The 112752-nt window shown below is 64.2% G+C and carries 106 protein-coding genes, 3 tRNA genes and 3 rRNA genes (1 of these 112 running past the window's edge); 55 read left to right on the forward strand and 57 right to left on the reverse strand.

Going from position 1 to position 112752, the window contains the following annotated elements; all coding sequences use genetic code 11:
- From HELO_RS01545 to speB, 3 genes are all read right to left on the reverse strand, one after another.
- A protein-coding gene (locus tag HELO_RS01545) for a 5-guanidino-2-oxopentanoate decarboxylase (RefSeq protein ID WP_013331051.1) crosses the window boundary here: on the reverse strand, positions 1–566 show its 5' portion. Its footprint begins 1066 nt before the window's first position; the window shows 566 of its 1632 coding nt (coding positions 1–566); its start codon is at positions 564–566; its stop codon lies beyond the left edge, outside the window.
- Positions 567–577: 11 nt separating this feature from the next.
- On the reverse strand, positions 578–1960 hold the full coding sequence (locus HELO_RS01550; RefSeq protein WP_013331052.1) for a YjiH family protein: 1383 nt from the start codon (positions 1958–1960) through the stop codon (positions 578–580).
- Positions 1961–2026: 66 nt separating this feature from the next.
- On the reverse strand, positions 2027–2977 hold the full coding sequence (gene speB, locus HELO_RS01555; protein ID WP_013331053.1) for an agmatinase: 951 nt from the start codon (positions 2975–2977) through the stop codon (positions 2027–2029).
- Between the two features lie 171 nt (positions 2978–3148).
- Between speB and HELO_RS01560 the strand changes: the two genes are divergently transcribed.
- The 4 genes from HELO_RS01560 (at position 3149) to HELO_RS01575 (ending at position 8048) form a co-directional block, all read left to right on the forward strand.
- Positions 3149–4570: a sigma-54 interaction domain-containing protein gene (locus HELO_RS01560; protein WP_013331054.1), complete on the forward strand. Its 1422-nt coding sequence runs from the start codon at positions 3149–3151 to the stop codon at positions 4568–4570.
- 78 nt (positions 4571–4648) lie between these two features.
- Entirely contained in the window at positions 4649–6037 is a 1389-nt protein-coding gene (locus HELO_RS01565) for a YfcC family protein (RefSeq protein WP_013331055.1), read from the forward strand.
- Between the two features lie 2 nt (positions 6038–6039).
- Positions 6040–6744: a DUF1028 domain-containing protein gene (locus HELO_RS01570; RefSeq protein ID WP_041601838.1), complete on the forward strand. Its 705-nt coding sequence runs from the start codon at positions 6040–6042 to the stop codon at positions 6742–6744.
- 62 nt (positions 6745–6806) lie between these two features.
- Positions 6807–8048: a M20 family metallo-hydrolase gene (locus tag HELO_RS01575; RefSeq protein ID WP_109637581.1), complete on the forward strand. Its 1242-nt coding sequence runs from the start codon at positions 6807–6809 to the stop codon at positions 8046–8048.
- A 6-nt stretch (positions 8049–8054) separates the two neighbouring features.
- On the opposite strand, the gene HELO_RS01580 is transcribed toward HELO_RS01575, so the two are convergent.
- The 4 genes from HELO_RS01580 to HELO_RS01595 all read right to left on the reverse strand — a co-directional run bounded on the left by HELO_RS01580 (position 8055) and on the right by HELO_RS01595 (position 13272).
- On the reverse strand, positions 8055–8804 hold the full coding sequence (locus HELO_RS01580) for a FadR/GntR family transcriptional regulator (RefSeq protein WP_013331058.1): 750 nt from the start codon (positions 8802–8804) through the stop codon (positions 8055–8057).
- Between the two features lie 173 nt (positions 8805–8977).
- Positions 8978–10555: a sigma-54 interaction domain-containing protein gene (locus HELO_RS01585; protein WP_109637287.1), complete on the reverse strand. Its 1578-nt coding sequence runs from the start codon at positions 10553–10555 to the stop codon at positions 8978–8980.
- Between the two features lie 76 nt (positions 10556–10631).
- Positions 10632–12080 carry a membrane protein gene (locus HELO_RS01590; RefSeq protein ID WP_013331060.1) on the reverse strand — a complete coding sequence of 483 codons (1449 nt, stop codon included), beginning with the start codon at positions 12078–12080 and terminating at the stop codon, positions 10632–10634.
- A gap of 43 nt (positions 12081–12123) precedes the next feature.
- Positions 12124–13272, reverse strand: a complete 1149-nt coding sequence (locus HELO_RS01595) for an iron-containing alcohol dehydrogenase (protein WP_013331061.1) — start codon at positions 13270–13272, stop codon at positions 12124–12126.
- A 557-nt stretch (positions 13273–13829) separates the two neighbouring features.
- Between HELO_RS01595 and HELO_RS01600 the strand changes: the two genes are divergently transcribed.
- Positions 13830–15227, forward strand: a complete 1398-nt coding sequence (locus HELO_RS01600; RefSeq protein WP_013331062.1) for a sugar porter family MFS transporter — start codon at positions 13830–13832, stop codon at positions 15225–15227.
- A gap of 84 nt (positions 15228–15311) precedes the next feature.
- Here HELO_RS01600 and HELO_RS19075 read toward each other — a convergent pair whose 3' ends face one another.
- Together HELO_RS19075 and HELO_RS01605 are read right to left on the reverse strand one after the other, a co-directional pair.
- Positions 15312–15455, reverse strand: coding sequence for a hypothetical protein (locus HELO_RS19075; protein ID WP_013331063.1), 144 nt, complete (start codon positions 15453–15455; stop codon positions 15312–15314).
- A gap of 467 nt (positions 15456–15922) precedes the next feature.
- Entirely contained in the window at positions 15923–17467 is a 1545-nt protein-coding gene (locus tag HELO_RS01605) for a sigma-54 interaction domain-containing protein (RefSeq protein WP_109637583.1), read from the reverse strand.
- Positions 17468–18042: 575 nt separating this feature from the next.
- On the opposite strand from HELO_RS01605, the gene HELO_RS19080 reads away from it, so the two are divergent.
- Positions 18043–19167, forward strand: a complete 1125-nt coding sequence (locus HELO_RS19080) for a polysaccharide pyruvyl transferase family protein (protein ID WP_157953387.1) — start codon at positions 18043–18045, stop codon at positions 19165–19167.
- A 385-nt stretch (positions 19168–19552) separates the two neighbouring features.
- On the opposite strand, the gene HELO_RS01610 is transcribed toward HELO_RS19080, so the two are convergent.
- Both HELO_RS01610 and ispB read right to left on the reverse strand, forming a co-directional pair.
- Positions 19553–19629 (reverse strand) — tRNA-Pro (locus tag HELO_RS01610).
- 81 nt (positions 19630–19710) lie between these two features.
- Entirely contained in the window at positions 19711–20712 is a 1002-nt protein-coding gene (gene ispB / locus HELO_RS01615; RefSeq protein ID WP_013331064.1) for an octaprenyl diphosphate synthase, read from the reverse strand.
- 275 nt (positions 20713–20987) lie between these two features.
- Between ispB and rplU the strand changes: the two genes are divergently transcribed.
- The 16 genes from rplU (at position 20988) to HELO_RS01690 (ending at position 34983) form a co-directional block, all read left to right on the forward strand.
- Positions 20988–21299, forward strand: a complete 312-nt coding sequence (gene rplU, locus HELO_RS01620) for a 50S ribosomal protein L21 (protein ID WP_013331065.1) — start codon at positions 20988–20990, stop codon at positions 21297–21299.
- 34 nt (positions 21300–21333) lie between these two features.
- Positions 21334–21591 carry a 50S ribosomal protein L27 gene (gene rpmA / locus HELO_RS01625; RefSeq protein WP_013331066.1) on the forward strand — a complete coding sequence of 86 codons (258 nt, stop codon included), beginning with the start codon at positions 21334–21336 and terminating at the stop codon, positions 21589–21591.
- 86 nt (positions 21592–21677) lie between these two features.
- Complete coding sequence (cgtA, locus tag HELO_RS01630; RefSeq protein ID WP_013331067.1) at positions 21678–22865, forward strand: Obg family GTPase CgtA; 1188 nt, start codon at positions 21678–21680, stop codon at positions 22863–22865.
- Between the two features lie 101 nt (positions 22866–22966).
- Positions 22967–24106, forward strand: coding sequence for a glutamate 5-kinase (gene proB, locus HELO_RS01635; protein ID WP_013331068.1), 1140 nt, complete (start codon positions 22967–22969; stop codon positions 24104–24106).
- 212 nt (positions 24107–24318) lie between these two features.
- Positions 24319–24585: a 30S ribosomal protein S20 gene (gene rpsT, locus HELO_RS01640; protein WP_013331069.1), complete on the forward strand. Its 267-nt coding sequence runs from the start codon at positions 24319–24321 to the stop codon at positions 24583–24585.
- Positions 24586–24874: 289 nt separating this feature from the next.
- Positions 24875–26398 carry a murein biosynthesis integral membrane protein MurJ gene (gene murJ / locus HELO_RS01645; protein WP_109637289.1) on the forward strand — a complete coding sequence of 508 codons (1524 nt, stop codon included), beginning with the start codon at positions 24875–24877 and terminating at the stop codon, positions 26396–26398.
- 83 nt (positions 26399–26481) lie between these two features.
- Complete coding sequence (ribF, locus tag HELO_RS01650) at positions 26482–27513, forward strand: bifunctional riboflavin kinase/FAD synthetase (protein ID WP_013331071.1); 1032 nt, start codon at positions 26482–26484, stop codon at positions 27511–27513.
- Positions 27514–27523: 10 nt separating this feature from the next.
- Positions 27524–30358 carry an isoleucine--tRNA ligase gene (ileS, locus tag HELO_RS01655; RefSeq protein WP_174208847.1) on the forward strand — a complete coding sequence of 945 codons (2835 nt, stop codon included), beginning with the start codon at positions 27524–27526 and terminating at the stop codon, positions 30356–30358.
- 10 nt (positions 30359–30368) lie between these two features.
- Positions 30369–30902 (forward strand): signal peptidase II, encoded by a 534-nt coding sequence (gene lspA, locus HELO_RS01660; protein ID WP_041602330.1) that lies wholly within the window; start codon positions 30369–30371, stop codon positions 30900–30902.
- Between the two features lie 24 nt (positions 30903–30926).
- Positions 30927–31388, forward strand: coding sequence for an FKBP-type peptidyl-prolyl cis-trans isomerase (gene fkpB / locus HELO_RS01665; protein WP_013331074.1), 462 nt, complete (start codon positions 30927–30929; stop codon positions 31386–31388).
- A 23-nt stretch (positions 31389–31411) separates the two neighbouring features.
- Positions 31412–32365: a 4-hydroxy-3-methylbut-2-enyl diphosphate reductase gene (gene ispH, locus HELO_RS01670; protein ID WP_013331075.1), complete on the forward strand. Its 954-nt coding sequence runs from the start codon at positions 31412–31414 to the stop codon at positions 32363–32365.
- Positions 32366–32439: 74 nt separating this feature from the next.
- Positions 32440–32568, forward strand: a complete 129-nt coding sequence (locus tag HELO_RS19385) for a hypothetical protein (protein WP_263974214.1) — start codon at positions 32440–32442, stop codon at positions 32566–32568.
- Between the two features lie 79 nt (positions 32569–32647).
- Positions 32648–33055, forward strand: a complete 408-nt coding sequence (locus HELO_RS01675) for a type IV pilin protein (protein ID WP_013331076.1) — start codon at positions 32648–32650, stop codon at positions 33053–33055.
- Between the two features lie 22 nt (positions 33056–33077).
- Entirely contained in the window at positions 33078–33473 is a 396-nt protein-coding gene (locus HELO_RS01680) for a prepilin-type N-terminal cleavage/methylation domain-containing protein (RefSeq protein ID WP_013331077.1), read from the forward strand.
- Positions 33470–33943, forward strand: coding sequence for a PilW family protein (locus HELO_RS01685; protein WP_013331078.1), 474 nt, complete (start codon positions 33470–33472; stop codon positions 33941–33943). Before HELO_RS01680 ends, HELO_RS01685 begins: the two co-directional genes overlap by 4 nt.
- Positions 33940–34983: a pilus assembly PilX family protein gene (locus tag HELO_RS01690; RefSeq protein WP_013331079.1), complete on the forward strand. Its 1044-nt coding sequence runs from the start codon at positions 33940–33942 to the stop codon at positions 34981–34983. The genes HELO_RS01685 and HELO_RS01690 overlap by 4 nt, the downstream gene beginning before the upstream one ends.
- Before the next feature lie 31 nt (positions 34984–35014).
- Here the strand turns inward: HELO_RS01690 and HELO_RS01695 are convergent, their stop codons facing one another.
- Positions 35015–35569 (reverse strand): GspH/FimT family pseudopilin, encoded by a 555-nt coding sequence (locus HELO_RS01695; RefSeq protein ID WP_013331080.1) that lies wholly within the window; start codon positions 35567–35569, stop codon positions 35015–35017.
- Between the two features lie 71 nt (positions 35570–35640).
- Here HELO_RS01695 and thiO point away from each other — a divergent pair, with 71 nt between their 5' ends.
- The gene (gene thiO / locus HELO_RS01700; RefSeq protein WP_041601841.1) at positions 35641–36729 is read left to right on the forward strand and encodes a glycine oxidase ThiO; all 1089 of its coding nucleotides are present in this window, start codon (positions 35641–35643) and stop codon (positions 36727–36729) included.
- Positions 36730–36766: 37 nt separating this feature from the next.
- Here the strand turns inward: thiO and HELO_RS01705 are convergent, their stop codons facing one another.
- Positions 36767–37027 (reverse strand): PP0621 family protein, encoded by a 261-nt coding sequence (locus tag HELO_RS01705; protein WP_013331082.1) that lies wholly within the window; start codon positions 37025–37027, stop codon positions 36767–36769.
- A gap of 110 nt (positions 37028–37137) precedes the next feature.
- On the opposite strand from HELO_RS01705, the gene HELO_RS01710 reads away from it, so the two are divergent.
- A complete protein-coding gene (locus tag HELO_RS01710) occupies positions 37138–38772 on the forward strand; it encodes an NAD+ synthase (RefSeq protein ID WP_041601842.1) in 1635 nt (544 codons plus the stop codon).
- A gap of 142 nt (positions 38773–38914) precedes the next feature.
- Here HELO_RS01710 and HELO_RS01715 read toward each other — a convergent pair whose 3' ends face one another.
- Entirely contained in the window at positions 38915–39724 is an 810-nt protein-coding gene (locus tag HELO_RS01715) for an outer membrane protein assembly factor BamD (protein ID WP_013331084.1), read from the reverse strand.
- A 160-nt stretch (positions 39725–39884) separates the two neighbouring features.
- Here HELO_RS01715 and rluD point away from each other — a divergent pair, with 160 nt between their 5' ends.
- From rluD to ilvN, 5 genes are all read left to right on the forward strand, one after another.
- A complete protein-coding gene (gene rluD / locus HELO_RS01720) occupies positions 39885–40844 on the forward strand; it encodes a 23S rRNA pseudouridine(1911/1915/1917) synthase RluD (protein WP_041601843.1) in 960 nt (319 codons plus the stop codon).
- Entirely contained in the window at positions 40841–41596 is a 756-nt protein-coding gene (gene pgeF / locus HELO_RS01725) for a peptidoglycan editing factor PgeF (protein ID WP_013331086.1), read from the forward strand. The genes rluD and pgeF overlap by 4 nt, the downstream gene beginning before the upstream one ends.
- 184 nt (positions 41597–41780) lie before the next feature.
- Positions 41781–44360: an ATP-dependent chaperone ClpB gene (gene clpB, locus HELO_RS01730; protein WP_013331087.1), complete on the forward strand. Its 2580-nt coding sequence runs from the start codon at positions 41781–41783 to the stop codon at positions 44358–44360.
- Positions 44361–44894: 534 nt separating this feature from the next.
- The gene (locus HELO_RS01735) at positions 44895–46619 is read left to right on the forward strand and encodes an acetolactate synthase 3 large subunit (RefSeq protein ID WP_041601844.1); all 1725 of its coding nucleotides are present in this window, start codon (positions 44895–44897) and stop codon (positions 46617–46619) included.
- Positions 46619–47110, forward strand: a complete 492-nt coding sequence (ilvN, locus tag HELO_RS01740) for an acetolactate synthase small subunit (RefSeq protein WP_013331089.1) — start codon at positions 46619–46621, stop codon at positions 47108–47110. The genes HELO_RS01735 and ilvN overlap by 1 nt, the downstream gene beginning before the upstream one ends.
- Before the next feature lie 122 nt (positions 47111–47232).
- Here the strand turns inward: ilvN and HELO_RS01745 are convergent, their stop codons facing one another.
- Both HELO_RS01745 and ilvY read right to left on the reverse strand, forming a co-directional pair.
- The gene (locus HELO_RS01745; RefSeq protein ID WP_013331090.1) at positions 47233–48240 is read right to left on the reverse strand and encodes a zinc-dependent alcohol dehydrogenase family protein; all 1008 of its coding nucleotides are present in this window, start codon (positions 48238–48240) and stop codon (positions 47233–47235) included.
- Between the two features lie 90 nt (positions 48241–48330).
- Positions 48331–49221, reverse strand: coding sequence for an HTH-type transcriptional activator IlvY (ilvY, locus tag HELO_RS01750; RefSeq protein WP_013331091.1), 891 nt, complete (start codon positions 49219–49221; stop codon positions 48331–48333).
- Between the two features lie 192 nt (positions 49222–49413).
- Here ilvY and ilvC point away from each other — a divergent pair, with 192 nt between their 5' ends.
- The 8 genes from ilvC (at position 49414) to HELO_RS01790 (ending at position 58366) form a co-directional block, all read left to right on the forward strand.
- Positions 49414–50430: a ketol-acid reductoisomerase gene (ilvC, locus tag HELO_RS01755; RefSeq protein WP_013331092.1), complete on the forward strand. Its 1017-nt coding sequence runs from the start codon at positions 49414–49416 to the stop codon at positions 50428–50430.
- A 137-nt stretch (positions 50431–50567) separates the two neighbouring features.
- Positions 50568–51404, forward strand: a complete 837-nt coding sequence (pssA, locus tag HELO_RS01760; protein WP_013331093.1) for a CDP-diacylglycerol--serine O-phosphatidyltransferase — start codon at positions 50568–50570, stop codon at positions 51402–51404.
- Positions 51405–52025: 621 nt separating this feature from the next.
- A 16S ribosomal RNA gene (locus HELO_RS01765) occupies positions 52026–53563 on the forward strand.
- A gap of 196 nt (positions 53564–53759) precedes the next feature.
- Positions 53760–53836, forward strand: a tRNA-Ile gene (locus tag HELO_RS01770).
- A gap of 109 nt (positions 53837–53945) precedes the next feature.
- A tRNA-Ala gene (locus HELO_RS01775) sits at positions 53946–54021 on the forward strand.
- A 205-nt stretch (positions 54022–54226) separates the two neighbouring features.
- Positions 54227–57115 (forward strand): 23S ribosomal RNA (locus HELO_RS01780).
- Positions 57116–57198: 83 nt separating this feature from the next.
- Positions 57199–57313 (forward strand): 5S ribosomal RNA (gene rrf, locus HELO_RS01785).
- Together the 16S, 23S and 5S rRNA genes with 2 tRNA genes alongside form the textbook arrangement of a ribosomal RNA operon.
- Before the next feature lie 546 nt (positions 57314–57859).
- Positions 57860–58366: a hypothetical protein gene (locus HELO_RS01790; protein WP_013331094.1), complete on the forward strand. Its 507-nt coding sequence runs from the start codon at positions 57860–57862 to the stop codon at positions 58364–58366.
- 95 nt (positions 58367–58461) lie between these two features.
- Here HELO_RS01790 and HELO_RS01795 read toward each other — a convergent pair whose 3' ends face one another.
- A complete protein-coding gene (locus tag HELO_RS01795) occupies positions 58462–59280 on the reverse strand; it encodes a Tim44 domain-containing protein (RefSeq protein ID WP_013331095.1) in 819 nt (272 codons plus the stop codon).
- A gap of 106 nt (positions 59281–59386) precedes the next feature.
- On the opposite strand from HELO_RS01795, the gene HELO_RS01800 reads away from it, so the two are divergent.
- Positions 59387–59962 (forward strand): isochorismatase family protein, encoded by a 576-nt coding sequence (locus HELO_RS01800; RefSeq protein WP_013331096.1) that lies wholly within the window; start codon positions 59387–59389, stop codon positions 59960–59962.
- 46 nt (positions 59963–60008) lie between these two features.
- Here HELO_RS01800 and yaaA read toward each other — a convergent pair whose 3' ends face one another.
- Both yaaA and HELO_RS01810 read right to left on the reverse strand, forming a co-directional pair.
- Entirely contained in the window at positions 60009–60791 is a 783-nt protein-coding gene (yaaA, locus tag HELO_RS01805; RefSeq protein WP_013331097.1) for a peroxide stress protein YaaA, read from the reverse strand.
- Positions 60792–60880: 89 nt separating this feature from the next.
- Positions 60881–61912 (reverse strand): NADP(H)-dependent aldo-keto reductase, encoded by a 1032-nt coding sequence (locus tag HELO_RS01810; protein WP_013331098.1) that lies wholly within the window; start codon positions 61910–61912, stop codon positions 60881–60883.
- 230 nt (positions 61913–62142) lie between these two features.
- Between HELO_RS01810 and HELO_RS01815 the strand changes: the two genes are divergently transcribed.
- Both HELO_RS01815 and HELO_RS01820 read left to right on the forward strand, forming a co-directional pair.
- A complete protein-coding gene (locus tag HELO_RS01815) occupies positions 62143–62658 on the forward strand; it encodes a tetratricopeptide repeat protein (RefSeq protein WP_013331099.1) in 516 nt (171 codons plus the stop codon).
- Between the two features lie 81 nt (positions 62659–62739).
- Entirely contained in the window at positions 62740–63228 is a 489-nt protein-coding gene (locus tag HELO_RS01820) for a hypothetical protein (protein ID WP_013331100.1), read from the forward strand.
- On the opposite strand, the gene HELO_RS01825 is transcribed toward HELO_RS01820, so the two are convergent.
- The 8 genes from HELO_RS01825 to HELO_RS01860 form a co-directional block, all read right to left on the reverse strand.
- Positions 63225–64193, reverse strand: a complete 969-nt coding sequence (locus tag HELO_RS01825) for an NAD(P)H-quinone oxidoreductase (protein WP_013331101.1) — start codon at positions 64191–64193, stop codon at positions 63225–63227. The two genes, HELO_RS01820 and HELO_RS01825, sit on opposite strands and share 4 nt — an antisense overlap.
- A gap of 10 nt (positions 64194–64203) precedes the next feature.
- Positions 64204–64764 carry an LOG family protein gene (locus HELO_RS01830; RefSeq protein WP_013331102.1) on the reverse strand — a complete coding sequence of 187 codons (561 nt, stop codon included), beginning with the start codon at positions 64762–64764 and terminating at the stop codon, positions 64204–64206.
- A 39-nt stretch (positions 64765–64803) separates the two neighbouring features.
- Positions 64804–65325, reverse strand: a complete 522-nt coding sequence (locus HELO_RS01835; RefSeq protein ID WP_041601845.1) for a DUF501 domain-containing protein — start codon at positions 65323–65325, stop codon at positions 64804–64806.
- Positions 65297–65623 carry a hypothetical protein gene (locus HELO_RS01840; RefSeq protein ID WP_041601846.1) on the reverse strand — a complete coding sequence of 109 codons (327 nt, stop codon included), beginning with the start codon at positions 65621–65623 and terminating at the stop codon, positions 65297–65299. The genes HELO_RS01835 and HELO_RS01840 overlap by 29 nt, the downstream gene beginning before the upstream one ends.
- Positions 65624–65714: 91 nt before the next feature.
- Positions 65715–66197 (reverse strand): Cys-tRNA(Pro) deacylase, encoded by a 483-nt coding sequence (gene ybaK, locus HELO_RS01845; RefSeq protein ID WP_013331104.1) that lies wholly within the window; start codon positions 66195–66197, stop codon positions 65715–65717.
- The gene (locus HELO_RS01850; RefSeq protein WP_013331105.1) at positions 66194–66604 is read right to left on the reverse strand and encodes an acyl-CoA thioesterase; all 411 of its coding nucleotides are present in this window, start codon (positions 66602–66604) and stop codon (positions 66194–66196) included. The genes ybaK and HELO_RS01850 overlap by 4 nt, the downstream gene beginning before the upstream one ends.
- 55 nt (positions 66605–66659) lie before the next feature.
- On the reverse strand, positions 66660–67472 hold the full coding sequence (locus HELO_RS01855; protein WP_013331106.1) for a hypothetical protein: 813 nt from the start codon (positions 67470–67472) through the stop codon (positions 66660–66662).
- 28 nt (positions 67473–67500) lie between these two features.
- Complete coding sequence (locus HELO_RS01860) at positions 67501–67935, reverse strand: hypothetical protein (protein ID WP_041601847.1); 435 nt, start codon at positions 67933–67935, stop codon at positions 67501–67503.
- Positions 67936–67996: 61 nt separating this feature from the next.
- Here HELO_RS01860 and HELO_RS01865 point away from each other — a divergent pair, with 61 nt between their 5' ends.
- Positions 67997–69178: a MalY/PatB family protein gene (locus HELO_RS01865; RefSeq protein ID WP_013331108.1), complete on the forward strand. Its 1182-nt coding sequence runs from the start codon at positions 67997–67999 to the stop codon at positions 69176–69178.
- A 63-nt stretch (positions 69179–69241) separates the two neighbouring features.
- Here the strand turns inward: HELO_RS01865 and HELO_RS01870 are convergent, their stop codons facing one another.
- The 5 genes from HELO_RS01870 to HELO_RS01890 all read right to left on the reverse strand — a co-directional run bounded on the left by HELO_RS01870 (position 69242) and on the right by HELO_RS01890 (position 76499).
- Positions 69242–72088 carry a valine--tRNA ligase gene (locus tag HELO_RS01870; RefSeq protein ID WP_013331109.1) on the reverse strand — a complete coding sequence of 949 codons (2847 nt, stop codon included), beginning with the start codon at positions 72086–72088 and terminating at the stop codon, positions 69242–69244.
- Positions 72089–72259: 171 nt separating this feature from the next.
- Entirely contained in the window at positions 72260–72715 is a 456-nt protein-coding gene (locus HELO_RS01875; protein WP_013331110.1) for a DNA polymerase III subunit chi, read from the reverse strand.
- 187 nt (positions 72716–72902) lie between these two features.
- Positions 72903–73643, reverse strand: coding sequence for an SDR family oxidoreductase (locus tag HELO_RS01880; RefSeq protein WP_013331111.1), 741 nt, complete (start codon positions 73641–73643; stop codon positions 72903–72905).
- Positions 73644–73728: 85 nt separating this feature from the next.
- On the reverse strand, positions 73729–74829 hold the full coding sequence (locus HELO_RS01885; RefSeq protein ID WP_013331112.1) for a branched-chain amino acid aminotransferase: 1101 nt from the start codon (positions 74827–74829) through the stop codon (positions 73729–73731).
- A gap of 149 nt (positions 74830–74978) precedes the next feature.
- A complete protein-coding gene (locus HELO_RS01890) occupies positions 74979–76499 on the reverse strand; it encodes a leucyl aminopeptidase (RefSeq protein ID WP_013331113.1) in 1521 nt (506 codons plus the stop codon).
- A 135-nt stretch (positions 76500–76634) separates the two neighbouring features.
- Between HELO_RS01890 and lptF the strand changes: the two genes are divergently transcribed.
- The 5 genes from lptF to bfr all read left to right on the forward strand — a co-directional run bounded on the left by lptF (position 76635) and on the right by bfr (position 80218).
- Positions 76635–77720, forward strand: coding sequence for an LPS export ABC transporter permease LptF (gene lptF / locus HELO_RS01895; protein ID WP_013331114.1), 1086 nt, complete (start codon positions 76635–76637; stop codon positions 77718–77720).
- Complete coding sequence (gene lptG / locus HELO_RS01900) at positions 77717–78781, forward strand: LPS export ABC transporter permease LptG (RefSeq protein ID WP_013331115.1); 1065 nt, start codon at positions 77717–77719, stop codon at positions 78779–78781. Before lptF ends, lptG begins: the two co-directional genes overlap by 4 nt.
- Before the next feature lie 15 nt (positions 78782–78796).
- The gene (locus HELO_RS01905; protein WP_013331116.1) at positions 78797–79273 is read left to right on the forward strand and encodes an RDD family protein; all 477 of its coding nucleotides are present in this window, start codon (positions 78797–78799) and stop codon (positions 79271–79273) included.
- 112 nt (positions 79274–79385) lie between these two features.
- Complete coding sequence (locus tag HELO_RS01910; RefSeq protein ID WP_013331117.1) at positions 79386–79592, forward strand: (2Fe-2S)-binding protein; 207 nt, start codon at positions 79386–79388, stop codon at positions 79590–79592.
- Positions 79593–79741: 149 nt separating this feature from the next.
- On the forward strand, positions 79742–80218 hold the full coding sequence (bfr, locus tag HELO_RS01915) for a bacterioferritin (RefSeq protein WP_013331118.1): 477 nt from the start codon (positions 79742–79744) through the stop codon (positions 80216–80218).
- 267 nt (positions 80219–80485) lie between these two features.
- Here the strand turns inward: bfr and HELO_RS01920 are convergent, their stop codons facing one another.
- The 3 genes from HELO_RS01920 to HELO_RS01930 are packed head-to-tail and all read right to left on the reverse strand — an operon-like array spanning position 80486 to position 82320.
- On the reverse strand, positions 80486–80710 hold the full coding sequence (locus HELO_RS01920; protein WP_013331119.1) for a DUF1653 domain-containing protein: 225 nt from the start codon (positions 80708–80710) through the stop codon (positions 80486–80488).
- A 15-nt stretch (positions 80711–80725) separates the two neighbouring features.
- Positions 80726–81553, reverse strand: coding sequence for a tRNA cyclic N6-threonylcarbamoyladenosine(37) synthase TcdA (tcdA, locus tag HELO_RS01925; protein WP_013331120.1), 828 nt, complete (start codon positions 81551–81553; stop codon positions 80726–80728).
- Complete coding sequence (locus tag HELO_RS01930; protein ID WP_013331121.1) at positions 81550–82320, reverse strand: pseudouridine synthase; 771 nt, start codon at positions 82318–82320, stop codon at positions 81550–81552. Before HELO_RS01930 ends, tcdA begins: the two co-directional genes overlap by 4 nt.
- Positions 82321–82509: 189 nt before the next feature.
- Between HELO_RS01930 and HELO_RS01935 the strand changes: the two genes are divergently transcribed.
- Together HELO_RS01935 and HELO_RS01940 are read left to right on the forward strand one after the other, a co-directional pair.
- Positions 82510–83244, forward strand: coding sequence for an SIR2 family NAD-dependent protein deacylase (locus tag HELO_RS01935; protein WP_013331122.1), 735 nt, complete (start codon positions 82510–82512; stop codon positions 83242–83244).
- Between the two features lie 59 nt (positions 83245–83303).
- Positions 83304–84095, forward strand: a complete 792-nt coding sequence (locus HELO_RS01940) for a tRNA-uridine aminocarboxypropyltransferase (protein WP_013331123.1) — start codon at positions 83304–83306, stop codon at positions 84093–84095.
- 140 nt (positions 84096–84235) lie between these two features.
- Here HELO_RS01940 and HELO_RS01945 read toward each other — a convergent pair whose 3' ends face one another.
- Complete coding sequence (locus tag HELO_RS01945; protein ID WP_041601848.1) at positions 84236–84877, reverse strand: alanyl-tRNA synthetase; 642 nt, start codon at positions 84875–84877, stop codon at positions 84236–84238.
- Positions 84878–84974: 97 nt separating this feature from the next.
- Here HELO_RS01945 and HELO_RS01950 point away from each other — a divergent pair, with 97 nt between their 5' ends.
- Positions 84975–85883: a LysR family transcriptional regulator gene (locus HELO_RS01950; RefSeq protein ID WP_013331124.1), complete on the forward strand. Its 909-nt coding sequence runs from the start codon at positions 84975–84977 to the stop codon at positions 85881–85883.
- Between the two features lie 13 nt (positions 85884–85896).
- On the opposite strand, the gene HELO_RS01955 is transcribed toward HELO_RS01950, so the two are convergent.
- The 7 genes from HELO_RS01955 to def all read right to left on the reverse strand — a co-directional run bounded on the left by HELO_RS01955 (position 85897) and on the right by def (position 93380).
- A complete protein-coding gene (locus HELO_RS01955; protein WP_013331125.1) occupies positions 85897–87129 on the reverse strand; it encodes a TraB/GumN family protein in 1233 nt (410 codons plus the stop codon).
- An 89-nt stretch (positions 87130–87218) separates the two neighbouring features.
- Entirely contained in the window at positions 87219–88667 is a 1449-nt protein-coding gene (locus tag HELO_RS01960) for a TrkH family potassium uptake protein (RefSeq protein ID WP_013331126.1), read from the reverse strand.
- A 43-nt stretch (positions 88668–88710) separates the two neighbouring features.
- Entirely contained in the window at positions 88711–90084 is a 1374-nt protein-coding gene (trkA, locus tag HELO_RS01965; RefSeq protein WP_013331127.1) for a Trk system potassium transporter TrkA, read from the reverse strand.
- A gap of 98 nt (positions 90085–90182) precedes the next feature.
- Positions 90183–90389, reverse strand: a complete 207-nt coding sequence (locus tag HELO_RS01970) for a dodecin (protein ID WP_065241253.1) — start codon at positions 90387–90389, stop codon at positions 90183–90185.
- A gap of 41 nt (positions 90390–90430) precedes the next feature.
- Positions 90431–91774 carry a 16S rRNA (cytosine(967)-C(5))-methyltransferase RsmB gene (gene rsmB, locus HELO_RS01975; RefSeq protein WP_013331129.1) on the reverse strand — a complete coding sequence of 448 codons (1344 nt, stop codon included), beginning with the start codon at positions 91772–91774 and terminating at the stop codon, positions 90431–90433.
- A complete protein-coding gene (gene fmt, locus HELO_RS01980) occupies positions 91771–92751 on the reverse strand; it encodes a methionyl-tRNA formyltransferase (protein WP_013331130.1) in 981 nt (326 codons plus the stop codon). The genes rsmB and fmt overlap by 4 nt, the downstream gene beginning before the upstream one ends.
- 116 nt (positions 92752–92867) lie before the next feature.
- Positions 92868–93380: a peptide deformylase gene (gene def / locus HELO_RS01985; protein ID WP_013331131.1), complete on the reverse strand. Its 513-nt coding sequence runs from the start codon at positions 93378–93380 to the stop codon at positions 92868–92870.
- 163 nt (positions 93381–93543) lie between these two features.
- Here def and dprA point away from each other — a divergent pair, with 163 nt between their 5' ends.
- The 5 genes from dprA to HELO_RS02010 all read left to right on the forward strand — a co-directional run bounded on the left by dprA (position 93544) and on the right by HELO_RS02010 (position 98133).
- Positions 93544–94644, forward strand: coding sequence for a DNA-processing protein DprA (gene dprA / locus HELO_RS01990; protein WP_013331132.1), 1101 nt, complete (start codon positions 93544–93546; stop codon positions 94642–94644).
- An 82-nt stretch (positions 94645–94726) separates the two neighbouring features.
- Positions 94727–95284 (forward strand): L-threonylcarbamoyladenylate synthase, encoded by a 558-nt coding sequence (locus tag HELO_RS01995; protein WP_041601849.1) that lies wholly within the window; start codon positions 94727–94729, stop codon positions 95282–95284.
- A gap of 73 nt (positions 95285–95357) precedes the next feature.
- A complete protein-coding gene (hemF, locus tag HELO_RS02000) occupies positions 95358–96293 on the forward strand; it encodes an oxygen-dependent coproporphyrinogen oxidase (protein ID WP_041601850.1) in 936 nt (311 codons plus the stop codon).
- The gene (gene aroE, locus HELO_RS02005) at positions 96290–97102 is read left to right on the forward strand and encodes a shikimate dehydrogenase (protein ID WP_013331135.1); all 813 of its coding nucleotides are present in this window, start codon (positions 96290–96292) and stop codon (positions 97100–97102) included. The genes hemF and aroE overlap by 4 nt, the downstream gene beginning before the upstream one ends.
- On the forward strand, positions 97099–98133 hold the full coding sequence (locus tag HELO_RS02010) for an MDR family NADP-dependent oxidoreductase (protein ID WP_049786179.1): 1035 nt from the start codon (positions 97099–97101) through the stop codon (positions 98131–98133). The genes aroE and HELO_RS02010 overlap by 4 nt, the downstream gene beginning before the upstream one ends.
- A gap of 36 nt (positions 98134–98169) precedes the next feature.
- Here the strand turns inward: HELO_RS02010 and HELO_RS02015 are convergent, their stop codons facing one another.
- Positions 98170–98967, reverse strand: coding sequence for a M48 family metallopeptidase (locus HELO_RS02015; RefSeq protein ID WP_013331136.1), 798 nt, complete (start codon positions 98965–98967; stop codon positions 98170–98172).
- A 191-nt stretch (positions 98968–99158) separates the two neighbouring features.
- Between HELO_RS02015 and HELO_RS02020 the strand changes: the two genes are divergently transcribed.
- On the forward strand, positions 99159–100022 hold the full coding sequence (locus tag HELO_RS02020) for an ATP-binding protein (protein ID WP_041601851.1): 864 nt from the start codon (positions 99159–99161) through the stop codon (positions 100020–100022).
- 108 nt (positions 100023–100130) lie between these two features.
- Here the strand turns inward: HELO_RS02020 and der are convergent, their stop codons facing one another.
- The 13 genes from der to cysE form a co-directional block, all read right to left on the reverse strand.
- Entirely contained in the window at positions 100131–101534 is a 1404-nt protein-coding gene (gene der, locus HELO_RS02025; RefSeq protein ID WP_013331138.1) for a ribosome biogenesis GTPase Der, read from the reverse strand.
- Positions 101531–102679 (reverse strand): outer membrane protein assembly factor BamB, encoded by a 1149-nt coding sequence (bamB, locus tag HELO_RS02030; protein WP_013331139.1) that lies wholly within the window; start codon positions 102677–102679, stop codon positions 101531–101533. Before bamB ends, der begins: the two co-directional genes overlap by 4 nt.
- A complete protein-coding gene (locus tag HELO_RS02035) occupies positions 102676–103335 on the reverse strand; it encodes a YfgM family protein (protein ID WP_013331140.1) in 660 nt (219 codons plus the stop codon). Before HELO_RS02035 ends, bamB begins: the two co-directional genes overlap by 4 nt.
- A 30-nt stretch (positions 103336–103365) precedes the next feature.
- A complete protein-coding gene (hisS, locus tag HELO_RS02040; RefSeq protein WP_013331141.1) occupies positions 103366–104652 on the reverse strand; it encodes a histidine--tRNA ligase in 1287 nt (428 codons plus the stop codon).
- 24 nt (positions 104653–104676) lie between these two features.
- The gene (ispG, locus tag HELO_RS02045; protein WP_013331142.1) at positions 104677–105792 is read right to left on the reverse strand and encodes a flavodoxin-dependent (E)-4-hydroxy-3-methylbut-2-enyl-diphosphate synthase; all 1116 of its coding nucleotides are present in this window, start codon (positions 105790–105792) and stop codon (positions 104677–104679) included.
- A gap of 5 nt (positions 105793–105797) precedes the next feature.
- Positions 105798–106808: a RodZ domain-containing protein gene (locus HELO_RS02050; RefSeq protein ID WP_013331143.1), complete on the reverse strand. Its 1011-nt coding sequence runs from the start codon at positions 106806–106808 to the stop codon at positions 105798–105800.
- Between the two features lie 30 nt (positions 106809–106838).
- Positions 106839–107561 carry a type IV pilus biogenesis/stability protein PilW gene (pilW, locus tag HELO_RS02055; RefSeq protein WP_013331144.1) on the reverse strand — a complete coding sequence of 241 codons (723 nt, stop codon included), beginning with the start codon at positions 107559–107561 and terminating at the stop codon, positions 106839–106841.
- 105 nt (positions 107562–107666) lie between these two features.
- Entirely contained in the window at positions 107667–108794 is a 1128-nt protein-coding gene (gene rlmN, locus HELO_RS02060; protein WP_041601853.1) for a 23S rRNA (adenine(2503)-C(2))-methyltransferase RlmN, read from the reverse strand.
- Positions 108795–108913: 119 nt separating this feature from the next.
- Positions 108914–109339 carry a nucleoside-diphosphate kinase gene (gene ndk, locus HELO_RS02065; RefSeq protein WP_013331146.1) on the reverse strand — a complete coding sequence of 142 codons (426 nt, stop codon included), beginning with the start codon at positions 109337–109339 and terminating at the stop codon, positions 108914–108916.
- A 168-nt stretch (positions 109340–109507) separates the two neighbouring features.
- Positions 109508–109834: a HesB/IscA family protein gene (locus tag HELO_RS02070; RefSeq protein WP_013331147.1), complete on the reverse strand. Its 327-nt coding sequence runs from the start codon at positions 109832–109834 to the stop codon at positions 109508–109510.
- A 183-nt stretch (positions 109835–110017) separates the two neighbouring features.
- Positions 110018–111166, reverse strand: a complete 1149-nt coding sequence (locus HELO_RS02075; protein ID WP_013331148.1) for an IscS subfamily cysteine desulfurase — start codon at positions 111164–111166, stop codon at positions 110018–110020.
- Positions 111167–111212: 46 nt separating this feature from the next.
- Positions 111213–111680 carry an Rrf2 family transcriptional regulator gene (locus tag HELO_RS02080; protein WP_041601854.1) on the reverse strand — a complete coding sequence of 156 codons (468 nt, stop codon included), beginning with the start codon at positions 111678–111680 and terminating at the stop codon, positions 111213–111215.
- A 108-nt stretch (positions 111681–111788) separates the two neighbouring features.
- Positions 111789–112676 carry a serine O-acetyltransferase gene (gene cysE, locus HELO_RS02085; RefSeq protein ID WP_013331150.1) on the reverse strand — a complete coding sequence of 296 codons (888 nt, stop codon included), beginning with the start codon at positions 112674–112676 and terminating at the stop codon, positions 111789–111791.
- Positions 112677–112752: the final 76 nt, after the last annotated feature.

Here is a 112752-nt window from a genome sequence, read left to right on the forward strand (position 1 = left end):
GGGCGAAGGCGCTGCCAGCGTGCGGGAGACGTCACCGGGGCAGCGAACAGGTCGATGGGGATCTCGATATGCACCGGACCCGGGCGACGGCTCTCGAATACCGCGAAGGCTCGTGCCAGGGCCTCCGGGAGCCCTTCGGGGTCGAGCAGGGTATGGCTGAAGCGCGAGACGCCGGCCAGCAATTGCTGCTGGCTGGGCAACTCGTGGAGTCGTCCCTGGCCGCGCCCCAGGGTGTCGCGGCGGTTGACGCTGGAGATCACCAGCATGGGCACGGAGTCGGCCAGTGCCTGTCCCATGGCGGTGGCGATGTTGGTCATGCCCGGCCCGGTGATGATGAAGCAGACACCGGGCTTGCCGGTGGCCCGGGCATAGCCGTCGGCCATGAAACCGGCGCCTTGCTCGTGGCGTGGTGTGATGTGGCGCAGGCCGCTGTCGTGCAGGCCGCGATAGAGCTCCACGGTATGCACGCCGGGGATGCCGAAGACGGTATCCGCCTGGTAAGTATCGCGCAGCAGGTGGAGCAACAGCTCGGCGCAGGTCATGTCGTGTCGGTCGGTGTCATGCATGGCGAAGCTCCTCAACCGACCAGCCAGTGGCCCATGACCACGATGATCGGCAGGGTGATGGCGGTACGCAGCAGGAAGATCGCGACCAGTTCCCAGAGCTTGAGCGGGATCTTGGACTTCAACAGCAGGGCGCCGATCTCGGACATGTAGATCAACTGGGTCAGCGACAGGCAGGCGATGACGAAGCGAGTCAGTTCGCTCTCGATGTCGCTGGCCAGCACCGCCGGCAGGAACATGTCGGCAAAGCCCACCAGGGTGGCCGGAGCGGCGGCCGCAGCCTCGGGCACGTTCATCCACTCGAGGACCGGCACCATGGGATACGACAGCCAGGTGAACAGCGGCGTGAACTCGGCGAACACCAGAGCGACCGTGCCGATGGCGATCACCAGCGGCAGCAGGCCGAAGAAGATGTCGGCGACATTGAACAGGGCGCGACGCAGCAGTTGCCGCGCCCCCGGTGCCTGCTCGGCCCGGGCCACGGCCATGCCGAGGCTGTAGCGCAGCAGACCGGTGGAGCCGGTACGTTCCTCGGCGATACGGCAGCCTGCCGGTTCGTAGTAGGTGTTCGGCTTGTGCGACAGCGGCGGCAGGCGCGGCACGATCACCGCGGCGACCAGCCCGGCTACCACCACGGTCAGGTAGAAGGGAATGAAGAGGTGGTTGATGCCGATGAAGCTGGTCACCAGCAGGGCAAAGGCGATGGAGACGATCGAGAAGTTGGTGGCAATGGCTGAGGCTTCACGACGGTTGTAATAGCCCTGTTCGTATTGCTGGGTGGTGATCAGCACGCCCACGGTGCCCGAGCCCATCCAGGAGGCGGTGGCGTCGATGGCACTGCGCCCCGGCAGCCCGAAGATCAGCCGGAAGGGAGTGCGCACCAGGCTGCCGATGAACTCCATGAAGCCGAAATCGACCAGGAACGGCAGCAGGAGGGCGGCGAAGAAGAAGAAGGTCAGCAGTACCGGTGCCAGGTCGTTGAGCATCACCCCGCCGGTGAAGGAGGCGGTGATCACTTCCGGGCCGACCTGGAAGAAGGTCATCAGCGCGAAGGCGGCGCCCAGCAGGCGCATCACCAGCCACAGTGGCGCGACGTTGAACAGCTCGCCCAGGGCGTTGCCGCGGGCCCAGCCGGGACGGGTGAACTTGACGATCAGGGTCAACAGCGCCGAGGCGCACAGCACGACCACGGCGATGGCCGGCAGGGCGTCGCCGAGCAGCGCCTTGAGGCCGTCGGCGAGCAGCCCCATGCCGATGTTGATGGTGTCGCCCGTCGAGAAGGGCACCAGAAACATGCCGATACCGATCAAGGACGGCACGAGAAACTTGAGCAGCCCGGCCTTGCCGAGCGGGGCGCCGCCTAGCGCGGTGTTCGAGGTGGAATCGAGAGAAGACATGGTGAAACCCTGTTTGGCGTTGTAATGGGGATACCCGACCGAAGGGCCGGGCAAGGTGCTCGGGTGTCAGTCGCGGTATTGGACGCCGGGCAGTACGCACAGCATCTCGTAGAGCAGGGTGGCGCCCATCAGTGCGGTATTGCCGCTGGTGTCGTACGGCGGGGCGACTTCGACGAGATCGCCGCCGACCACGTTGAGCCCCTGGGCGCCGCGCACGATCTCCAGCCCCTGTTGGGCGGTCAGACCGCCCATCTCCACAGTGCCGGTACCCGGCGCCACCGAGGGATCCAGGCCGTCGATGTCGAAGGAGATGTAGACCGGGCCGTCGCCCATCTGCTCGCGAACCTCGGCCATCAAGGGCGCCAGCGACTTGTACCAGCACTCTTCGGCGGTGACGACGCGGAAGCCCTGTTCGCGGCACCAGTCGAAATCGTCGGCCGCATAGCCCGTGCCGCGCAGGCCGATCTGGACGACGCGCTGGCTATCCAGCAGGCCCTCTTCCTGGGCGCGGCGGAAGGGGCAGCCATGGGCGACCTCTTCGCCGAACATCTGGTCGTTGATGTCGGCATGGGCATCGATATGAATCAGCCCGACCGGGCCGTGCTTCTTGGCGATGGCGCGCAGCACGGGCCAGGTCAGGGTGTGGTCGCCGCCCAGGGTCAGGGGCACGCAGTCCTGGGCGAGCACGGCGTCATAGTGGCGCGTGATGATGTCGAGGTTCTTGGGCAGGTTGAAGGTGTTGATCGGCACGTCGCCGATGTCGGCCACCTGCAGGCTGTCGAAGGGCGCGGCGCGGGTGGCCATGTTGTAGGGGCGCAGCATGCGCGATTCGTCGCGGATCTGGCGCGGCCCCAGACGAGTGCCCGGGCGGTTCGAGGTACCGATGTCCATGGGGATGCCAATGAAGGCGGCATCGAGGCCGACGGCGTCGCTCTGGGTGGGCAGGCGCATCATGGTGGAGGGGCCGCCGAAGCGCGGCATCTCGTTACCGCCGAGGGGCTGGTTGAAATCGCTCATGGTTGGCTTCCCGAGTCGTGGTGATTGTCGCCCTGATTACAGCAGGAAGTGTGCCAGGATATTGTTTTCTTGTTTTTCAGTCGGTTACCTAATCGATGATTCATCGATGAATCGCGCGAGGCCGTTGAGTGATACACTTATGTATCAATGATCCAGGAGTGTATCGATGTCATGAGCGAGTTCGACTCCCCGATCCTGAGAACCATCATCGAAACTGCCCACGACCACTTCTTCGTGGTCGAGGCCGATGGGCGCATACGCGATGTCAGCCCGGCAGCGGCGGCGGTATACGGCATGTCCCGCGAGGACTTGTGCCGGACGACCGTCCAGGCGCTGGAGGCCAAGGGCGTGCTGCGGCCCTCGGTCAGCCTGGAGGTGATGCGCACCGGCGAGCCCGCTCAGGTGGCCCAGGTGACCAGTACCGGCCGGCGCGTCATCGCCCAGGCGCATCCGGTATTCGACGGCGGCAAGCTTGTCGCCGTGGTCAGCCGTTCGATGGATCTCACCGATCTGCAGTTGCTGCAGGAGGAATATGCACTGCTGCAGCGCCGCTTCAACGAGCATCTCCAGCGCGGCGGCGGTGAAGAGGCTGGCGGCGAGCTCGAACTGGCGGACCTGGAGGCCCGCAGTGGTGTCATGCGCGAGGTCGCGCTGCTGCTCAAGCGGGTGGCGCCGACGGATGCCACGGTGCTGATGCTCGGCGAGTCGGGGGTTGGCAAGACCGCCTTCGCCCGGCAGCTGCATCACTGGAGTCCACGGCACAAGGGCCCTTTCGTCGACGTCAACTGCGGGGCGATTCCCGAGAGCCTGTTCGAATCCGAGATGTTCGGTTATCGGCAGGGGGCCTTCAGTGGTGCCGCACCGGGGGGCAAGGCAGGGCTGATGGAGCAGGCCGAGGGCGGCACGCTGTTTCTGGACGAGGTCGGCGAGTTGCCGTTGCCGATGCAGGCCAAGCTGCTCAAGGTGATCCAGGACGGCTGTATCACACGGCTCGGTGACACCCGTGCGAGGCGTGTCGATTTCCGCCTGGTGGTGGCCACCAACCAGGACCTGGCGCGTAGTGTCGAGACCGGCCACTTCCGCCTGGACCTCTATTATCGGCTCAATGTCATTCCCGTGACCCTGCCACCGCTGCGGGAGCGCCGCGAGGATATTCCCGGGCTGGTCGAGCGCCACCTGCAGCGCCTCAACACGCGTTATGGCCGCGACAAGATCATCGCCCGTGATGCCTGGCAGACGCTGATGGGCTGGGAGTGGCCCGGCAACGTGCGTGAGCTCGAGAACTGGCTGGAACGTGCCTGGCTCTCGGCGGGCGAGGACGTGATTCGGCCCCGGCAGGAAACCGGGCAACCGGACGGCACCGAGCGGGCCGTGACGTCGATGATGGAAGGTGAGGCCTCAGTCAGGCGCCCTGGCCTGGCCGAGGGCGAGACGCTCCAGAGCGCTCTGGCACGCACCGAGCGCGATATCCTGGCCGAGCTGTGTCGCGAAGCGAACTCGACCTACGCCATCGCTGAGCGCCTCGGCATCAGCCAGCCAAGCGTGGTGAGGAAGTTGCGGCGACATGGGCTGCGTATCGAGCGCTCGCGTTGATAGGGGATTCTTGACCCGTCAATTTATCATGATAAATTGACGGCGATGCTCGATCCCTGACCCAACAAGGACAACGACATGAGCCTACAAGAGCAGACGCTGCGCGAGCGCAGGCCGTGGTACCGGACCGTTCCGGACCCCATGGTGCTGATCTTCCTGATCCTGGTCGCCACCTATGTGTTGACCTTCTTCATTCCTGCCGGCGAGTTCGAGCGAGTGGTGCGCGATGGCCGTACCGCCGTGGTGCCCGGTTCCTTCCATTACCTCGGTGACGTGGCGGCGATTCATCCCTTCGATGTCTTCGTGGCGATTCCCAAGGGGCTGATTTCCGCTTCCCAGTATCTGTTCATCGTCTTCATTGCCGGCGGGCTGTTTCACATCCTGCAGAAGAGCGGGGCGCTGGAGAATGCCATCGGCGTGGCGGTGCGACGAGTGGGGGTGGCGAGACGCAACCTGATCATCACCGTGGGCACCTTCATCTATGGATTCTTCGGTGTTGCCGTCGGCTTCGAGAACAATATCGCCCTGGTGCCCATCGCGGTGCTTATCGCCAGTGCCGTGGGCTGCTCGAGCCTGGTGGGCACGGCGATGGCGGTGGGCGGTATCGGCGTAGGTTTCGCCTTGTCACCGATCAATCCCTATACCGTGGGCGTGGCCCAGGGCATTGCCGAACTGCCGACTTTCTCCGGGGCCTGGCTGCGCACCCTGATGGTGATCACGTCCCTGGCCTTGTTGTCGCTGTACATCTGCAAGCGGGTCACGCGGATGGACTTCGAGGAATCTCCCCATGCCGAGGCGCTGAGCAAGCATCTCGACGAGTATCGGATGGAGCGGCGCGACTGGCTAACCCTGCTGGTGTTCGTCGGCGGTCTGGTAGCGATGCTGTTCGGCGTTTTCACCGCCGGCTGGTACATCAACGAGATCGCCGGCATCTTCCTGCTGCTGGCCATCGTCATCGGTGCCATCAACGGCCTGTCGGCCAACGGTATCGTCAAGCAGATGATGGAAGGTGCCTCCGGCGTGACGGCTGGGGCGCTGGTGATCGGCGTGGCGGCATCGATCCAGGTGATCCTCGAGCAGGCGCAGATCATCGACACCATCGTCAACGCCCTGAGTGGCCTGATCGAGGGCATCCCCATCATGTTCTCGGCGATCATGGCGAGCGTGGTGCAGGGCGTGATCAACCTCTTCGTGCCTTCCGGTTCGGGACAGGCCCTGGTGACCATGCCGATCCTGGTGCCCGTGGCCGATCTGGTGGGCATGAGCCGCCAGTTGATGATCACCGCCTTCCAGGTAGGCGACGGCCTGACCAACCTGATCGTGCCGACCTCCGGCGGAACCCTGGCGATGCTGGCGCTGGGGCGGGTCTCCTATGCCCAGTGGCTCAAGGCCATCATGCCTTTCATGGCGCTGGTCTACCTGCTGTGCTGGGGCGGGCTTGTCGTCGGCCATCTGGCCGGCTACTGAGCATGACCCTGTCGCTGCTGCATGTGCATCCCGAGACCGGCACCTCGGCGAGCCTCGCCGCCACCGGCAGCGTGGCGGTGGGAGGCTACGTCAATCATTGCTGGCGAGGGCTCGGAGCCTGTGCCACCCAGGGATTGACCACCAATCCCTGGTATCCCGAAGGGGTGAGGCGTGCCCTGGAGCAGGGCCTGTCGGCCCAGGACGCCTTGAACGACGTGGTCGCCGGAGACGCCGGTGCCTCGCGCCGCCAGTGCCTGGTGATGGACGCCGACGGTCGGTCGGCGCTGCACACCGGTATCGACAATCAACCCGTGGTGGCCTCCGCCCGGTGTCCCGGCGTGGCCGCGGCCGGCAACATGCTGGCCGACGCTGCTGTGCCCGAGGCCATGGTGACGGCCTTCCTGGCAGCTACCTGTGAAGATCCCGATGCAGTGCTGAAGCAAGGTAAGGCGCCCCGCTTTCGCGAGACGCATGACGTCGAGTTGCTGGCGGCGTTGATCGAGGCCCTCGAGGCGGGGCTGGTGGCCGGCGGCGATCACCGCGGCTGTCGTTCCGTCGCCCTGCGCATCGAGTCCTTCACTATGGCCCCGATCGATCTGCGCGTGGACTGGGTCGAGGCGGATCCCGTGACCGAGCTTCGTGCCCTGGCGCATCGAGTCGCGTCCGAGGACTTCCAGGCGTTTCTGCGTTCCCTGCCGCACCGCTGATTCACCCGTCGGACGCGCGCCGGCACGAACTGGAGCCGGCATGAAATGGAGAAAGTATGTCGATGCACGATCGAAACGCCTCGCTGGGGCATGACCTGCTGGCGTGGCTGGATGAGGCCGCGCACCACTCCCTGCCCGGGCCGGGCGTGACGCGCCTGTTCTGCAGCATGGAGCACCGTGCCGTGCTCGAACTCATCGCAGGATGGATGCGTGAAGCCGGGCTCGAGCCACACCTGGACGCCTCAGGCAACCTGGTGGGCAGTTGCCCGCGGGCAGCGGCCGGCGAACGCACGCTGATCCTCGGCTCCCACCAGGATACCGTCGTCGAGGGCGGCAAGTACGATGGCATGCTGGGCGTGGCCCTGCCGCTGATGGCGCTGAAAACGCTGCGTGAGCAGGGTGTTGAACTGCCCTATGGCATCCAGGTGGTGGCCTTCGGCGATGAAGAGGGCACGCGTTTCCAGTCGACCCTGATCGGCAGTCGCGCCCTGGCCGGTACTTTTCAAGCGGAGAGCCTGGACGCCACAGATGCCGACGGAATGACGCTGGGCGAGGCATTACGCGACTTTGGAGGCGACCCCGAGGCAATCCCGGCCCTGGCCCGTGACCCCGAGCGAGTGTTGGGTTTCTGCGAGGTCCACATCGAACAGGGGCCGGTGCTGGAGCAGCGCGATCATGCCGTGGGCGTGGTGACGGCGCTGACCGGTATCGAACGGCATCGGGTCACGCTTACCGGCAAGGCGGGACATGCCGGCACCACGCCGATGCCGGGGCGGCGTGATGCTCTGGTCGGTGCCGCCGAGATGGTGGCGGCGGTCGATCGGGTGCTCAACGCCACCGACAATCTGGTGGGGGTGGTCGGCAAGCTGGATGTGCGGCCCAACGCCGTGAACGTGATTCCCGCCGAGACCACCTTTACCCTGGAGCTGCGTTCGCCCAGTGTCGAGGTGCGTCGGGCCGGTCGCGTGCGACTGCTCGACGCCTTTGCCGAGATTGCCGAGACACGTGGGCTGTCGCTCGACATCGAACAGACCTATAGCGCCGAGGCGGTGGACTGCGCCGACTGGATGATCGAGGCGCTGGAAGCGGCCAGCGAGGAATGCGGCCAGCCTGCCGAGCGGCTGTTCAGTGGTGCTGGCCATGACGGCCTGGCGATGCACGATCTGACCGATATCGGCATGCTGTTCGTGCGCTGCCACGACGGCTTGAGCCATCACCCCGACGAGGCCATCACCGCCGCAGACGCCGATGCGGCCACGCGAGTGCTGATGGCCTTCCTGCGTGGGCTCGCCGAGCGCGACTGACCCAGCTCACGCCTCGGAAAGGAAGTCCCGGCGCACCTGGGCTTCCTGGGTGTTCATCACCGCCTGGGCGGACAGCATGTGCTCGTGCATGATCCGCCTGGCCTGTTCGGCGTCGCCGGCCTCGATGGCATCGAGCAGTTCGGCGTGGAAGCGGCAGCCGGTCCGGCCGAGATCGTGCGTGGCGGGTTCGTAGAGCCGCCGATAGATGGTCAGGTCCGAGAGCACCTGGGTAGTGAAGCGAATAATGAAGCACAACAGTGGGTTGCCGCCCGACAGCTCGGCGAGCATCAGGTGGAAGTTCAGCGAGTCAAGGTGCTGCTGGCGCTCTTCTTCCTCGTCGCGGGCAGTGTCGGCGTAGCTCTCCAGGCTGGCACGCAGCCTCGACATGTCCTCAGGGCTGACTCGACCCGCCAGCGATGCCGCCAGTTCCGGTTCCAGCGCCAGGCGGATCTGGTAGATATCGCGGATCGAGATGTCCTGAAAGAACAGGTAGTGGCTCAGCAGCGAGATCGCCCTGGCCTCGCTCATGGCGTGCACGAAGGCGCCGCCGCCCGGGCCGGTACGCGTTTCCACCAGCCCCTGTGCCTCTAGCACCCGGGTGCTCTCCCGCACGGTGCCCTTCGACACCCCCAGACGCTCCATCAGCTCCGCCTCGCCGGGTAGCCGGTCGCCAGGCTTGAGCTGCTTCTCGACGATCCAACGCTTGATGGTTTCCGCCACTTGATAGGGGCGCCGCTTGGTGGAACTGCCAGCCATGGAATCACGCCGTCTGATGAATATCGGGAAGCCAAAGGGTAACAGAGCCAAGCGGGGCTTGGGGCAGCGAGCCGCACCCCGAGCCCTGCTGACCTGGCTGGAAGAGCGACTGAAGGACGACATGGTGCCGTCGTGATGCCCGGCCCGAGGTGTGGCGTGGCCCGGAAGCGGAGTCAGGCAGAACGCGAGAGGCGCCAGCGCCGGGTTTTCTTGACCAGCGTCGACTGATCGATACCGAGGGCCGCGGCGGCCGCGCGGGTCGTGCCGTGAGTGGCCAGCGCTGTCTCGATCAACTGGCGTTCCAGCTCCATGATCTGTTCTCGCAGGGAACCGTCGCAGGTGGCGGAGGGATTGGGCGTCTCGAGTGAAGCTGGAACATGAGGCAACCAATGTGGCGTGATTTCCTGTTCGGAGACGCTGACCACCAGGCGTTCTGTGAGATTGATCAACTCGCGGATGTTACCGGGCCAGTCATGGCCGGCGAGCAGCTCGAGGCTTTCGGGGTGCCAGCATCGAGTCTTTTCGTGGCGCTGGTTGAAGTGTGTCAGGTAATGATCAAGCAGGGGGATGATTTCTTCACGGCGCTCGCGCAAGGGGGGCAGCGTCAGGGGAACGACGCTGAGGCGATAATAGAGGTCTTCGCGGAACTGGCCCATATGTACCTGCTGTTGCAGGTCGCGGTGGGTTGCGCAGATCAGTCGGATGTTGGCATGGCGAAATTCTGTACCGCCGACCGGCAGGAAGCGGTTTTCCTCGACAACCTTGAGCAACTTGGCCTGCAGGGCCAAGGGAAGGTCACCGATCTCATCGAGCAGCAGGGTGCCGCCGTGGGCGACATCCAATAGGCCCTGCTTGCCGCGAGGCGCGGCCCCGGTGAAAGCGCCCGGGCTATAGCCAAAGAGTTCGGCTTCGAGAAGCCCCTCTGGCATGGCGGTGCAGTTAAGCTCGAGAAAAGGTCCCTCGGCACGTTCGCTATGCTGATGGATATAGCGGGCCAGTAGTGTCTTGCCCGTGCCCGTTTCTCCCTGGATCAATACCTTGACTTGCGTGGGGGCGATACGCCTGGCCAGTGCATAGCACTCCCGGGATTGGGGGCTGACGATCAGCCACGGTGGCTGGCCATCGCTCCTGACGTCCACATCATAGGCCTCGCGCATGCGGTGGATCTGTGCAAGCTGTTCCTGAGCATGCTTGGCGCGCAGTAGTTCGGTGACGTCGCGGACGCTGGTGATCACATAGCGTAGAGCCCCCTCGTTATCGAGCAAGGGCATGCCACTGACGAGGATCTTGTCGTGGTCGCGGATACTCTGCACCAGGGTGATGGGGCGCCGCTCCCGAATCACTTCCAGCGACACGGATTTCGAGATGTAGCCGGCCTTGACCAGGTCGGCCATGTGCCGGCCCACCACGTCATCGCGCTGAATTCCGGTGAGACGCTCATAGGCCGTGTTGACGGTGACCGTGATACCCCGGGCGTCAGTGATGTAGACCCCGTCATGCAGGGCATTCAACACCGAGCGCAATGGTTCGTGATCGAAGCCGTGGCTCGATACGTCGGCGATGTCGAGCGAGGGGGAATCGCCCGTAACGCGATAGCGAAGGCATTCGCCAACCTGGTTCTCGAGCCTGGCCTCCCGAACGGCGGTTTCGACATCGGTCTGGGTCAGCACGCCAATGGCCTGGCCGACGTTGTCGAATACCTCGACAGCTCCGACGTCCTGTTGCTCGAAGAGTGGCCGGACTTCCGCCATGCTCTGAGTTTCCCTGATATGCCGCATGTCCTGCCTCCGGTAAAGGCGCCCGTCGGGAGGACCGACGGGCGTTGCCTCAATGTACGTCAAGCGAGGCATCGGACTCATGTAGACTCTTGGTTGAGTCGGAGGCGGGACGTTGGGGAGTGGTGCCTCTGGTCAGATCCTTGGTGAAGGTGCCATCGTTCTCTCCCGAGAAGAAACGGCGACCGTAGATCAGCAGGCACAGTAATACGCCAACCGCAAAGGCCCAGGTGGCTCCCTTGATGACCAGCACCGCGGCAATCACGCCGGCGATACCCAGGTCGCGTTGGCTGCGTGCTTCCATGATGCCGATGCGCACGCTGACATAACCCTGGATCAGCAGGGTAAGCGCCAGCGCAATGCCGAGAATCGGCTGTACCAGGCTGACGATGGGGAGCAGCAGCAGGCCGGTATTGGTGCCCCAGCGGAACGAGCCCGAACCGCCGAAGATCGAGTGCATGGCGGCCTTGCCCTCCTTGTAGCGTTCCGTGATCACTACCTGCATGGCAGCCCAGAGTGGGCCGCACATCACCACATCAGGACCAAACACGCTCATGCCGAGATTGCGACCACCGAAGATCATGTGAGCGCGGTCGGGGTTGTAATCGACTTTCTCATCGCGACGCATGTCGTCGGCTTCGTCGAGCAGGGCCTTGCTTTGCAGCACATCGCCGAACAGTACGATATAGGCAGCAAGGACGGTGGGAATGGCAGTGACGTACATCGACAGCGGAGGGAGCCCGACGCCGAAGACAGTGTATTCGCTCAACATCAGCGCGAAGTCGGGTTGGCTGATCCCCCACTCCACGTCGGGCCAGGGCGCTTCACCGAAGAGTGGCGCGATGATGATGGCCAGGACGATGATGGGGAAAATGCCGAGCTTGCCGAGAGTGGCCCAGGCACCGCCACTCGCTTTCAGTTTGGCGAAGTGTCGAGAGAAGATCAGGTAGAAGGCCAGGCCTACGGCGATGCTGATGGTGAAGGGGTACTGCGAGAAACGCCCACCTTCGTCGAAGACCACCACGATGGCGGCCAGACCAGCGCCCATGATCACACCTGCCTTGATGGCGGAGGGAATGAGGCTCACTACCCTGGCTGCCAGTCCTGTTCGCCCGAGGAAAAGGGCCAGGATCCCCAGCATCATCTGGAAGGCGATCAATGCATGCACCCGGGCTTCGCCTTCGGGGAAGGTTGTCACGTAAGCCATCAGCAAGGGAATGGCTGGCGTGATCCAGCCGGGGACGACGGGATCGCCAAATAGATGGTGCAGGAGGTATAACACGCCGTTCAGCATCACGATGGCAAGAGCCGCTTCGAAGGGCATGCCCAGCAGTTCCGTCATCAAGGGGATGGCGGCCAGATCCACCGCACACATCAAGAGTCCCTGAAGATAGTCAGGCAACTCGAAGCGATAATGAAGGAAGGGAAGGCGGAGCTTGAAAGGCCCCATGGCGATGTAAGGCGTTTCCGCGCCTTCGGCACGATGTTTCCATTGATTCATGGCGTATCTCCACTATTGGTGTTGTTATCAAGGCAGGAAATGCCTAATAGGCAGCGCGGTAGATCTGCTCGATGTCGTCACGACTCAGGACGCGAGGATTGTTACGCAGAAGGCGCTCGACCTTGCTGGCGGCTTCGGCCAGTTCGGGAAGGGCGGATTCGGGGATATCGAATGTCCGCAGTTGTGCGGGAATCTCGACGTCACGACACAATCGGTGCAATCGGTCGATGACGTTGTCGGCGATCTGGGTGGCAGACAAGCCCTGGCACGGTTCGCCGAAGGCATGAGCGATATCTTGGAAGCGTTCGACGCAGGCCAGCTTGTTCCAGGCCATGACATGCGGCAATAACAAGGCGTTACTCACTCCGTGGGCCAGGTGGTAACGGCCACCCAGAGGGTAGGCCAGGGCATGTACGGCACCGACGCCGGCATTGCCGAAGGCCAGCCCTGCCATCAGGCTGCCGGTGGCCATGTCCTCGCGTGCGGCAAGGTTGTTCGGGTTGGCGAATGCCTTGGGCAGGGCCCTGACGATCAGCGTCATGGCCTTGAGCGCCAATGCATCGGTGAGGGGGCTGGCGAAGTTCGAAAGGTAGGCCTCGATGGCGTGAACGAGGGCATCTACACCACTGGCGGCGGTCACCGAACGTGGGCAACTCAACGTCATTTCCGGGGCCACCAGGGCAACGTCGGGCAGCAAGTAGTCGCTGACGATGCCTCGCTTCGTGCCTTGCCTGTTGTCAGCGAGGATGGCGATGTTGGTGACTTCGGAACCCGTGCCGGCGGTTGTGGGAATGGCGATCAAGGGCACTCCCGACGATTCGACCTTGTCCTCGCCGAACAGGGTATCCAGCGTACCGCTGTATCGAGCGTAAACCGAAACGCACTTTGCAATGTCCATGGCGCTGCCGCCACCGACGGCGATCAAGCCGTCATGTTCTCCATGTCGAAAGGCCTGGGTGCATTCCTCGACGATCTCGATTTCCGGTTCGGGAGGGACGCGATCGTAGATGGCGTAACCCAGATCCTTCACTCGGGACGTCACGAGATCCAAGGTGCCTGATTTGCGCACACCACGGTCGGTAACGAGTAGAGGTTTTTGCATGCCAAGTCGGCTTACCTGCGCCAGGAGATCTTGGGAAGCCTGCTGGCCGGTGATCAAACGGTGGGCGGTCTTGAAGCTACTGACGTGCATGGGCGTGGTCTCTTGTTGATATCGGTTGGCCTGTGCCCCAGCGCATTGATATACGCCAGGATCGAAATCGATACAGCAAGAGGCGTGCCATTTCTTTGATATTTATAACGTATTGATAATTTGGATGAAATATATTGCCGGGTGGCCGATGACGGATGAGTCGATGAAATAATTCATCGATTTTTCATCCTTTGATGCCCAATTTCATCAAAGAGATAGCCCAAGACCGGTGGTGTCGGGCGGCGGCCTGATGCATGCGAAGCAAGGCAGCATTGCCGCGAAGCTTTGTTGTTTGTCAGTAGGTACATGATCACGGTGATAGGCGTGACGAGCGGTCTATCCGTTTGAGAGAAACGCGCTTGAAGGCCCATTCCAGCGTCTATTCATACCAAAGTCCAAGATCATCGAGTCGCACTATTCGGCCTGGGCTGCTGTAATGTCTTCTTGCTGACACGATTCATCTAGCCATTGCCAACATTGCATTTGAGCATGCTGTCGGCTGCAAGATGAATCGATTCATCAAGCCGTCAAATGACCCTGAAAGAAGGACAATGACAATGACGCGTATCGTGCAATGGTCGATCACCGTGGCTCTGGCCGGCTTCCTGTTCGGCTTCGACACGGCGGTGATTTCGGGCGCCGACAAGCCTATCCAGGCCCTGTGGGGATTAAGTGACCTGCAGCATGGCCTGCTGATCATGTCCATGGCTCTGTGGGGGACCGTGCTGGGCGCCATCTTCGGTAACTGGCCCACCGATACTTTCGGTCGGCGCGCCACCCTGCTCATCATCGGTGTGTTCTATCTGGTATCCGCCGTGGGATCCGCAGTGGTCTCGGACCCGGTACTGTTCGCCATCTTTCGTCTGATCGGCGGCATCGGCGTGGGCATTTCCTCGGTGGCCGCTCCCACCTACATCTCCGAGATCGCCCCACCGAAGCATCGCGGCCTGTTGGTCGCCATGTACCAGTTCAATATCGTCTTCGGCATCCTGATGGCGTTCATCTCGAACTACATCATCGGCAGCCTGATCACCGAAGGGGCCTGGCGCTGGATGCTGGGTATCGAGGCGGTGCCTGCTCTCCTCTACACGCTGATGATCACTCGAGTGCCGCGTAGTCCGCGCTGGTTGATTCTCAAGCGTAACGATGTCGCGGAGGCGTCTCGCGTGCTGCGCCTGATCAATCCCGAGGCGGATACTGACGCGGAGATCGCGACTATCCGCGCTGCCGAGGATGAAGAGCGCAATGCGCATGCTCCCTTTTTCTCGCGTCGCTATCGCCTACCGGTTCTGTTGGCCTTCCTGATCGCTTTCTTCAATCAACTCTCCGGCATCAACTTCATCATCTACTATGCCCCCCGCGTGCTCGAGGCTGCCGAACTGGAGAGCCAGGCAGCATTGTTGTCGACGGCCGGCATTGGTCTGGTCAATCTGGTCTTCACCATGATCGGCATGTCCCTGATCGATCGTTTCGGGCGGCGCACCCTGCTTTTCATCGGCTCTGCCGGTTATTTGATATCACTGGTGTTGATATCGAGAGCCTTCTTCATTGATGCCCTCGGCGGTATCGAGGTGCCGCTGCTGCTGGGCCTGTTCATTGCCGCTCATGCCATCAGTCAGGGTGCGGTGATCTGGGTGTTCATTGCCGAGGTCTTCCCCAATCACGTGCGCGCTCGCGGCCAATCCTTCGGCAGTTCGGTTCACTGGATCTTCGCGGCCTTGATCACCCTGGTCATGCCCTGGGTGCTGGGTACCTTCAGCGGTGGCCCGGTATTCGCCTTCTTCGCCGTCATGATGCTGTTGCAGCTGATATTCGTGCTGTTCCTGATGCCGGAAACGCGCAATGTCTCGCTCGAGGTGCTGCAGCGGCACCTGGTCGGTGACAACGTCAAGCTGCGCCGTGTGCATCTTTCCAGTGCTCGCGCGCAATCCGTGGTCTCCGGCAAGGGAGCATGATGGAAGAGCTCGCGTCCTGACTGCCTGCTTCGCTGTTGATAGCGATAAGGGGCTTGCGGCTCGATGAGCGGCAGCAGCAGGCGGTCAGGGATAATGCGCCTCGAAGGTTTCCACGACCCGGCGCAGGTCATCGGGTAGCCGGGCCAGGACCTCGTGGCGCAGCGACTGGGGCAGGTCGCCATGAAAGGTCCCCGCGTAGGCGCTGTGGCCTGGGGAAATCCTGCGCATTTTATACCGGCCAATGCCAAGTCATTTGATTGGCAACCGTGGACATTCCCCTGTTGCATCGTGCTTTTATTCATGGGAAACCGGTTCGCGAACGATCTCGTGCAGGATCTTGGCAACACGGTCGGGGGGCTGGTCTGCATCGAGCCGACGAACTCATCATTCCCGAAGCCAGGAAACAACTATGGTTGGCCGCTCGTGAGTTTGGGGGCGCTATTTCCGGCAAGGAGGCCCTTGATCTCCCGACCCGACCTGGCCGAGTCTATCTATCACTGGCCCCGATCATCATCGACGAGGAGCCAGTCGACAACGTTCAGCAAGGCAGCATACAGGGTGCCCATCGTTCACAGTCCGTTTCTTGTGGATTCCATTTGCTATCAGTGGCTCTCTTACTGTTGTCAAGTCTCGATCACGAACGCTTCGATCTGGGCGGAGGTTTCCACGTGAGGAGAAGACATCAATTCTAGCCCTCACTGTCGGTACCTCGACCAGTCGATTGCCAATTTTCTCATGCGGGCTCGCAACGTGTGTGGATTGATACGTAATATGTCAGCAGCACCTTCGGGGCCTTCAATGCGTCCTCGGCTGGCTACCAGAGCGCGCTCAATGTGTGAGCGAATTACAACATCGAGTGGCTGTATTTCCGTGTTTTTTAACTGCTTGCGCTCAGAGTTCGAAGATGTGGACTGCGGGAGGGGTGGTGTCGTTTCGCTTGCAACGCCCAATGCTTGACTGACATCGAGCCGTTCGCCATCACCAAGAATCACGGCTCGTTCCAACACAGAGTTGAACTCGCGTACATTCCCGGGCCATGGGTAGGCTGCTAGAAGCGAGAGGTCGTGAGCGGAAAGCACTTGCGGCTTCATTCCGAACCGTCGTGCGGCGCGTTCAGCAAAATGCTCTGCCAATGCAGGAATATCCTCACTGCGCTCCCGCAAAGGGGGAAGGACAATGGGAAAGACGGCGATTCGGTACCACAAATCCTCACGAAACTCGCCGCGTTGGACCATTCGAGCCAGGTCGTTATTCGTTGCAGCTACCACCCGAACATCGACTTGGATGGAAGTCTCGCCACCAACCCTTTCGAAAGACCCGTCCTGCAGCACGCGTAATAGTCGCACTTGAGCTGCCATGGGGAGCTCGCCAATTTCATCCAGGAACAGTGTGCCTTCATCGGCACGCTCGAACCATCCACGACGTCTTGACACAGCGCCTGTGAAACTTCCCTTCTCGTGACCGAAAAGCTCGGAATCGACCAATTCAGGGGGAATGGCACCGCAGTTCACGCGAATGAAGGGCCCTCCTGCTCTAGTCGAGCGTTGATGCACACTTCTCGCAATGACTTCCTTTCCCGATCCGGTTTCGCCTAGTACCAGTACTGCCGCATCCGAGTCTGCCACTTGTTGTACGCGTTGCATGACCTGGCGTAATCCATTGTCGGCCCCGATCACCGTATCACCCAACGCATCGCGGCCTAGCCGCGAAAGTAGAGAGCGCTTATCTGCTTCAGCCGATTCACGCAGTGCTTTCAGCTCCCGCAACCGGCGGTCGTTTTCGAGCGCTGCCGCAAACGGCTCAAGGAGTCTCTTGCAGAGGACTTCGTCGTGTTCAGAGATCTTCGCATCGGGACGAAGTTGCATAATGAGCAGCCCGACGGTGTCGTGCTCGCTGATGAGAGGACCGATCAAGACGTTGTCGGTCAGCGAAGTCGGTATCGCGGCTAGCGTAAATGAGTGCTCGTGATGTCGAGAGGCACAGTGTGCCAACTCTCCTAGCTGACACCATTTCATCAAACGCTCTATGTTGTCGCTGGACAACTCGGTTAATCCACGATCACGTGACTCATCCTTGGAGCCGAGTGTGTCTGCCACGGTTTCAAGGTGGTACGTGACCGGATCGAGGCGGCGGATCAGCAACCGCTTGATCGGTAGCCACTGCGATAACTGGTCAGCTATGGCGGCGACCGACTCGGCAATCTCGATGTGCCGGCAGGCTTCGCGCCAGACTTCCAGCATTGACGCGTACGTATGAAGCATTATTCCCCCATTATATATAACGGATATACTATCAAATATGCTGACTATTGCTATGATATATGCTGGATAGTGCAAGCGCTATCATCTCATTGCCCAGGATGGCGGGTCTCCGGATGTTGGCATGGAGCTTGCTGTAGTTGCTTGGAATCTTTGAGTTCTTGGCAATGGAGTGAGCAATGTCGAAACAGCATCGTGAGCCTCCTCTCTCCAGTGCAGCAACAGGCGGTGCTATCGGAGAACCGCTCAAGCACAGGACAGATTATCTCTGGGTCAGGGGATGCGAGCTGGAGTTGAGCACACGACACAAGATTCCCATCGGTGGGGCAGTCTGCTGATGTTCAGTGTCTGGTTTGCGTATCAGCCTGCCGAAGTCCCTCATGCATGGGTAGTTACCGCCATGTTTTTGGTCGAGGTAATAATACTGGAATTTTTTGAGACGATGTTCGGCTTTTCATGAGGAAACATGTAAAGAATGTCGTTATTCTGGGGTTTATGTTTTAAATATTGAAGGTTGTGAGGGTTCTATGTATTGGTTAATAGGTGGGAGTGGGTCAATGAATTATGGAGATGAACTCATCGTTAGGGGGTGGATGAGCTACTTGTCAAGGAATGAGAATGTTAAAAATATTAGGATAGAAACAAATAGTAAGGTGAGTTCAGAAAGGTTTCACGAGGAGGGGGTTGAATCGGCCAAGGAGTACGGTACAGCAATAGTTTTTGATGATTTTTTGTATGGCCTGTGTGGAAGTGTGGCTGGATTGTCGTTCTGGGAACAGTTCGTCAGGGGGGTGGAGTTTTTCGATAAAGGAGGGGTTGATATTTATGGTGAAGAGAATTTTGATTTTATAGATTCTGTGCGAGCTATACATTTGCATGGGGGCGGGTATTTTAACGATATTTTTCCGTGGCATGGGTTCATACTAGGCTTTACGATGTCGTTGGCGAAACGTGAGGGAATACCTGCGATGGCGACAGGTATCGGTCTGATGCCTATGGGAAAGCCAAGCAGAGAACAAAGGGAGAAGTTTGTCTCGTTAATGGATTGTTTTTCTGTTTTTGAACTTCGGGATGTTGAGAGCTTCAGGTTAGTGAAGTCGCTTTCCGGAGGAAAGGGGAATGTTGTGAATGGGTTTGATGATAATTTTATGCTAAAGAGAGAGGACCTGTTTTCTTGCGATGGACATGGTGGTGCCAATCTAGTGCTCTCTTTTATAGAGCATGACATCTGCAGGATGTCAAGGAGCTATCTGAAGCGTCTCTCCGAGTATGCGAGAGAGTTTGATAGAGTCGTGTTTTGGGAGTGTTATCCGTGGCAGGATGAAAATGTTATTGAGTTTATGAGGAGTCATATAAGTGACTTGGAGGTCGTGTGCTCGCGCGACTGGGTGTATGCAAGAGGGAGGCTGTCACAAAATGACAGGGTTATAGTCAGCAGGTTTCATCCCCACTTTTGCGCGGCAAGGGTTGGAGTTTCTGGAGTCTACAATATAAAGGGAAGGTATTATGATGTTAAGCATGGGTCTATTGTTGCTCTGGGATCAGGGTTCGGAAAAGGAAGTCTGAGTAGGCTCGTTCGCCCTGAGAAGCGGCAAGGAGTTTTATGCCTATATGATGAGGAGCTGGCTTCCATGAAAAGAAAAATTGTTGATATTGGGGTTCAAGATTTTTCTCTAAGGTAAGGAGTCGGTGCTTGTAAATGATGCGAGCATTGCTGATGGTGGCGTTGTGCTGGATAGCCGCTTCCGCGGTACTCGACGCACGTATAGCCGATGTCGTCGATGGCCCATTCAAAGCGTTGAGGCTGCTATAGACCCAAAGCACGTCGTGTTTCGGGGCACTGTACGGATATGGTTGAGATGGCCAATCCCGCAGTTCAAGTAGAGTGGGTCACTCGTTGATGTTGAGTGTGGATTTTTAAGGGCTCTTGCTTATTGAGAATCGTTGATAAGTTGAAGGTGTCTCACGAGTTGCCGAGGAAGAAGAGAGATCTAAACCTAAAGAAGGGCGCCCAACGAAAAACGGCCACCGCTCTGATGAGCTAGGTGGCCGTTTCTCTGATGTTCTTGGTCGGAGTAGCAGGATTCGAACCTACGACCTCTGCCTCCCGAAGGCAGCGCTCTACCAAGCTGAGCTATACTCCGATGTTGGACCCTGCGGGTGACAACGGATGCGTATTATACGCAAATGAGCTTGCCGCGCAAGCCCTTTGGCCATGCCGGTGGTCAGGTGCGGCGGTCCACTGCGCGGTGCGCCAGTTGCTCCATGCTGTCGCGGAAGACGGAGGGCGGCAGGACCTCAAGCTGGGCCAGGGCCTTGGCCGACATTTCCTCCGCGCGGCGCTGGGTATAGTCCAGCGCGCCGGTATCGTGGACGATGGCCAGAACCTCGTCGAGCCGCTCGAGACCGCCTTGACGGATGGCCTGGCGGATCACCTTGGCCTGCTCGGGAGAGCCGGTGACCATGGCCTGGATCAGCGGCAGGGTGGGCTTGCCCTCGGCCAGGTCGTCGCCGACGTTCTTGCCCATGGTGTCGGCATCGCCCCGGTAGTCGAGCAGGTCGTCGACCAGTTGGAAGGCGAGGCCGAGATAGCGGCCGTAGGCCTGCAGGGCGGCTTCCTGCTCCGGGGTGGCGTCGGCGATGATCGCGCCGCAGTGGGAGGCCGCCTCGAACAGCATGGCGGTCTTGCCCTGGATGGTCTCGAAGTAGGCCGCCTCGTCGACATCCGGGTTGCCGACATTGGTCAACTGCTGGACTTCACCCTCGGCGATGGTGCAGGTTGCCGCCGAGAGGATCTCCATGATGCGCATGGAGCCGACGCCGACCATCATCTGGAAGGAGCGTGAATAGAGGAAGTCGCCCACCAGCACCGAGGGGGCATTGCCCCAGGCGTCGTTGGCGGTGGCGCGGCCGCGTCGCATGTGCGATTCGTCGACCACGTCATCATGCAGCAGCGTCGAGGTGTGCATGAACTCGATCAGGGTGGCCAGGGCCACGTGCTGATCCCCCTCGTACCCCAGGGAACGCGCGGCCAGCAGCACCAGCAGGGGGCGCATGCGCTTGCCGCCGCTGTCGACGATGTATTGGCCGATGGCCTCCACCAGCGGGATGCGTGAGGCGAGCTGGGTCTGGATGGTGCGGTTGACGGCGGCAAAGTCTTCGGCCACCACCGCATGGATAGGCGTGTCGGGGGTAGTGAGCTGTGTCGGCACGGTGGTGGCTGGCATGTAAGGCGATATCGATGAGACGGAAGTGGGCGGTCAGTCAGTATTTGACCGAAGTGTCGGCCATGCTATGGGGCCCCCCGGGGGGCGTCAAGCGTGCCAGTACCTCCATGAGCCCGGTCGTGGGGCGGCGTGGATCGGGGTTGTTGAATGTGCGAGCGTTCACCGCTATAATCCGCGACCCACTCATCTCGCTCCCTGTCAGATGGTGCCAAGAGGGGTGCCACTCGAAGCAGGTCGACGAAGAGCCAACCCCGATGAGTCCTGGAGAGAGAAGCATGTACGCAGTTATCAAGAGCGGTGGCAAGCAGTACCGCGTTCAGGAAGGCCAGACGCTCAAGCTCGAGAAGCTGGAAGTGCCGACCGGCGACACCATCGAGTTCGATGAAGTGCTGCTGGTGGGCAATGACGACGACGTCACGGTCGGTGCGCCGAACGTCGACGGTGCCAAGGTGTCTGCCGAGGTCGTTTCCCACGGCCGTGGCGAGAAGGTGAAGATCATCAAGTTCCGTCGCCGCAAGCACAGCATGACGCGCAAGGGCCACCGTCAGTGGTTCACCGAAGTCAAGATCACCGGGATCTCCGCGTAAGCGGTCCATCCCCTGAACGAGCGAGGTATTTGCAATGGCTCACAAGAAGGCAGCGGGCTCTACCCGTAACGGTCGCGACAGCGAATCCAAGCGCCTAGGCGTCAAGCTGTTCGGCGGCCAGGCCGTTTCCCCGGGCAACATCATCGTCCGTCAGCGTGGCACCAAGTTCCACGCCGGCACCGGTGTCGGGATCGGCAAGGACCACACCCTGTTCGCTCTGGACGAGGGCGTGATCAAGTTCGAGACCAAGGGTCCGAAGAATCGCAAGTTCGTGAGCGTCGTCTCCGCCTGAGACCGCCTCGAACCTGTCGCGAGAAGGCCCCGCCATGGCGGGGCCTTCTTGTATCATGGCGACATGCATCGCCGGGAGAATGAACAATGCAGTTCGTCGACGAAGCCTCGATCATCGTGGAAGCCGGCAAGGGCGGTAATGGCTGCCTGAGCTTTCGCCGCGAAAAGTACGTGCCCAAGGGCGGGCCGGACGGTGGCGATGGTGGCCATGGCGGCAGCGTGCACCTGATCGGTGACGACGCCCTGAACACCCTCATCGACTTCAAGTACCAGCGCTTCTACAAGGCCCAGAATGGCCAGCCGGGTCAGGGGCGGCAGATGAGCGGCCGTGCCGGCGAGGATCTGCATATCAAGGTACCGGTGGGCACCACGGTGATCGACGAGGATACCCTCGAGGTGATCGCCGATGTGACCGAGGCCGGCCAGGTGGTGCTCGTCGCCCAGGGCGGTCGCCGCGGTCTGGGTAACATTCACTTCAAGTCCTCGACCAACCGGGCGCCGCGGCGTACCACGCCGGGCACCGAGGGAGAGCGCCGCAACCTGCGCTTCGAGATGAAGGTGATGGCGGATGTCGGCCTGCTGGGCATGCCCAATGCCGGCAAGTCGACGTTGATCCGCTCGGTGTCGGCGGCCAAGCCCAAGGTGGCCAATTATCCCTTCACCACCCTGGTGCCCAATCTCGGCGTGGTGAAGCTGGGCCAGCATGAGCACTTCGTGATGGCCGATGTGCCGGGCTTGATCGAGGGAGCCTCGGATGGAGCCGGTCTGGGGCTGCGCTTTCTCAAGCACCTGACGCGCACGCGGCTGTTGCTGCATGTGGTCGATGTCGCGCCCTTCGATGAGAGCGATCCCGTGGAGGCCGCCCGGTCCATCGCCCACGAGCTGGGGCAATTCTCCCCGGCGCTCGCCGAGCGTCCGCGCTGGCTGGTGCTCAACAAGCTCGACCTGCTGCCCGCCGAGGAGCGGGAAGCCGTGGCCGATGACATCGTGGCGCGTCTGGCGTGGCAGGGGCCCGTTTTCCGCCTGTCGGCGATCAGCGGCGAGGGCACCGATGCCCTGGTGCAGGCCGTGCACCGTTGGCTCACCGAGCAGCGCCGGCTGGAGAACGAGGACGAGGAGGCCGCCGAGCACGAGCGCGAGATGCGTCGCCGCATGGAAGATGAGTCGGTGGCGCGTGCCGAGGCGCGCCTGGGCCGCAAGCGCAAGCGGGACGACGAGGATGACGATGACTTCGACGATGATGATTATGATGTCGAGGTCGAATACGTTCCTTGATGACAGGAGCGGCGGCGCTCGCGCAGCCCTGATGGCTGGGCGGGCATCACCCGCCCTGTGTGGGTTTTGGATCAACTGATACAACCTCGACCGAGGAGCCGATGGACGATCTCGAGCAAGTGCCTGACCGCGAGGCGCTGAAGCGCATGCGGCGGGTGGTGGTGAAGATTGGCAGCGCGCTGTTGACCAACGACGGTCGAGGGCTCGATGAGCCGGCCATCGGCGGCTGGGTCGACGAGATCGCTGAGCTGCATCGGCGCGGCATCGAGGTGGTGCTGGTGTCGTCCGGCGCCGTGGCGGCGGGCATGGTGCGGCTCGGCTGGCAGACGCGTCCTTCCGAGGTGCACGCCCTGCAGGCCGCCGCTGCGGTGGGGCAGAACGGCTTGACCGAATGCTACGAAGGTCACTTCGCCCGCCATGGGCTGACCACCGCCCAGATCCTGCTGACCCATGACGATCTCTCCAATCGCAAGCGCTACCTCAATGCGCGTTCCGCACTGCGCACCCTGGTCGGGCTGGGCGTGGTGCCAGTGGTCAACGAGAACGACACCGTGGTCACCGACGAGATCCGCTTCGGCGACAACGACACCCTCGGCGCCCTGGTGGCCAACCTGCTGGAAGCCGATGCCCTGGTCATCCTGACCGACCAGGAGGGGCTCTTCGATGCAGACCCCCGCCATGATCCGAATGCCCGCCTGATCACGGAAGGGCGTGCCGATGATCCCCGGCTGGCCGAGGTGGCCGGCGGTGGCGGTGCCCTGGGGCGGGGCGGCATGTCGACCAAGGTACGAGCGGCGCGCCTGGCGGCGCGTTCCGGGGCGGTCACGGTGATTGCCAGCGGGCGTCAGCGCGATGTGCTTGGCCGGCTCGTTGCAGGTGAGCGACTGGGTACCCTGCTCATGCCCGAGCGTGCGCCCATGGCGGCGCGCAAGCGCTGGTTGGCGGGGCAGCTCCAGGTGCGCGGCAACCTGACCCTGGATGACGGCGCGGTGAAGGTGCTGCGCGACAGCGGCTCCAGCCTGTTGCCGGTGGGAGTGAAAAGCGTGTCGGGCGACTTCGTGCGCGGCGACATGGTGCTGTGCGTCGACGAACAGGGGCAGCGGGTGGCCAAGGGGCTGGTCAATTATGGTGTCGATGAAGTGCGTCGCCTGCTCGGCCAGCCCAGTCATCGCATCGAGGCGATCCTCGGCTACATGGAGTCGCCGGAGCTCATACACCGCGACAACCTGGTCGTCCTGTAAAGAAAGTGCTGCACCGCGCCAGGCTGGCATGGCCTCGCGCGGCATGATAGGATGCGCCATCCTCTCAGACACGGCCCGTAAGCGACTGCGCCACATTGCGCGGTCGGCCGGATGGCCAGGCCGACGGGGATTTTTTTATTTCCCTGTTGGATCAATATGTTATTGAACACCGCCGAATTCGGCGGTAACAACTTTCTCCAAGGAGACAGTCAGTGGCTAACACTAAGCAAGCCCGCAAGCGCGCCCGTCAGGCGGAAGGCCGTCGTGTCCTGAAAGCCAGCCAGCGCAGCATGGTTCGCACCTACGTCAAGAACGTCATCAAGGCCATCAATGGCGGTGACCACGCCCAGGCGATGGATGCCTTCAAGCAGGCCCAGCCGGTCATCGACCGCATCGCCGACAAGGACGTGATCTCCAAGAAGAAGGCCGCTCGCCTGAAGAGCCGTCTCAACAAGCGCATCAAGGCCCTGGCAGCGTAAGCGCGCCGGACGCCCATGGAGCTCGCGAACCTTCTCGCGAGTGTTCCATCGAAAAACCGGCTGCGGCCGGTTTTTTTGTGGCCGCTCTCCCTGGCGGCCACCCTTCGGGCCGTCGCTGTGCGACGTCAAAAACCGTTGCCGACGGTTTATTGTTTCCGTTCCATCTGGCCTGGCAAGGAACCACACCGTGACCGATCGACAGCAACCACCCGAGCAGACGTCATCCGAGACCGCGTCAGCGGTCGTTGACGAGGCGTCTCGTCAAGCGGCGCCCCGTCGAGGCGGGCTGATGCGTTCGGGCATGGTCGTCAGCAGCATGACCATGCTGTCGCGGGTGATGGGACTGGCCCGGGACATGGTGATCGCCGCGCTGTTCGGTGCCGGGCAGGGTGCGGATGCCTTCTTCGTGGCCTTCAAGGTGCCCAACTTCCTGCGTCGGCTGTTCGCCGAGGGAGCCTTCAACCAGGCCTTCGTGCCGGTGCTGTCCGAATATGCCACCCAGCGCACCCGGGACGAGGTGCGCGAGCTGCTCGATGCCGTGGCCGGCAGCCTCGCGGCGGTGCTGATGCTGATCACCGCCCTGGCCATGCTGGCCGCCCCTTGGCTGGCCTGGGCTTTCGCACCGGGGTTTGCGCGTGACCCCGAGAAGATGGCGCTCACCGTGGACATGTTGCGGCTGACGTTCCCCTACCTGTTGCTGATCTCGCTGACGGCCTTCTCGGGGAGTGTGCTCAACACCTGGGGACGCTTCGCTGTACCGGCCTTCACGCCGGTGCTGCTCAACCTGTCGTTGATCGGTGCGGCCATGCTGCTCACGCCCCTGGTGAGCGAGCCCGCGCTGGCACTGGCCTGGGGGGTGCTGATCGCCGGGGCGGCCCAGTTGGCCTTCCAGGTGCCGTTCCTCGCCCGGCTGGGCCTGTTGCCACGCCCCTGGCCCAGGTTCGCCCACCCGGGCGTGCGGCGCGTGCTCAAGCTGATGGCGCCGGCGATGTTCGGCGTTTCGGTAGCGCAGATCAATCTGCTGCTGGATACCGTGCTGGCGTCGTTGCTGGCGGCTGGCAGTGTCTCCTGGCTGTATTATTCCGACCGTCTGGTGGAGCTGCCGCTGGGAGTGTTCGGGGTGGCCATTGGCACGGTGATCCTGCCGGCCTTGTCGAAGCGCCACGCCGAGCAGTCCCGGGAACACTTCGCGCAGATGCTCGACTGGGCGATCCGCGCCGTGCTGCTGCTCGGGCTGCCGGCGGCGCTGGCCCTGGTGGTGCTGGCCGAGCCGTTGCTGATCACTCTGTTCCACTATGGCGCCATGACCGACCACGATATCGACATGGCGGCCATGAGTCTGCGTGCCTATGCCGTGGGCCTGGTGGCCTTCATGCTGATCAAGGTGCTGGCGCCGGGCTTCTTCGCCCAGCAGGATACCAAGACGCCGGTCACGATCGGCATGATCGCCATGGGCGCCAACATGGTCTTCAACCTGATCCTGATCTGGCCGCTGGCGCATGCGGGGCTGGCGTTGGCCACGGCGCTCTCGGCGTTTCTCAATGCCGGCTTGCTGGGCAGGCTGCTGCATCGCCGGGGAGTGCTGATCTTCCAGGCGGGCTGGGGACGTTATGCGGTGCAGCTGCTCGGCGGCTGCATGGCGATGGGCCTGGCTCTCGTCTGGCTGGCGCCGGACTGGCACCAATGGCTCGACTGGTCGTTGGCGAGGCGTGCGGGCTGGCTGGCGGCCCTGGTGGCGGTCGGGGGAGGCGTGTACTTCGCCTGGCTGGCCGCCACGGGAGTGCGGCTGCGCCACTTCCGAATGAAAAGCTGACGCCAGGGCCATGTCGGCGCGGCTGTCAAGGGGCGCCTGGTCCGTTATAATCGACCACTTTACTCTCTGCGCGAACAACGCTCATGCAAGTGATTCGAGGATTGCACAATCTGCGCGACGAGCATCATGGCTGCGTGGCGACCATCGGCAATTTCGATGGCGTTCATCGCGGCCATCAGGCGATCCTCGATCAGCTGCTCGAACGCGCGCGTTCGTTATCGCTGCCGGCCACGGTGGTGGTCTTCGAGCCCCAGCCCCGGGAGTTCTTCGCCGGGGACCAGGCGCCGCCCCGACTGACGCGGCTGCGTGACAAGGTTCGGCTGCTGGCCGAGTACGGCGCCGACCGCGTGTTGTGCCTGCCCTTCAACGATGCCCTGCGCAGCCTGACCGCCCGGGCCTTCATCGAGCAAGTGCTGGTGCAGGGCCTGGGCGTGCGCCATCTGGTGGTGGGCGACGATTTCCGTTTCGGCTGCGACCGGCGCGGTGATTTCGAACTGTTGCAGACGGTCGGCACCGGTTCGGGATTCGAGGTCGAGCACACCCGGACCTTCCTGCTGGACGGTGAACGCGTTTCCAGCACGCGAGTCAGAACCATGCTGGCGAGCGGCAACTTCGATCAGGCCGCCCGCATGCTGGGTCGGCCTTACCGGCTCGGCGGCCGGGTGATGCGCGATCGCCAGCTCGGGCGGACCATCGGTGTGCCCACGGCGAACCTGCCACAGCCGCCGCATCCACTGGCCCTGCAGGGCGTCTACGCGGTCAAGGTCGAATTGCCCGGCGGACGTCACGCCGAGGGGGTGGCCAATATCGGCTGGCGGCCCACCGTGGGAAGCCAGCGGCCGGTGCTCGAGGTGCATCTGTTCGACTTCGATGAGGATCTGTACGGCGAGCGATTGACGGTACTGCCCTGCGCCAAGCTGCGCGGCGAGATGAAGTTCGATGGCCTCGAGGCCCTCAAGGCCCAGATCGGTGCCGACCAGGCTCGTGCGCGACGCTTTTTCGCCGAGACGGCGGCGACAGGAGATTCCCTACCTCTGGCATCGGCGCCGCTGGCGCGCGAGGCCGTGTTTTCCGACTCCTCGGCGGGACTGCCCGCCGACCATGATGACGGCTGACCCCCAGGATATGAGCGACTACAAGCACACTCTGAATCTGCCAGAAACCGAATTCCCGATGCGCGGCATGCTGCCCAAGCGCGAGCCGGCTCGGGTGGCCCAGTGGCAGGAGATGGATCTCTACCATCGCCTGCGCGAGGCGCGTCAGGGGCGCGAGTCCTTCGTGCTGCACGACGGCCCTCCCTATGCCAACGGCAGCATTCACATCGGTCACGCGCTCAACAAGATCCTCAAGGACATCATCGTCAAGTCCAAGAACCTGGCGGGGTTCGACGCCCCTTATGTGCCGGGCTGGGACTGTCATGGCCTGCCCATCGAGCACAAGGTCGAGACGACCCATGGCAAGCACCTGGAACCGGAGCAGGCCCGGGCGCTGTGCCGCGAGTATGCCGCCGAGCAGATCGACGGGCAGCGCGAGAGCTTCATCCGTCTGGGGGTGATCGGTGACTGGGAGCATCCCTATCGCACCATGGACTTCGTCAACGAGGCCGGCGAGATCCGCGCCCTGGCCGATCTGGTCGAGGGGGGCTATGTCTTCAAGGGGCTCAAGCCGGTCAACTGGTGCTTCGATTGCGGCTCGGCCCTGGCCGAGGCCGAGGTGGAGTACGCCGACAAGCAGTCCGATGCCATCGACGTGGCCTTTCCCTGCGCCGAGGACGACAAGCTGGCCGCCGCCTTCGGGCTGACCGAACTGCCCAAGCCCGCCGCCGTGGTGATCTGGACGACCACGCCCTGGACCATTCCCGCCAACCAGGCGCTGAACGTGCACCCCGAGTTCACCTATGCCCTGGTCGACGTGGGCGATCGGCTGCTGCTGCTGGCCGAGGAGCTGGTGGAAAGCTGCCTGGAACGCTTCGGGCTCGAGGGCAACATCATCGCCACCGCCGCCGGCGAGCGGCTGGAGTTGATCGAGTTCGCGCATCCGTTCTATGAGCGTCGTGCGCCGGTGTTCCTGGCGGACTATGTGGAAGTCGAGGAGGGCAGTACCGGCATCGTCCACTCGGCGCCGGTGCACGGGGTCGACGACTTCGAGTCCTGCCGTCGTTACGGCATCGAATTCGATGACTTCATCAGCGTCGTCAAGGGCGATGGCGTCTATGTGGACGACCTGCCGTTCTTCGGCGGGCAACTGATCTGGAAGGCCAACCTGCAGATTGTCGCCAAGCTCGATGAGGTCGATGCCCTGCTGGCCCACCACACCATCACCCACAGCTACATGCATTGCTGGCGCCACAAGACGCCGGTGATCTACCGGGCCACCGCTCAGTGGTTCGTGGGTATGGACACGCTCGGCCATGACGGCCGCAGCCTGCGCGACAAGGCGCTGGAGGGTGTCGAGGCGACTGCCTTCACGCCCGCCTGGGGCAAGGCGCGCCTGCACTCGATGATTGCCAATCGGCCGGACTGGTGCATCTCGCGCCAGCGCAACTGGGGGGTGCCGATTCCCTTCTTCCTGCATCAGCAGACCGGCGAGCTGCATCCGCGCACCGTCGAGTTGATGGAGGAGGTCGCCAAGCGCGTCGAGCGCGAAGGCATCGATGCCTGGTTCCGGCTCGATCCGGTCGAGCTGCTGGGCGACGAGGCCGGCGAGTACGAGAAGGTCACCGATACCCTGGACGTCTGGTTCGATTCCGGCACCACGCATCGTCATGTGATGCGCGGTTCCCATCCGATGGGGCACGAGCAGGGCCCGCGTGCCGATCTGTACCTCGAGGGATCGGATCAGCATCGTGGCTGGTTCCATTCCTCGCTGCTCACCGGTTCGGCCATCGATGGCCATCCGCCGTACCGCCAACTGCTCACCCATGGCTTCACCGTGGACGAGAAGGGGCGCAAGCAGTCCAAGTCGCTGGGCAACGTGGTGGCCCCCCAGGACGTGATGGACAAGCTCGGCGCCGACATCCTGCGGCTGTGGGTCGCGTCGACCGACTATTCCGGCGAGATGGCGGTGTCCGACCAGATCCTCAAGCGCACCGCCGACGTCTATCGACGCATCCGCAACACTTCGCGCTTCCTGCTGGCCAATCTCAACGGCTTCGATCCCGAGCGCGATGCTTTGGCCTTCGATGACATGCTGGCGCTGGATCGCTGGGTGGTGGATCGAGCCGCCCAGCTGCAGACGCGCATCCAGCGAGCGTACGAGGAATATCGCTTCCTCGATGTCTATCAGCAGGTGCATGGCTTCTGTGCCCGGGAGCTGGGCGGCTTCTATCTGGATGTGATCAAGGACCGCCAGTACACCACCCAGGTGGATTCGGTGGCCCGGCGCAGCGCCCAGACAGCGCTGTACCACGTCGTCCAGGCGCTGGTCCGCTGGGTTGCGCCGATCCTCAGCTTCACCGCCGAGGAGATCTACGAGCATATTCCCGGCAAGCGGGGCGAGAGCGTCCTGCTCGAGGAATACTACGATGGCCTGGGTACCCTGGAAGAGAGCGCCGAACTGGGGCGTGAATTCTGGGAGCGCGTGCTCAACGTCAAGCAGGCCGTCAACAAGTGCCTGGAAGACGCCCGCAACGCCAAGGTCATCAAGGGCAACCTGGCTGCCGAAGTGACGCTCTACGTGGATGACGAGCTGCGCGAGACCCTGAGCCGTCTCGGTGACGAGCTGCGCTTCGTGATGCTGACCAGCGAAGTACACCTGGCTTCGCTGGCTGATGGCGGCGACGCCGAGGCGACCGAGCTCGAGGGGCTCAAGGTGGCCGTCGCGGCCAGCGAATACCGCAAGTGCGAGCGTTGCTGGCACCATCGCGAGGATGTCGGCCAGCATGCCGGTCACGAAGACCTGTGCGGTCGCTGCATCAGCAACCTGCCGGACGGTCCCGGCGAGACTCGTCATTATGCGTGAGGTGGGCACCATGCCCGAGCATGACACGAAAGGGGGCGCCGCCGAGGTGGCGCCCATGCGACACCCCCTGCGCTGGCTGTGGCTGGCCGCGGCGGTAATCGTCGTCGACCTGGGCACCAAGGCATTGGCGTCCGCCCTGCTGGAATACGCCAGGCCGCTCGAGGTCCTGCCGTTCTTCAACCTGACGCTGCTGCACAATACCGGCGCGGCGTTCAGCTTCCTGGCCGACCATCCCGGCTGGCAGCGCTGGTTCTTCGCCGCCATCGCCGTGGCGGCGAGCGTGGGGCTGACCATCTGGATGCGTCGCCTGCACAGCGACGAGAAAATCCTCGGCGCCTCGCTCGCCCTGGTCATCGGCGGCGCGCTGGGCAACCTGTATGATCGGCTGGTACATGGCTATGTGGTGGACTTTCTGTCCTTCCACCTCGCCGGCTGGTATTACCCGGCCTTCAATGTGGCGGACATCGGCATCACCCTGGGCGCCATCGGGCTGATCGTCGAGTCGCTGTTCGGCGAACGTCGCCGCGCCCGTCGACGGCGTTGAGGCACCATCTTCGAGAGAGCATCCATGAGCGATCAACAAGCGAACGGCCATCGCATCGACGAGGGCATGCAGGTTACCCTGCACTTCACCCTCAAGCTGGAAGATGGCACCGTGGTCGATTCCACCCGGGACAAGCAGCCGGCCACCTTCCAGGTCGGTGACGGCAACCTGCCGCCCGGCTTCGAGCATCCCATCAAGGGACTCGCTGCCGGCGAGAACGGCAGCTACGAGATTTCCCCCGAGCACGCCTTCGGCCAGCACAATCCCCAGAACGTCCAGATGATCGCCAGGGACGATTTCGGCGACGAGACGCCTGAGATGGGCATGGTGATGTCCTTTGCCGATGTCGGCGGCGGCGAATTGCCTGGGGTCATCAAGCAGGTCGGCGAAAAGCAGGTCGAGGTGGATTTCAATCACCCCCTGGCCGGGCGTACCCTGACCTTCGAAGTAGAGGTGCTGGACGTGCAGCCCGCTACCACCCACTAGGCAAGCACCGAGGCTAGGCAACCATGCAAATCAAGCTGGCCAATCCCCGCGGTTTCTGCGCCGGTGTCGATCGTGCCATCGAGATCGTCAATCGGGCGCTGGATGTGTTCGGCCCGCCGATCTACGTGCGTCACGAGGTGGTGCACAACCGCTTCGTGGTCGACAGCCTGCGCGAACGCGGCGCGGTCTTCGTCGAGGAACTGCATGAGGTGCCCGACGACGTGATCGTCATCTTCTCGGCGCACGGCGTATCCCGCGCCGTGCAGCAGGAAGCCGAGCGGCGCGGTCTGCGGGTCTTCGATGCCACCTGCCCGCTGGTCACCAAGGTGCACATGGAAGTACTGCGCTATGCCCGGCGTGGCCAGGAGTGCATCCTCATCGGCCACCAGGGCCACCCCGAGGTGGAAGGCACCATGGGCCGCTACGACACCTCCCAGGGAGGCCAGATCTACCTGGTGGAGGACGAGAAGGACGTGGCGCGTCTCGAGGTGCAGGACCCGAGCCAGTTGGCCTTCGTCACCCAGACGACCCTGTCGATGGACGATACCGCTCGGGTGATCGACGCCCTGCGCGCCAAGTTCCCGGAGATCCAGGGGCCACGCAAGGACGACATCTGCTACGCCACCCAGAACCGTCAGGACGCCGTGCGGGAGCTGGCCTCCGGAAGTGATCTGCTGCTGGTGGTGGGCAGTCCCAACAGCTCGAATTCCAATCGGCTGCGCGAGCTTTCCGAGCGGGTCGGTACACCGGCCTACTTGATCGACAACGCCGAACAGATCGACGCGGCCTGGCTGGAAAACGTCGGGACGGTGGGCGTGACCGCCGGGGCCAGCGCACCGGAAGTGCTGGTTCAGGGCGTGATCGAACGATTGCGCGCCCTGGGGGCCGAGATGCCGGAAGAACTCGATGGACGTGCCGAGACGATCACCTTCTCCATGCCCACCGAGCTGCGCGAGCGGGTTATCGCCAGCAGCTAGCAGGGCGCCGAGCGTCACGTTTCATGCGTCAAGCCGGGCCTCGTCGCCCGGCTTTTGCGTGGGGAGGAGACATCATGGCGGGATGGATCGCCGCAGGAGTCGCCCTGGGGGCGGCCATTGGCGGCATGCTGGACAACATCGGCCTGGGGATCGGTGTCGGGGTAGCGCTGGGCGTGGCCCTGCAAGCGGCGACGCGGCGTTGATGGCGCCGGGTTCGAGCCCTACCGGACATCGGCATCCTGGTCCATATTGAGGACAGGACATCACGCCGGGGCAAGGGATATGTGCCATTCGCAGGCGCGGGCGTCGCGCCGATCCGAGGTCCGTCGTGGGCAGGCCGGTTTCACGCTGCTCGAGTTGATGGTCGTGGTGGCGATCATCGCTATTCTCGCCGGGGCCGCCTATCCGCGCTATATGGATGCCGTGGGCGAAGCGCGCCTCGCCGATGGCCGGTCAGCACTCATGGCGCTGGCTGGCCGCCTGGAACGCTGTCGCACCAGCACGCACTCCTATGTTGACTGCATCGACTCGCCGACTCCTTCTGAAGCGGGGCATTACCGTATTACCGCCACCCTGTCGCCGACCGAGTATCGACTGACGGCCACGCATGACAGTGAGGCCGTCAAGACGGCGTGTCGCGTGCTGACGCTCGACTCGACAGGGCAGGCGATGCCCGAGGCGTGCTGGTAGGTCGGCGGGGAGGGGCATGGCGATGGCAAGATTCCAGCAAGCCTTCACCCTGCTGGAAGCCCTGGTGGCGCTGCTGGTGCTCTCGGTAGGGTTGCTGGGAATGGCGTCGGTGCAGCTCGAGTCGCTGCGCGGTGCGCATGTCGGTTATCAGCGCGGCCTGACATCCCTGGCGGCGCAGGATGCCGTCGAGTTGCTGTGGTCGCGTCTCGAGGCCGGCCGTTGTCCAGGCCTGGGGGCCGAGGAAGCGGACTGGGAAGCTCGCTGGCGTGCCCGGATGCCCGGCTTGCAGGGCCGCGTCGAGCCGGCCGGCGATGATTGCACCTATGTGGTGACCCTCGAGTGGCAGGCGTCGCGTCTGGCGGACGAGGGCGAGACGTCCTTCGTCTATACCACCCGGCTGCCCGGTGAATCCCCATGATGGCGGGGCGCGTTGTCGAGAGCGGGGTGTCGCTGGTCGAGCTGCTGGTGGCTTTGGCGGTGAGCATGCTGGTCCTGCTGGGTGCGGGGCGCCTGTATCTGGGCGGGGTCGAGAACCTGGCTCGGGTGGACGATCTGGGCGAGCGCCAGGAAGCCATGACCCTGGGGGCGCTGTTCCTGTTGCGCGATATTCGGCGCGGTGGCGTCGAGCCGGGGCGCTACAAGCTGGTCGACGCCGTAAACGGTGAAGGCTGCAGTCTTCATGACGGCGTGTCGGGCGAGCCGCTGGTGGATGGCCTGGCGGCGACGGCCGGGAGCTGCGCGGCGAGTGAGCCGCTACAGGCGGACGTGGGCGGTCGGGCGGGGTTGTACCGAATCGTCCTGCGGCCGCTCGATGTATCGGAGCCCCTGGTGCTGCATGCCATGGATCGCGAAGCGGCGGTGCGTCATGCCGGGGAGTCGGCGCCATGAGAGACGGCGCGGAACGCCAGGCAGGGCTGGCATTGCCCATCGTGCTGGTGCTGCTCGCCATGGCGGTGATGCTGGGAGTGGCCGGGCTACGTTCGGCGCTGACTGCGGAGCGCCTGGCGGGCAACTTCAAGGCATCGGTGCAGGCCGGGATGGCGGCGGAGGCTGCCGCGTCCAGCGGCTGGTCGGCCTTGAAGAAGCCTGGCGACATCACCGTCGAGTCGTCACGCGAGGTGCTCGACGCGCTGACCTGGCACGAATTCATCGATCCCGCCCGCTTTCAGGGGGAGCCGGTCAGGCGAGGTGACTGCGAAGCGCCGATCCGCTGCGCCTATCGTTATGTCGCGGATGCCTCACGGCGACATCTCATCGTGGCCATGGGCGCGGTGATGGACGGCGACGGTCGCGTTCGGGCCGTGAGCGAGCCGGTGCGGGTCACGGTGGTCTTTTCGCGCCTTGCCGAACTGTTCTCCCGCTATGCCCTCCTGGCTGACGGCACCGTCGTGACCGGGGAGGGAGAGGCCTCGAAGGGGCGAGCGCATGGCAATGCATCCCGTGTGAGGGAGAATCGCGTCAGGATTCCCGATGTCGACGCCTCTCCGCCGGAAGATGCCGTGTCGCTGGCGCTGGAAGCCGATGAGAATGGCCAGCCGCGTTGCCGCTTCGAAGCGGTCGGCGATCTCGCCGGACGGGTCTACCACTGTGCGGGCCGCCTGGATATCCCGGTGGCGGCTCGTTTCCACAATGCCACCCTCGTCGCACGGGGCGATATCCATCTGGCCGGCGAGGTCGGACGAGAGGCATCCGTGGACGTGGCCATGCTATCGGGTGGCGACATTCATTTCCGGGCACCGGGGGTGGCGCGTGGCTGGTTCATGGCGGCAGGCGATGCGCGTCTGGAAGCCGGGGCGCTGCTGGAGGGTGCCGTCATCGCACACGGCGACATCCATCGGTCGAGCGGGGCAGTCGTGCGCCACCTCGTCGGCGACCCGCTGCTGCCCCATGCGCCCCGGGAAAAGCGCTTGTTGCGCTGGGAATCCTGATAATCGAGCGTAGACACTTTTCGGGCAGGGCCTAGCAGGCCGATGGCGTGTCATCGACCACCCGAACACGCCCGAAATTGCTGACGATCACCGAGGCGCCTTCACCGCGTCGGCCACAGAGGCGGAAGGTGCCATTGTGGCCGGTGGCGCGCCCCGTGGGCTGGTAGCGCACGGGGCGATGGTCGAGTCGGTAGGTGATGGCCGCCACCTGGCTGGCGCCGCGTCGTCCGAGGAGGAGGCGTTGGCCCGGCGGCAGGTCGATCTCGCCCTGCAGGATGCTCAGCGGTGCTGTCCAGTCCTCGATGCAGCGTCGTCCGTCCCGGCTGGGGCAGACGGTGATGATCGTGCCGCGGGTGATGGCGGTGTTGCGAGCCGTCGCCAGGACATCCTTGAGCCGCATGACGTCCGCGGCGACTTCGTTGCGGGCCATGAAACCACCCAGGCCGGGTGCTGCCCAGGCCACGGTGAATGCCAGGATGCCCAGCGCCACGCACAGTTCGAGAAGCGTCAGGCCAGCCTGACGCTTCCGTGCCGGGCCATGCGGCGTGTCGATATGGTAAGTTTGCGTGATGCGATCCGGTGGCATGTGGCCTCCCGCCTAAGCGTCAGGTTAGCCGGATATCGCGCCCTTTCCGTAAGCGAACTCGGACAAGTCCCGTGAGTGATTTTCTTGTTGTCGGTGGGGGCGTCATCGGCATGATGACGACCCTGCAACTGGCCGACGCCGGTCATTCGGTCACCCTCGTCGAGCGTGGCCAGTGTGGCCGAGAGGCCTCCTGGGCCGGCGGCGGCATCGTCTCGCCCCTCTATCCATGGCGCTACAGCGCGCCGATCTCGCGCCTTTCCGCCTGGTCGGAGGGTCGCTATCCGGAGCTCGCGCTGCGCCTGCTCGAAGAGACGGGCGTGGATCCCGAGTATCGCCAGAAGGGCCTGCTGTACCTGCGTGTCGACGACGAACGGGACGCCATGGCCTGGGCGCGGGAGGTCGGCAAGCCGCTCGAGCGGGTGTCCGGTGACTTCCTGTACGACAAGGAGCCCGAGGCGGTGCCCGGCTGCGCGGACGCGCTGTGGATGCCGACCCTGGGCAGCATCCGCAATCCTCGCCTGGCGCGGGCGCTACATGCACGACTGGCGGACATGCCGCGGGTCACGCTGCACGAGCACTGCGAGGTCCAGGGGCTGCGCGAGCAGGGCGGACGTATCGTCGCGGTGGAGACGAACGAGGGCGAGCTGCATGGCGATCAGGTCGTCGTGTGCGGCGGAGCCTGGGCCGCAGAGGTTCTGACGACAGTCGGTGTTGAACTGCCCGTGCGGCCGGTGAAGGGACAGATGATCCTGTTCAAGGCGCCGCCCGGGCTGGTGCGGCGTGTGGTACTGATGGATGGCCGCTATGTCATTCCCCGTGCCGATGGCCGGGTGCTGGCCGGCTCGACCCTGGAGGAAACGGGGTTCGACAAATCGCTCTCCGAGTCGGCGCGGGAGTCGCTGTGGACCTCGGCGACCGGCATCGTGCCGGCGCTTGCCGACTGCGAGGTGGAGCACCACTGGGCGGGACTGCGTCCGGGATCGCCGGATGGCGTGCCGTTCATCGGAGCGGTGCCGGGCATCGACAACCTGCACGTCAACGCCGGCCATTTCCGCAATGGCCTGGTCCTGGCGCCGGCTTCGACGCGCCTGCTGGTCGATGAGTTGCTGGGTCGCGAGCCGATTGTGGATCCGGCGCCCTATCGGCTGAAAGGAAGGTGAGAGGAAAGGAGATGAGCGGCGCTTGTGCGAGGCCGTGTCATTCCTCCGAGGAGCTTTCGGCGAGGTACTTGTCGCGGTGATCGGGAGAGCAGAACCATTCACCCTTTTCGCGCAGGGCATCATTCTCCGGGAGATGAACCTTGCACCAGGCGCAGCGCACCATCGGGTTTCCCGGTGATGCGTCCTGCCGGTCGTCGGCATCCCGGTCCTGCTTCCATTCGCGGTACATGCGGTAAAGCTTGAGGCCGGCGAAGAACAGCACGGCGAAAATGATCAGGCGGATCAGCAACAGATTCATCCTCTGGGCGGCTCCCTGAGAGAGGGTGTTCGAGGCGGTCGGCTTTGCGAGTCGGCCGCCCTTGCGGGACAATGTCGATACTGATGGATTCTCGAGAGATTTCTACGCCCATGCAAGACCTGACGTTGGTAATGGCCCAGCTGGACCCGCTGGTGGGGGATATCCCCGGCAATACCGAGCGGGCTATCGAAACGGTACGCGAGGCGCGCATCGAGCATGGTGCCGACGTCGTGGTGCTGCCCGAACTCTTCCTGACCGGCTATCCCCCGGAAGACCTGCTGCTGCGCCCCTCCATGGAAACGCGTCTGCGCCAGGCCCGGGCGCGAATGGCCGAGAAGATGGCCCGCGACGTGATGGTGATCGTCGGCTATCCGGGGCGTCGCGAGGGGGCCAACTGGAACCTGGCCGGTGTGCTCTACAACGGCGAATGGCTGGGCGAGTATGCCAAGCAGGCGTTGCCCAACTACGAGGTCTTCGATGAGCAGCGCTACTTCGCGGTGGGCGAGTCACCCCTGGTGATCGAGCACAAGGGAGCGAAGCTCGGTGTGCTGATCTGCGAAGATGTCTGGGAAGAGGGCCCTGTCCAGCAGGCGCGCGAAGCCGGGGCGGACATCCTGGTGACCCTCAACGCCTCGCCCTTCCACCAGGACAAGCCTGCCGAACGCCTGGCCCTGCTCGAGCAGCGGGCTCGCGAGGTAGGCCTGCCGATCGTCTACGTCAACCAGATCGGTGGCCAGGACGAGCTGGTGTTCGATGGCGGCTCGGCCTGTGTCGATGCCGATGGCGAGCTGCGTGTGCAGGCACCGCACTGGGCGGTCGGCTTGATGCCGGTGCAGTTCGTGCGCGATGAGCAGGGCGCCTGGGTGCCGAGCGCGGGCGAGGTCGATGAAGAGGCCAGCGCCGAGGAAAACCTGTATTGCGCGCTGGTGACCGGTCTGCGCGACTACGTCAACAAGAGCGGCTTCAAGGGCGTGGTGCTGGGGCTTTCCGGCGGCATCGATTCGGCCCTTTCGCTGGCGATTGCCGTGGATGCCCTGGGGCCCCAGCGGGTGCATGCGGTGATGATGCCGTACCACTATACCGCCGATATCTCGAAAGAGGACGCCGCCGAGCAGGCGCGGATGCTGGGGGTCGACTACGAGGTGCTGCCCATCGAATCGATGGTGGAAGCCTTCATGGACACCCTGGCCGACAGCTTCGCCGGTACCGAGCGTGACACCACCGAGGAGAACCTGCAGTCGCGCTGTCGCGGCGTGCTGTTGATGGCGATTTCCAACAAGAAGGGGCTCATGGTCCTGTCGACCGGCAACAAGAGCGAGATGGCGGTGGGGTACGCCACCCTCTATGGCGACATGGTGGGCGGCTACAACGCCATCAAGGATGTCTACAAGACCTGGGTCTATCGTCTGGCTCGCTGGCGCAACACTCAGGACCCGGCGATTCCCGAGCGCGTCATCGAGCGGCCGCCTTCCGCCGAGCTGGCGCCGGATCAGCAGGACACCGACTCATTGCCCGACTACGACACCCTGGACGCCATCCTGGTGCGCTACATCGAGGGCGACATGAGTGCCGAGGCCATCATCGAGGCCGGGTTCGATCATGACGATGTCTACAAGGTGGTGCGCCTGGTCGATCGCTGCGAGTACAAGCGTCGTCAGGCACCGGTCGGCGTACGCGTGACCCGTCGGGGCTTCGGCCGCGACCGGCGCTATCCCATCGTCAACGGCTGGCAGCCGGGGGAATGACGCCCGAAGAACACGGTTGATACCGCTGGAAGAGAGAAGAACGGCGCTTCGCGCCTTTAAGAGGGAAGATGCTCATTGATGCCCCGAACCTTGGGGCATCGCATCACACCAATCTTCCCTCTTCCTCAAGCCGAGCCCGGGCTCAAGCCGAAATCGGGTCGGCCTTGACGTAGCGCGGATCGAAGGTGCGGCCGTTGAGGCGTTCGTGGTTCGGCGCGTTTTCGATCAGGACCCGCAGGCTTTCCTTGGCGCGCTCCGGCATGTCCAGGCCGAGATAGCCCTCGACCATCACTGCCAGTGCATCGCGGGTGCTCTCCGCTTCCGGGTAGTGCTCGATGACCCAGCGACCACGCTTAACGGCGGCCAGGTAGGCGCCCTTGCGCAGGTAGAAGTCGGCGACCTCGAGCTCGTGTTGAGCCAGGAGGTTGCGCAGATAGACGATACGCTGGCGGGCATCCGGCGCGTACTGGCTGTTCGGATAGCGGCGAACCAGATCGCGGAAGTCGGAATAGGCATCCCGGGTAGCGCCGAGGTCACGCTTGGAGATATCGATCAGGCGCAGCGACTCCAGGCTGAAACGCCCGGCTTCCCAGGCGGCGAGGCCGCGCATGTAGTAAGCGTAGTCGACCTGAGGGTGATCGGGGTGCAGGCGAATGAAACGACTGGCGGCAGCGCGGGCGGCTTCCCAGTCACTGGTTTCATAGTAGGCATAGATGAGTTCGAGCTGGGCCTGCTCGGCGTGCTCGCCGAAGGGATAGCGGGTATCGATGGCTTCCAGCCGATTGACGGCGGTGGTGTAACGGCCATCCTCCAGAGCGGCGCGGCCTTCTTGATAGAGCTGGCCTTCCGCGACATCCGGAGCCTGTTCTTCCTTGGTGCTGGCGCAGCCGGCCAGAAGGGCGGTAGCCAGCAGCATGGCGGCCAGGCGAGTACCGGTCGTGATAACGCGCATCGTGATCCTCGTGTCAAACAACCCTGGGCGGCCGTGCTAGAATCGGCCTGAATCCGCCCACTATAAAGCACCTTGCGAAAAAACGCAGTCATCACCGGATGTGATGCACCAACGCTTTTCGGGTAGCGGGCCACTCCCCAGACGGACCCTTGACGACCTCATGCCACAGACCCTCGATGCTCATCAACGCATTCCCGACAGCATGGCCGGTTTCCGCCTCGACCAGGCGGCCGCCGAGCTGTTCAGCGATTTCTCCCGGGAACGGCTCAAGGCCTGGATCAAGTCGGGAGCGCTGACCGTCGACGGCGGCCCCGCCAAGCCCAAGGACAAGGTGTATGGCGGCGAGATGCTGGCGCTCGTGGCCGAACTCGAGGATGACGCCCGCTTCGAGCCGGAAGACATTCCGCTGGAGGTGGTCTTCGAGGATGACGAGGTGCTGGTCATCGACAAGCCGCCCGGCCTGGTGGTGCATCCGGCGGCCGGCAATCCCGACGGCACTCTGCTCAACGGCCTGCTGCATCACTGCCCGTCGCTCGCCATGGTGCCCAGGGCAGGTATCGTCCACCGGCTCGACAAGGACACCAGCGGCCTGATGGTGGTGGCCAAGACGCTGGTCGCCCAGACCGCCCTGGTCGAGCAGCTCCAGGCACGCACCGTGTCCCGCGAATACGATGCCGTGGCCGTCGGTGCGATGACGGCGGGCGGTACTCTGGATGCGCCGATCGGCCGCCATCCCCGCGACCGCAAGCGTCAGGCCGTCAATGCCTCCGGCAAGCCCGCGGTGACGCACTATCGGGTGATCGAGCGTTTCAGGGCCCATACTCATGTGCGCTGCCGGCTGGAAACCGGGCGGACCCACCAGATCCGGGTGCACATGGCGCACCTTCGCTACCCGCTGGTCGGCGATCCGGTCTATGGCGGTCGCTTGAAGCTGCCCGCCGGCGCCGGGGATACGCTGAAGGAAGTGCTGCGCGAGTTTCCGCGTCAGGCACTGCATGCCCGCAAGCTGGCCTTCGTGCATCCGACATCCGGTGCCACCATGACCTTCCGGGCTCCCCTCCCGGATGACTTGCTGATGCTGCTCGATTTCCTCCGTGACGACCGGGAGACGATGCGATGAGTGACGCCCTCGACCTCGACCCGACGCTGGTGCGTCCCGACTGGCCGGCGCCCGACTCGGTGGCGGCCTGTGTCACGACCCGGGAGACCGGACCGAGCCAGGATGCCTTCGCCGCCTTCAACCCAGCTCTGCATGTCGGCGACAAGCCGGAGCATGTGGCGCTGTGTCGCCGCCAACTGGGCAAGGTGATCGGCGACGACCGTCCCCTGCTGTGGCTGACCCAGGTGCATGGTGGCCGGGTACAGCAGCACTTCGCCGAGGATGCGCCGCAGGCGGATGCCTCGGTGGCCAGGGATCGGGGTCATGCCTGCGTGGTACTCACTGCCGACTGCCTGCCGGTATTCTTCTGCGACCGCGACGGGCAGCGGGTGGCGGTGGCCCATGCAGGCTGGCGCGGCCTGGCCGGCGGTGTGCTCGAGGCCACCGTGGCGGCGCTGGGCGTGCCCGCGGAGTCGCAGATGGCCTGGCTTGGGCCGGCGATTTCCAACGCCCAGTTCGAGGTCGGTCCGGAAGTTCGCCAGGCCTTCGTCGCCGTGCAGCCGGAGGCGCTGGAGGCTTTCGATCCCAGCCCTTACCGCCTCGGTCATTACATGGCCGACCTCTACAAGCTGGCGCGCCTGCGTCTCGAACGGCTCGGCGTCTCCCACATCAGCGGTGGGCACTTCTGCACCGCCTGCGAACCCCGCTTCTACTCCCACCGCCGCGACGACGGCGTGACCGGCCGCATGGCCAGTATGATCTGGCTTCGCTAGCCCCTTTTGGGGAGCTGTAAGAAAAAATAGAAAACCTTGCCCCTGGATTCGGGGGCTCGCCGAGGCTTGCGGTTTACGGCCGACTTGAAAACTGCCCAATCAGACTCCATTACTTGTGTCAAGATACATTGACAGGGACCGGCGGCGCGTCCGAATGCGTCGCTACCCCGATGGAGGAAAGCGAATGCGTTTCGACAAGTTTACCGCCAAGTTGCAGAACGCCGTGGCGGATGCCCAGTCCCTGGCAGTGGGACAGGGACACAACCAGCTCGAGCCGGGGCATCTGCTGCTGGCGTTGCTGGATGCCAGTGATACCGGCGTCAAGGCATTGGTCCAGAAGGCCGGAGGCGATGCCGCCCGGCTGCGCGATGCCCTGGTGGGGCACCTCGAGGATCTGCCCCGAGTGGCCGAGTTCGATGGCGAGGTCCAGCCATCTAGAGACCTGGTCAAGCTGTTCAATCTCACCGACCGCGAAGCCCAGAAGCGTGGCGATCAGTACATCGCCAGCGAGCTGGTGCTGCTGGCTGCCCTGGAGATGCGCCACGCGGTGAGCAAGGCGCTGACCCAGGCCGGACTGTCCCGGCAGTCTCTGGAGACGGCCATCGACGGCGTACGGGGCGGCGCCAAGGTCGACGATCCCAATGCCGAGGAGCAGCGCGAGGCGCTGGACAAGTACACCCTGGATCTCACCGAACGCGCTTCCAGCGGCAAGCTCGATCCGGTGATCGGTCGCGACGACGAGATCCGCCGGACCATTCAGGTATTGCAGCGTCGTACCAAGAACAACCCGGTGTTGATCGGCGAACCCGGCGTGGGCAAGACCGCCATCGTCGAAGGGCTGGCTCAGCGTATCGTCGACGGTGAGGTGCCGGAAGGCCTCAAGGACAAGCGCGTGCTGTCCCTGGACATGGGCGCCCTGCTGGCCGGTGCCAAGTACCGCGGCGAGTTCGAGGAGCGCCTCAAGGCGGTGCTCAAGGAGCTGGCCGAGGAAGAAGGCCGAGTCATCCTGTTCATCGACGAGCTGCATACCATGGTCGGTGCCGGCAAGGCCGAGGGCGCCATGGACGCCGGCAACATGCTCAAGCCGGCGCTGGCGCGTGGCGAGCTGCACTGCGTGGGTGCCACGACGCTCGATGAATACCGTCAGCACATCGAGAAGGACGCCGCCCTGGAGCGCCGTTTCCAGAAGGTGCTGGTGGACGAGCCGACCGAGGAGGACACCGTCGCCATCCTGCGTGGCCTCAAGGAGCGCTACGAGGTGCACCATGGCGTGGATATCACCGACGGCGCCATCATCGCCGCCGCCAAGCTGTCCACGCGTTACATCACCGATCGCCAGTTGCCTGACAAGGCCATCGACCTGATCGACGAGGCATCTTCGCGGATTCGCATGGAGCTCGACTCCAAGCCTGAGGAGATGGATCGTCTCGATCGTCGACTGATTCAGCTCAAGATGGAGCGCGAACATCTCAAGAAGGAGACCGACGAGGCCTCGCGGAAGCGCCTCGAGAGTCTCGAGGAACAGATCAGTGAGCTCGAGCGGGAATACGCCGACCTGGACGAGATCTGGAAGGCCGAGAAGGCCAGCATCCAGGGCGCGGCCCAATTCAAGGACGAGCTCGATCGGGCACGGATCGATCTCGAGCAGGCACGCCGCCAGGGCGATCTCGGGCGGATGTCCGAACTGCAGTACGGCGTGATTCCGGAACTCGAGCGCAAGATTGCCGAGAGCAGCGAGGAAGAGGCCGATACGTCCGAGCACCGGCTGTTGCGCTCCAATGTCACCGAGGAAGAGATCGCCGAGGTGGTCTCGCGCTGGACGGGCATCCCGGTGTCCAAGATGCTCGAGGGCGAGCGCGACAAGCTGCTGCGCATGGAAGAGGCGCTGCACGAGCGAGTGATCGGCCAGGACGAAGCGGTCAATGCGGTTTCCAACGCCGTGCGGCGTTCACGGGCCGGCCTGGCCGATCCCAACCGTCCCAACGGCTCTTTCCTGTTCCTCGGGCCCACCGGGGTGGGCAAGACGGAGCTCTGCAAGTCGCTGGCCTGGTTCCTCTTCGATACCGAGGAGGCCATGGTGCGCATCGACATGTCGGAGTTCATGGAGAAGCACTCGGTGGCTCGTCTGATCGGTGCCCCGCCCGGATATGTCGGCTATGAGGAAGGCGGTTATCTGACCGAGGCCGTGCGCCGCAAGCCATACTCCGTGCTGCTGCTCGACGAGGTGGAGAAGGCTCATGCCGATGTCTTCAACATCCTGCTGCAGGTGCTCGAGGATGGCCGACTCACGGATGGTCAGGGACGTACCGTGGATTTCCGCAACACGGTGATCGTGATGACCTCCAACCTGGGCTCGGACATCATTCAGCGCATGGGCAGCGACGAGGACTACACGCAGATGAAGTCCATGGTGATGGAAGTGGTGGGCAACCATTTCCGGCCCGAGTTGATCAACCGTATCGACGAGGTCGTGGTCTTCCATGCCCTGGAGCAGGAGCAGATCCGGGCCATCGCCGATATCCAGCTCGAACGCCTGCGCGACCGGCTGGCTGAGCACGATCTCTCGTTCGAGGTCTCGGACGAGGCCATGGCGCAGTTGGCCGCGGCCGGCTTCGACCCGGTATTCGGTGCCCGTCCGCTCAAGCGGGCGATCCAGAGCCGCATCGAGAACCCGCTGGCCCAGGATTTGCTGGCTGGCCAGTTCTCGCCCGGCGAGACGGTTCGTGTCGAGGCCGAAGGCGATCGGCTGGTCTTCCGGCACTGATGACGGAACGCCAGCGACGCATCCGGTGTCATCTACACTGACTTTTCAGGTTGCGTCCTGACCTTGTACGCCCGCCGATCTTCGTGATCGGTCGGGCGTTTTTTCATGTCGCTATGGGCATCGCCGCATGATGATTCCAGGCGAAGAAAGCGCCCAAGGTTGACACTCCGCGAGCGCTATTGGAATCTTGACCCTTCCTGATACGGGCGCGGAACCCAGCGGGCAATCCCCCATCTCCGCGCGAAGGGTAGGCCGCAGGCCTTTACCCGCCGAAGGACTTCCGGGTCCGGGCCAACCGCCCGACCTGGCCAATGCCCCGACGCGGTGATCCGCCGTGGTAGGGAACGGCTGATGGTTGTCGCGAGCGCAACGGCCGATCAGTGTTCCCGACGAGAGTGCTGGCCCTAACCGGGCCTCAATAACGCCAGGGTTTGGCATCAGGTGCCGGCGTGTCCGGCAGCGGCATACCGCCGCACTCGAACTCGTGCCCCGATGGGCGCGAATTGCACTCGAGACCTCCAGGGGAGAACATCTGTGGAATTGCTTTCCGGCGCGGACATGATCGCCCGCTTCCTGCAGGATGAGGGCGTCGAATACATTTATGGCTATCCGGGCGGCGCGGCGCTACACATCTATGACGCCCTGTTCCGCCAGGACAAGGTCAAGCATATCCTGGTGCGCCACGAACAGGCCGCCACCCATGCCGCCGATGGCTATGCCCGGGCTTCGGGCAAGCCCGGTACGGTACTGGTCACCTCGGGCCCCGGTGCCACCAATGCCGTCACCGGCATCGCCACCGCCTACATGGACTCGATTCCGATGGTGGTGCTGTGCGGCCAGGTGATGAGTCACCTGATCGGCGACGATGCCTTCCAGGAAACCGATATCATCGGCGTGACACGCCCGATCGTGAAGCACAGCTTCTCGATCCGGCATCCGTCCGAGATTCCGGAAGTCCTCAAGAAGGCCTACTACCTGGCATCGACCGGACGACCCGGCCCGGTGGTCGTGGACATTCCCAAGGACATGACCACGCCGACCGAGCGTCACGAGTACGTCTATCCGAAAAAGGTCAAGCTGCGCTCCTACAACCCGGTTGCCCGCGGCCATACCGGCCAGATCAAGAAGGCCGTGGAACTGATGCTAAAGGCGCGCCGCCCGGTGTTCTATACCGGGGGCGGCGTGGTCACCGGGCGGGCCTGCGAAGGCCTGACCGATCTGGTCAAGCGGCTGGGACATCCCATCACCACTACCTTGATGGGCATCGGCGCCTTCCCGCAGAGCGACGATCAGTGCCTCGGCTGGCTGGGCATGCACGGCTCCTATGAGTCGAACATGGCCATGCACCATGCCGATCTGATCATCGCCATCGGGGCGCGCTTCGACGATCGTGTGACCAACAACACCTCGAAGTTCTGCCCGACCGCCAAGATCATCCATGTCGATATCGATCCGAGCTCGGTGTCCAAGACCGTGCGTGCGGACGTGCCGATCGTCGGCCCCGCGCAGAGCGTGATCAACGAGATGATCAGCCTGCTTCAGGGCCGCGAGATCGCCGATCCCGAGGCGCTCGACGAGTGGTGGCGGACCATTGATGGCTGGCGCGAAGAGCGGCGCGGCAAGCTTTACGAGCCTTCGAAGGAAGGCGAGCCGATCAAGCCGCAGGAAGTCATCGAGGCGATCTGCCGGCAGACTCGTGGCGAGGCGTACGTCACCACCGACGTCGGCCAGCACCAGATGTTCGCGGCCCAGTACTACAAGTTCGACAAGCCCAACCGCTTCATTACCTCCGGCGGGCTCGGCACCATGGGGTTCGGCTTCCCGGCAGCCATGGGCATCAAGCAGAACTTCCCCGACGAGCAGGTGGTCTGCGTGACCGGCGAGGGCAGTTTCCAGATGATGATGCAGGAGCTGTCGACCTGTAAGCAGTTCGGCGGCGGCGTGAAGATCGTCAACCTGAACAACGCCTCGCTCGGCATGGTGCGTCAGTGGCAGGATCTCAACTACAAGTCGCGCCACGCACATTCCTACATGGAATCGCTGCCGGACTTTCAGCAGCTCATCGAGTCGTATGGCTTCACCGCGCTGCGGGTGGAGACGATGGCGGAACTCGAGCCGGCACTGGAGAGGACCTTTGCCGACAAGCAGGAACTGGTGTTCCTCGACGTCATGGTCGACCCGCACGAGCACGTCTATCCGATGCAGGTGCCCCTGGGCTCCATGCGTGACATGCTGCTTTCCAAGACGGAGCGGAGCTGATGCGCCATATCATCTCGATTCTGATGGAAAACGAACCGGGCGCCTTGTCTCGCGTGGTGGGGCTGTTTTCCCAACGCAACTTCAATATCGAAACCCTCAACGTCGCACCCACCGAGGACGAGACGCTCTCCCGGTTGACCGTGACCACGGTGGGGGATGACCGGGTGATCGAGCAGATCACCAAGCATCTCAACAAGCTGATCGACGTGGTCAAGCTGGTGGATCTCACCGAAGGCAGCCACATCGAGCGCGAGCTGATGCTGGTCAAGGTGAAGGCGCTGGGTGCGGCGCGTGACGAGGTCAAGCGCACCGTGGATATCTTCCGCGCGCAGATCGTCGACGTGACGCCGAGCCTGTACACCGTGCAGATCACCGGCGATGCCGAGAAGCTCGACGCCTTCCTGCAGGCCATGGCGCCGGTGGGCATTCATGAGGTGGCGCGTACCGGCGTCTCGGGCATTGCCCGGGGCGACAAGGTGCTGTCGCTGTGATCGACGGCCGCGCTTCGGTGGCGACCGAGCCGTCGTCGCTCGCCATGTGACGTCATGCCGCCGGCATCCAGTGAGCCGCCCCTTCGGGGGCGGCTTTTTCGTTGGGGGAGGAGGGCTGTCGTTCAGATGTCCAGGCAGATCTTGCCGAAGTGCTTCTGCGACTCCTGGTGACGAAATGCCTCGGCGATCTCGTCGAGCGCGAAGTGTCGATCGATGACCGGTTCGATACCGAGGGACTCGATACCGCGAATCATCTCCTGCTGGTGAGCCCGGCTGCCCACGATGATGCCCTGCAGGCGGGCCTGCTTGGCCATCAGCTTGGCGGTGGGGATGTCGCCGCCACGGCCGGTCAGCACGCCAATCAGCGAGATATGGCCACCGATGCGCACCGCCTCGATGGACTGGGCGAGGGTGCTGGGGCCGCCGACTTCGACGATGTGATCCACGCCGCGGCCTGCGGTGAGTTCCTTCACCTTGCTGCCCCACTCGGGGTGCGTGCGGTAATTGATGGTGTGGTCGGCGCCGAGCGATTCGAGTCTTGTCAGCTTGTCGTCCGACGAGGACGTGGCGATGACGGTGGCGCCCATGGCCTTGGCGAACTGCAGGGCGAAGATCGAGACGCCGCCGGTGCCCAGTACCAGCACGCTATCGCCGGCCTTGAGGCCGCCTTCCACCACCAGGGCGCGCCAGGCGGTCAGCCCGGCCGTGGTCAGTGTCGCCGCCTGGGCATGGCTGTAGCCGCGTGGCGCATGGGTGAACCAGGTCTGGGGGCGAATCACTGCCTCCCGCGCGTAGCCATCGACACCGTCGCCGGGCACCGTGCGGAAGTCGCCGACCTCGGCGGGGCCGGTCAGCCAGGTCGGGAAGAAGGTGGAGACCACCGAGTCTCCCACCGAGAAGGTGTCGACATCTTCGCCGACGGCCTCGACCACGCCGGCGCCGTCCGACATCGGAATTCGTCCCTCGGCAGTGGGCATGCCACCGCTGACCACGCCGTAGTCATGGAAGTTGAGGGAACTGGCATGAATCCTGACGCGTATTTCGCCGGGCCCCGGCTCTCCGGGGGCATCGTGTTCTTGCAGGCGGAGTCGATCCAGTCCGCCGGGACTGGCCAGAGTGACGAGTTTCATGGATGACCTCTATGGTGATGACTCTTAGCTCACTAACGATACCAGTCTGGTGCCCTTTGCCGGCAGGGGCAAGCCGGGGTCGGGCGACTTTCAGCCGCGTTCCTCGACCTCGTCCCAGAGTGCGTGGATGAGTGGGCTCCGCAGGCGGCGGTTGAGCACGCAGAGGCCGACATCATAGTGCGGGAGTTCCGGCTTGACCGGCAGGATCCGTACGCGTTCCGACAGCGGGCTGGCCTCCAGCACGATGCGGGGCACCACCCCGACGCCGAATCCCAGGCCGACCATGCTGACGATGGCTTCATGGCCGGCGACCTGAGCGTAGATGCGGGGCGAAATGCCAAGCGCCTTGAACCAGGTGTTGCTGACTTCCCGCGACAGTCCCGATTCGGAGAGCACCATCGGGACATTGCGCCACTGGTCGGCGCTGGGCGTGCGTGGATCGGCTGGCACCCACTCGTGTTCGTCGCATGGCGCGATGAACACCAGGGGCGAGCGGGTCAGCGACTTGAAGGCGAGCCCTTCGGGCAACTGCCGGGGGCGTGAGGTGATGGCCATGTCCTCGTTGCCGGCCAGGACCCGTGGCATGGCCTGGGCGGGATCGCCGGTGTGCAGTTTCAGCTCGATGCCCGGATAACGGGTGCGAAACTCGCTGAGCAGGTCATAGAGAAAGCTGTAGCTGGCGGTGACCGAGCAGTAGATGCTGATCTCGCCGGTCAGGATATGGGCTTCGCTCATCAGCGACTGGCGCAGTTGCTCCCACTGCTCCAGGGTGTCCCGAGCATAGGCATGGAAACTGTGCCCTTGTCGGGTCAGGGCCACATGTCGATTGTCGCGCTCGAACAGCCGGACGCCCAGGCTCTCCTCCAGCTGTTGGATGGAGCGCGAGAGCGTCGAGGGGCTGACGTGGCACGCCTCGCTGGCACGACCGAAGTGCAGGGTGTCGGCGAGGGTCAAAAAGTGTTTCAGGGGGCGCATGTCCATGCGCCTTATTATTGCACATATCGGGATGTCACATTGCAAATATAGCGTTTTACGCAATGCGGCCTCTGACGTAGAGTCGAGTCATCGACAGGGCCAAAGGCCCGCCAGGAATCTCCCAGCGCCGCGCAAGACGGCGCGGGTGGCCATCGACGCTGACACAATCGCCTTAGTTACGATCTCCAGGAGCCCGACATGCGCGTTTATTACGATAAGGACTGCGACCTCTCCCTCATCCAGGCCAAGCAGGTCGCCATCGTGGGTTATGGCTCGCAGGGCCACGCCCACGCCAACAACCTCAAGGAGTCCGGCGTCGACGTGACCGTCGCGCTGCGCCCGGGTTCGTCCTCCGCCGCCAAGGCGGAAGCCGCTGGCCTGAAGGTCGCCACCGTGGAAGATGCCTGCCAGGCTGCCGACGTGGTTATGGTGCTGGCTCCCGATGAGTACCAGAAGGCCATCTATGAGCAGCAGATCGCGCCCAATCTGAAGGAAGGCGCGACCCTGGCCTTCGCCCACGGTTTCAACATCCATTACAACCAGGTCGAGCCGCGTGCCGATCTGGACGTGGTCATGATCGCTCCCAAGGCACCGGGGCACACAGTTCGCTCCGAGTTCACCCGCGGCGGCGGCATCCCGGACCTGATCGCGATTCATCAGGATGCCTCCGGCTCCGCCAAGGAGCTGGCGCTTTCCTATGCCGCTGCCATCGGCGGCGGTCGCAGCGGCATCATCGAGACCACCTTCAAGGACGAGACCGAAACCGATCTGTTCGGCGAGCAGACCGTGCTGTGTGGCGGCGCCGTGGAGCTGGTCAAGGCCGGTTTCGAGACCCTGACCGAAGCGGGCTATGCGCCGGAGATGGCCTACTTCGAGTGCCTGCACGAGCTCAAGCTGATCGTCGACCTGATGTACGAGGGCGGCATCGCCAACATGAACTACTCCATCTCCAACAACGCTGAGTACGGCGAGTACGTTACCGGTGGCGAAGTCATCAACGAGCAGTCCCGTCAGGCTATGCGCAATGCGCTCAAGCGCATCCAGACCGGTGAATACGCCAAGATGTTCATCAACGAGGGCAACAGCAACTATCCCTCCATGACCGCGCGTCGTCGCCTGAATGCGGAGCACCCGATCGAGCAGGTCGGCGAGAAGCTGCGGGGCATGATGCCCTGGATCGCCGCCAACCAGCTGGTCGACAAGAGCAAGAACTGATCGATCCTGCGGGTGGCAGATCAACGGGGGCGCGGTTATTCGCGCCCCCGTTGCGTATTCGGATGCAATGTACCGTGAGCCATCCCGGCTGCTGCGTGTAGAATGAGCGGTACCTTCAGCCGCAATGGAAGACACTGATGAGCCAAGACCCCAGCAACGGCGAACGCGACAGGCGTGAATCGAATGACGAGGATCTGGCCGCGACCTTCGTTCGCGAGTCGGAAGTGGTCGAGGAGGCGCTGGAGGATGGCAAGAAGGTGAAGCGCAGGGGAATCTACCTGCTGCCCAACCTGTTCACGACATCGGCGCTGTTTTCCGGCTTCTTCGCCGTGGTGGCCGCCATCAATGGCGACTTCACGGCCGCCTCGATCGCCATCTTCATCGCCATGGCCCTCGACGGGCTGGATGGCCGGGTCGCTCGACTCACCAATACCCAAAGCGATTTCGGGGCCGAGTACGACAGTCTCTCCGATATGCTTTCCTTCGGTGTGGCTCCCGGGCTCGTTTCCTTCATCTGGATCCTCCAGGACGTCGGCAAGACCGGCTGGGTCGTGGCCTTTCTCTACGTGGCCTGTGCGGCGCTTCGCCTGGCGCGATTCAATGTGCAGATCGGCAGCGTCGACAAGAAGTGGTTCATCGGCCTGCCCAGTCCGTCGGCTGCCGCCGTGGTGGCCGCGAGTGTCTGGACTTTCCACAGCTTCGATGCCGAGGCCTTCGGCTTCAAACTCTGGATGCTGTTCCTCGTCGGGGCCGCCGGAGTACTGATGGTCAGCAATATCCGCTACTACAGTTTCAAGGATATCGACCTCAAGGGCCCCGTGCCCTTCGTCATGCTGCTGGCCATCGTGCTGGGGTTCGTGGTCATTTCCATCGAACCTTCCCTGATGCTGTTGCTGTTGTTCGGCACCTATGTGGCCTCGGGACCCGTGCTGGCCGTGTGGCGCAAGCTGCGTACGCCGAGTCAGAAGCCCTGACGAAAGCCGCACTATCCAGGCCCGAACGCCCGCCTCGAGCGGGCGTTTTCGTCGCCGGCCGGGGCGCGAGGTTGTCCACAGTCGGTTTGTGCCGCGAGGGGTTGTGGATAAACTGTCATCGGCTTGCTATCTTTTCTTCACGTTCTTGTCGCAAAGGGCTTGCATCGCCGGCCTGATATCCGTAAAGTACGCATCCGCTGCCGGCGACGGGCAACGTTGCAGGCGGTGAAGGGTGGCAGAAGCGCCTGTTTTTCTTAGGGTTTTTCGAATCGCTTCGGAATTCGCCGGTTGACAGGAACGCCGATTTCGGTAAAATGCTCGCCACTCGCTACCGAGCTCACAGAGAGCTCAGTTCGGAGTCGCCTCAACGAGGTTTGCGTCGCTCTCGGCAAGATCGAGCTTGACGCCAGGCGCCGAATCGGTAGAATACGCCTTCCTCACGAGGCGCTGCGCCACGGGCCAGCAACGTGAGATGCTCTTTAACAATCGATCAGGTAATTCATGTGGGCGCTTGTCGGGATGTCGGTGACCAGTCACCGAAAATCAAGACAAGCGACTCGTCAAACGAGACGTTTGAATCTTGAACCAGGTTTGGTTCCGCCTAAGGAACTATCAGACTTTTAACTGAAGAGTTTGATCATGGCTCAGATTGAACGCTGGCGGCAGGCCTAACACATGCAAGTCGAGCGGAAACGATCCTAGCTTGCTAGGAGGCGTCGAGCGGCGGACGGGTGAGTAATGCATAGGAATCTGCCCGGTAGTGGGGGATAACTTGAGGAAACTCAAGCTAATACCGCATACGCCCTACGGGGGAAAGCAGGGGCTCTTCGGACCTTGCGCTATCGGATGAGCTTATGTCGGATTAGCTGGTTGGTGAGGTAACGGCTCACCAAGGCGACGATCCGTAGCTGGTCTGAGAGGATGATCAGCCACATCGGGACTGAGACACGGCCCGAACTCCTACGGGAGGCAGCAGTGGGGAATATTGGACAATGGGGGCAACCCTGATCCAGCCATGCCGCGTGTGTGAAGAAGGCCCTCGGGTTGTAAAGCACTTTCAGCGAGGAAGAATGCTTGTCGGTTAATACCCGGCAAGGGAGACATCACTCGCAGAAGAAGCACCGGCTAACTCCGTGCCAGCAGCCGCGGTAATACGGAGGGTGCGAGCGTTAATCGGAATTACTGGGCGTAAAGCGTGCGTAGGCGGCTTGATAAGCCGGTTGTGAAAGCCCCGGGCTCAACCTGGGAACGGCATCCGGAACTGTTAGGCTAGAGTGCAGGAGAGGAAGGTAGAATTCCCGGTGTAGCGGTGAAATGCGTAGAGATCGGGAGGAATACCAGTGGCGAAGGCGGCCTTCTGGACTGACACTGACGCTGAGGTACGAAAGCGTGGGTAGCAAACAGGATTAGATACCCTGGTAGTCCACGCCGTAAACGATGTCGACTAGCCGTTGGGGTCCTCGAGACCTTTGTGGCGCAGTTAACGCACTAAGTCGACCGCCTGGGGAGTACGGCCGCAAGGTTAAAACTCAAATGAATTGACGGGGGCCCGCACAAGCGGTGGAGCATGTGGTTTAATTCGATGCAACGCGAAGAACCTTACCTACCCTTGACATCGTGCGAACTTTCCAGAGATGGATTGGTGCCTTCGGGAGCGCACAGACAGGTGCTGCATGGCTGTCGTCAGCTCGTGTTGTGAAATGTTGGGTTAAGTCCCGTAACGAGCGCAACCCTTGTCCCTATTTGCCAGCGATTCGGTCGGGAACTCTAGGGAGACTGCCGGTGACAAACCGGAGGAAGGTGGGGACGACGTCAAGTCATCATGGCCCTTACGGGTAGGGCTACACACGTGCTACAATGGCCGGTACAATGGGTTGCAAAGCGGCGACGTGGAGCTAATCTCATAAAGCCGGTCTCAGTCCGGATCGGAGTCTGCAACTCGACTCCGTGAAGTCGGAATCGCTAGTAATCGTGCATCAGAATGGCACGGTGAATACGTTCCCGGGCCTTGTACACACCGCCCGTCACACCATGGGAGTGGACTGCACCAGAAGTGGTTAGCCTAACTTCGGAGGGCGATCACCACGGTGTGGTTCATGACTGGGGTGAAGTCGTAACAAGGTAGCCGTAGGGGAACCTGCGGCTGGATCACCTCCTTAATCGACGACGTCACCGGCACTCGGCAAGTGCTCACAATGAATTACCTGATCGGCCAGAGCAAAGACTGTTTGGGTAGAGACCCAGCGTGACCCTAGGGTATTCGCTCAGTTGGTGAGAGCGCACCCCCTGACCTTTGTGGAAAGGAGGGTGAGGTCGGCAAGCCGACCGTGTTCCGTCAATGAGAGGATAGGTGTTGGGTCTGTAGCTCAGTTGGTTAGAGCGCACCCCTGATAAGGGTGAGGTCGGCAGTTCAAGTCTGCCCAGACCCACCAATTTTATCCAGTTCTGCGTTATTTTGTGACTTGCCTAGCAGGCTAGGCGATGCCACAAAATGCCTTGACCTGAATAAAATTCTCCATGTCACGTATGACGGGCATCAGAGGGGCCTTAGCTCAGCTGGGAGAGCGCCTGCCTTGCACGCAGGAGGTCACCGGTTCGATCCCGGTAGGCTCCACCACCCCGACAGTTGATGTGACAAGACCAGTCGCAAGTTTGTAGAAGGAAAGGTTTCTACTGACTTCCGACTGTTCTTCGAACAGTCGCTCTTTAACAATGTAATCCTGCTGACAGTTCCTTTCGAAAGAAAGGACATATGAGATACGTCTCAAGCGTATCCGGCAATTGTCGTTGAGTCATCGCGACCAGACTCCTTCGGGTTATATGGTCAAGCGATGAAGCGCACACGGTGGATGCCTAGGCAGCCAGAGGCGATGAAGGACGTGGAAGCCTGCGATAAGGCTCGGCGAGGTGGCAAACAACCTGCGACCCGGGCATTTCCGAATGGGGAAACCCACCCATCGTAAGATGGGTATCGTTGACTGAATCCATAGGTCAACGAGGCGAACCGGGGGAACTGAAACATCTCAGTACCCCGAGGAACAGAAATCAACCGAGATTCCCCCAGTAGCGGCGAGCGACCGGGGACCAGCCCTTAAGCAGGTGACTGATTAGGCGAACGAGCTGGGAAGCTCGACGATACAGGGTGATAGTCCCGTAGCCGAAAATCTGATCCTGTGAAATCGAGTAGGTCGGGGCACGTGAAACCTTGACTGAAGACGGGGGGACCATCCTCCAAGGCTAAATACTCCTGGCTGACCGATAGTGAACCAGTACCGTGAGGGAAAGGCGAAAAGAACCCCGGAGAGGGGAGTGAAATAGATCCTGAAACCGTGTGCGTACAAGCAGTGGGAGCGGGCTAGTCCCGTGACCGCGTACCTTTTGTATAATGGGTCAGCGACTTATTTTCAGTGGCGAGCTTAACCGATTAGGGGAGGCGTAGAGAAATCGAGTCTTAACTGGGCGACCAGTCGCTGGAAATAGACCCGAAACCGGGCGATCTATCCATGAGCAGGTTGAAGGTTGAGTAACATCAACTGGAGGACCGAACCAGGATCTGTTGAAAAAGATTTGGATGACTTGTGGATCGGAGTGAAAGGCTAATCAAGCCCGGAGATAGCTGGTTCTCCTCGAAAGCTATTTAGGTAGCGCCTCACGTATCACCGCCGGGGGTAGAGCACTGTTTCGGCTAGGGGGCCATCCCGGCTTACCAACCCGAGGCAAACTCCGAATACCGGTGAGTGCAAGCGTGGGAGACACACAGCGGGTGCTAACGTCCGTTGTGAAAAGGGAAACAACCCAGACCGTCAGCTAAGGTCCCGAAATCCTGGTTAAGTGGGAAACGATGTGGGAAGGCTTAGACAGCTAGGAGGTTGGCTTAGAAGCAGCCATCCTTTAAAGAAAGCGTAATAGCTCACTAGTCGAGTCGGCCTGCGCGGAAGATGTAACGGGGCTCAAACCAGGTACCGAAGCTACGGGTTCATCCTCTGGATGAGCGGTAGAGGAGCGTCGTGTACGCCGATGAAGGTGAGTCGAAAGGCTTGCTGGAGGTATCACGAGTGCGAATGCTGACATGAGTAACGATAAGGGGAGTGAAAAACTCCCCCGCCGGAAGACCAAGGGTTTCTGTTCGACGCTAATCGGAGCAGAGTGAGTCGGCCCCTAAGGCGAGGCCGAAAGGCGTAGTCGATGGGAAACGGGTCAATATTCCCGTACCTCACTGTATTGCGATGGGGGGACGAAGAAGGCTAGGTGAGCCAGGCGTTGGTTGTCCTGGTGAAAGTCAGTAGGCTGGGGAATCAGGCAAATCCGGTTCCCCAAGGCCGAGAGACGAGACGAACAGACTACGGTCTGGAAGTCATTGATGCCACGCTTCCAGGAAAAGCCTCTAAGCTTCAGATACAGTGGGACCGTACCCCAAACCGACACAGGTGGTCAGGGTGAGAATCCCAAGGCGCTTGAGAGAACTCGGGTGAAGGAACTAGGCAAAATGGTGCCGTAACTTCGGGAGAAGGCACGCCGCGTTAGTGTGAAGGTCCTCGCGACCGGAGCACGAGGCGGTCGAAGATACCAGGTGGCTGCAACTGTTTATTAAAAACACAGTACTCTGCAAACGCGTAAGCGGACGTATAGGGTATGACGCCTGCCCGGTGCCGGAAGGTTAATTGATGGTGTTAGCTTCGGCGAAGCTCCTGATCGAAGCCCCGGTAAACGGCGGCCGTAACTATAACGGTCCTAAGGTAGCGAAATTCCTTGTCGGGTAAGTTCCGACCTGCACGAATGGCGTAATGATGGCCACGCTGTCTCCACCCGAGACTCAGTGAAATTGAAATCGCCGTGAAGATGCGGTGTACCCGCGGCTAGACGGAAAGACCCCGTGAACCTTTACTACAGCTTCACACTGGACGCTGATGTTGCTTGTGTAGGATAGCTGGGAGGCTTTGAAACGGTAGCGCTAGCTATCGTGGAGCCGACCTTGAAATACCAGCCTGGCATCATTGGCGTTCTAACTCTGGTCCGTTATCCGGATCGAGGACCGTGTGTGGTGGGTAGTTTGACTGGGGCGGTCTCCTCCCAAAGCGTAACGGAGGAGCACGAAGGTACCCTCAGCACGGTCGGAAATCGTGCAATGAGTGCAAGAGCATAAGGGTGCTTAACTGCGAGACAGACACGTCGAGCAGATACGAAAGTAGGTTCTAGTGATCCGGTGGTTCTGTATGGAAGGGCCATCGCTCAACGGATAAAAGGTACTCCGGGGATAACAGGCTGATACCGCCCAAGAGTTCACATCGACGGCGGTGTTTGGCACCTCGATGTCGGCTCATCACATCCTGGGGCTGAAGTCGGTCCCAAGGGTATGGCTGTTCGCCATTTAAAGTGGTACGCGAGCTGGGTTTAGAACGTCGTGAGACAGTTCGGTCCCTATCTGCCGTGGGCGTTGGAGATTTGAGAAGTGCTGCTCCTAGTACGAGAGGACCGGAGTGGACGACCCTCTGGTGTACCGGTTGTCACGCCCGTGGCATTGCCGGGTAGCTAAGGTCGGACGGGATAACCGCTGAAAGCATCTAAGCGGGAAGCCCCCTTCAAGATGAGATCTCCCCGAGGCCTCGAGCCTCCTGAAGGGTCCAGCAAGACGAGCTGGTTGATAGGCCGGATGTGGAAGCGCTGCAAGGCGTTGAGCTGACCGGTACTAATGGCCCGTGAGGCTTGACCATATAACACCCAAGGAGTCTGGATGACAGACGACGCCGGGTACGCGAGAGACGTATCGTCAGCAGGGTTGCATTGATGTTTTTCGCCTGACGACCATAGCGAGCGGGCACCACCTGAACCCATGCCGAACTCAGCAGTGAAACCGCTCAGCGCCGATGGTAGTGTGGGAGTTCCCATGCGAGAGTAGGTCATCGTCAGGCACTTATCTGAAAAATCCCCCGGTATCCCCGGGGGATTTTTTTATGTCAGTACGATGGGCTGTCATCGCATGCGACCCGTTCACCGGGAGTGAACGGGAACCGTCTTGAGACGGGCCCTTGGGGCGAGTCTCAGGGAGGAGACGAGTCGAGTCGGGTGAGCGCCGCTCGGACAAGGTATTGCCTTGTCAGGCGCGAACGGGCGAGGTGGAAAGCCGCGATGCGGCGTCCCGAGCCCAGGCTCCAGGCCACGGCGTGGCCGTGGAGGCGTCAGGCATCTATCCCGAGAAAACCCCGGCTTCACGCGAAGTCGGGGTTTTTTCATGTCTGGAAGAAAAGTCTAAAAAAGATGATGATGGTACAGGTCGTTCGCGCCATGTATCGAGGAATGTCATGGTGACGCTGCTTGGCGACGTCGGATTCAGAATGTTGAAGGATCATGGAGCGGTCCGGCAAAGGCCTGAATCGGTTGGCAAGTTGCGGCAAGGACGGCTAGGGTGAACAGGCACTACCCCGATGGATATCAACGGTGATCTCAGGAGGAGCACGATGAAACAGCAAATTCTGCGCAAGCTGGCCTTGATGCTGCTGGTCGGTACGGCTACGGCGGGATTGGCGGCCTGTAGCGACGATGACGCAGGCTCGGAGTCAGCGGGAGAGAACACCGAGCAGGCGGCGGATGAGGCCGCGCAGAGCGCCGAGGAAACCGCTGGCGATGCCGAGTCGGCGATGGATGAGGCTGCCGCGGAGACCGAGCAGGCGGCTGACGAGGCGGCGGAAAGCGCCGACCAGACCATGGACGAAGCCGGTGAGGCTGCCGAGGGTGCGGCCAATGACGCGGAATCCGCCATGGATTCAGCAGCGGAAAGCACCGAAGAAGCCGTTAACGATGCCGGCGAGGCAATGGATTCGGCTGCCGAGAACGCTAATCAGGCCGTGGAAGATGCTGGTGAAAGCGTCGGAGATGCGGTTGATGACACCATGAACAGTGCCGGTGAGGCCATGGAGGATGCCGGGGAGCAGACTCAGGAAGCCGCCGACGAGACGCAGCAATAAACTGTCGCTCTCGTACGCTGTACAGACGAAAGGCCGGGCATTTGCCCGGCCTTTTGCATTGATGGACACCTTTCGTCGACAGGTGTCGCCTGTGATCAGATGGCGGGGTTCTGTTCGATGCCCTGCACGTACCAGGGAGCGCCGTCGCGAAGATCGCGGACCAGATGCCAGGTCTCGTTGAATTCGTTTTGTGCGCCGTTCTCGTCGAGGATGCCGTGGAACAGCACTGTCGCCTCGGCCTGCTGATCGGTTTCACGCACGCTGCCGAGCTCCGCGATGAGGCGTACGATCTCGGTGCGATTGTTGGCAGGATGTTGTTCGCGTTCCTGGCGCAGCAAGTTGTAGAGCTCCGGCGTGACGTAGTCCTGGATCAGGGTGAAGTCGTTGTTGTCCCAGGCGCGTTGCAGCGTCATGAAATGCTCCTTGGCACCGCCCAGGAAGCGTTCCCTGTCGAACCATGCAGGTTCGTCGCCGATGTGCGTCGTGCCGCCCAGGGAGGCGGAGGACTGGAATGCCTGAGCGTCGGCTTCGCGGGAGGCCTGGGAGGTGGTGCCATTCGCGCCTGCCATGGCGGTACGGCGGCGGGCCAGCAGGCGGAAGAGCAGGAAGGCAGCGCCGGCGATCAGCAGGATATCCATCAGGCGCAATTCATCGAAGGCGCCACCGAAGAACAGCGAAGCCAAGAGCCCGCCCGCCAGGAGCCCGGCAAAGGGGCCGGCGAAGCGCGATAGTCCGCTGGAAGGCTTGCGCTGGGGCGCCGCGGTGGAGCGGGGCGTGCTGGTGTTCTGGGAATTGATGGTTCGGGAATAGCTGCCGACGCTCTTGCCGCCCCCCAGGCGGCGCGCATCGGCATGGTCGACGGCGAGGCCGAAGCCGAACATGCCGACGATGAGCATGACGAGGAAGTGACGCATCGAGGATCTCCGTGGTGGCCTTGGGGCCGGTTGTCTTTCGGAGCTGATATTCTAGCGATTAAGCTGGTATCGAGCACCGCCTATATCTTTCGCTTCGGAGACCGTCATGCGCATGCACCGGGATACGAGTCTGTTGTTGATCGTCGATCTGCAGGTTGGCCTGCTGCCGGTGCTCGCGACCGGAGAGCAGGCGGTCGAGGAGGCCTCATGGATGGGCGGTGTGGCCGAGGCGCTGGGTGTCCTGGTATGGCTGACCGAGCAGTATCCGGAAGGGCTGGGGGAGAGTGTGCCGTCCCTGTTGGCGTCGCTCGAGAATCCCCGAGTGTGGCGGAAGACGCATTTCAATGCCCATGCCGAGCCGGATTTCGCCGATGCCCTGGCAGATACCGGGCGCCGGCAGATCGTGCTGTGCGGTGCCGAGGCGCACATCTGTGTCTTGCAGACCGGTCTGGCGTTGCTCGAGGCGGGGTATCGTGTCGCCTGGCTGACGGAAGCTGCGAGTAGTCGGCGTCCGGCAGAGGCGAGCCTGGCCCGGCAGCGGGTGGAGAGGGCCGGCGCCCAGGCGGTGAGCGCCGACATGGTGGCCTATGAATGGCTGGAGCGCTGCGACGATGCCCGCTTCAAGGACATCCATCGGCGTTTTCTCAAGGAACGCGCGTCGCGTCCCCTGTGTTTCGACTAGGCCTTGTTTGAAAAGTCGACGAGCGTAGGCACTTTTCGGACAATGCCTAGGTGCGGTCCCGCTCGTCCCGGCAAAAGACCAGGGTATCGCCTTCCGAAATGGCGGCATTGAAGCGATAGCCGGCGACATCGAAATCCTTGAGTGCCTCGGAATCATCCACGCGCTGCCGGATCATCCAGGCGGCCATCAAGCCTCGGGCCTTCTTGGCGTAGAAGCTGATCATCTTGTACTGACCGTTCTTCTCATCCTTGAAGACTGGCGTGATGACCCGGGCATTCAAGCGCTTGGCATCGATGGACTTGAAATATTCATTGGAGGCGAGATTGACCAGCACCGCGCTGCCGCTGTCGGCAATGGCACGGTCGAGAGCGGCGGTCAGCTCGTCGCGCCAGAAGGCATACAGGTCCTTGCCGGCGGGATTCGCCAGCTTGGTGCCCATCTCCAGGCGGTAGGGCTGGATGAGATCCAGAGGCCGCAGCAGGCCGTACAGGCCGGAGAGGATCCGCAGATGATCCTGGGCGAAGGCATTGTCGGCGGCGTCGAAACGCTCGGCTTCCAGTCCGACATAGACATCGCCCTGGAAGGCCTGGGCAGCCGGCTTGGCGTTGTCCGGGGTGAAGGGCGTGTGCCATTCCGCGAAGCGTGCCGCGTTGAGTCCGGCAATCTTGTCGCTGACCCCCATCAAGTCGCTGATCTGCTGAGGCGACAGGTCCCGCAGGATATCGATCAGTGTCTGGCTGCGCTCGAGGTAGTCCGGCTGGGTGTGCCGGGAGGTGGTGGCCGGCGTCTCGAAGTCCAGTTTCTTGGCCGGGGAAATCACGCTCAGCATGGGCGCTCCTGTACCTGGTGAAGTCGGGGAATTATATCAAGGCCACGCCGAGGGCGGGGCTATCGTGCCGATAGCCCCGGGCATATCGGTCAGGGGCAGGGGTTGGGCAGGCGTCGATGGACGTCCTCGATGGCGTCCAGCACCTCGTCGCTCAGACGCAGTGACTCGCTGGCCAGGTTGCTCTCGAGCTGGGCCATGGTGGTGGCGCCGATGATGTTGCTGGTCAGGAAGGGGCGGGAGTTCACGAAGGCCAGGGCCATCTGGGCCGGGTCGAGGTCGTGCTCCCGGGCGATTTCCACATAGGCTCGGACCGCCTGCTCGGCCTGCGGCGACGTATAACGCTGGAAGCGTTCATAGCGCGTCAGACGAGCGCCCTCGGGGCGTGCGCCGTCAAGATACTTGCCGGACAACACCCCGAAACCCAGCGGGGAATAGGCCAGCAAGCCGACGTTTTCGCGATGGGCGATCTCGGCCAGGCCGACCTCGAAGGTGCGATTGAGCAGGCTGTAGGGATTCTGCACCGAGGCGACGCGGGGCAGGCCCAGGCGGTCGGCCAGGCGCAGGGCATGCATCACGCCCCAGGGTGTCTCGTTGGACAACCCCACGGCACGTACCTTGCCGGCCTTCACCAGTTCCTGAAGCGCCGAGAGGCTCTCTTCCAGGGCGATGGCGTCTTCTTCTTCATCGGGCTCGTAGCCGAGGCGACCGAAGAAGTTGCTGCGCCGGTCGGGCCAATGCAGCTGATAGAGGTCGACATAATCCGTCTGCAGACGCGTCAGGCTGGCATCGATGGCTTGATGGATCTGCTCCCGGGTCAAGCGCGAACCGCCGCGCAGGTGGGCGAGCCCCGGCCCGGCCACCTTGGTGGCGAGGATGATGTCGTCTCGGGAACCGCGCGAGGCGAGCCAGCTACCGATATAGCTCTCGGTGCGACCTTGTGTCGCGGCGTCGGGGGGCACGGGGTACATCTCGGCGGTATCGATGAAGTCGATGCCGAAGGACACCGCCCGGTCGAGTTGTTCGTGGGCTTCGGCTTCGCTGTTCTGCTCGCCGAAGGTCATGGTGCCAAGGCATAACCGACTGACCTCGATACCGGTGTTGCCCAGGGGGCGCGTATGCATCCGTCACTCCTCACACAGCGGTTGGAAATCGGTTCGACAGGCATGGTAGCCGGGGGAGGCGAAGGCGTAAATGTCGAGGGGTTGAGTCGCTGCGAAGCCAAGCGTATGCTTGCCTTCCCGTTGGCACGGCGGAGTCCGAGCGGCCAGCGAGATATTGGGAACGACGCCGGACACAAGGTGGTGCTCGACGTCACTTTCGAATCGAACCTCTGGAAGCAGGATTGTTTGCCATGCCACAGGCATCGTCACTGTTTACTCGGCTCGAGTACCGTCTGGCGCAACAGCTGGTACATACTCGCTGGTTGCCGCGTTCGCCGCGGACCCAGAAGCTGACCATGCATCTTTTCCAGCGATGCGCCGATGCCGGTCATCCCGCTGCCCTTGCGCAATATGGCCACATGCTGTTCCACCGTGGGGTTTCCCCTCAGGACAAGGCCCGTGGCGCACGTTATGTGATCGAAGCCGCACACGGTGGTGATACCCGCGCCCAGTTCCGCGCCGGGCAGATCCATGAGCATGGCTGTGCCCAGTACCCACGCCGCGAGGATCATGCCGTGACCTGGTATGCCCGCGCCGGCGAGGCGGGCCATCCCCAGGCCGCCGAACGTCTGGCCCGTGCCTATCGTTGTGGCGAGCTGGGACTGCCGGTCGATGCCGAACGCACGGCCTACTGGCAGCGCCTGGCCGATCAGCTCACCGGTGCGTTCGAGTCTCTGGACATGCATGAAGCCGGGGCGCGACACTAGAGGGTATGTGTCTCATTGACGAGACGATGACCACTGGCCGACACGCCAGCGCGGCGGCCCTCAGCAAGGACTCTCCTCTCCGTGACGCTACCGACACTGCTGGATATCGAAGCGTCCGGTTTCGGACGCGGTAGTTACCCCATCGAGATCGGCCTGGCACGGGCCGATGGTAGCGTCTGTGCCTTTCTCATCCAGCCGCTCGACGAGTGGACCCACTGGGATCCCAAGGCGGAGCTTCTGCACGGCATCTCACGCAACCGCCTGCAGCGCGAAGGCTATCCGGTTCGCCAGGTGGCTTGCTGGCTCAACGACGAGCTCAGCGATATCGGTATCGCCTATAGCGATAGCTGGGGTTACGACAACACCTGGCTGTCGCTGCTGTTCCACCATGCCGGCATGCTGCCGGCCTTTCGTCTCGAGGCGTTGCGCCGGCTGCTCAGCGAAGCTCAGCTCGAGCGCTGGAGCGACACCAAGGAGACGATCATCCGCGAGCAGGGCATCCTCCGGCATCGCGCCGGCGAGGATGCCCTGTTGCTGCAGCAGACCTATCAGCGCACGCTTACGCTCTAGGCGCTGCCCACTTCCAGCAGTACCTTGCCGGTATTGGCATCGGCGCGCACATGATCGTGGGCCGCCTCGGCTTCTTCGATGGGCCAGGTGCGGTCGACGAGCGGACGCAACTCGCCCGCAGCCAGGCGCGGCCAGACATGCTCGGCCAGCGCGGCGAGGATCCGGCCCTTGGCCTCCGGCGGGCGGGCGCGCAGCGTCGAGCCGATCAAGCGCTGACGCTTCATCAGCATACGGCCCATGTCCAGTTCTGCCTGACGACCGCCCATCATGCCGATCACCACCAGCCGGCCATCTTCGTTGAGCACGCGCTGGTTGTCGGCCAGGTAACTGGCGCCCACCGGATCGAGGATCATGTCGGCACCGCCCCAGCGCTGCACGGCGTCGACGAAGCTGCCCTCGTGGCGATTCCAGCCAGCGTCGGCGCCCAACTCGCGGCAGGCGGCCAGCTTGGCTTCACTGCCCACCGTGACGAAGCACGGATAACCGAAGGCGCGGCATAGCTGGATGGCGGCCGTGCCCACGCCACTGGCACCGGCATGGAGCAGGACCCGGTCGCCGGCGCCCAGGGCACCCTCCATGAACAGGTTGAGCCAGGCGGTGGCGAAGACTTCGGGCAGGGCCGCCGCTTCGCGCAGGCTGAAATCCTCCGGCAACGGCAGGACCTGATGGGCGTCGACCACGACCTCCTCGGCATAGCCGCCGCCGGCCAGCAAGGCGCAGACGGGCTGGCCGACGCTCAGCCCGCGAACGTCATCACCGAGCTCGGTGATCGTGCCGCTGACTTCCAGGCCGAGTACGGTGGAAGCGCCGGGCGGCGGCGGATAATGACCGGCACGCTGCATCAGGTCGGCGCGATTGACGTCGGCCCAGGCCACCTTCAGGCGGACTTCATGGGCGCCGGGGCCGGGAATGGCGGGTGTCTCGTCCCAGACGAGTCGTTCATCGTCGTGTCGGATGGCTCGCATGTGACCTCCTTCAGTTGACGGGGGAAGGCGTCAGGCGCTGCTCCAGCGCATCGAGCAGCTCGGTCGGTGTGGCGGCATCGATCAGGTTGGCGCGGGTGGCGCGATCGAGGAAACCGCGTTCCACGGTGCCGTCGAGAAATGTCAGCAGGGGCGTGTAGAAGCCCTGAGTGTCGAGCAAGCCGATGGGCTTGTCATGCAGGCCCAGGTACTGCCAGGTCCAGGCTTCGAAGAGTTCCTCGAGCGTGCCGATACCGCCGGGCAGGGCGATGAAGGCATCGCTGTGGGCGGCCATGCTGGCCTTGCGTTCATGCATGTTGCGTACCCGAAGCAGCCGCGTCAGGCCCCGGTGGGCCTGTTCGCGCTCGACCAGGTGATCGGGCATCACGCCGGTGACCTCGCCGCCGGCGGCCATCACCTGGTCGGCCAGGGCGCCCATCATGCCGACCCGGGCGCCGCCATAGACCAGTGAATGGCCACGGGCGGCCAGTTCGTCGCCCAACTGTCGGGCGGCATCGAGGAAGGCCGTGTCGTTGCCGGTCCGCGAGCCGAGATAGACACAGAATGTCGACATCCATTTCTCCTTGATCGAACCTGCCCAGGTCGGAGCCGTTCAGGGCAGGCAGTCGGCTACGGCGTATTCGTCGTCCAGCCAGCGACCGATGACATTGTCGCCGCACAGATGGTGGGCATACTGGGTGTGCAGGCAGCGCACCTGATCCCAGTTGGCGATGCCGCCGATGCCGCGTTCGCGCAGCACGCTCTCGTAGCCGAGGCGCTGGACCTCGTCGCGTTGCGCCGCGCTCATGTAACGCCAGCGGGCCTCGACGTAATCGGCATGGCTGCGGTGGTAGGCGTGCAGGAAGGCTGGCTCCTCGCGCAGGCGAGCTTCGAGATGCTTGATGACGCCTGCCGCCTCGATGCGTGACAGCTCGGCCTTGAGGCGTTCCGAGCACAGCCAGTAGAGGGTCGGGAAGGGAGCACCATCGACGATGGGGGCCATGCGCAGGACCAGCGGCGTGCCTTCGCCATCGGTGGCGGCCAGCGCTTCGATGCCTCGGGGAGGGCGGCCGAGCTGCTCGGTGATGATGGCCAGTTGCCGGTCGTCAGGCATCGTGTCGGGTCGGATCACCATCGTTGTCGTCTCGTATGAACTTGTTCGAGCGGCCCACGGCGCGAAAGAAGGTCCGGTTGAGCTGTTCCGGCGTGGGCGCATAGCGCCAGTAGCGGTCACAGTAATCGACGGCCCGTGCCATCAGCACGTCGTAGAGGCGATTGAACGGCGCATCATAATCGTAAGGGTCTTCCCCGAACAAGCGAATGTGCGGGTAGTCGGCGAAGCGCTCCATGAAGTAACGCTCCAGATCGGCTTCCACGGCGTGGTGGCGGGCGACGTTTTCCGGGTCGAGCCACAGATCGTAGCGGATGGCCATCATCGGCTCCCTTGTGGGTGAATGGGCTCGATGTCATCGAGAGGCCGTACGGGTGAGACAATGGGGCGACCGATTCGGCTCGAGCCTTGGCTCATGGGGTCGCCCGAGAACGTGACAGCAGCGCGAAGCGTGCGTTCAGCAGTGCCGCGAGGTCGTTCGGCGCGAGGCGGATTTCCAGGCCGCGGCGCCCGCCGCTGACATGGATGGCCTCCAGGGGCTCGGCGCTGGCATCGACGAAGGCGGGCAGTCGTTTCTTCTGCCCCAGTGGGCTGATGCCGCCCACCACGTAACCGGTGGCGCGCTCGGCCGCGTCGGCCTCGGCCATCCGGGCCTTGCGGGCGCCGGCGGCCCGGGCCAGGGCCTTGAGATCGAGCTGCGTGGGCACCGGGACGATAGCCATGACCAGCCGGCCGTCATCGAGACAGGCCAGCAATGTCTTGAAGACTTCCTCGGCAGGCAGCCCCAGGGCGCGCGCGGCTTCCTCGCCGTAGGCGGGGCTGCGCGGATCATGCTCGTAGGTCGCCAGCGAGAAATCCACATCGGCCTTTTCCAGAGCCTTCACCGCCGGGGTCATGCGTCTTCGCTCTCCGTCTGCTGCAGGTGTTCCGCCAGGGCTTCGCGCAGCGAGCCTTCAAGGGGGACGGCGCGCTTGGTCTCATGATCGAAGTGGACCAATACGGTATGTCCCACATTGGTCAGTGTACCCGATTGATGCGCCTCCTGGGTCACGGTGAAGGAGCTGTTGCCGAGACGCGAAAGGTAGGTACGGATCTCGATGTCGGTGCCATAGTGCAGCTCGGCGCGATAGTCGATCTCCATGCGGGCCATGATCAGTCGCCAGCGGCGTGGGTCGAGGTCCGGGGTGAACAGCTTGAAGAGATCGTTGCGGGCCAGTTCGAACCAGGCGGGCAGTCGGGTATTGTTGACGTGGCCCAGGGCATCGGTGTCGTAGAAGGCCGGCTCGATGGTGCGTACGAACATGGAGGTTCCTCAGGCGTGAGCGAAGACTATAGCATTGAGTCGAGCAAGCGCTCGGTCAAGTCATGCCTCCGCGTCGATGTCGCCACCAGGCCTGGCCACGGGTCCAGGCCAGCAGCCAGAGGGTGGCCGCCGCGAAGCCGGCCAGGGTGCCCCAGGCGAGCCCCAGCGGAACATAGGTCAGCGAGACGCAGAGGGCATAGCACAGCAACGAGCCGAGACCGGCGGGATAGTGCTTGATGACAGTGGCGACCGGAGCGGCGCCGTGGGTCAGGTGCAGAATCACCAGGAAGGGATACATGGTCACCGGAAAGGCCGCCATCACGCCGGCCCAGGCCGAGGGCACCACATGGGCGAGACCGGTGATGAGGAAGATGATGCCGGCGGCGAGGCCGGCACGCAGTGCGAGCGCCGGCCAGGAGAAGCCGCCGCGAGGCGGGGCGGCGGCTTCCGGCACATGACGATACAGGCGCATGAAGATCAGGATCGCCGCCAGGGTGATCAGGGTACCGCCGAGGCGGTTGACGTCGAACCGGGTCAGCAGCAGGCCGGCGACGGCCCAGGCGACGAGGCCGCCAGCGGTGCCGGTGAGGACGCCCGGCAGGCCGTCACGGCGGGCACACAGCAGATAGCCGCCGCCCAGGGCCAGGGTGGCCGAGAAGCCGGCCAGGGTATGCACGGCACTTTCGGCGGCGAAGCTCGGCGAGATCTCCAGGCCGATGAAGAACAGGGCAATGGCCGTGCCCAGGGGATAGCCCGAAAGCAGGCCGGCAGCCCGGGTGCTGAGGCGCTCGGCGACGACGGAAAGCCCCAGTACGACGCCGATCGAGACCAGCAGCTTGGCCAGTTGCCAACCCAGCGGAACATCCATGACGTTATCCTTCTCCCTGTGAAGCGCGTCAGACGAGACGCAATCCTTGCTGATCCACCCAGGCGGCCTTGAGGGCGGCGTCCAGGGGCTCACGAAGGTGTTCCGGCAGGCCGGCCACAGCGGCGTCGTAGTCATCGACCTGGCGATTGCGCAGCCAGCAGTAGGCCCAGGCACAGGCCTCGTCGTCATCGGCGGGCTGCGGCCGTGCCGGCATCTGGACCAGCAGGAATACCGCCGTGCGTCCCGCCCAGAGCGGGATCTCGTCGTGTCGTTCGGCGTCGCACCAGGCTTCGAGGGTGGCGCCGCTGGGTGTTTCCTCGGGTTCGCCGAGCTTGGCGACCCGGGCGGTCTCGGCGAGAATCAGGGCCAGGCGGTCGGTGTCGCCCTGGCCGAGCGCCAGCCACTGGGCGATGACCGCTGGCAGGCCGCGGCGAACCTTGGCATAGAAGCTGCTTTGGGGCATGGTTTCATTCATTCTCGAGGGCGTCGTTCGGCGCCCGATCAGGTACAAGGATGGCCTCTGCATGACCTCGACATTCGATTTTGCCACGCCCATCGATCGGCGACATCCCAGCGATGGCGACTGGCCGTCGCAGAAGTGGCACCGCTTCGACGCTGACGTGCTGCCGTTATGGGTGGCCGACATGGACTTTCGTTCTCCGCCGGCGGTGATCGAGGCGCTGCGGGCCCGGGTCGATCATGGCGTCTATGGCTATGGCCTGGTACCGAGCAGCCTGCGCGAGACGCTGTGCGAATGGAGCGCCGAACATTACGGCTGGTCCATCGAGCCCGACTGGCAACTATGGCTGCCGGGCGTGGTACCGGCCCTGCACATGGCCAGCCTGGCGCTTACCGAGCCCGGTGACGGCGTGCTCACGGTGACGCCGATCTATCCACCTTTCCTGCAGGTGGCGCGGCGCACCGGCCGCGAGTCCCAGCAGGCCGCCATGCGGCCACCCGAGACGCCCGACGGTGACTGGCGGCTCGATCTCGAGGCCCTGGAGGCGGCCATCACACCGCGTACCCGGTTGCTGCTGTGGTGCCATCCCCACAACCCCACCGGACGCGTCTGGAGCGCCGCCGAACTGGAAGGGCTGGCGGCACTGGTCGAACGTCACGACCTGCTGGTCGTCTCCGACGAGCTGCATTGCGACCTGCTGCTCGACGACGGCGCCCGGCATCGCCCGCTGGCGGCGATGTTCCCGGCGCTTGCCGAGCGCACCCTGACGCTCTGGGCGCCTTCCAAGACCTTCAACCTGGCGGGGCTGACCACGGCCTGTGCGGTGATTCCCGACGCCGGCCTGCGCCGGCGCTTCGCCGAGCAGGCCAAGGGGCTCCAGCCCGACGGCAATGTGCTGGGCCTGGTGGCCGCCGAGGCCGCCTATCGCCATGGCGAGCCCTGGCGGCAGGCGCTGCTCGAGACCCTGCGCGGCCATCGTCGCCGGCTGGCGGAACGCGTCGCGAGCTGGCCCGGTGTGAGGATGGCCGCACCGCAGTCGACCTATCTGGCCTGGCTGGACCTGCGCGAGGCCCCGGCGCTGCAGGACGCCGACTCGCCCCAGCAAGCCCTGCTGGAGCGCGCCGGCGTGGCCCTCTCGGATGGCGCCGACTTCGGCTGGCCCGGCTTCGCCCGGCTCAACTTCGGCACCACCGCCGAGCAGTTGGAAGCGGCGCTGGAGCGCATGGACACGCTATTGAAAAGCTGAAAGGCGAGGGGCAGCGCACGGCGGGATGTCTTGTGCCGTGCGCTGCCAGCGACGTACAGCGATTCAGAGCGCGGCGATCTTGTCGCGCTGCTCGACCAGGAGCCGCCGATTGGCGCTGAGGTCGTCGAGCTTGTCGCGTTCCTTCTGCACCACCGCTTCGGGGGCCTTGGCGACGAAACTCTCGTTGCCGAGCTTCTTCTCGATGCCGCCGATCAGCTTGTCCTGCTTGTCGATCTCCTTGGCCAGGCGAGCCAGTTCGGCCTCCTTGTCGATCAGGCCGGCCATGGGCACCAGCACTTCCATGTCGCCCACCAGTTGGGTGGCCGCCAGGGGCGCCGCGGCGGGATCGTCGAGCCAGTCGAGACGCTCGAGCTTGGCCAGCTTGGCGAGGAACGGCCGATTGGCTTCCAGTCGCTCGCGGTCGGTGGCGTCGCCCTTGGTCAGCAGGGCCTCCAGCGGCTTGCCGGGCGCGATGTTCAGCTCTGCACGGATGTTGCGGATCGCCACGATCACGCCCTTGAGCCACTCGATGTTGCGGGTGGCAGCCTCGTCGACGCGGGCTTCGTCGGCCTCCGGCCAGGCATGGACCATCAAGGAGTCGCCTTCGCCGCGATAGGTGCCGGCCAGGGGCGCGACCCGCTGCCAGATCTCCTCGCTGATGTAGGGCATCATCGGATGTGCCAGGCGCAGGATGGCCTCCAGCACCCGCACCAGGGTGCGGCGGGTGCCGCGCTGCGATTCGGGCGTGGCGTCGTCATCCCAGAGCACCGGCTTGGAGAGCTCCAGGTACCAGTCGCAGTACTCGTTCCAGATGAACTCGTACAGCGCCTGGGAGGCATGGTCGAAACGATATTCTTCCATGGCCCGGGTCACCTGGGCCTCGGTCTGCTGCAGGCGCGAGATGATCCAGCGATCGGCCAGCGACAGCTCGACCTCGCTGCCATCGGCACCGCAATCCTGGCCTTCGGCATTCATCAGTACATAGCGCGAGGCGTTCCACAGCTTGTTGCAGAAGTTGCGGTAGCCGTCCAGGCGGCCCATGTCGAACTTGATGTCGCGACCGGTGGTGGCCTGGGAGAGGAAGGTGAAGCGCAGGGCGTCGGTGCCGTGGGGCTCGATGCCCTCGGGGAATTCCTGGCGCGTGGCCTTGGCGATGGCCTTGGCCTTCTGCGGCTGCATCATGTTGCCGGTGCGCTTCTCGACCAGGCTCTCCAGGTCGATGCCGTCGATCAGGTCGATGGGATCGAGGACGTTGCCCTTGGACTTGGACATCTTGTTGCCCTGGCCGTCGCGCACCAGACCATGCACATAGACCTGCTTGAAGGGCACCTCGCCGGTGAACTCCAGGGTCAGCATGATCATCCGGGCGACCCAGAAGAAGATGATGTCGAAACCGGTGACCAGCACGCTGCTGGGGTGGAAGGTCTCCAGAGCCTCGGTCTTCTCGGGCCAGCCGAGGGTGCCGAAGGTCCACAGCCCGGAGCTGAACCAGGTGTCGAGGACATCCTCGTCCTGGGTCAGGGGCACGTCGGCGGGCAGACCGTGCTTGTCGCGGGCCTCGGCCTCGGTGCGGGCCACGTAGACATTGCCCTCGGCATCGTACCAGGCCGGGATGCGGTGGCCCCACCATAGCTGGCGCGAAATGCACCAGTCCTGGAGGTCGCGCATCCAGGAGAAGTACATGTTCTCGTAATTCTTCGGCACGAACTCGATGTCGCCGTTCTCGACCGCAGCGATGGCCGGCTTGGCGAGGTTTTCCACGGCCACGAACCACTGATCGGTGAGATAGGGCTCGATGACATCGCCGGAACGGTCGCCAAAGGGCAGGGTGTTGTTGACCGTCTCGGTGCGCTCGAGCAGGCCGGCGGCCTCCATGTCGGCGACGATGCGCTCGCGGGCCTCGAAACGCGAGAGGCCGGCATAGGCGGACGGCAGGCTGGTATCGATGTCGCTCAGCGGACGGCCCTGGAGATCGAAGGCCTCGGCACGCTCGAGGATGACCGCATCCCGGGAAAAGACGTTGATCAGCGGCAGCTCGCAGCGCTTGCCGACCTCATAGTCATTGAAGTCGTGGGCCGGGGTAATCTTCACGCAGCCCGAGCCCTTCTCCATGTCGGCGTGTTCGTCGGCGACGATGGGAATGCGGCGACCGACCAGAGGCAGGTCGACGAACTTGCCGATCAGCGAGGCGTAGCGCGGATCCTCCGGGTTGACCGCTACGGCACTGTCGCCGAGCAGGGTTTCGGGACGAGTGGTGGCGACGACCAGATGATCGAGTCCCGCCTCGGTGGTGACGCCATCGGCCAACGGGTAGCGGAAGTGCCAGAACTGACCCTGCTGATCGCGATTTTCCACCTCGAGGTCGGAGATGGCGGTATGCAGGGTGGGATCCCAGTTGACCAGCCGCTTGCCGCGATAGATCAGGCCCTTGTCGAACAACTGCACGAAGACTTCCTGGACCGCCTTGTAGAAGCCGTCGTCCATGGTGAAGCGTTCGCGGGACCAGTCGACGCTGGCGCCCATGCGACGCAGCTGGCGAGTGATGTGGCCGCCGGACTCGTGCTTCCACTCCCAGATCTTGTCGGTGAAGGCCTCGCGTCCCAGGTCATGACGGCTCTTGCCTTCCTCGGCGGCGACCTTGCGTTCCACCAGCATCTGGGTGGCGATGCCGGCGTGGTCGGTGCCCACCTGCCAGAGGGTGTTGCGGCCCTGCATGCGCCGCCAGCGCGTCAGGGTGTCCATGATGGTGTCCTGGAAGGCGTGGCCCATGTGCAGACTGCCGGTGACATTGGGCGGCGGGATCATGATGGAGTAGGGCTCTCCCTCGCCGGAAGGGGCGAAGTGGCCATCCTCTTCCCAACGCTGATACCAGCGGTTTTCGATCTGCTCGGGTTGGTAGGTCTTGTCCATGGGCGGTTCCGGATCCAGAAATGGTCGCCACCGGCGTGGTGGCCGGGTGGCGGGAATCGTCGAAAAATGGGCTCGATTATAGCCCGATGAGCGTCCTGACGTCAGCCTGAGACGGGGGCGTCCCTGATCTCGGCAACATGGAGCCGGTGCGTCAGCCTCGCTATGCCAACGTCAGCCGTTGCCGCCCTGTCCGCCCAGTTGGTGGGCCTTCACGGGATAGCCGCGCTTCTTGTAGGTCTGCCAGCAGTCGCGCTTGGCGGTCAGCACTTCCTGATGCTGGTTGATGATCTCGGCGACCCGCTCGAAACGCGAGAACCACTCCGGGATGTCGGGGTGCAGGTTGAGCATCGCCTGGGTGCCCGGTTCGCCGGGTGAGGGTGGTTCCTCCCAGCCGATGGTCGCCGGGACGCTGTCGGCCTGCTCGCTGCCCAGCAGGGCGTGGGGCAGGTAGGCGTCGGGCCGGAAGTCCCACAGGCGGTCGTCGAGGGCTCGGGCCATGGCCTCGTCTTCCGCATGCAGATGCAGCCGATAGCCCTTGTTGACGATGGTCTCGGCCAGCCGGCAGGCGAACTCGAGACGTGCGTCGAGGGTGGTGTCGGGCAGGATGTAGAAGTCGACTTGGGTCATGGGGCCCTTCGGGCAAGCTGTAAGCTCTAAGAGCGGCGCTTCGCGCCTGGAAGCTGTAAGAAAAGCACTTGGGCTTGGTTTGAAGTCATCGCCCCATCAGGGCGGCGCTACTGCAACCTTTTGCCATCGCGGCTGATATCTTACAGCTTACAGCTTACAGCTTACAGCTCCGGGCGTAGCCCGGTGGTTAAACCCCGCCGTCTATATCGACCAGGGCGCCGGTGGTGAAGCCGGCTTCGGCGAGCCACAGCACGCCCTCGGCGATTTCCTCGGGTTCGCCGATGCGTCCCATGGGGATGACCGAACCGGCAACGTCGGTTTTTTCCGGGTTGCCGCCACTGGCGTGGATGGTGGTGCGAACCACGCCGGGACGTACGGTGTTGACACGAATGCCGTCACCGGCGACTTCCTTGGACAGTCCTTCGGTCATGGTATCGATGGCGCCCTTCGAGGCGGCGTAGTCGACGTATTCGTCGGCACCGCCCAGGTGAGACGCCGCCGAGCCGACATTGACGATGGCGCCGCCCTGGCCGCCGTGACGCTTGGCCATGCGCTTGATGGCCTCGCGGGCGCAGATGAACGGGCCGGTCACGTTGATGCGCATCATGCGATCGATGCGCTCGGCGTCCATGTCCTCGACGCGGCAGACCTGGTCGACCACGCCGGCGTTGTTGACCAGCACGTCGAGGCGGCCCAGCTCCCGGTCCACGGTCTCGAACATGGCAAGGATATCGGCCTCGACGGCGACATCGGCCCGTATGGCGATGGCACGCCCGCCTGCGGCTTCGATGTCGGCGACCACGCTGGCGGCCGCGGCCTCGTCACTGCGATAGTTGACGGCCACTGCATAGCTGCGCTGGGCAGCGAGGCGAGCGGTGGCGGCGCCGATGCCGCGTCCGGCACCGGTAATCAGCATCACTTTCGACATTTCGGCCTCTTGACGGAGAAACTTGACGAGAAAACATGCAGGGCACGGCCCGCGGGAGAGGCGGCCGTGCCATGGCGCATGGGGATCAGGCCAGACGCGTCAGCCAGCCACGGCTGTCTTCGCGACGCCCGTACTGCAGGTCGAGCAGGTGGCTGCGCAGGCGCTTGGCGACTTCGTTATCACCGCCCGCGCTGAGGCGGATCGAACCTTCCTCGGTGACCAGCTCGCCCACCGGGGTGATCACCGCGGCGGTGCCGCAGGCGAAGACTTCGGTGATTTCGCCGTTGGCCGCGCCCTCGCGCCATTCGTCGATGCTGATCGGGCGTTCCTCGGGAGTCAGCCCCTCGTCGCGTGCCAGGGTCAGCACCGAGTCGCGGGTCACGCCCTCGAGGATGGTGTCGGTGAGTCGCGGGGTGACCAGGCGACCGTCGCGGTAGACGAAGAACAGGTTCATGCCGCCGAGCTCCTCGATCCACTTGTTCTCGGCGGCGTCGAGGAAGGCCACCTGGCTGCAGTCGTGGGCCTCGGCTTCCTTCTGGGCGGCCAGGGAGGCGGCGTAGTTGCCACCGCACTTGGCGAAGCCGGTGCCCCCGGCGGCGGCACGCTTGTACTGGGACGAGAGCCAGATCGACACTGGTGCCACACCGCCCTTGAAGTAGGCCGCCGCCGGAGAGGCGATCACGTAGTAATCGATCTCATGGGCGGGACGCACGCCGAGGAAGGTTTCGCTGGCGATCATGAAGGGACGCAGGTAGAGGCTGGACTCGTCGGCATCGCTGGCCGGGGTCGGCACCCAGGCGTGGTCCTGGGCGAGCAGTGCCTTGAGCGAGTCGATGAAGTCCTCGTCGGAGAGCTCCGGCAGGGCCAGGCGGCGCGCCGAGCGGCGGAAACGCTCGGCATTCTTTTCCGGACGGAAGGCCCAGACCGAGCCGTCGGCGTGACGATAGGCCTTGATGCCCTCGAAGATCTCCTGGGCATAGTGCAGCACAGCAGCGGCGGGATCGAGGGTCAGCGGGCCGTAGGGACGTACCTCGTGGCCATGCCAGCCGGCGTCGACGGTCCAGCGCACATGGGCCATGTGGTCGGTGAAGTAGCGACCGAAACCGGGATTGGCAAGGATGTCGTCACGGATATGGGCTGCCTTGGCATCGGTGGAGGGCAGCACGGAAAAGCGTTCTGTGGGCACGGCTATGAATCTCCGCTGTGCCCGAGGCGCGGTTGGCGCCTCGGGGCGATGCTGAAACACCGAACCGGCGGTGCCGGTCCGGTGCATGATGGTCGGCTCCTTTCATGAAAAAGTCGCCGCGCGGAAAAGGCAAGACCCGCGTTGACGGATCAGTCCTCGCCGACCTCGACCTGGCTATCGGAAGAGCGGTCCAGCAGGTACTGGGTGAGCAGGCTCACCGGGCGACCCGTGGCGCCTTTCTGCTTGCCGGAATGCCAGGCGGTACCGGCGATGTCCAGGTGCGCCCAGGGGTACTTGTCGGTAAAGCGCGAGAGGAAGCAGCCCGCGGTGATGGTGCCTGCCGGACGACCGCCGATGTTGGCCAGATCGGCGAAGTTGGAGTCCAGTTGCTCCTGGTACTCGTCCCACAGCGGCATGTGCCAGGCACGGTCCCAGGCGGTCTCGCCGGCGTCGAGCAGGTCCAGTGCCAGGTCGTCGTCGTTGGACATCAAGCCGGTGGCGTGATGGCCCAGCGCGATGATGGCAGCACCGGTCAGGGTGGCGATGTCGACCACGCTGGCGGGCTCGAAGCGCTCGGCGTAGGTCAGGGCGTCGCACAGCACCAGGCGACCTTCGGCGTCGGTGTTGAGGACTTCCACCGACAGGCCCTTGAGCGTCTTGATGATGTCGCCGGGCTTGGTGGCACGGCCGTCGGGCATGTTCTCGGCGCTGGCGACGATGGCCACCAGATTGACCTTGGGACGAATGGCGAGCACGGAGGTGACGGCACCGAACACGCTGGCGGCACCGCACATGTCGAACTTCATCTCGTCCATGCCTTCGCCCGGCTTGAGCGAGATGCCGCCGGAATCGAAGGTGATGCCCTTGCCGACCAGCACGTGAGGCGCTTCGTCGGGATCGTCGGCGCCCTGATACTTCATGACGATGAGGCGCGACGGCTCGACGCTGCCGCGACCCACGCTGAGCAGGCTGTGGGCGCCGAGCTCTTCCAGGGCCTGTTCGTCGAGGATATCGGTGGTCAGCGCGCCCTCGGAGTCGGCGGCCATCTGTTCGGCCCGCTCGGCCAGGTAGCTCGGCGTGCAGACGTTACCGGGCAGGTTGCCGAGGGTGCGAGTGGCGTTGATGCCCTGGCCGATGCCATCGCCGATGCGGCCACCTTCGCGAGCGGCGTCGGAATCGCCGCCCTCGCTGACCAGCAGGGTCACGCGCTCGAGCGGCGGCACGGGGGCGGGCTCGGACTTGAAGTCGTTGAAGCGATAGATGGCGCGATGGGCCGCTTCGGCTACCATGCGGGCCTTCCAGTCGCAGGCGCGGTCGGGGACCGGTACGTCGTTGAAGGCCACGGTGGCGTCATCGGCGGGCAACGTTGCCAGGGCGCCGAAGGCGGCATCGACGGCCTTGCGGAAGGCGCCTTCCTGGCACTTCTCGCGGCTGCCCAGGCCGACCAGCATCAGGCGGTCGGCGTTGAGGCCGGGAGCGAAGGGAATCAACTGGACGTTGCCCAGGCGCGCGTCGAAGTCGCCACGCTCGATCAGTTGGCCGATCAGCCGCTCGCTGGCATCGTCGAGCTTGGCGGCGACGGGCAGCAGGTCGCCATCCTTGAACACCGGTACCACGAGGCAGGCCGTCTCGATCTTGGCGGGATTGGCCGTCTGAACTGGGAATTCCATGGTGTCTCCACAAGACAAGCGGTGGGGGATTCTGGATAATGCCGGCACATTGCCGAGTCGTCCCAGTGTACCCAAGGCCGGGCGTCATTGCATGGAAGTTGGCCGGGTACCGGCAACCCGGATCGGGAGACAGCATTGATCATATTTCGTTACCTGACCCGCGAGATCCTGCAGACGATGGCCGCCGTCGCCGGCGTGCTGCTGCTGGTGATCATGGGCAGCCGTTTCATCCGCTACTTCTCCAATGCGGCGGAGGGCGAGATTCCCGTCGATATTCTCGGGACCCTGATGCTGTTCCATCTGCCAGGGTTTCTCGAGCTGATCCTGCCACTGGCGTTTTTCCTCGGCATTCTGCTTGCGCTGGGACAGCTTTATCTCAACAGCGAGATCACCGTGCTGGTGGCTTGCGGCACGAGTCCCAATCGGTTGCTGTGGGTAAGCCTGTTGCCGGCCACCGTGGTGGCCATCCTGGTGGGGTTGTGCAGCCTCTGGCTGACGCCGGCCGGTGCCCTGCAGAACGAGATTATCCTCGATGAGCAGAGCAGCCAGCTCGATTTCGGTGTCCTGGCACCGGGGCGTTTCCAGAACTTCGGCGGTGGCCGGGTGGCCTATACCGAGGCGTTGAGCGAGCAGGAACGACGCCTGGAAGGGGTCTTCATCAGCGAGCGCCAGCGCCGCGACGATGGCACGCCCCAGACGGTGGTGACGCGCGCCGCGGAGGGCTATCAGACCATCGATGAGGAAACCGGGAGCCGTTTTCTGGTGCTCTCCGATGGCGAACGCTACAGCGTTGAACCGGGGCGGGCGGTGGCCGAACACTTGTCGTTCGGCACCTATGCGGTGCGTCTTTCCAGGGCCGCCGCCGAGCGCGACGATCTGGACGATCCCGAATATGCCACCACCCCGGCTCTGTTCGCCGACGGGTCGGCACCCGCCATGGCGCAGTTGCAGTGGCGGCTCGGCTTGCCGCCGATGGTGTTCATCCTGACGCTGCTGGCCATGCCGTTGTCTCGCGTGAACCCTCGCCAGGGGCGTTTCGCCAAGTTGCTGCCGGCGATCTTTCTTTATGTGGCCTATCTCAGCCTGCTGCTGGCGGCCCTGGATGCCATCGCCAGGGGAGCCTGGCCGACCACGCTGGGCATGTGGCCGATCCACGCCGCCTTCCTGGTTATCGGCCTGCTGATGACGCTGCGTGCCCAGCGCAAGGGGATGAGCGGATGATCGCCGACCGTCTGGACCGTTACATCGCGCGCAACGTTCTGGGGGCCATCCTGGTGGTGCAGGTCGTGCTGCTGGGCCTGGATCTGGTCATCACCTACATCAATGATCTGGGGGATGTGGAAGGGGACTACGGAGCCCTCCAGGTTTTCTTTTATCTGGTGATGCGCCTGCCCTGGCGCTTCTACCAGTATGCCCCGGTGGGCGTGCTGATCGGCGCGCTGATCGGCCTGGGCGGCATGGCCTCGAGCAACGAGCTGACGGTGATGAGAGCCGCGGGCCGGTCGCTGGCGCGCATTCTCTGGGGCGTGATGAAACCGGTCATCCTGGTGATCGCCGTGGTGCTGTTCATCGCCGAATTCGTCAGCCCCAGCACCGAGCAGTACGCCAGTGCCTGGCGTCTGGAAAAGATGCAGGGCGAGGGGGCCGTGCTCACCGAGCGTGGCGGTTGGCAGCGAGAGGGCGACAGCTTCTACCGCTTCGGCGCCATCCGCGTCGACAATGTCGTGCTTGACCTGACCCGCTACCGCTTCGAGGGACGTGAGCTGCGCGAGGCGGTGAGTGCGCGCCGGGCGGTATGGCGCGATGGTGGCTGGGTGCTGGAGAACGTGGACATCACCCGCTTCGTGGATGGCCGTACCGAGGTGACCCATCAGGCCACCCGCCCCTGGCAGACCGAGCTGACGCCCGCCGAGCTGAATCGCCTGCTGCGCAGGGTGGAGACCCAGGCGCCCAGCGAACTCTGGGCCCATGCGCGTTACCTGGAAGCCCAGGGGCAGGACGCGACCCAGCCATTGCTCTACTTCTGGCAGAAGATGCTGATGCCCTTGACCATGGCTTCGCTGATGCTGGTGGCCGCTTCCTTCGTGTTCGGACCCTTGCGCAGCGTGGCGGCCGGTACCCGGGTCTTCTATGGCGTGATCACCGGGCTGGTCTTCAAGTATCTGCAGGACCTGCTGGGACCGGCATCCACGGTGTTCGGCTTCTCGCCGGCCTGGGCGGTGCTGGCGCCGACCCTGATCTGTGCCGCCCTGGGATTCTATATGCTGCGTCGCAGCGGTTGATCCGGAGGAGCCCGCATGGTGCAGCGTTTCGACCGTCTCGATGACGTCTGGCCTGCCGGGCTGGGACGCCGCCTGGGGGCCATGGTTTATGACGGCCTGCTGGTACTGGCTATCTGGATCGCGCTGGCCGCCGGCCATGTGCTGGTCAGTCGCCTGCTGCTGGACATGCCGGCAGCGCAACTGGGTGTCGGTGTCGTCCAGGTGGCCTCGCTACGTGTCTTGCTGCTGTGCGGTGCCTTCGTCTTCTTCGCGTTCTTCTGGATGCGTGGCGGCATGACGCTGGGCATGCAGGCCTGGCGCCTGCGCGTGCAGACGACGGACGGGCGGGCGATCAATCTGCGCCAGAGTCTGGTGCGCTATCTGGTGGGCGCGCTTTCCTGGGCGGCTTGCGGCCTTGGGCATCTGTGGGTGCTGTTCGACGCCGAACGCCGTAGCTGGGCCGATATCGTCTCCGGTACGCAGGTTGTGGTGGTGCCCAAGGCGGGCACCTGACATGCCTGATACGAAAGTCTCGTCCTCTCCGGACAAAAAAGTGACAGCCTATGGTTGCGATAGGCTATGCGAATCATTTACATTTGCCTCGAGGTCAGCACGAGGTGATGTCATGTACATATGTCTATGCAAGGGTGTCAGCGACAAGGCCATCCGCCAGAGCGTGGAGGAAGGTGCGCGCAGTTGGCGCGAGGTCCAGCTCGAGACGGGCTGTGGTACCCAATGCGGCAAGTGCGCCTGCATGGGCAAGGGCATTACCCGCGAAGCCATTCGCGAGACGCTGACCGCTCCCGCCGAAGCACTGGCCTATGCGGTGTGATGACAATCGATATTGTTTGTGTTGCCATTAGCAACTGATTGATTTTATTGAATTTTCTGTGACGTGATCTAGACTGTTGGGTATGCCTGGCAGGGCGGAGGGGCCCGTGCCAATGTAAAAAGGACCCTGACAGCAATCGAGGTAACGTCATGAAAGGCGACAGCAAGGTCATCCAGTATCTCAATACGGTGCTCGGCAACGAACTGGTAGCCATCAACCAGTACTACCTGCATGCCAAGATGTACCAGGACTGGGGGCTCGCCGCCCTGGGCAAGTGGGAGTACAAGGAATCCATCGAGGAAATGCAGCACGCCGATACGCTGATCGAGCGTATTCTCTTCCTCGAAGGCATCCCTAATCTGCAGGATTACGGCAAGCTGCTGATCGGCGAGAACACCAAGGAGATGCTCGAGTGCGATCTCAAGCTCGAGCAGAAGGCCCGTGCCGACCTGATCGATGCCATCACTCACTGCGAACAGGTCAAGGACTACGTCAGCCGGGACCTGTTCAAGTGCATCCTCGATGACGAGGAAGAGCACATCGACCACCTGGAAACCGAACTTGGTCTGATCGACAAGGTGGGTATCCAGAACTACCTGCAGAAGCAGATGCAGGAAGCTGAATAAGCTGGCTGGGCTACGCCCGGAGCTGTAAGCCGTAAGCTATAAGCGGTAAGAAGAACCCTCCGGGGCGATGCCTTGGAGGGTTTGCTGTTTGTATGGAAAGGGTGAACCTGCTAGAAGTGCTGGGGTATCTTCGGAGCTATAAGTTGGAAGAATAGCGCTCAGCGCCTTGAAGAGAGAAAACCTTCCAAGTGATATCCTTCGAATCTCGCGTCTCGATGCTCGCGGCTTACGGCTCTTCTTCCTTCCCCCTTCCTTCTTCTCCTTTGCCTAAAAAGCCTTCTCCAGGGCGAAACGCGGTAGCGGCTCCCCCTGCATCTCGACTTCTTCCATGAACATCGACAGGGGACGGACCCAGAGGCCGTAGTCGCCATACAGGGCGCGATAGGCCACCAGCGGCTCTTCGGTTTCGCTGTGATGGGCCACGCCGATCACCTCGTAGAGCGCGCCCTTGTAGTGGCGATAGATACCGGGAACGGGATGCTGCGCTTCCATCGTGGATCTCCGTGGTCAATGAGCGGAAGTAGCGTCGCGGGCCAGTCGCGCGAGGACGCGGCTGGCGGCCGCGAAGCCGAAGCTGCCGGTGACGAAGGTGGCGGCGCCGAAGCCCGAGGCGCAGTCGAGTCGTGTCGACTCTCCGGCACCGGGCTTGGTGTGGCAGACCTCGCCGTCGGCGCCGGGGTAGACCAGTTGCTCGTCGGAATAGACGCATTCCACCGAGAAACGTCGCCGGGGATTGCGCGAGAAGCCATGGTCGCGGCGCAGGCGGGCGCGCACCTTGGCGAGCAGCGGGTCGTGTTCGGTGCGCGTAAGATCCGCCGTGCGAATGCGCGTGGGGTCGGTCTGGCCTCCGGCCGCGCCGGTGACGGTGATCGGCAGCTTGCGTCGCTTGCACCAGGCGATCAGCGCTGCCTTGGCGACCACGCTGTCGATGGCATCGACCACATGATCGGTGTCCTCGGGCAGACGGTCGGCCAGGTTGCCTGGCGTGACGAAAGCGGTGTCGGCGATGACCTCGATGCCGGGCTGAATCGCACGGCAGCGCTCGGCCAGAACTTCCACCTTGGGGCGGCCGATGGTGCCATCCAGGGCGTGCAACTGGCGATTGACGTTGGAGACGCAGACGTCGTCCAGATCGATCAAGGTCAGCCGGCCGATGCCGGAGCGCGCCAGGGCCTCGACGGTCCAGCTACCCACGCCGCCGACTCCGGCCACCACCACGTGAGCCTGCCGAAAGCGTTCTGCGGCGCGCGCACCGTAGAGACGCCGGATGCCACCGAAGCGCAGCTCGTAGTCGTCGTCCTGTGTAGGCGTGGGGGGCATGAGGGGATCGTTCATGGGCTTGTCGTCGCGGGGGCTGAAGGGGAGATGCCTCGGCGATTGTCCGGCAGGTGAGCCGACCAGCCGAAGCGCTGGAAAAGAGCGGTCATGGGGGCATCGAGGGCACAGCCAAGCGTGAGGCGGCGGCCGTCGACCGGGTGTTCAAAGTCCAGGCCCACCGCGGCGAGCAGCAGGCGGGGACAGTCCAGTTGCTCGGCGAAGAAGCGGTTGTGCACGCCCTTGCCATGCTTGGCGTCGCCGATGATCGGATAGCCGCGGCGCGACAGGTGACGACGGATCTGGTGACGCCGGCCGGTGAGCGGGCGGGCTTCCATCAGCGAATAGCGCGCGCTCGGGTAGCGGTCGACGCGCACTGGCAGCTCCACGCTGTCCAGGCGTCGCACCTCGGTGCGCGCCTCGCGCGCCGGCATCTCTGCCTTGGGGCGTCGTCCATCCTCATCCCGCAGGGCATAGTCCAGGCGTTCGGCCTCGGGGCCCTGGCCACGCACGACGGCCAGATAGCGCTTGGCGACCCGCTGCGTGGCGAAGGCATCCGCCAGTCGGCCGGCGACCTCCGGGTCGAGGGCGAACACCATCAAGCCCGAGGTGGGGCGGTCGAGGCGGTGAACCGGGTAGACGCGCTGGCCGATCTGGTCGCGCAGGGTCTGCAGCAGGAAGTGCCGCTCGCCCCGGGCCAGGGCGCTGCGGTGCACGAGCATGCCCGCCGGCTTGTGCACGGCGATCAGGTGGTCATCGTGATGGAGAATGGGCAGTGCTTCGATCATGTCGGCATCGGGGTCGCAACGAGGGCGACATTGTCGCCGCCGCTCGCGCGGATGTCATCCATCGTTGTTGCCGGTACTCCGAAAAGGACCGGCCGAGGCACTCTGGTACTCGGTGGGGCCCAATGATATTTTTCGGAGGAATCCGGCCCTTTCCTGTTTGCAACACCTCGAGACGACGACCCGAACGCCATGGAAGAGACTTCGCGCCCCCACCTGGTAGTACTGACCGGCGCCGGCATCAGCGCCGAGAGCGGTATCCAGACCTTTCGTGCCGCCGACGGGCTCTGGGCCGACCATCCCATCGAGGAGGTCGCGACCCCGGAGGCCTGGGCCCGGGATCCCGAGCGCGTCCTGCGCTTCTACGATGCCCGTCGCGACCAGGTGCGCCGTGCGCGTCCCAACGCCGCCCACAAGGCCCTGGCACAGCTCGAGCGCGAAGGCTTTCGAGTCAGCATCATCACTCAGAATATCGATGACCTGCACGAACGGGCTGGCTCCCGGCAGGTCGTGCACTTGCATGGCGAGATCCTCAAGGCGCGCTCCTCGGTGGATGAGCGCATGCGCTATCCGTTGCCTCGCGGCGGAATCGCCCTGGGCGATGTCTGCGACAAGGGCAGCCAGTTGCGTCCCGATGTGGTGTGGTTCGGCGAGGCGGTGCCACGATTCGACGATGCTCTCGAACTCGTCGCCGAGGCCGATCTGCTACTGGTCGTGGGAACCTCGCTGGCGGTGATGCCGGCAGCCTCGTTGCTCGATGAAGCGCCCCTGGCGACCCCCCGGGTGCTGGTCGATCCCGAGGCCAGTGAGCTGACAACGGCCGGCGTGAACGGGCTCGCTCTGCCCGCCGGCGAAGGCGTGCCCCTGCTGACGCGCCACTGGCGACGCGAGGGGCGTCTTTGGCTGCCCGAGACCGTGTTCGGCTGATCGGATGCGGTTGGTGGGCATGCTAGAATAGCGCCCCTTTTTCGACACGCCAGTGAAGCATGCAGGACGACTCCTCGACATTACGCCATTCCGATACCGACCCTGCCTCGCCACCCCGGCGCGAGTTCAAGGCGCGCGGCAGTTTCGTGGTGCGCTGTGAAGCGTGCAATCTGCCAAGCCTCAACTGCCTGTGTCCCTACCGGGTGCGTGCCGAAAGCCGGACCCGAGTGTGGCTGCTGACGCATCCGATCGAGCAGTACAAGCCTACCAACACCGGCCGTTTGATCCGCGATGTGCTGCCGGACACCGAGGTCTTCACCTGGTATCGCACGGCACCGGACGAGCGGCTGCTCGCCCTGCTTGAGGATTCGCGCTATGCGCCCTTCGTGGTCTTCCCCGACGATCAGGAGGGATACGCCGAGCGCGTGGTCGGCATGGACCGCGTGATCGAGCGTCAAAAGACCGGCCGGATTCCCGTCTTCATTCTCCTCGACGGCACCTGGCGGCAGGCGCGTCGCATCTTCCGTCGCAGCCCCTATCTGGCGACCCTGCCGGTGTTGCCGCTGGTCACCGACCGGCAGAGCCGCTATCGACTGCGCAAGGCGGCGTCCAGCGACCACCTGTGCACCGCCGAAGTGGCGGCGGAGTTGCTGCGTCAGGCCGGCGACACCCGGGCGGCCGATGTGCTCGACGACTATTTCGAAGTCTTCAATGACAACTACGCCGCCAGCCGCCGCCACACCAAACCGACGGAACCGACACCGGCGATGCGTCGCCTGTTGGCGGCGCGAGGGGATGAAGCCGAAGAAATCTACGGGCGCAGCACCTTTTCAGAGCGTGATGAACAATGAGCGAACTGAAAGGCTTGCTAAGAGGGGTAAAAGAGTCGCGAGCGATGAGCAGTGTTTCCTTGAGTGGTTCGCGTAATGTGATACCGCCTAGGTGAAGTGGGCTCCGTATATCCGCAGACATGTTCTCTTTCAGAAGTGAGTTATTGTGAAGATATGTCGTACCGGATAATCAGGCTGCCCTTCTTCATTTTCATGCCCTGAATATCTATGCCTGGAATCTTCCCCAGTGAATGCACGTGGGTGCCGCCGCAGGGGTAGGGTGCCAGTTCGCCAAAGCCAACTTTTCTAGTCCCGCTTTCATCTACGGTGATACGCAGAGGTAGATCCGCAGCAATGAGTTGGGCGCATGCCGCCTGAATGCTGTCGGATGTCGGTTGCTGTGCTTGGGCCTCCGGCTTGAAGACGACGCGAGCCTCTCCGGGCCAGTGGTGCGCCTTGGTCGGCGCCCACCCCCTTTGCTCCATAACGTGGCCGATCAAATGCCCAGCCGAATGCAGCATGGAGTGAAGTCGGCGCTGTTCCTGATCGACGCGAGCCTGGGCAATGCCCACAGGTACCGCGATATCGGTGTAATGGAGCACGTCGCCCTCCGCTGTCGATTCGACATGTAACACCTCTGCCTCACCGATCCAGCCGGTATCACTCGGCTGTCCGCCGCCCTGGGGATGAAAGGGTGTCGACAGCATGCGAACGGCAAACCGCTCATTGTCGCAGGGGCGGCAGTCGATGATCTCGACAGCGCATGTCAGTACTTCCTCGGCCAAATACAACCGCTCCGACATTTTCTCGATTCCTTGGCTCTTCCTCCGATAGTGCTTTCATTGTATGAATGGAGTCGCAAGGCGATAATCCCTTGTCGGATCAAAAGATTTATTCTCCATGAGCAAAAATGAAGCCACGGCCTTGCTGAGCGAGATGGCCGTATTCGTGAAGGTCGTCGAGGCTGGCAGTTTCTCTGAAGCCGGCCGGCAGCTTGCTTCCACCCCGTCGGCCGTCAGCCGTTCCGTTGCCCGGCTGGAGAAGGCGCTGGGGACCCGGTTGTTACAGAGAACGACCCGCAAGCTGCGGCTGAGTGACAGTGGCAAGGAGGTCTACGAACGTAGTCGGGACATCGTCAATGCGGCACAAGCGGTGATGGAGGTTTCCGGGCGGTTCAGCCATGAACCTCAGGGCTTGGTAAGGCTCAGTGTCCCAAAGGCCGTAGGACGCTTCGTAATCCATCCGCACATCCCGGAATTTCTTGCGCTCTATCCCGAGGTCAATCTGGAGATGAGACTGGATGATCGCTATATCGATCTCATCGACGACCAGATAGATGTGGCGATTCGCATCACCGATCAGCCGCCTCCCGGGCTGATGGGGCGCCGGCTGCTGAGCATCGACCATCTGCTGTGTACAACGCCTCACTACCTGGCCGAGCACGGTACGCCCGCGCATCCCCGTGACCTGAAGCATCACAGTTGCATCTACCTCGGGGAGGAGCCCGGGGATTCCAGGTGGAAGTTCCGCCAGGGCAGCAAGGTTTTCACGGTGAATGTCCAGGGCCGCTATGCAGTCAACCATACCGGCGCCCGTCTGGACGCCGTATTGCATCACATAGGTATCGGGAGCCTTCCCTATTTTACGGCCAAAGAGGCCCTTCAACAGGGCCTTGTCATCCAGGTCCTACCCGACTGGACCTTCAAGACGAATTACTGTGGTGATGCCTGGGCCCTCTATCCACCGACCCGACATTTACCCCCCAAGCTCAGGGTGCTTATCGAGTTTCTTGCCGAACGCCTGCGGTAGTCTGAGCTGCCTCTTAGCCGAACAGGGTGCCGGCGATGCGCAGCCCGGCGATCCAGGTGCCGGCGGCGGAGCCGAGCGTTGCGGTCAAGAACACCAGCAGGGTGCGTGAGACACGGTTGCGCCACCAGCCCTTCAATTCGGTGACATCGTGACGCAGGGTCGAGAAGTCCCGGACCTTGGGCTTGCGTAGTGCGAGCTCGACCCCGGCGGCGACGAAGCCGGCGCCGATGGTGGGGTTCAACGAGGTCAGCGGGGCGGCGACGACGGTGGCGAGCACCGTCAGCGGGTGCGCCAGGGCCACCAGAGTGGCTGCACCGGACAGGGCGCCATTGATCAGGAACCATTCGCCGACCAGTTGCCAGCCGAGGCCCGTATTGCGCGAGAAGCCGATGGCGAAGCCGGTGAGCACCAGCGCGGTGATCAGCCAGGGGATGGCCTTCCAGACCCTGGAACGTGGCGGGGTGGTTTCCAGGCGCTCCCGTTCTTCGCTGGGGGCCTCGGGCAGAGGTGCCTCCAGGTGTTCGGCCATGCCCTGCAGGTGGCCGGCTCCGATCACCACCAGCACGTGCCGATAGCGCCCCGGCGGGCAGCGCTCGGCCAGTCGCAGAGCCATGTAACGGTCACGCTCGCTGATCAGCGGGGTATAGAGCGACTCGGACTGGGTAGCGAATTCGCGGAAGGTGGACTCCAGCACATCGCCTTCCTTGAGACGCTCGATGTCCTCGGCGGAGACGTCCTGGCGGGAGAGCACGCCGCCGAGCAGCCCGGAGAACAGCGAGAAGCGCTGCCACCAGGGCACGTTATGGTAGATGCGCTTGAGGGTGATGCCGATATCGCGGTCGATCAGCTCCAGCGGCAGTGAATGGGCGCGCGCGCCCTCCAGGGCCGCACGCATCTCGGCGCCGGGCTCGATGCCGGACTGCTCCGCCACACGCTGTTGAAAGGCACCCAGCGCCAGGCTGGCGGCCACCATGCCGGCCTTGCCCTGGCGAAAGATCTGAAAGAGATCCTGCTCGCCGAGGGCATCCGGGTTGGCGAGGTTCTGGTGGCGCGAATCGCACAGCTCAATGGCCACGGCATCGAATTCGCCGGAAGCGATCAGGTCGCGCACTTCGGTGGCGCTCTGGGCGGAGACGTGGGCTGTACCTAGCAGGGTATAGCGGGTCTCGCCTACTTGCAGGGTCCGGCGGGGGCCGAGAGTTGCGGCGGCCGGTTCGGCGATGGCGCAGTCCTGTGTATCGGTCATGGGCGCTCGGGCCTTGAAAATGTGAAGGGTCGATTATCCACGAAGGTCAGCGGCGGGCCAAACCCGACACGGCACTTGCATTGACTTTGCTACTTGCGCCAGAAGGCCGGGGTAAACAGCACCACCACCGTGAAGATCTCCAGGCGACCGAGCAGCATGGCGACGACCAGGATCCACTTGGCCAGGCTGGGCAGGTCGCCATAGTGGGCCGAGGCCTCGCCGAGTGCCGGGCCCAGGTTGTTGAGGGTCGCGCCCACCGTGGACCAGGCGGTGACCTGGTCGACGCCGGTGGCCATCACGCCGACCAGCATCAGGAAGAACAGCAACACATAGGCCGAGAAGAACCCCCACACCGCCTGGGCGATACCATCCGGCACACTGACCTTGCCGATCTTCACGGCGATCACCGCGCTGGGATGGATCAGGCGCATCACCTCGCGCATGCCCTGCTTGAGGATCAGGATGATGCGAATCACCTTCATGCCGCCGCCGGTGGAGCCGGAACAGCCACCGACGAAGGCGGCCACGAACAGCAGGAAGGGCAGCGCGCCGGGCCAGGTGGAGAAGTCTGCCACCGAGAAGCCGGCGGTGGTGGCTATCGAGACGACCTCGAAGACGGCATGGCGCAGGCCCTGGAGGGTCTCGTAGTCGCTGGTGAGCCATAGCGAGACGGAGGTGATGATGATCAGGCCGGCCAGGAACAGCATCAGAAAGCGTGCTTCCGGATCCTGGAAGTAGTGGGTCAGGCGGCGTTCCCGCCAGGCCACGAAGTGCAGGCTGAAGCTGAAGGCCGAGATCAGCAGGAAGGCGGAGCAGATCAGCTCGATGGCGGCGCTGTCGAAGTAGCCGATGCTGGCGTCATGCGTGGAGAAGCCGCCGATGGCCACGGTGGAGAAGCTGTGTCCCAGGGCATCGAACCAGTTCATGCCGGCGGCCATGTAGGCCAGGGCGCAGGTGACCGTCAGGGTGGCGTAGATGTACCACAGTGCCTTGGCCGTCTCGGTGATGCGTGGTGTCAGCTTGGAATCCTTGAGCGGCCCGGGAATCTCGGTGCGATACAGGGCCATGCCGCCGACGCCGAGCGTCGGCAGGATCGCCACCGCCAGAACCACGATCCCCATGCCGCCGAGCCACTGGAGTTGCTGGCGGTAGTAGAGGATCGCCTCGGGCAGCAGGTCGATGCCGGTGATCACGGTCGCCCCGGTGGTGGTCAGCCCGGAGAACGACTCGAAGACCGCATCGGTGGGCGAGAGTGCGGCGGCGCCGGTGAGCATCAAGGGCAGGGAGCCGAACAGCCCCAGCACGCTCCAGAACAGAGCCGCGATCAGAAAGCCGTCGCGGGTGCGCAGCTCCTTGCGGGCGTGGCGATTGGGCAGATACATCAGGGCCCCGGTGCCCACGGTGATCCCCAGGGCCACCACGAAGGCCTGCCACATGCCATCGGCGAACAGCAGCGAGATCAGGATCGGCGGCACCATGGTCAGGCTGAACATCATCAGCAGCAGACCCAGGATGCGCAGTATCATGCGCAGACTCATGCGATGAGCTCCCCCGTCGTCCCTGTCGACATGGTGAACTCCATCAGAAGAAGGTCAGCCCTACCTGGAAGAGGCGCTCGACATCACGGATGCGGCGCTTGTCGATGACGAACAGAATGACGTGGTCGCCGGACTCGACGACCACGTCATCGTGGGCGATCAGGACTTCCTTGCCCCTGACCACGGCCCCGATGGTGGTGCCGCTGGGCAGGTCGATGTCGCCGATGGCGCGCCCCACGACCTTGGAGGACTGCGTATCGCCGTGGGCGATGGCTTCGATGGCCTCGGCGGCGCCGCGCCGCAGCGAGTGCACGTTGACGATGTCGCCGCGGCGCACATGGGTCAGCAGGCTGCCGATGGTGGCCTGCTGGGGAGAGATGGCAATGTCGATCTCGCCGCCCTGGACCAGGTCGACGTAGGCGGCGTTGTTGATCAGCGTCAGGACCTTCTTGGCGCCCATGCGCTTGGCCAGCATCGACGACATGATGTTGACTTCGTCGTCGTTGGTCAGCGCGCAGAAGATGTCGCAGTCCTCGATGTTCTCTTCTTCCAGCAGGCGCTTGCTGGTGGCGCTGCCGTGCAGTACCACGGTGCGGTCGAGGCGCTCGGAGAGCTGAGTGCAGCGCTCCAGGTTGTGTTCGACGATCTTGACCTGATGGCTGTGCTCCAGGTGCTCGGCCAGGCGCTCGCCGATGTTGCCGCCGCCGACGATGACCACGCGGCGAAAGTCGCGCTCCAGGCGGCGCAGCTCGCTCATCACGGCGCGGATATCGCGTCGGGCGGCGATGAAGAAGACTTCGTCGTCGGCCTCGATGACGGTGTCGCCGCGCGGAATGATGGGGCGGTTACGGCGGTAGATGGCGGCGACCCGGGTGTCGACGCTGGGCATGTGGCGCCGCAAAAAGCCCAGCTCCTGGCCGACCAGGGGGCCGCCGTAGTAGGCCTTGACCGCCACCAGCTGCACCAGGCCGCCGGTGAATTCCAGCACCTGCAGGGCGCCGGGATGCTCGATCAGGCGTCGGATGTGGTCGGTGACCACCTGCTCCGGGCTGATCAGGACATCGATGGGCACCGCTTCATGGGCGAACAGCCCCTTGCGGGTCAGGTAGGCGGTGGCGCGCACCCGGGCGATCTTGGTCGGTGTGCGGAACAGGGTGTGCGCCACCTGGCAGGCGATCATGTTGACCTCGTCGGTGTTGGTCACCGCGATCAGCATGTCGGCGTCCTCGCAGCCTGCCTGGCGCAGCACCATGGGGTAGGAGCCGGCGCCGGCCACGGTGCGAATGTCCAGGCGAGTGTGCAGTTCGCGCAGGCGGTCGGCATCGGTGTCCACCACCGTGATGTCGTTTTCTTCGCGAGCCAGGTGCTCGGCCAGGGTGCCGCCGACCTGGCCGGCACCAAGGATGATGATCTTCATCGCGTATCACTGTCCGCAGGGATGAGAGGTGGGCGCCATGGCCACCACTTGGTGGCGCAAAGCCTAAACCAGTCGTCGGAGGAAGAACAGACGAGAGCTCAGTCGAGCGTGAAGCCGACCTTGATCGTCACCTGCCAATGGGCCACCCGGCCATGCTCGATATGGCCGCGCGTGTCGATGACCTCGAACCAGCGCATGCCGTGCAGGCTCTCCGAGGCCTTGCTCAGCGCGCCCTGGATGGCGTCCTCGACGCCCTTGTCGGAGGAGCCGGTCAGTTCGATGTGCTTGTAGGTGTGGTTCATGATGACGATCCTTCGGTTGACGTTGGCGAGAGGACGAGGACTCGTCAGGCGGTCCCTTTCCTCAGTCTGGCATAGAAGAAGCCGTCGTGACTGTCGGGACTTGGCAAAAGCTGGCGTCCGGCGCCGGCGGGTCGCCCCCAGGCAAGGCCGTTCGGCGTGGTGACCTCGACGCCCGGGGTGCGCTCGAGGAAGGCCTGGACCTGGTCGGCGTTTTCCTCCGGCAGTACCGAGCAGGTGGCGTAGAGCAGGGTGCCACCCGGTGCCAGCAGGGGCCAGAGGTTGTCCAGCAGGCGTGCCTGCAGTTCGGCGAGCTTGGCGATATCCGACGGACGGCGCAGGCGCTTGATGTCCGGGTGGCGCCGGATCACTCCGCTGCCGGAGCAGGGAGCGTCGAGCAGTATGGCGTCGAAGGCGGTGCCGTCCCACCAGTCGCGTTCGGTGGCGTCGCCGTGGGCCAGCGAAGCGCTCAGGCCGAGCCGCGCCAGGGTGTCCTCGACCCGCGCCAGGCGGGCGTCATCGCTGTCGATCGCCTGCAGGTCGATATCGAACAGCTCCAGCAGGTGAGCGGCCTTGCCGCCCGGGGCGCAGCAGGCGTCCAGTACCCGGGCGCCGGGTCGCGGAGCGATCACTGGCCCCAGCAGCACGGCGGCGAGCTGGGCGGCTTCGTCCTGAATGCTGACGTGACCTTCCTTGAAGCCCGGCAGTTCGGCGATATCGCAGGGCGTCTCCAGGGTCAGGCCATCGGGTGCATGAGGGCAGAGCCGTGCGCCGGGCGAGTCGAGTCGTTCCAGGTACATCTCGCGGTCGCCATGACGGCGGTTGACCCGTAGCGTCATGGGGCCGGGCTGGTTGTTGGCATCGCAGATCGCCCGCCAGTCATCGGGCCAGGCCTGGCGGAATGCCTTCACCCACCAGCGCGGGTGCAGCAGGGCCACTGCCGGGTCGCGATCCACTTCGGCCAGCAGTGTCGTGCTTTCCCGCTGCAGGCGTCGCAGGCAGCCGTTGAGCACTCGGGTGGCCCAGGCCTTGCTCAGCAGGCGCGCCGCCCCTGCGGTTTCGCCCACGGCGGCATGGGCGGGTACGCGCAGGTACAGCAACTGGTAGATACCGACCAGCAGCAGGGCCTGGATATCGGCATCGCGGGTCTTGAAGGGTTTTTCGAGCAGCTTCCCCGCCAGGGCTTCCAGGCGGGGAAGGGCTCGGCAGGTGCCGAAGCAGAGTTCCTTGAAGAGCCCCCGGTCTCGGGCCACCACCTGGTGTTCGTCGAGATCGTTCAGCGATTTCTTGCCGGTGATCACCGGCGCAATCGCCCGGGCGGCGGCGGCGCGCACGGCCTGGCCATTGTCGAGGGGCTTGCCGCGTCCGGCGTCGCGTCGCTGCTGGTTCATGCGGATCTCTCCCGATCAGGTGTTCCGAGTCGTGTGCCGACGGTGAAGCGGTCTGCCCGGGCCCGCAATAGTTCGGCGACGTCCAGGGGCTTGCCGCCGGGCAGTTGCGCTCGGGTCACGCGCAGCACGCCATCGCCACAGGCGATGCGCAGCGCGTCGGCGTCGGGCTCGAGCAGGGTGCCCGGCGTGGCGTTCGTCTCGTGGCGCGCGGGAGCGCCGGGTTCGGCCAGCCACAGGCGCAGGCGTTCGTCGCCGAGCGCACACCAGGCGACCGGCCAGGGGTTGAAGGCACGAATCCTCGCGGCGAGGGTCGCGGTGGGCTCACGGAAATCCAGTTCGGCTTCGGCCTTGGAGAGCTTGGCGGCGTAAGTGACGCCGTCGTCGGGCTGGGGCTGTGCTGTAAGGCCGGGCCCGGCCAGGGCGTCGAGTGTCTCGATCAGTGCCTCGCCGCCCAGCTCGGCCAGGGTGTCGTGGAGCGAGCCCCCGGTGGTGTCGGCTTCGATCGGCGTGCGCCGGGTGAGCAGCATGTCGCCGGTATCCAGCCCCTCGTCCATCTGCATCAGCGTCACGCCGCTTTCGCTGTCGCCGGCTTCGATGGCGCGCTGGATCGGGGCGGCCCCGCGCCAGCGCGGCAGCAGCGAGGCATGCACATTGATGCAGCCCCGCCTGGGGGTGTCGAGGATCTCGCGTGGCAGGATCAGGCCATAGGCGACCACCACCATCAGGTCGGCGTCCAGGGACGCGAGTTGCACCTGGGCCTCCGGTGTCCGCAACGATTCCGGCTGATGGACGGGAAGATCGTGGGATTGGGCCAATACCTTGACGGGACTCGCGGTCAGCTTGCGGCCGCGACCGGCGGCCCGGTCGGGCTGGGTATAGACACCGACGACGCTATGCTGGCTCGCCAGCAACGCTCGCAGACTCGCGGCGGCGAAATCGGGCGTGCCGGCGAAGATGACGCGCAGGGATTGGGACATGTCGAGGGGCCTTGCCGAAATGGATGCCCCTTATGATAACGGAGCCGATCGCAAACGACGAAGGGCAGTGCCATCAACGGCGGCACTGCCCCTGTGCATGATGCTTCGGTCGGCGTTCAGGCCCCCTGGGCGAGCTTGTGACGCTTCTGCATCTTCTTCATCACCCGGTCGCGCTTGAGCGGCGACAGGTAATCGACGAAGAGCACGCCGCGCAGGTGGTCGCACTCGTGCTGGATGCAATGGGCCAGCAGCCCCTCGGCCTCGAGCTCGTAGGGCTCGCCCTGGCGGTTCAGGGCCTTGAGGTGGACCTTGAGGGCACGCGGCACCTCGGCGTAGTACTCGGGGATCGACAGGCAGCCTTCCTGCATCGGCTCGCGTTCATCGCCGATCGGAGTGTATTCGGGGTTGATCAGCACCAGGGGCGCGCTCTGGTCATCGCTGACATCCATGACGATGACCCGGCGGTGCACGTCCACCTGGGTGGCGGCCAGGCCGATGCCACGGGCGTCATACATGGTCTCGAGCATGTCGTCGACCAGCTGGCGTACCTCGTCGTCGACCGTCTCGACCGCGGCAGCCTCGGTGCGCAGCCGTTCGTCGGGGAATTCGAGGATGGGGAGTTTGGCCATGGCGTAGGGTCACCGTTGTACAGTCATACGAAATATACGTCTATTCTAGAAGGCGATGTGCGAGGGGAAAACCGCTCGACATGCATCGTCTCGATAGGATTGGACTATACCATCTCGGCGATGTTCCGGGGACCGTCGCCGACCCGGGCAAGGAGATTCGCCCATGCAACGTAGCGCCACGGACTGGCTGGCCCTGTCCCTGTTACCGGGCGTGGGGGCCGCGCGGCTCGCCGAGCTGGCGGCCAGCGATCCACCCTGGCCGGATGGCTGGTTGGCTGCCTTGCCGCGACCGGCCGCCCAGGCCCTGCGATTGTGCCTCGAGCATCCCGCACAGAGTCCGCTGGCGGCGCGTCTCGCCACCGAGCGGGAGTGGCTCGATGCTGCGCCCGATCGTCATCTGCTGCACCCCGATCATCCGGCCTGGCCGGAGGCGTTGAGTCAGATCGCCGATCCGCCGCCGGTGCTCTGGGCCCTGGGAGACCTCGATGCCCTGGAAGCGCCGCGTCTGGCGATGGTCGGCACCCGTCGCCCGACCCGCGAGGGCACGGGCAACGCCGCGGGTTTCGCTCGAAGTCTCGCCGAGCGGGGCTGGTGCGTGGTCAGCGGCATGGCCCTCGGTATCGACGGCATTGCCCAGCAGGCCGCCCTGGATGCCGAGGGCCGAAGTATCGCGGTACTGGGCTGCGGCGTGGACGTGATCTATCCGGCCCGCCATCGACGCCTCCACGAGCGGTTGCGCGAGCCCGGTGGCCTGCTGCTCTCCGAACATCCGCCGGGCACTCGGGCGAGGGCGGGGTTCTTTCCACGCCGCAATCGCCTCATTACCGGTCTGTCACGGGGCGTGCTGGTGGTGGAGGCCGCCGAGCGCAGTGGCTCGCTGGTCAGCGCCCGGCTGGCGGTCGAGCAGGGGCGCGACGTCTTCGCCCTGCCCGGTTCGATCCACAATCCCCAGGCACGCGGCTGTCTGCATCTGATTCGGGAGGGGGCCGCCCTGGTCAGGGATCTGGATGACATCCTCGCCGAGCTCGCTCAATGGAGTGTGGCGCCCGTGGTGAATCGTCGCGCACCAGAGGCGGCGCCGGACGCGGATCCCGTGCTGGCCTGGCTCAGCGACACGCCCACGCCGGTGGATGCCCTGGTCGATTTGACCGGGCTGGCGGTGCCGGACTGCCAGCGTCGCTTGCTGGCGCTGGAACTGGAAGGACGGGCGAGCCAGGCGGCGGGCGGCTGGGTACGCCTGCCGACCTCGCCGGGGCCATGCTAGAATCGGCGGGCGTCGTGATCGATTCGGCAGGATACCGGGTCGAACGCCTCGCTTGTCGGGTCAATCGTTCGGATGTATCACCATGCTTCAGGCCAGTTCCCTCGATACCGCTGTGGCCGCCTTGCGCGAAGGCGGCGTGATCGCCTATCCCACCGAAGCCGTCTGGGGGTTGGGGTGCGACCCCGACGACACCTCGGCTCTGACTCGCCTGCTGCGCATCAAGCGTCGCGATCCCGCCAAGGGTGTGATCCTGGTGGCCGCCGACCTCGACCAGTTTTCGCCCTGGCTGGAGGGCCTGCCGGATGAACGCCGCGCGGTGCTGGCCGAGCCGCAGGCGCAACCTACGACCTGGCTGGTGCCCGACAACGGGCGCGCCGCCGAACTGGTCCGGGGCGAGCACGACAAGGTAGCGCTGCGCGTCAGCGATCATCCGCTGGTCGGCGAGCTGTGCCGCGCCTTCGGCGGTCCGCTGGTGTCTACCTCGGCCAATCGCGCCGGTGAACCTTCGGCGATGAGTGCAGAGGAAGTGCGTCGCGTCTTCGGCGATGAGCTGGATGCCCTGCTCGACGGCCCCCTGGGGGGTCATACCCGCCCCAGTACCATCCGCGATCTGGCGACCGGTCGGGTCCTGCGGGCCTGACGCTGGGCTTTATCCGCAAGCACTCGGTGCTTCCCCAATCCGTTTACCCCAATCCGCTTCCCGAGGAGGTCCCGTGGCCCAAGCGCATCTCGATGACGTCAAGACGTATCTGCTCGACCTGCAGGACCGCCTGTGCGATGGCCTGGCCGCCGAGGACGGCAAGGCCGGCTTTCGCGAGGATAGCTGGCGTCGTGAAGAGGGCGGGGGCGGTCGCTCCCGGGTGATCGAGAACGGTGCGGTGTTCGAGAAGGGCGGCGTCAACTTCTCCCACGTGCACGGGGCGACACTGCCGGCCTCCGCTTCGGCCGCGCGGCCGGAACTGGCGGGGCGGAGCTTCCATGCGGTGGGCGTCTCCTGGGTGCTGCACCCGGAGAACCCTCACGTGCCCACCAGCCATGGCAACGTGCGCTTTCTCATCGCCGAGAAGGAGGGCGAGGCGCCGGTCTGGTGGTTCGGGGGCGGTTATGATCTGACGCCCTTCTATCCCGTGCTCGACGATGTGCGTCATTGGCATCGTGTCGCCCGGGATGCCTGTGCGCCCTTCGGCGAGGACGTCTATCCGCGCTACAAGGCCTGGTGTGACGACTATTTCATGCTCAAGCATCGCGACGAGACCCGCGGGGTCGGCGGCCTGTTCTTCGACGATCTGAACGAGGGAGGCTTCGAGCGTTGCTTCGATTTCCAGCGTGCGGTGGGTGACAGCTTCCTCGACGCCTACCTGCCCATCGTGCAGCGACGCCGCGACACCCCCTGGGGCCAGCGCGAGCGCGATTTCCAGTTGTATCGCCGAGGGCGCTACGTGGAATTCAACCTGGTCTGGGATCGCGGCACCCTGTTCGGCTTGCAGAGCGGCGGGCGTACCGAGTCGATCCTGATGTCGATGCCGCCCCTGGCGCGCTGGGAATATGGCTGGGAGCCCGAGTCGGGCAGCCCCGAAGCCGAGTTGAACGATTATCTCCGTCCCCGGGACTGGCTCGGTGAGGCGGAGCGGGAGGAACAAGCCCAATGAACGATCGCTATTGTGTTTTCGGCCATCCCGTCGGTCACTCGAAGTCGCCGGCGATCCATACCGCCTTCGCCGCCCAGACCGGGGAGGCGCTCGAATACATCGCCATCGAGGCGCCCCTGGACGACTTCGCCGGTGCCTGGCGAGCCTTCACCGCCGAAGGCGGCCGGGGAGCCAATGTCACGGTGCCGTTCAAGGAACAGGCGTATCGGCTCTGCGATACCCTCAGTCATCGTGCCCGGCGGGCCGGGGCGGTGAATACCCTGGCGCTGGACGCGGATGGCCAGACGCGCGGCGATACTACCGATGGCCTGGGGCTGGTCGGCGATCTGCATCGGCACCATGTCGAGCTGGCCGGTGCCCGCGTGCTGGTGCTGGGCGCCGGGGGCGCGGTGCGGGGCGTGCTGGAGCCGCTGCTCGAGGCGGCGCCGGCCAGCCTGTTCATCGCCAATCGCACGGCCGCCAAGGCCGAGGCCCTGGCCGCCGATTTCGCGGATCTCGGCGAGGTGGCCGGTGGCGGCTTCGACGCCGTGCGCGGTCCCTTCGATCTGGTCATCAATGGCACCAGCGCCAGCCTGGCCGGCGACCTGCCGCCTCTGCCCGACGACCTCTTCGCCGAGGGCGGCGTCGCCTACGACATGATGTACGGCAGCGAGCCGACCGTTTTCCTGCGCTGGGCCGGCGAGCGTGGCGCCCGGACCATCGATGGGCTGGGCATGCTGGTCGGGCAGGCTGCCGAGTCCTTCCGGCTGTGGCGCGGCAAGCATCCCGATGTGGCTCCGGTGCTGGACATGCTGCGCCGCTCGCTGTGACCACCTGCCGGGGCACGACCGTTCGCGCCTGGCATCTGGCGCGGACGCCACGGGGCTGCCCCGAGCCCGAGGACTTCGTCTGCCACTCCATTCCTCTCAATCCGCCCGCTCCGGGGGAGGCCTGGCTGGAGCCTCATTGGCTGTCGGTGGATCCCTACATGCGCACGCGCATGCAGCCTGCGGGATATGACTACCTGACGCACTGGCGGCCCGGCGATGCCCTGTCCGCCTGGGGATTGGCGCGCGTCATCGCCTCGCGTGGCCCCTGGCGCGAAGGCGATTGGGTGGTGGGTCACATGCCCGTGGCCGAACGCTGCCGGTTGGGACCGGGCGAGTCGCCGCGACTGCCGCCCCTGGCTCTCCCCGCCGAGACGCCCACTCCCGAGCGCTGGCTACATGCCCGGGGCATGACGGGCTTCACCGCCTGGCTCGCCATGCGCCTCTATGGACTCCCCCGGGCCGGTGAGACCGTGCTGGTGTCCGCCGGGGCCGGTGCGGTGGGCAGCCTGGCTATCCAGTGGGCGCAGCGGGCCGGGGCCCGGGTCGTTGCCACGGCCGGTGATCCCGCCAGGCGCGACTGGCTGACCGAGCGACTGGGCGTGGCGGCGGCGTTGGATCATCACGACAGCGACATCGCGTCGCGACTGGCCGAGGCGGTACCGGAGGGCATCGATCTGAGCATCGAAAACGTGGGCGGTAGTGTCTTCGAGGCGGCCATCGACGTCCTGGTGCCGGGTGGTCGCGTGGTGCTGTGCGGATTGGTCGGCCAGTACAATTCGCCCGAGCCACGGCGCTCGCCGCGCAACCTGTCACGTTTGACGGCAGTCGGCGGGCATCTACAGCCGTTCGTGGTGCCGGGGCATGAAAGTGACTACTGGGCGCGCTTCCAGCAGGACATGGCCGAGTGGGACGCTGTGGCCGCGCCCCTGGACGTGGTGGATGGCTTCGATGACTGGCCCCGGGCCTTCTGCGGGCTCTTCGGCGATGCTGGCGTCAGGGGCGTCGGCAAGCGCGTGGTGCGCCTGCGCTGAGCGACCCGCCCGGCCCCGGGGCGAGCGGGCGGTGGCCTATTGGCAATTGGGGCGGCGACCGGCCTGCCGGGCCCGCTGATACTGAGCCAGGGCCGCGTCCATGTTGGCCTGCAGGCCGTCGATGCGGTGGCCATGGCTGGGGTGGGTGGACATCCACTCGGGCGGCTGGCCTCCGCCGGTGGCGTTCATGTTGTGCCATAGCTCGATGCTGGCGCGGGGGTCGAAGCCGGCCTCGGCCATCAGCTGCAGGCCGATCTTGTCGGCTTCGCTCTCGTGGCTGCGCGAGAAGGGCAGCATCACGCCGTACTGGGCGCCCATGCCCATGGCCGCCATGATCTGATCGCTGCCGGCCACGCCATTGGCTCCCAGTGCCGTGCCGACGACCGACATGCCGAGCTGGGTGGCGCTCTGGGTGGAAGCGCGCTCGTTGGCGTGGTGAGCCAGCACATGGCCGATCTCGTGGCCAATGACGCTGGCCAGCTGGTCCTGATTGGTGGCGATGTCGAGCAGGCCGGTGTTCACGCCGACATAGCCGCCCGGCAGGGCGAAGGCGTTGGCATCTTCGGACTCGAAGACCTTGACCTGCCAGTTCTGGTCACGCTGCTCGGGAGGCAATACCGCCACGATGTCATTGGTGACGCACTGCACATAATTCAGTTGAGCTCCCCCGACCGTCGGCAACTCTTGTTGATACTGGGCAAAGGCCTGGGCGCCCATCTGACTGAGGTCGCTTTCGCTCATCAGCAGCATCTGTGAGCGACCGGTCGGCGAGGTGGTACAGGCCGCCAGGGACACGCCGAGCGCTCCCAGGGCGAGGTAGTGCATCCAGCGCATGATGGTTTCCTCCGTGGATCGACCCCGTGACGGGGCTCTGCTGGATGACAAGATACCGCGCCTGCCTTGCGGGTCAACCGGATGTGAAGAGCGATGGTGCCCACGACAGGGGCTTGCCTCGAATATGGCATCATGACCCCCGAGGGCATGCGACACCAAGTGCCAAGACAGCAAGAAGGGAGAATGCAGTGATGGACGATGAACTGGCCAGGCGTCTGCTCGGCGTGCTGGAGCGTGTGGAGCCCTGGCTGCCGCCGACGCCGGTGGAGGTCGACTGGAACCGCGATGTGGCGGCCCTCTGGCAGCGGCACATGCTGGGCGGCCACCTGACCCCGGTACCGCCCCGGGATGCGCTGCGCCTGGACGATCTGCTGGGTATCGAACGCCAGAAGCAGGCCCTGGTCGACAATACCCGAGCCTTCCTGCGGGGTTATCCTGCCAACCATGCCCTGCTGTGGGGCGCTCGGGGTGGCGGCAAGTCGTCGCTGGTGCGGGCGCTGCTCAATGATCTGGCCGGGGAAGGGCTGCGGCTGGTGCAGGTGGATCGTCATGACCTGGCCGGACTGCCGGTGCTGGTCGAACGGCTGCGTCGCGAACCCCACCGCTTCGTGGTCTATTGCGACGATCTGTCCTTCGAGGGGCATGACGACGCCTACAAGGCCCTGAAGAGCGTGCTCGACGGTACCCTGACCGGGCCGCCCGAGAATGTCCTGCTGTATGCCACTTCGAACCGGCGCCACCTGCTGCCGGAGTCGATGAGCGACAATGACGACTCCCGGCTGGTGGGCGAGGAACTGCATCACGGCGATGCCGTGGAAGAGAAGATCTCGCTGTCGGACCGCTTCGGGCTCTGGCTGGGCTTCCGGCCCTTCGACCAGGCGACCTATCTGGAAGCCTGCGCCCACTGGGTGAACTGGCTGGGCGACGACGGTGACTGGAACGATGAGGCCCGCGGCGAGGCGATTCGCTATGCGACCCTGCGTGGAGGGCGCAGCGGTCGGGTGGCGTGGCAGTTCGCCTGCCAGTGGGTCGGGCGTTTGCGCCTCGAGGCGTGAGGCGTCGAGAGCCGCTGGCCGGAACGCAAGGCGCCGCCCGAGTGGGCGGCGCTTGTCGCTGCGAGCCAGGGCTGGCAGCGCGTCGGGTGTGAGACGACGTCGGAGCGCTCAGCGCCGGTCGCGTCGCGCCGAGCGGGTGCGATCGAGTTCGCGCTTCTTGGCCTTCTCGCGGTCGTTGGCCCCTGCCATGTTGTCGTAGGGGTTCTTGCCCGAGCGGAACTCGAAGCGCATCGGCGTACCGCGTACCTTGAGCACCTTGCGGAAGGTGTTGGTCAGGTAGCGCTTGTAGGCCTCGGGCAACGAGTCCGTCTGGTTGCCGTGAACCACGATGATCGGCGGATTGGTGCCGCCCTGGTGGGCCATGCGCAGCTTGATGCGGCGACCGTGGATCATCGGTGGCTGATGCTGCTCCACGGCATCCCGGAGGATGTTGGTGAGCCGGTTGGTCGACCAGTGGCTGTTGGCCGATTCGAAGGCGCGCTCGATCGAGGGATAGAGATCGCCCACCGCGGTGCCGTGCAGCGCCGAGATGAAGTGCAGCTCGGCGTAGTCGGCGAATCCCAGGCGTCGCTTGATCTCGGCGCGCATCTTCTCCTTGGCTTCGTGCTCCAGGCCGTCCCACTTGTTGACCGCCAGCACCAGGGCGCGGCCGCTGGTCAGCACATAGTCGAGCAGGTGCAGGTCCTGTTCGACCAGGCCGCTTCGGGCATCCAGCACCATGACGGCGACGTGGCACTCCTTGATGGCCTCCAGCGTCTTGATGATGGAGAACTTCTCGGCCACTTCGCGGACATTCTTGCGGCGCCGCACGCCGGCGGTGTCGACCAGCACATAGGGCTTGCCGCGACGCTCGAAGGGGATTTCGATGGCGTCGCGGGTGGTTCCCGCCTCGTCGAAGACCACCACGCGATCCTCGCCGAGCAACCGGTTGACCAGGGTCGACTTGCCCACATTGGGGCGACCGATCACCCCGATGTGGATGCCCGAGGCGCCGGTGTCGGCGGGGATGTCCGGGTCGCGCTCGGGGAAGGGGTCGAGCACTTCCTCGATCAGCGAGGTGACGTTGCGGCCATGGGCGGCGGCGATGGAGCGCGGCTCGCCGATGCCGAGCTGCCAGAAGTCGGCCATGGCCGAATGTTCCTCGAGGCCGTCGGTCTTGTTGACGACCAGCCAGGTCTTCTTCTGGTTGACGCGCAGGTGGTTGGCGATGGCTTCGTCGGCGACGTTCAGGCCGCTGCGCCCATCGACCATGAACAGCACGATGTCGGCCTCGTCGATGGCCTGCAGCGACTGCTCGGCCATGGCGGCGTCGATGCCTTCCTCGTCGCCGCTGATGCCGCCGGTGTCGATGACCGTATAGGCCTTGCCGCCGAGCATGCCGTTGCCGTACTTGCGATCCCGGGTCAGGCCGGGGAAGTCGGCCACCAGCGCATCGCGCGAGCGGGTCAGGCGGTTGAACAGGGTCGATTTGCCCACATTGGGGCGCCCGACCAGGGCGATCACGGGATTCATGGTTTGAGTTCCAGAGCCTCCAGGCTACCGTCGTCGGCCAGCGCATAGACGCGTTTGCCATCGGTGAGCGGGGGCACGCTGAGCCCGGAACCATCGACCTTGGTGCGGCCGACCAGGGTGCCGTTCCGGGCATCGATGACGTGCAGGTAACCGGCGAAGTCGCCGACCACCAAGCGCCCATCGGCGAAGGCGGGAGCTGTCAGCTTGCGGCCCTCGAGATCGTCGAGGCGCCAGAGTTCGTCGCCGCTGCTGGCCGACAGGGCGAGCAGGTGGCTGTCGGCGTCGACGACGTAGAGGGTCTCGCCGATCAGGATTGGCGTCTGGTAGCTGGCGATGTCCCGCGACCAGAGTTCCTGGCCGCTGGTGGCCTGGAGGGCGACCAGGCGGCCACTGTAACTGGTGACATAGAGGCGCCCGTCGCGGGTCAACACCGGCTGGCCGGCCAGGTCGACCAGGCGCTCGATGTCGCTGCGCCCCTCGGGCGTGGCGATGCGTTGCTCCCACAGGGGCCGGCCACTGCCGTTCTCGAGGGTCACCAGACGGCCATTGGCCAGGCCGGCGAAGGTGACCGCGTCGATGACCCGCGGCGTACCGGTCGTGCGCAGGGTCAGCGAGGGGCGTGATGCCGTATGGACCCAGCGCTCCGCGCCGCTGGTGCGGTCCAGGGCGGTGACGTTGCCGTCGATGGTCTGCACCACCACCAGCTGGCTGTTGATCTGGGGGGCGGAGAGGACTTCGCTGCTGACGCGCGAACGCCAGACTTCCTTGCCGCTGGACTGGTCCAGGGAAATGACTTCGCCGTTACGGGTGCCGAGATAGACGTGGCCGGCCATGGCGGTCAGACCGCTGGAAACGCCATTGTCGATCTTCTGCTCCCAGCGGATCTCTCCGCTGTTGGCGTTCAGCGCCATCACCAGGCCGTGCTGGTCGGCGGCGAACAGGGTATCGCCGTCCTGGGCGGGCGAGAGAAGGTAGCCGCCCAGTCCGAGACCGTCGCCGACCTGCTCGTCCCAGAGGGTGTTCACGGATGTGCTGCGGGAGATGTCCTGCAGTTCGCGAGGCGGATTCTGCGAATCCACCTGGCCGGCGCAGCCCGCCAGCAGTCCCAGTGCCGCGATTGCGGTGATCGCCAGGGTCGATTTCATGACGTGGTCTCCTGAACGCCCAGGTTGTCGAGCTTGAGTTGTACGCCGTAGAGCGGGCGCTCGCCGTTTTCGGCCAGCCGCAGGGCTTCGCGCCAGGCGTCGCGCGCCTGGTCGGTCTGTTCCAGGGCGAAGTGGGCATCGCCGCGGATGTCCGCCTGCTGAGCGGCCAGGGGAGCGGGAATCGCGCCGTCGAGGGTCTTCAGGGCCGCTTCGGCCTCATCGGCGGCGACCTGCAGGCGCGCCAGCCGGAGGCGAGCCAGGCCGCTGAGATAGTCATGTTCGCTATTGGCGATCAAGGCTTCCAGGGTCTCGCGCGCCGCGGCCTGGTCGCCGCCTTCCACCGACAGGCGTGCCGAAAGCAGCTGGGCCATGTCGGCATAGAGGGTTCCGCCGTGCTCCTCGACGAGGGTGGTGGCCACTTCCTCGGCACGCTCACGGGCCGCGTCGTCCAACTGTTCCTGGCTGCTCAGGGTCAGCAATTGCTGGTAACGCTGGGAGGCGGCCTCGGCCTGGCCGGCCTGGTAATCCTGCCAGGTCTTCCAGCCGAAGACGCCGGCGGCGGCGATCGCCGCGCCGATCAGCAGTGAAACGCCGTTTTCCTTCCACCAGCGCTTGATGGCTTCCAGCTGTTCTTCTTCGGTTCTCAGTTCCGCCACGGGCGGCCTCCTTGTTCGATATAGGGTCCGTCAGGCTTCCGACAAGAGGTCGGCGAGGGCCGGGGCGAGCTCGCTGCGTGAGAGACGGCGTTGCTCGCGCTCCTCGCGCAGGAACTTGAGAGTGACGGCGTTCTCGGCGAGTTCCTCCTCGCCGAGCAATAGCGCCAGGCGAGCGCCGCTCTTGTCGGCCTTGCGGATGCGGCTCTTGAAGCCGCCGCCGCCGCAGTGGAGCTGCAGGCGCAGTGCCGGCAGGTCGTCGCGCAGCCGTTCGGCCAGTTCCAGGGCCGCGGCTTCGGCGGCCTCGCCCATTGGCAAGAGGTAGACATCCAGGGTGTCGTGGACGGCGTCGGGCACCAGCTCGAGCGTCTCGAGCAGCAGGATCAGCCGCTCGATGCCCATGGCGAAGCCGACCGCCGGCACCGGCTTGCCGCCGAGCTGCTCGACCAGGCCGTCGTAGCGTCCCCCGGCGCACACCGTGCCCTGGCTGCCCAGCGCTTCGGTGGTCCATTCGAAGACGGTCCGCGAGTAATAGTCCAGCCCGCGCACCAGGCGCGGGTTGATCACGTACTCGATACCGGCGGCGTCGAGGATGGCGGTGAGGCGCTCGAAGTGCTCCCGGGACTCGGCATCCAGGTGGTCCATCAGACGCGGGGCATCGGCCAGCATGTCCGCCATGGCCGGATTCTTGGAATCGAGGATGCGCAGCGGGTTGGTGGACAGGCGGCGGCGAGAGTCCTCGTCGAGCACATCGAGATGCGCCTCGAAGTAGCTCACCAGCTTGTCGCGGTAAGCGGCGCGGGCCTCCGGCGACCCCAGGGAGTTGAGCTCCAGGGTGACGTGCTCGAACAGGCCGAGCTGTTTCCACAGACGCGCCGACAGCAGGATCACTTCGGCGTCGATGTCCGGCCCTTCCAGGCCGAAGGTTTCCACGCCGACCTGATGGAACTGGCGATAGCGGCCCTTCTGGGGACGCTCGTGGCGGAACATCGGCCCCTGATACCAGAGACGCTGGGTCTGGTTGTGCAGCAGGCCATTTTCCATGGCGGCGCGCACACAGCTTGCCGTGCCCTCGGGTCGCAGGGTCAGGCTGTCGCCGTTGCGGTCCTCGAAGGTATACATCTCCTTTTCGACGATATCGGTGACTTCGCCGATGGAGCGCTTGAACAGCGCGGTCTGCTCGAGGATGGGGGTACGGATCTCGTCATATCCGTAGCGCCCCATCAGCGTGCGAACCTGTTGCTCGAAATACTGCCACAGGGGCGCTTGCGCCGGCAGCAGGTCGTTCATGCCTCGAATGGCCTGGATCTTCTTGCTCAATGATGACTCCTTCACGTGCCGGGATCAGGCGTCCCGGGCGATCACGTCCTGTTCGGCCTGCTGCTTCTCGCGGACCTTGTCACGAATCAGTCGTTCGAGATCGTCGACCAGGTGGTCGTTGCGCAACTTGCTGGCCGGCTTGCCGTCGATATAGACGAGGTTGGCGGGGCTGCCGCCGGTCAGGCCGATGTCGCTCTCCTTGGCCTCGCCCGGGCCGTTGACCACGCAGCCGATGACCGAGACATCGAGCGGCGTGAGCACGTCTTCCAGACGCTCCTCGAGGGCGTTCATGGTGCCGATGACATCGAAGTTCTGTCGCGAGCAGCTCGGGCAGGCGATGAAATTGATGCCCTTGGAGCGCAGGCTCAGGCTCTTGAGCATGTCGAAGCCGACCTTGATCTCCTCGACCGGGTCGGCGGCCAGCGAGACGCGAATGGTGTCGCCGATGCCGTCCATCAGCAACATGCCAAGCCCGATGGAGGACTTGACGGTGCCCGAACGCAGGCCGCCGGCTTCGGTGATGCCAAGATGCAGCGGCTGCTCGATGCGCGAGGCGAGCTCCCGGTAGGCGGCGACGGCCATGAACACATCGGAGGCCTTGACGCTGACCTTGAAGTCGGGGAAGTCGAGGCGGTCTAGGTGGTCGATGTGGCGCATGGCGGATTCGACCAGCGCTGCCGGGGTCGGTTCGCCGTACTTCTTCTGCAGGTCCTTTTCCAGCGAACCGGCGTTGACGCCGATGCGGATCGGGATGCCGTTGTCACGGGCGGCGCTGACCACTGCGGCGACACGGTCCTCGCGGCCGATGTTGCCCGGGTTGATGCGCAGGCAATCGACACCGAGCTCGGCGACGCGCAGGGCGATGCGGTAGTCGAAGTGGATATCGGCGACCAGGGGGACATTTGCGGCGCGCTTGATGCGGCCGAAGGCCTCGGCGGCGTCCATGGTCGGCACCGAGACGCGCACGATGTCGGCACCGGCGTTCTCCAGTTGCTGGATCTGCGCGACGGTAGCATCCACATCGAGCGTGTCGGTGTTGGTCATGCTCTGCACGGAGATGGGGGCGCCGCCTCCGACCGGGACGTCGCCGACATGAATGCGGCGAGATTGACGTCGTTGGATGGGCGATGGTGCGTGCATGAGACTCACTCTCCCAGGGTGAAGCGAGCGACATTGTTGGCACCGGCGTGCTCGCGCAGGTCGACGGTTTCACCGCCCCAGCGGAGCTCGACGCCGGTCGCGTTGCCCACGGTCAGGCGAAAGGGCGGATCCCCCTCGACCCGTGCCGTGGTGCCGGGTTCCTGCAGACCGACGAAGACGCGCTGGTTGTTGGCGTCGAAGATCTCGGTCCAGGACTGTTCGTTGAAGGTCAGGTTCAGCACCCGAGGATCGGCCTGTGTTGCCTGGTTGGCCTCGGCGACGTCCGCTTCGTCGGTGTTGGCGGAGGCGTCGTCGCCGTCTACCGATGCCGTTGCGTCTTCCGCCGTCGAGGCGTCTTCCGTCGCTTCCGGCGTCTCGGCGACCGATGCCTCGTCGGTCGTCGGCAGCAGCTCCGGCTCGCCGTCCGTCGGGGCTTCGGCATCGCCGGTTGCGTTCACTGCTCCGGCGGTTTCGCCGCTCTCCTCGGGGGCCGAGGTGCCATCGGGCGCGGGGGTGGCATCTTCGGCGACGGCGGCGCTGCCATCGAGGCCGTCGACCGCAACCGGGGCGTTGTCGCCGGGCGCGGGCGGCTGGCTACCGCCACGGCTTTGCCACCACATCAGCGTCAGGCCGATCAGGCCGGCGATGACGACCAGGGTGGCGAGGCGGAACAGCCAGGCGCCGAGCCGTGAGGGCGGCTTGCTGACGACGTGCACGGGGGTGACCTTGTGCTCGTCGTCCTGGCCGAAGTGCGCCTTGTAGGCCGCCAGCACTCGATTCTCGTCGAGGCCGAGCAGGTTGGCGTAGCTACGCAGGTAACCGCGCCGATAGGTGGCGATCGGTATTTCCTCGTAACTGTCGCGCTCCAGGCCATCGATCACGGCCGGGCGCAGGTTGAGGGCCGCGGCGACCTCCTCGCGCGATAGTTCCAGGGCATCCCGCTCCCGACGCAACAGCTCGCCAGGCGAGGCCTGGGGCGTGACTGCGTCGGGTTCCTGGAGGGGTGTGTCGCTCATGGCGTGGCATCCTTCATTGGAAAACTGGGCTCAGGGCGTGCCGCGCGAGGTTGCCGGCCGATCATGGTCGTCACGGGCGCGGGCGATGACCTCGGCCAGGCGAGCCGATAGCGCATCCTGGCCTGCCTGGCGCCGATAACGTTCCAGGTGCCGTTCGGCGCTGGCGAGTCGCCCTTGCGCGACATCGAGCTCGGCGAGGTGCAGATGACTGCCGGGCCGACCGGGATCGATGCGCAAGGCGCGTTCGAAGCTGGCTCGCGCCGCCGCTTCGTTGCCGGTCGCGCGTTGGCAACGTCCCAGGTTGACGAGCAATTGAGCCCGGTTGGTGTAGTGAGTGTCCTCGCTCGCGCGTTGCAACTGCTGGCACGCCTCTCGAATACGTCCCTGATCATACAGGAAGGCGGCGTAGTTGTTGCGTGCCCGGGTAAGATCGGGAGCATCACGCAGCGCCGCACGGAAGTTCTCTTCGGCCAGGGCGTCGTCGCCGCGGCGGTGATGCACCATGGCCATGGCCTGTCGCGCTTCGGCGTCATCGGGGGCCAGCTTCAGGGCGTGGTCGAGGGCCTCCGAAGCACGCGAAAGGTCGTCACGCGCCAGGTAGGCCACGCCGAGTCGCGTGTAGGCCTCGGCAGGGTCGGCGTCCGGCGGCGGCTGGTCGGCACGCATGGCGCAGCCACCCAGCCAGACAGCGCCGGCCAGAAGAGCCGCGATGCGGTACTGTCGGTAGCCGTCGAGACTCGGGCGACCCGTCATGGCATCCTCGATTGGGGCGTCGTGGCGGCACGACACCTGGCCGATGGTGAAAAAGGCTTGACCATCAAAGCGTCGTGCCCGATTGAAGTCAAGACGTGACCCGGCTCAGTCGGCGTCGAGCTGGATCGACTGGATGTAGCGCTCGTGGCGTCGTGTGCGGTCCTTGACGCGGCCCACCAGCTGGCCGCAGGCGGCGTCGATGTCGTCGCCGCGGGTGGAGCGGATCGGCGCCGTGTAACCGAGATCGGCGAGCCATTGCTGGAAGCGCTTCACCTGGTTGCGCGATGGTGTCTCGTATCCCGAGTGGGGGAACGGATTGAACGGAATCAGGTTGATCTTGCTGGGCAGCTCCTGCAGCAGCTCGGCGAGCTGGCGGGCATGCTCCTGCTGATCGTTGACGTCCTTGATCAGGGTGTACTCGATGGTGACCATGCGGGTGTCGTCGCACTTGGCCAGGTAACGCTGGCAGGCATCGAGCAGGGTACGAATGTTGTACTTGCGGTTGAGCGGCACCAGTTCGCTGCGCAGCTCGTCATTGGCGGCATGCAGCGAGATGGCCAGGCTCACGTCGAGCTCGTCGCCGAGGCGGTCGAGCATCGGCACCACGCCGGATGTGGAAAGGGTGACGCGGCGCTTGGAGAGGCTGTAGCCGTTGTCGTCGAGCATCAGCTTCATCGCCGGGACGACATTGTCGTAATTCAGCAGCGGCTCGCCCATGCCCATCATCACCACATTGGTGACGGGACGGTTGGCCGTGTCGTGGCGCGGCCCGAAGCTGTTGCTGGCGACCCACACCTGGCCGATGATCTCGGCGGCGGTGAGGTTGCGCTGGAAGCCCTGCTTGCCCGTGGAGCAGAAACTGCAATCCAGCGAGCAGCCGACCTGGGACGAGACGCACAGCGTGCGGCGCTTGCCGTTGTCGGCCGGGATCAGCACCGTTTCGACGTAGCTGCCATCCTCCACTTCCAGTACCCACTTGCGGGTGCCGTCGCTGGAGGTGCCTTCGTAGACCACACTGGGCCCGCGTATCTCGGCGACCTCGGAGAGCTGCGCCCGCAAGGCCTTGGACAGGTTGGTCATGGACGCGAAGTCGCTGCAGCCTTCCTGGTGAATCCATTTCATCACCTGGGCGGCGCGAAACTTCTTCTCGCCGATGGAAAGGAAGAAAGCCTCCATTTCCTCGCGCGTCATGCCGAGCAGGTTGGGGCGTTGTGGGGCGGTATCAGCGGTCATGGCGGGCATCGTGGGTCGTTGGGGCAAGGTGCGGGGGCCGTGTGGCCCCCGCTCGGCAGGAAACCTGCCACCAGGGAACTACTGATTGATATCGCGAACGGCGATGAATCAGCGTTTCCTCAGCGCGAGCAGATCTCGCTTTCCTCGAAGAAGTAGGCGATTTCGCGCGCCGCGGACTCCGGAGAGTCGGAGCCATGGACGGCGTTGGCGTCGATGGACTGAGCATAGTCGGCGCGAATGGTGCCGGCCTCGGCTTCCTTGGGGTTGGTGGCGCCCATCAGGTCGCGGTTGGCGGCGATGGCGTTCTCGCCTTCGAGCACCTGGACCACGACCGGACCGGAGGTCATGAAGCCGACCAGGTCACCGAAGAAAGGACGCTCCTTGTGCTCGGCGTAGAAGCCTTCGGCCTGCTCCTGGGAGAGCTGCAGCATCTTGGCGGCGACGATCTTCAGACCGGCCTTCTCGAAACGGCTTTCGATCTCGCCGATGACGTTCTTGGCGACGGCGTCGGGCTTGATGATGGACAGGGTACGTTCAGTGGCCATGTGGCGTGCTCTCCAGTCTGAGTATAGGGCAGTGATAACCCAGCGCCGCCCCGGGAAACCAGGGCGGCGCTGGGCATGTGATTCGTGCGGCTCGGCGCCTCGCGCCGAATGGGCGCAGAGTATACCGCCCCTGGACGGCATTGAACAATTGAAGGCGTTCCGTGGGCCTCAGACGCTGAAGCTTTCGCCGCAGCCGCACTCGTCCTTGACGTTGGGGTTGTTGAAGCGGAAGAAGCGGTTGAGCCCTTCCGAGACGTAGTCGACCTCGCTGCCGTCGAGCATTTCCAGGGCATCCGGTGCGACGAAGACCTTGACGCCGTGTTCCTCGAAGGCCACGTCGTCGTTCGATGCCTCATCGGCGAAGTCGAGGACGTAGCTGTAGCCCGAGCAGCCGCTGGGCTTGACGGTGACCCGCAGACCCAGGCCGTGTCCGCGCTCGTCGAGCACGCGATTGATCTGCTCGGCTGCGGCGGTGGTGATGGAAAGGTTAGCCATGGTGGCCTCCTTAACGCTTGGCGGTTTATTCGGCCCTTTCCTGGAAGGGGCTACAAATGTTGCGAGTGCGGGTCGGACAAGGCGAAATCAGCCGCGAAAGCGGCGTTTACAAGTGCGTAAATGGGCATTGAGAGACTGATTTCAACATAGCATGACCTGGCGCAGCCATCCGTAGGCGTCCTCCTAGCGGCGTAGCCCGGTCAGGGCATGCCTCAGGGTGTCGATGGTGCGGTCGATGTCGTCCTCGGTGGTGAAACGGCCGAGACTGAAACGCAACGAGGCCAGCGCCAGCGGTCGGGGAACGCCGATCTCCTTCAATACATAGGATGGCTCGACGCTGGCAGAGTTGCATGCCGAGCCGGTGGACACGGCGATATTGCGCAGTGCCATCAGCAGCGACTCGCCGTCGACCCCGGTGAAGGCCAGGTTGAGAATGTTGGGCACCGAGACTTCGCCGGTGCCGTTGAGCTGGATGCCGTCGAGGTCGTCGAGCCCGGCTAGCAGGCGGTCGCGGAGTGCCTGGATGCGTGCCTGGTCGGCCTCGCCCTCGCGCCCGGCGATGGCGAAGGCTTCGCCCATGCCGGCGATCTGATGGGTCGGCAGCGTGCCCGAGCGCATGCCTCGTTCGTGTCCGCCGCCGTGGATCAACGGCTCCACGCGGATGTCCGGATCACGCTTCACGTAGAGTGCACCGATGCCCTTGGGGCCATAGGCCTTGTGGCCGGAGAGCGACATCAGATCGATGCCGCTTTGCTTCACGTCCAGCGGCAGGCGGCCTACCGCCTGGGCGGCATCGACGTGGAAGAGTGCGCCGCCGGCATGGGCCACTTCGGCCAGGTCGGCCAGGTCGTTGATCGTGCCCAGTTCGTTGTTCACCGCCATCAGCGAGACCAGCACGGTGTCGTCGCGCAGGGCAGCGCGTAGTGCCGAGGGGGCGATACGGCCGTCCTCGCCGGGTGTCAGCCAGGACACCTCGAAGCCTTCGCGTTCCAGCGCCAGGGCCGTGTCGATCACCGCCTTGTGCTCGATGGTCGAGGTCACCAGGTGACGGCCCTTCTCGCGATTGGCACGCATGATGCCGGTCAGCGCCAGGTTGTCGGCCTCGGTGGCGCCGCTGGTCCAGACGATTTCGCGGGGATCGGCGCCGATCAGGTCGGCGACCTGGCGCCGTGCGCTCTCGACGGCCTGTTCGGCCTGCCAGCCGGGCATGTGGCTGCGCGAGGCGGGATTGGCGAAGACGCCGTCGAGCGTGAGGTGACGGCTCATGACCTCGGCGACCCTGGGGTCGACGGGAGTGGTGGCGGCGTAATCGAGATAGATGGGTGCGCTCATGGGCTCGGAACGGTGAAAGCGAATCGGAGACGGGCGGGCCGTCGGCTCAGGGCGATGAGGCCGGGATCTGGTTGTCGGCCGCGCGATGTTGCCGCGTGGCGATGGCCCGGAACTCGTCGCGGCGGGCCAGCTGGCCCAGGGTCACGCCGTCGAGAAAACCGTGGATCTGTTCGGACAGCTCGTTCCACAGATGGTGGGTGAGGCAGGTGTCGCCCTGCTGGCAGTCCGACATGCCGCCACAACGGGTGGCATCCACCGACTCGTCCACGGCGTCGATCACCTGTGCCACCGAGATGGCTTCCGGCGACAGGGTCAGCAGGTAGCCGCCGCCGGGGCCCCGCACGCTGTCCACCAGGCCGCGGCGACGCAGTCGGGCGAACAATTGCTCGAGATAGGAAAGCGAGATTTCCTGACGCTTGGCGATATCGGCGAGGCAGATTGGCCCTTCGTCGGCATGCATCGCCAGGTCGAGCATGGCGGTGACGGCATAGCGTCCCTTGGTGGTCAGGCGCATGGGGCATTCACCTCGGCACCGGTACGGACGTCGGTGGTCGTTGATCGGCCCGACGCCCATGCGGGCGTCGGGTGGATGAGCCATTATGGTAAAGACCCAGTGTAACGGTCAACCTTTGCCGTGACGGTCGCTCACCGCGTCTTTCTCGCGGCGCGGCTCGTCGTTTTCCGCATTCTGGGTGGTCGTATCCTCCTCGGGAGGCGGGCAGCAGCTGTCGACGTCCTCGAGAATGTTGGCAAAGTCCTCGTCACGCAGTTCCGGGAGCTGGCCATCGCGGAAGCTGGCGTCGATCTGGTGCAGCGTGGAGCACATGCGTTCGATGCGCTCGTCCACGGCATGCATGTGATCGAGCATCGCCTGCATGGAGCGGGCCACGGGGTCGGGCATGTCCTGGCTGACGCCATAGGCGTCGAAGCCGAACTTGCGGCACATGGCTTCGCGGCGCTCGGGGTCGACCTGCAGGGTCTCTTCCTTGTCGGGGTCACTGCGTTGCACCACCTTGCCGGGAATGCCCACGACGGTGGCGCCGGCCGGTACTTCCTTGGTGATCACGGCGTTGGAGCCGACCTTGGCGCCGGCGCCCACGGTGAAGGGGCCGAGAATCTTGGCGCCGGCACCGACGATCACGCCGTCACCCAGGGTCGGGTGGCGCTTGCCGTGGTTCCAGCTGGTGCCTCCCAGGGTCACGCCCTGATAGAGAGTGACGTCGTCGCCGACACAGGCGGTTTCACCGATCACCACGCCCATGCCGTGGTCGATGAAGAAGCGTCGGCCGATGCTGGCGCCCGGATGGATTTCGATACCGGTCAGCCAGCGCCCCAGGGTCGAGAGGGTGCGAGCCAGCCACTTGAGATTGCGTTGCCAGAGCCAATGGCTGAGGCGGTGGAGCAGCAGCGCATGCAGACCCGGATAATTGGTCAGCACTTCCAGGAAGTTGCGTGCCGCCGGGTCACGGGCGAATACGCTGTTGATGTCCTCGCGCAGACGTTGAAACATGCGGCGATCCTTGGATGGGGGAGCGAGTCGTTGTCTTTCATATTGGGGGCCGCTCGAGCGGGGTTCAAGCAGCGCT

The sequence above is a fragment of the Halomonas elongata DSM 2581 genome (assembly GCF_000196875.2).
GTDB lineage: Bacteria > Pseudomonadota > Gammaproteobacteria > Pseudomonadales > Halomonadaceae > Halomonas > Halomonas elongata.

Excerpts from the sequence above, each read along its gene's own strand:
- HELO_RS01570 (WP_041601838.1), top strand. The coding sequence starts at position 6,040 with ATGACCCTGTCGCTGCTGCATGTGCATCCCGAGACCGGCACCTCGGCG.
- fkpB (WP_013331074.1), top strand. The coding sequence starts at position 30,927 with ATGAGCGATCAACAAGCGAACGGCCATCGCATCGACGAGGGCATGCAG.
- trkA (WP_013331127.1), bottom strand. The coding sequence starts at position 90,084 with ATGAAGATCATCATCCTTGGTGCCGGCCAGGTCGGCGGCACCCTGGCC.
- HELO_RS01830 (WP_013331102.1), bottom strand. The coding sequence starts at position 64,764 with ATGTCGACATTCTGTGTCTATCTCGGCTCGCGGACCGGCAACGACACG.
- ilvN (WP_013331089.1), top strand. The coding sequence starts at position 46,619 with ATGCGCCATATCATCTCGATTCTGATGGAAAACGAACCGGGCGCCTTG.
- ileS (WP_174208847.1), top strand. The coding sequence starts at position 27,524 with ATGAGCGACTACAAGCACACTCTGAATCTGCCAGAAACCGAATTCCCG.
- HELO_RS02050 (WP_013331143.1), bottom strand. The coding sequence starts at position 106,808 with ATGAGCGACACACCCCTCCAGGAACCCGACGCAGTCACGCCCCAGGCC.
- ispH (WP_013331075.1), top strand. The coding sequence starts at position 31,412 with ATGCAAATCAAGCTGGCCAATCCCCGCGGTTTCTGCGCCGGTGTCGAT.
- HELO_RS01590 (WP_013331060.1), bottom strand. The coding sequence starts at position 12,080 with ATGAATCAATGGAAACATCGTGCCGAAGGCGCGGAAACGCCTTACATC.
- HELO_RS01800 (WP_013331096.1), top strand. The coding sequence starts at position 59,387 with ATGCGCATGCACCGGGATACGAGTCTGTTGTTGATCGTCGATCTGCAG.
- ilvY (WP_013331091.1), bottom strand. The coding sequence starts at position 49,221 with ATGGACATGCGCCCCCTGAAACACTTTTTGACCCTCGCCGACACCCTG.
- HELO_RS01815 (WP_013331099.1), top strand. The coding sequence starts at position 62,143 with ATGCCACAGGCATCGTCACTGTTTACTCGGCTCGAGTACCGTCTGGCG.
- HELO_RS02020 (WP_041601851.1), top strand. The coding sequence starts at position 99,159 with ATGGACGATGAACTGGCCAGGCGTCTGCTCGGCGTGCTGGAGCGTGTG.
- HELO_RS01580 (WP_013331058.1), bottom strand. The coding sequence starts at position 8,804 with ATGGCTGGCAGTTCCACCAAGCGGCGCCCCTATCAAGTGGCGGAAACC.
- HELO_RS01880 (WP_013331111.1), bottom strand. The coding sequence starts at position 73,643 with ATGTCGAAAGTGATGCTGATTACCGGTGCCGGACGCGGCATCGGCGCC.
- HELO_RS01585 (WP_109637287.1), bottom strand. The coding sequence starts at position 10,555 with ATGGCGGAAGTCCGGCCACTCTTCGAGCAACAGGACGTCGGAGCTGTC.
- HELO_RS01795 (WP_013331095.1), bottom strand. The coding sequence starts at position 59,280 with ATGCGTCACTTCCTCGTCATGCTCATCGTCGGCATGTTCGGCTTCGGC.
- HELO_RS01565 (WP_013331055.1), top strand. The coding sequence starts at position 4,649 with ATGAGCCTACAAGAGCAGACGCTGCGCGAGCGCAGGCCGTGGTACCGG.
- ispB (WP_013331064.1), bottom strand. The coding sequence starts at position 20,712 with ATGCCAGCCACCACCGTGCCGACACAGCTCACTACCCCCGACACGCCT.
- ribF (WP_013331071.1), top strand. The coding sequence starts at position 26,482 with ATGCAAGTGATTCGAGGATTGCACAATCTGCGCGACGAGCATCATGGC.
- HELO_RS19385 (WP_263974214.1), top strand. The coding sequence starts at position 32,440 with ATGGCGGGATGGATCGCCGCAGGAGTCGCCCTGGGGGCGGCCATTGGC.
- HELO_RS02075 (WP_013331148.1), bottom strand. The coding sequence starts at position 111,166 with ATGAGCGCACCCATCTATCTCGATTACGCCGCCACCACTCCCGTCGAC.
- tcdA (WP_013331120.1), bottom strand. The coding sequence starts at position 81,553 with ATGAACGATCCCCTCATGCCCCCCACGCCTACACAGGACGACGACTAC.
- HELO_RS01840 (WP_041601846.1), bottom strand. The coding sequence starts at position 65,623 with ATGGCCATCCGCTACGATCTGTGGCTCGACCCGGAAAACGTCGCCCGC.
- HELO_RS01675 (WP_013331076.1), top strand. The coding sequence starts at position 32,648 with ATGTGCCATTCGCAGGCGCGGGCGTCGCGCCGATCCGAGGTCCGTCGT.
- HELO_RS01695 (WP_013331080.1), bottom strand. The coding sequence starts at position 35,569 with ATGCCACCGGATCGCATCACGCAAACTTACCATATCGACACGCCGCAT.
- HELO_RS02080 (WP_041601854.1), bottom strand. The coding sequence starts at position 111,680 with ATGCGCCTGACCACCAAGGGACGCTATGCCGTCACCGCCATGCTCGAC.
- ispG (WP_013331142.1), bottom strand. The coding sequence starts at position 105,792 with ATGCACGCACCATCGCCCATCCAACGACGTCAATCTCGCCGCATTCAT.
- speB (WP_013331053.1), bottom strand. The coding sequence starts at position 2,977 with ATGAGCGATTTCAACCAGCCCCTCGGCGGTAACGAGATGCCGCGCTTC.
- HELO_RS01710 (WP_041601842.1), top strand. The coding sequence starts at position 37,138 with ATGCAAGACCTGACGTTGGTAATGGCCCAGCTGGACCCGCTGGTGGGG.
- ndk (WP_013331146.1), bottom strand. The coding sequence starts at position 109,339 with ATGGCCACTGAACGTACCCTGTCCATCATCAAGCCCGACGCCGTCGCC.
- HELO_RS01865 (WP_013331108.1), top strand. The coding sequence starts at position 67,997 with ATGACCTCGACATTCGATTTTGCCACGCCCATCGATCGGCGACATCCC.
- HELO_RS01950 (WP_013331124.1), top strand. The coding sequence starts at position 84,975 with ATGAGCAAAAATGAAGCCACGGCCTTGCTGAGCGAGATGGCCGTATTC.
- HELO_RS01870 (WP_013331109.1), bottom strand. The coding sequence starts at position 72,088 with ATGGACAAGACCTACCAACCCGAGCAGATCGAAAACCGCTGGTATCAG.
- murJ (WP_109637289.1), top strand. The coding sequence starts at position 24,875 with ATGCGTTCGGGCATGGTCGTCAGCAGCATGACCATGCTGTCGCGGGTG.
- rluD (WP_041601843.1), top strand. The coding sequence starts at position 39,885 with ATGCCACAGACCCTCGATGCTCATCAACGCATTCCCGACAGCATGGCC.
- HELO_RS01905 (WP_013331116.1), top strand. The coding sequence starts at position 78,797 with ATGGTGCAGCGTTTCGACCGTCTCGATGACGTCTGGCCTGCCGGGCTG.
- HELO_RS01960 (WP_013331126.1), bottom strand. The coding sequence starts at position 88,667 with ATGAGTCTGCGCATGATACTGCGCATCCTGGGTCTGCTGCTGATGATG.
- HELO_RS01810 (WP_013331098.1), bottom strand. The coding sequence starts at position 61,912 with ATGCATACGCGCCCCCTGGGCAACACCGGTATCGAGGTCAGTCGGTTA.
- HELO_RS01715 (WP_013331084.1), bottom strand. The coding sequence starts at position 39,724 with ATGCGCGTTATCACGACCGGTACTCGCCTGGCCGCCATGCTGCTGGCT.
- HELO_RS01860 (WP_041601847.1), bottom strand. The coding sequence starts at position 67,935 with ATGCCCCAAAGCAGCTTCTATGCCAAGGTTCGCCGCGGCCTGCCAGCG.
- HELO_RS01930 (WP_013331121.1), bottom strand. The coding sequence starts at position 82,320 with ATGATCGAAGCACTGCCCATTCTCCATCACGATGACCACCTGATCGCC.
- HELO_RS01850 (WP_013331105.1), bottom strand. The coding sequence starts at position 66,604 with ATGTTCGTACGCACCATCGAGCCGGCCTTCTACGACACCGATGCCCTG.
- HELO_RS01940 (WP_013331123.1), top strand. The coding sequence starts at position 83,304 with ATGCAGGACGACTCCTCGACATTACGCCATTCCGATACCGACCCTGCC.
- HELO_RS01875 (WP_013331110.1), bottom strand. The coding sequence starts at position 72,715 with ATGACCCAAGTCGACTTCTACATCCTGCCCGACACCACCCTCGACGCA.
- pilW (WP_013331144.1), bottom strand. The coding sequence starts at position 107,561 with ATGACGGGTCGCCCGAGTCTCGACGGCTACCGACAGTACCGCATCGCG.
- rplU (WP_013331065.1), top strand. The coding sequence starts at position 20,988 with ATGTACGCAGTTATCAAGAGCGGTGGCAAGCAGTACCGCGTTCAGGAA.
- HELO_RS01745 (WP_013331090.1), bottom strand. The coding sequence starts at position 48,240 with ATGAAACTCGTCACTCTGGCCAGTCCCGGCGGACTGGATCGACTCCGC.
- ilvC (WP_013331092.1), top strand. The coding sequence starts at position 49,414 with ATGCGCGTTTATTACGATAAGGACTGCGACCTCTCCCTCATCCAGGCC.
- bamB (WP_013331139.1), bottom strand. The coding sequence starts at position 102,679 with ATGAAATCGACCCTGGCGATCACCGCAATCGCGGCACTGGGACTGCTG.
- rpmA (WP_013331066.1), top strand. The coding sequence starts at position 21,334 with ATGGCTCACAAGAAGGCAGCGGGCTCTACCCGTAACGGTCGCGACAGC.
- HELO_RS01855 (WP_013331106.1), bottom strand. The coding sequence starts at position 67,472 with ATGGATGTTCCGCTGGGTTGGCAACTGGCCAAGCTGCTGGTCTCGATC.
- pgeF (WP_013331086.1), top strand. The coding sequence starts at position 40,841 with ATGAGTGACGCCCTCGACCTCGACCCGACGCTGGTGCGTCCCGACTGG.
- cysE (WP_013331150.1), bottom strand. The coding sequence starts at position 112,676 with ATGTTTCAACGTCTGCGCGAGGACATCAACAGCGTATTCGCCCGTGAC.
- ybaK (WP_013331104.1), bottom strand. The coding sequence starts at position 66,197 with ATGACCCCGGCGGTGAAGGCTCTGGAAAAGGCCGATGTGGATTTCTCG.
- HELO_RS01595 (WP_013331061.1), bottom strand. The coding sequence starts at position 13,272 with ATGCACGTCAGTAGCTTCAAGACCGCCCACCGTTTGATCACCGGCCAG.
- dprA (WP_013331132.1), top strand. The coding sequence starts at position 93,544 with ATGCAACGTAGCGCCACGGACTGGCTGGCCCTGTCCCTGTTACCGGGC.
- HELO_RS19075 (WP_013331063.1), bottom strand. The coding sequence starts at position 15,455 with ATGCGCAGGATTTCCCCAGGCCACAGCGCCTACGCGGGGACCTTTCAT.
- HELO_RS01560 (WP_013331054.1), top strand. The coding sequence starts at position 3,149 with ATGAGCGAGTTCGACTCCCCGATCCTGAGAACCATCATCGAAACTGCC.
- lptG (WP_013331115.1), top strand. The coding sequence starts at position 77,717 with ATGATCGCCGACCGTCTGGACCGTTACATCGCGCGCAACGTTCTGGGG.
- HELO_RS01825 (WP_013331101.1), bottom strand. The coding sequence starts at position 64,193 with ATGCGAGCCATCCGACACGACGATGAACGACTCGTCTGGGACGAGACA.
- HELO_RS01690 (WP_013331079.1), top strand. The coding sequence starts at position 33,940 with ATGAGAGACGGCGCGGAACGCCAGGCAGGGCTGGCATTGCCCATCGTG.
- HELO_RS01890 (WP_013331113.1), bottom strand. The coding sequence starts at position 76,499 with ATGGAATTCCCAGTTCAGACGGCCAATCCCGCCAAGATCGAGACGGCC.
- HELO_RS01920 (WP_013331119.1), bottom strand. The coding sequence starts at position 80,710 with ATGGAAGCGCAGCATCCCGTTCCCGGTATCTATCGCCACTACAAGGGC.
- aroE (WP_013331135.1), top strand. The coding sequence starts at position 96,290 with ATGAACGATCGCTATTGTGTTTTCGGCCATCCCGTCGGTCACTCGAAG.
- cgtA (WP_013331067.1), top strand. The coding sequence starts at position 21,678 with ATGCAGTTCGTCGACGAAGCCTCGATCATCGTGGAAGCCGGCAAGGGC.
- HELO_RS01955 (WP_013331125.1), bottom strand. The coding sequence starts at position 87,129 with ATGACCGATACACAGGACTGCGCCATCGCCGAACCGGCCGCCGCAACT.
- HELO_RS01680 (WP_013331077.1), top strand. The coding sequence starts at position 33,078 with ATGGCAAGATTCCAGCAAGCCTTCACCCTGCTGGAAGCCCTGGTGGCG.
- HELO_RS01600 (WP_013331062.1), top strand. The coding sequence starts at position 13,830 with ATGACGCGTATCGTGCAATGGTCGATCACCGTGGCTCTGGCCGGCTTC.
- fmt (WP_013331130.1), bottom strand. The coding sequence starts at position 92,751 with ATGTCCCAATCCCTGCGCGTCATCTTCGCCGGCACGCCCGATTTCGCC.
- HELO_RS02070 (WP_013331147.1), bottom strand. The coding sequence starts at position 109,834 with ATGGCTAACCTTTCCATCACCACCGCCGCAGCCGAGCAGATCAATCGC.
- HELO_RS01935 (WP_013331122.1), top strand. The coding sequence starts at position 82,510 with ATGGAAGAGACTTCGCGCCCCCACCTGGTAGTACTGACCGGCGCCGGC.
- bfr (WP_013331118.1), top strand. The coding sequence starts at position 79,742 with ATGAAAGGCGACAGCAAGGTCATCCAGTATCTCAATACGGTGCTCGGC.
- HELO_RS02015 (WP_013331136.1), bottom strand. The coding sequence starts at position 98,967 with ATGCGCTGGATGCACTACCTCGCCCTGGGAGCGCTCGGCGTGTCCCTG.
- HELO_RS01945 (WP_041601848.1), bottom strand. The coding sequence starts at position 84,877 with ATGTCGGAGCGGTTGTATTTGGCCGAGGAAGTACTGACATGCGCTGTC.
- def (WP_013331131.1), bottom strand. The coding sequence starts at position 93,380 with ATGGCCAAACTCCCCATCCTCGAATTCCCCGACGAACGGCTGCGCACC.
- HELO_RS01705 (WP_013331082.1), bottom strand. The coding sequence starts at position 37,027 with ATGAATCTGTTGCTGATCCGCCTGATCATTTTCGCCGTGCTGTTCTTC.
- pssA (WP_013331093.1), top strand. The coding sequence starts at position 50,568 with ATGAGCCAAGACCCCAGCAACGGCGAACGCGACAGGCGTGAATCGAAT.
- yaaA (WP_013331097.1), bottom strand. The coding sequence starts at position 60,791 with ATGCTGAGCGTGATTTCCCCGGCCAAGAAACTGGACTTCGAGACGCCG.
- rsmB (WP_013331129.1), bottom strand. The coding sequence starts at position 91,774 with ATGAACCAGCAGCGACGCGACGCCGGACGCGGCAAGCCCCTCGACAAT.
- rlmN (WP_041601853.1), bottom strand. The coding sequence starts at position 108,794 with ATGACCGCTGATACCGCCCCACAACGCCCCAACCTGCTCGGCATGACG.
- HELO_RS01995 (WP_041601849.1), top strand. The coding sequence starts at position 94,727 with ATGCTTCAGGCCAGTTCCCTCGATACCGCTGTGGCCGCCTTGCGCGAA.
- proB (WP_013331068.1), top strand. The coding sequence starts at position 22,967 with ATGGACGATCTCGAGCAAGTGCCTGACCGCGAGGCGCTGAAGCGCATG.
- HELO_RS19080 (WP_157953387.1), top strand. The coding sequence starts at position 18,043 with ATGAATTATGGAGATGAACTCATCGTTAGGGGGTGGATGAGCTACTTG.
- HELO_RS01790 (WP_013331094.1), top strand. The coding sequence starts at position 57,860 with ATGAAACAGCAAATTCTGCGCAAGCTGGCCTTGATGCTGCTGGTCGGT.
- der (WP_013331138.1), bottom strand. The coding sequence starts at position 101,534 with ATGAATCCCGTGATCGCCCTGGTCGGGCGCCCCAATGTGGGCAAATCG.
- lspA (WP_041602330.1), top strand. The coding sequence starts at position 30,369 with ATGCCCGAGCATGACACGAAAGGGGGCGCCGCCGAGGTGGCGCCCATG.
- HELO_RS01685 (WP_013331078.1), top strand. The coding sequence starts at position 33,470 with ATGATGGCGGGGCGCGTTGTCGAGAGCGGGGTGTCGCTGGTCGAGCTG.
- HELO_RS01550 (WP_013331052.1), bottom strand. The coding sequence starts at position 1,960 with ATGTCTTCTCTCGATTCCACCTCGAACACCGCGCTAGGCGGCGCCCCG.
- HELO_RS01605 (WP_109637583.1), bottom strand. The coding sequence starts at position 17,467 with ATGCTGGAAGTCTGGCGCGAAGCCTGCCGGCACATCGAGATTGCCGAG.
- HELO_RS01575 (WP_109637581.1), top strand. The coding sequence starts at position 6,807 with ATGCACGATCGAAACGCCTCGCTGGGGCATGACCTGCTGGCGTGGCTG.
- HELO_RS01910 (WP_013331117.1), top strand. The coding sequence starts at position 79,386 with ATGTACATATGTCTATGCAAGGGTGTCAGCGACAAGGCCATCCGCCAG.
- HELO_RS01835 (WP_041601845.1), bottom strand. The coding sequence starts at position 65,325 with ATGGTGATCCGACCCGACACGATGCCTGACGACCGGCAACTGGCCATC.
- clpB (WP_013331087.1), top strand. The coding sequence starts at position 41,781 with ATGCGTTTCGACAAGTTTACCGCCAAGTTGCAGAACGCCGTGGCGGAT.